The sequence below is a fragment of the Mycoplasma sp. CSL7475-4 genome (genome assembly GCF_024834065.1).
Classification (GTDB): domain Bacteria; phylum Bacillota_I; class Bacilli_A; order Mycoplasmatales; family Metamycoplasmataceae; genus Mycoplasmopsis.
Genome location: NZ_JANUYA010000001.1, coordinates 57672 through 173014, shown reverse-complemented (window position 1 = coordinate 173014; position 115343 = coordinate 57672). Strand labels below are relative to the sequence as shown.

Annotated in this window: 96 protein-coding genes, 3 tRNA genes and 1 pseudogene (2 of these 100 cut by a window edge); 62 read left to right on the top strand and 38 right to left on the bottom strand. The window is 30.0% G+C overall.

Annotation, left to right across the window (positions count from 1 at the left end; genetic code table 4):
- The 8 genes from def to NXS15_RS00640 form a co-directional block, all read left to right on the top strand.
- A protein-coding gene (gene def, locus NXS15_RS00675) for a peptide deformylase (RefSeq protein WP_259289954.1) crosses the window boundary here: on the top strand, window positions 1-227 show its 3' portion. Its footprint begins 346 nt before the window's first position; 227 of the gene's 573 nt are visible here — the last part of the coding sequence; the start codon falls outside the window, past its left edge; its stop codon occupies window positions 225-227.
- Window positions 228-291: 64 nt separating this feature from the next.
- Window positions 292-1446, top strand: coding sequence for a hypothetical protein (locus NXS15_RS00670; protein ID WP_259289953.1), 1155 nt, complete (start codon window positions 292-294; stop codon window positions 1444-1446).
- Between the two features lie 8 nt (window positions 1447-1454).
- Window positions 1455-3608: a helix-hairpin-helix domain-containing protein gene (locus tag NXS15_RS00665; RefSeq protein ID WP_259289952.1), complete on the top strand. Its 2154-nt coding sequence runs from the start codon at window positions 1455-1457 to the stop codon at window positions 3606-3608.
- A gap of 180 nt (window positions 3609-3788) precedes the next feature.
- A complete protein-coding gene (dnaE, locus tag NXS15_RS00660; protein WP_259289951.1) occupies window positions 3789-6698 on the top strand; it encodes a DNA polymerase III subunit alpha in 2910 nt (969 codons plus the stop codon).
- A gap of 1 nt (window position 6699) precedes the next feature.
- Window positions 6700-7578, top strand: a complete 879-nt coding sequence (locus tag NXS15_RS00655; protein ID WP_259289950.1) for a 5'-3' exonuclease — start codon at window positions 6700-6702, stop codon at window positions 7576-7578.
- A gap of 139 nt (window positions 7579-7717) precedes the next feature.
- Entirely contained in the window at window positions 7718-9964 is a 2247-nt protein-coding gene (locus tag NXS15_RS00650; RefSeq protein ID WP_259289949.1) for a lipoprotein 17-related variable surface protein, read from the top strand.
- A gap of 254 nt (window positions 9965-10218) precedes the next feature.
- Window positions 10219-11262, top strand: coding sequence for an LLM class flavin-dependent oxidoreductase (locus NXS15_RS00645; protein WP_259289948.1), 1044 nt, complete (start codon window positions 10219-10221; stop codon window positions 11260-11262).
- An 84-nt stretch (window positions 11263-11346) separates the two neighbouring features.
- Window positions 11347-12921: an MnuA family membrane nuclease gene (locus tag NXS15_RS00640; protein ID WP_259289947.1), complete on the top strand. Its 1575-nt coding sequence runs from the start codon at window positions 11347-11349 to the stop codon at window positions 12919-12921.
- A 37-nt stretch (window positions 12922-12958) separates the two neighbouring features.
- On the opposite strand, the gene NXS15_RS00635 is transcribed toward NXS15_RS00640, so the two are convergent.
- The 6 genes from NXS15_RS00635 to NXS15_RS00610 all read right to left on the bottom strand — a co-directional run bounded on the left by NXS15_RS00635 (window position 12959) and on the right by NXS15_RS00610 (window position 18188).
- A complete protein-coding gene (locus tag NXS15_RS00635; protein ID WP_259289946.1) occupies window positions 12959-13474 on the bottom strand; it encodes an adenine phosphoribosyltransferase in 516 nt (171 codons plus the stop codon).
- Between the two features lie 29 nt (window positions 13475-13503).
- Window positions 13504-15309, bottom strand: a complete 1806-nt coding sequence (infB, locus tag NXS15_RS00630) for a translation initiation factor IF-2 (RefSeq protein ID WP_259289945.1) — start codon at window positions 15307-15309, stop codon at window positions 13504-13506.
- Window positions 15288-15578, bottom strand: a complete 291-nt coding sequence (locus NXS15_RS00625; RefSeq protein WP_259289944.1) for a YlxR family protein — start codon at window positions 15576-15578, stop codon at window positions 15288-15290. Before NXS15_RS00625 ends, infB begins: the two co-directional genes overlap by 22 nt.
- Entirely contained in the window at window positions 15566-17188 is a 1623-nt protein-coding gene (locus NXS15_RS00620) for a hypothetical protein (RefSeq protein WP_259289943.1), read from the bottom strand. Before NXS15_RS00620 ends, NXS15_RS00625 begins: the two co-directional genes overlap by 13 nt.
- A 17-nt stretch (window positions 17189-17205) precedes the next feature.
- Window positions 17206-17634 (bottom strand): ribosome assembly cofactor RimP, encoded by a 429-nt coding sequence (locus NXS15_RS00615; RefSeq protein ID WP_259289942.1) that lies wholly within the window; start codon window positions 17632-17634, stop codon window positions 17206-17208.
- A gap of 140 nt (window positions 17635-17774) precedes the next feature.
- Window positions 17775-18188 (bottom strand): winged helix-turn-helix domain-containing protein, encoded by a 414-nt coding sequence (locus tag NXS15_RS00610; protein WP_259289941.1) that lies wholly within the window; start codon window positions 18186-18188, stop codon window positions 17775-17777.
- A gap of 234 nt (window positions 18189-18422) precedes the next feature.
- Here NXS15_RS00610 and rpsT point away from each other — a divergent pair, with 234 nt between their 5' ends.
- Window positions 18423-18698, top strand: coding sequence for a 30S ribosomal protein S20 (gene rpsT / locus NXS15_RS00605; RefSeq protein WP_259289940.1), 276 nt, complete (start codon window positions 18423-18425; stop codon window positions 18696-18698).
- A gap of 96 nt (window positions 18699-18794) precedes the next feature.
- Here rpsT and NXS15_RS00600 read toward each other — a convergent pair whose 3' ends face one another.
- Both NXS15_RS00600 and NXS15_RS00595 read right to left on the bottom strand, forming a co-directional pair.
- Entirely contained in the window at window positions 18795-19781 is a 987-nt protein-coding gene (locus tag NXS15_RS00600; protein ID WP_259289939.1) for an alpha-ketoacid dehydrogenase subunit beta, read from the bottom strand.
- 27 nt (window positions 19782-19808) lie between these two features.
- Window positions 19809-20894, bottom strand: coding sequence for a thiamine pyrophosphate-dependent enzyme (locus NXS15_RS00595; RefSeq protein WP_259289938.1), 1086 nt, complete (start codon window positions 20892-20894; stop codon window positions 19809-19811).
- A 361-nt stretch (window positions 20895-21255) separates the two neighbouring features.
- Between NXS15_RS00595 and NXS15_RS00590 the strand changes: the two genes are divergently transcribed.
- Window positions 21256-22152: a DegV family protein gene (locus NXS15_RS00590; protein WP_259289937.1), complete on the top strand. Its 897-nt coding sequence runs from the start codon at window positions 21256-21258 to the stop codon at window positions 22150-22152.
- Window positions 22153-22226: 74 nt separating this feature from the next.
- Here the strand turns inward: NXS15_RS00590 and NXS15_RS00585 are convergent.
- Window positions 22227-22301 (bottom strand) — tRNA-Trp (locus tag NXS15_RS00585).
- 91 nt (window positions 22302-22392) lie between these two features.
- On the opposite strand from NXS15_RS00585, the gene NXS15_RS00580 reads away from it, so the two are divergent.
- From NXS15_RS00580 to NXS15_RS00565, 4 genes are read left to right on the top strand one after another with little or no spacing between them, the layout of a single operon-like run.
- Window positions 22393-23028 (top strand): hypothetical protein, encoded by a 636-nt coding sequence (locus NXS15_RS00580; RefSeq protein WP_259289936.1) that lies wholly within the window; start codon window positions 22393-22395, stop codon window positions 23026-23028.
- Between the two features lie 52 nt (window positions 23029-23080).
- The gene (locus NXS15_RS00575) at window positions 23081-23767 is read left to right on the top strand and encodes a hypothetical protein (RefSeq protein WP_259289935.1); all 687 of its coding nucleotides are present in this window, start codon (window positions 23081-23083) and stop codon (window positions 23765-23767) included.
- A gap of 9 nt (window positions 23768-23776) precedes the next feature.
- Window positions 23777-25474, top strand: coding sequence for a hypothetical protein (locus tag NXS15_RS00570; protein ID WP_259289934.1), 1698 nt, complete (start codon window positions 23777-23779; stop codon window positions 25472-25474).
- Window positions 25467-25796 (top strand): hypothetical protein, encoded by a 330-nt coding sequence (locus NXS15_RS00565; protein ID WP_259289933.1) that lies wholly within the window; start codon window positions 25467-25469, stop codon window positions 25794-25796. Before NXS15_RS00570 ends, NXS15_RS00565 begins: the two co-directional genes overlap by 8 nt.
- A gap of 42 nt (window positions 25797-25838) precedes the next feature.
- Here the strand turns inward: NXS15_RS00565 and NXS15_RS00560 are convergent, their stop codons facing one another.
- Window positions 25839-28160 carry an MSC_0775 family lipoprotein gene (locus tag NXS15_RS00560; RefSeq protein ID WP_259289932.1) on the bottom strand — a complete coding sequence of 774 codons (2322 nt, stop codon included), beginning with the start codon at window positions 28158-28160 and terminating at the stop codon, window positions 25839-25841.
- Between the two features lie 9 nt (window positions 28161-28169).
- A complete protein-coding gene (locus NXS15_RS00555; RefSeq protein WP_259289931.1) occupies window positions 28170-29048 on the bottom strand; it encodes an MAG4940 family membrane protein in 879 nt (292 codons plus the stop codon).
- A gap of 470 nt (window positions 29049-29518) precedes the next feature.
- On the opposite strand from NXS15_RS00555, the gene rpmH reads away from it, so the two are divergent.
- The 6 genes from rpmH (at window position 29519) to NXS15_RS00525 (ending at window position 34824) form a co-directional block, all read left to right on the top strand.
- On the top strand, window positions 29519-29668 hold the full coding sequence (gene rpmH / locus NXS15_RS00550; RefSeq protein WP_259289930.1) for a 50S ribosomal protein L34: 150 nt from the start codon (window positions 29519-29521) through the stop codon (window positions 29666-29668).
- 22 nt (window positions 29669-29690) lie between these two features.
- Window positions 29691-30017 carry a ribonuclease P protein component gene (gene rnpA, locus NXS15_RS00545; protein WP_259289929.1) on the top strand — a complete coding sequence of 109 codons (327 nt, stop codon included), beginning with the start codon at window positions 29691-29693 and terminating at the stop codon, window positions 30015-30017.
- On the top strand, window positions 30007-31950 hold the full coding sequence (yidC, locus tag NXS15_RS00540) for a membrane protein insertase YidC (protein WP_259289928.1): 1944 nt from the start codon (window positions 30007-30009) through the stop codon (window positions 31948-31950). The genes rnpA and yidC overlap by 11 nt, the downstream gene beginning before the upstream one ends.
- Before the next feature lie 91 nt (window positions 31951-32041).
- Complete coding sequence (locus NXS15_RS00535) at window positions 32042-33022, top strand: lipoate--protein ligase (RefSeq protein WP_259289927.1); 981 nt, start codon at window positions 32042-32044, stop codon at window positions 33020-33022.
- Between the two features lies 1 nt (window position 33023).
- Complete coding sequence (locus NXS15_RS00530) at window positions 33024-33851, top strand: alpha/beta hydrolase (protein ID WP_259289926.1); 828 nt, start codon at window positions 33024-33026, stop codon at window positions 33849-33851.
- 259 nt (window positions 33852-34110) lie between these two features.
- Window positions 34111-34824 carry a PQ-loop domain-containing transporter gene (locus NXS15_RS00525; RefSeq protein ID WP_259289925.1) on the top strand — a complete coding sequence of 238 codons (714 nt, stop codon included), beginning with the start codon at window positions 34111-34113 and terminating at the stop codon, window positions 34822-34824.
- A 69-nt stretch (window positions 34825-34893) separates the two neighbouring features.
- Here the strand turns inward: NXS15_RS00525 and NXS15_RS00520 are convergent, their stop codons facing one another.
- The 3 genes from NXS15_RS00520 to NXS15_RS00510 form a co-directional block, all read right to left on the bottom strand.
- Window positions 34894-35121 carry an RNA-binding S4 domain-containing protein gene (locus NXS15_RS00520; RefSeq protein ID WP_259289924.1) on the bottom strand — a complete coding sequence of 76 codons (228 nt, stop codon included), beginning with the start codon at window positions 35119-35121 and terminating at the stop codon, window positions 34894-34896.
- Between the two features lies 1 nt (window position 35122).
- Entirely contained in the window at window positions 35123-36229 is a 1107-nt protein-coding gene (gene dnaN, locus NXS15_RS00515; protein ID WP_259289923.1) for a DNA polymerase III subunit beta, read from the bottom strand.
- 127 nt (window positions 36230-36356) lie between these two features.
- On the bottom strand, window positions 36357-37781 hold the full coding sequence (locus NXS15_RS00510) for a DnaA ATPase domain-containing protein (RefSeq protein WP_259289922.1): 1425 nt from the start codon (window positions 37779-37781) through the stop codon (window positions 36357-36359).
- A 336-nt stretch (window positions 37782-38117) separates the two neighbouring features.
- On the opposite strand from NXS15_RS00510, the gene NXS15_RS00505 reads away from it, so the two are divergent.
- From NXS15_RS00505 to ftsH, 4 genes are read left to right on the top strand one after another with little or no spacing between them, the layout of a single operon-like run.
- On the top strand, window positions 38118-40319 hold the full coding sequence (locus NXS15_RS00505; RefSeq protein ID WP_259289921.1) for an ATP-dependent RecD-like DNA helicase: 2202 nt from the start codon (window positions 38118-38120) through the stop codon (window positions 40317-40319).
- A complete protein-coding gene (gene pth, locus NXS15_RS00500) occupies window positions 40319-40873 on the top strand; it encodes an aminoacyl-tRNA hydrolase (protein ID WP_259289920.1) in 555 nt (184 codons plus the stop codon). The genes NXS15_RS00505 and pth overlap by 1 nt, the downstream gene beginning before the upstream one ends.
- Window positions 40860-41735 carry a tRNA lysidine(34) synthetase TilS gene (tilS, locus tag NXS15_RS00495; protein ID WP_259289919.1) on the top strand — a complete coding sequence of 292 codons (876 nt, stop codon included), beginning with the start codon at window positions 40860-40862 and terminating at the stop codon, window positions 41733-41735. Before pth ends, tilS begins: the two co-directional genes overlap by 14 nt.
- A gap of 55 nt (window positions 41736-41790) precedes the next feature.
- On the top strand, window positions 41791-43845 hold the full coding sequence (gene ftsH / locus NXS15_RS00490) for an ATP-dependent zinc metalloprotease FtsH (RefSeq protein WP_259289918.1): 2055 nt from the start codon (window positions 41791-41793) through the stop codon (window positions 43843-43845).
- Between the two features lie 62 nt (window positions 43846-43907).
- Here ftsH and NXS15_RS00485 read toward each other — a convergent pair whose 3' ends face one another.
- From NXS15_RS00485 to mnmG, 4 genes are all read right to left on the bottom strand, one after another.
- Window positions 43908-45179, bottom strand: coding sequence for an HAD family acid phosphatase (locus NXS15_RS00485; protein ID WP_259289917.1), 1272 nt, complete (start codon window positions 45177-45179; stop codon window positions 43908-43910).
- 101 nt (window positions 45180-45280) lie between these two features.
- The gene (locus NXS15_RS00480) at window positions 45281-46705 is read right to left on the bottom strand and encodes an HAD family acid phosphatase (RefSeq protein WP_259289916.1); all 1425 of its coding nucleotides are present in this window, start codon (window positions 46703-46705) and stop codon (window positions 45281-45283) included.
- A gap of 128 nt (window positions 46706-46833) precedes the next feature.
- Window positions 46834-47280 carry a 23S rRNA (pseudouridine(1915)-N(3))-methyltransferase RlmH gene (locus NXS15_RS00475; RefSeq protein ID WP_259289915.1) on the bottom strand — a complete coding sequence of 149 codons (447 nt, stop codon included), beginning with the start codon at window positions 47278-47280 and terminating at the stop codon, window positions 46834-46836.
- Window positions 47267-49102, bottom strand: coding sequence for a tRNA uridine-5-carboxymethylaminomethyl(34) synthesis enzyme MnmG (gene mnmG / locus NXS15_RS00470; protein ID WP_259289914.1), 1836 nt, complete (start codon window positions 49100-49102; stop codon window positions 47267-47269). Before mnmG ends, NXS15_RS00475 begins: the two co-directional genes overlap by 14 nt.
- A gap of 156 nt (window positions 49103-49258) precedes the next feature.
- Between mnmG and NXS15_RS00465 the strand changes: the two genes are divergently transcribed.
- The 10 genes from NXS15_RS00465 (at window position 49259) to rplS (ending at window position 58920) form a co-directional block, all read left to right on the top strand.
- Window positions 49259-50494, top strand: a complete 1236-nt coding sequence (locus NXS15_RS00465) for an ABC transporter ATP-binding protein (protein WP_259289913.1) — start codon at window positions 49259-49261, stop codon at window positions 50492-50494.
- A gap of 187 nt (window positions 50495-50681) precedes the next feature.
- Window positions 50682-51458, top strand: a complete 777-nt coding sequence (locus tag NXS15_RS00460) for a sugar ABC transporter permease (protein ID WP_259289912.1) — start codon at window positions 50682-50684, stop codon at window positions 51456-51458.
- 280 nt (window positions 51459-51738) lie between these two features.
- Window positions 51739-52254 carry an ABC transporter permease subunit gene (locus NXS15_RS03790; RefSeq protein WP_396888589.1) on the top strand — a complete coding sequence of 172 codons (516 nt, stop codon included), beginning with the start codon at window positions 51739-51741 and terminating at the stop codon, window positions 52252-52254.
- A gap of 199 nt (window positions 52255-52453) precedes the next feature.
- Window positions 52454-54346 (top strand): P68 family surface lipoprotein, encoded by a 1893-nt coding sequence (locus NXS15_RS00450; protein ID WP_259289910.1) that lies wholly within the window; start codon window positions 52454-52456, stop codon window positions 54344-54346.
- A gap of 64 nt (window positions 54347-54410) precedes the next feature.
- Window positions 54411-55238: an HAD family hydrolase gene (locus NXS15_RS00445; protein ID WP_259289909.1), complete on the top strand. Its 828-nt coding sequence runs from the start codon at window positions 54411-54413 to the stop codon at window positions 55236-55238.
- Window positions 55238-56563 (top strand): C1 family peptidase, encoded by a 1326-nt coding sequence (locus NXS15_RS00440; protein WP_259289908.1) that lies wholly within the window; start codon window positions 55238-55240, stop codon window positions 56561-56563. Before NXS15_RS00445 ends, NXS15_RS00440 begins: the two co-directional genes overlap by 1 nt.
- A gap of 86 nt (window positions 56564-56649) precedes the next feature.
- Entirely contained in the window at window positions 56650-57471 is an 822-nt protein-coding gene (locus NXS15_RS00435; protein ID WP_259289907.1) for an HAD family hydrolase, read from the top strand.
- A 147-nt stretch (window positions 57472-57618) separates the two neighbouring features.
- Window positions 57619-57888 carry a 30S ribosomal protein S16 gene (rpsP, locus tag NXS15_RS00430; protein WP_259289906.1) on the top strand — a complete coding sequence of 90 codons (270 nt, stop codon included), beginning with the start codon at window positions 57619-57621 and terminating at the stop codon, window positions 57886-57888.
- The gene (trmD, locus tag NXS15_RS00425) at window positions 57888-58571 is read left to right on the top strand and encodes a tRNA (guanosine(37)-N1)-methyltransferase TrmD (RefSeq protein ID WP_259289905.1); all 684 of its coding nucleotides are present in this window, start codon (window positions 57888-57890) and stop codon (window positions 58569-58571) included. Before rpsP ends, trmD begins: the two co-directional genes overlap by 1 nt.
- Window positions 58561-58920: a 50S ribosomal protein L19 gene (gene rplS / locus NXS15_RS00420; RefSeq protein ID WP_259289904.1), complete on the top strand. Its 360-nt coding sequence runs from the start codon at window positions 58561-58563 to the stop codon at window positions 58918-58920. Before trmD ends, rplS begins: the two co-directional genes overlap by 11 nt.
- 175 nt (window positions 58921-59095) lie before the next feature.
- On the opposite strand, the gene NXS15_RS00415 is transcribed toward rplS, so the two are convergent.
- The 3 genes from NXS15_RS00415 to NXS15_RS00405 form a co-directional block, all read right to left on the bottom strand.
- Window positions 59096-59566 (bottom strand): hypothetical protein, encoded by a 471-nt coding sequence (locus tag NXS15_RS00415; protein WP_259289903.1) that lies wholly within the window; start codon window positions 59564-59566, stop codon window positions 59096-59098.
- A gap of 251 nt (window positions 59567-59817) precedes the next feature.
- On the bottom strand, window positions 59818-60564 hold the full coding sequence (locus NXS15_RS00410) for an MAGa3780 family membrane protein (protein WP_259289902.1): 747 nt from the start codon (window positions 60562-60564) through the stop codon (window positions 59818-59820).
- 30 nt (window positions 60565-60594) lie between these two features.
- On the bottom strand, window positions 60595-61188 hold the full coding sequence (locus NXS15_RS00405; protein ID WP_259289901.1) for a hypothetical protein: 594 nt from the start codon (window positions 61186-61188) through the stop codon (window positions 60595-60597).
- A gap of 71 nt (window positions 61189-61259) precedes the next feature.
- Between NXS15_RS00405 and NXS15_RS00400 the strand changes: the two genes are divergently transcribed.
- The 4 genes from NXS15_RS00400 (at window position 61260) to NXS15_RS00385 (ending at window position 65297) form a co-directional block, all read left to right on the top strand.
- On the top strand, window positions 61260-63488 hold the full coding sequence (locus NXS15_RS00400) for a HinT-interacting membrane complex protein P80 (protein ID WP_259289900.1): 2229 nt from the start codon (window positions 61260-61262) through the stop codon (window positions 63486-63488).
- Between the two features lie 6 nt (window positions 63489-63494).
- On the top strand, window positions 63495-64787 hold the full coding sequence (locus tag NXS15_RS00395) for a HinT-interacting membrane complex lipoprotein P60 (protein WP_259289899.1): 1293 nt from the start codon (window positions 63495-63497) through the stop codon (window positions 64785-64787).
- Window positions 64787-65104 carry a histidine triad protein HinT gene (gene hinT, locus NXS15_RS00390; RefSeq protein ID WP_259289898.1) on the top strand — a complete coding sequence of 106 codons (318 nt, stop codon included), beginning with the start codon at window positions 64787-64789 and terminating at the stop codon, window positions 65102-65104. Before NXS15_RS00395 ends, hinT begins: the two co-directional genes overlap by 1 nt.
- Before the next feature lie 117 nt (window positions 65105-65221).
- A tRNA-Thr gene (locus NXS15_RS00385) sits at window positions 65222-65297 on the top strand.
- Window positions 65298-65330: 33 nt separating this feature from the next.
- On the opposite strand, the gene fmt is transcribed toward NXS15_RS00385, so the two are convergent.
- Window positions 65331-66170 (bottom strand): methionyl-tRNA formyltransferase, encoded by an 840-nt coding sequence (fmt, locus tag NXS15_RS00380; RefSeq protein WP_396888588.1) that lies wholly within the window; start codon window positions 66168-66170, stop codon window positions 65331-65333.
- Between the two features lie 70 nt (window positions 66171-66240).
- Between fmt and NXS15_RS00375 the strand changes: the two genes are divergently transcribed.
- Both NXS15_RS00375 and NXS15_RS00370 read left to right on the top strand, forming a co-directional pair.
- Entirely contained in the window at window positions 66241-69138 is a 2898-nt protein-coding gene (locus NXS15_RS00375) for a lysylphosphatidylglycerol synthase domain-containing protein (protein WP_259289897.1), read from the top strand.
- A 278-nt stretch (window positions 69139-69416) separates the two neighbouring features.
- Window positions 69417-70838 carry a hexose phosphate transporter gene (locus NXS15_RS00370; protein ID WP_259289896.1) on the top strand — a complete coding sequence of 474 codons (1422 nt, stop codon included), beginning with the start codon at window positions 69417-69419 and terminating at the stop codon, window positions 70836-70838.
- Window positions 70839-70869: 31 nt separating this feature from the next.
- Here the strand turns inward: NXS15_RS00370 and NXS15_RS00365 are convergent, their stop codons facing one another.
- Both NXS15_RS00365 and NXS15_RS00360 read right to left on the bottom strand, forming a co-directional pair.
- Entirely contained in the window at window positions 70870-71559 is a 690-nt protein-coding gene (locus NXS15_RS00365) for a ribonuclease HIII (RefSeq protein WP_259289895.1), read from the bottom strand.
- On the bottom strand, window positions 71559-72482 hold the full coding sequence (locus tag NXS15_RS00360) for a Cof-type HAD-IIB family hydrolase (RefSeq protein WP_259289894.1): 924 nt from the start codon (window positions 72480-72482) through the stop codon (window positions 71559-71561). The genes NXS15_RS00365 and NXS15_RS00360 overlap by 1 nt, the downstream gene beginning before the upstream one ends.
- Before the next feature lie 361 nt (window positions 72483-72843).
- Between NXS15_RS00360 and NXS15_RS00355 the strand changes: the two genes are divergently transcribed.
- Window positions 72844-74040 (top strand): AEC family transporter, encoded by a 1197-nt coding sequence (locus NXS15_RS00355; RefSeq protein ID WP_259289893.1) that lies wholly within the window; start codon window positions 72844-72846, stop codon window positions 74038-74040.
- 187 nt (window positions 74041-74227) lie between these two features.
- Here NXS15_RS00355 and NXS15_RS00350 read toward each other — a convergent pair whose 3' ends face one another.
- Window positions 74228-75466 carry an MnuA family membrane nuclease gene (locus NXS15_RS00350; protein WP_259289892.1) on the bottom strand — a complete coding sequence of 413 codons (1239 nt, stop codon included), beginning with the start codon at window positions 75464-75466 and terminating at the stop codon, window positions 74228-74230.
- A 155-nt stretch (window positions 75467-75621) separates the two neighbouring features.
- On the opposite strand from NXS15_RS00350, the gene tig reads away from it, so the two are divergent.
- The 7 genes from tig (at window position 75622) to NXS15_RS00315 (ending at window position 80560) form a co-directional block, all read left to right on the top strand.
- Window positions 75622-77100, top strand: coding sequence for a trigger factor (gene tig, locus NXS15_RS00345; RefSeq protein WP_259289891.1), 1479 nt, complete (start codon window positions 75622-75624; stop codon window positions 77098-77100).
- A gap of 220 nt (window positions 77101-77320) precedes the next feature.
- Window positions 77321-77641, top strand: coding sequence for a hypothetical protein (locus tag NXS15_RS00340; RefSeq protein ID WP_259289890.1), 321 nt, complete (start codon window positions 77321-77323; stop codon window positions 77639-77641).
- A 103-nt stretch (window positions 77642-77744) separates the two neighbouring features.
- Entirely contained in the window at window positions 77745-78275 is a 531-nt protein-coding gene (locus NXS15_RS00335) for a tRNA (cytidine(34)-2'-O)-methyltransferase (RefSeq protein ID WP_259289889.1), read from the top strand.
- Window positions 78268-78990, top strand: coding sequence for an RNA methyltransferase (locus NXS15_RS00330; protein ID WP_259289888.1), 723 nt, complete (start codon window positions 78268-78270; stop codon window positions 78988-78990). Before NXS15_RS00335 ends, NXS15_RS00330 begins: the two co-directional genes overlap by 8 nt.
- The gene (locus NXS15_RS00325; RefSeq protein ID WP_259289887.1) at window positions 78983-79222 is read left to right on the top strand and encodes a hypothetical protein; all 240 of its coding nucleotides are present in this window, start codon (window positions 78983-78985) and stop codon (window positions 79220-79222) included. The genes NXS15_RS00330 and NXS15_RS00325 overlap by 8 nt, the downstream gene beginning before the upstream one ends.
- Window positions 79215-80078 carry a ribosome biogenesis GTPase YlqF gene (gene ylqF / locus NXS15_RS00320; protein ID WP_396888587.1) on the top strand — a complete coding sequence of 288 codons (864 nt, stop codon included), beginning with the start codon at window positions 79215-79217 and terminating at the stop codon, window positions 80076-80078. Before NXS15_RS00325 ends, ylqF begins: the two co-directional genes overlap by 8 nt.
- A gap of 11 nt (window positions 80079-80089) precedes the next feature.
- On the top strand, window positions 80090-80560 hold the full coding sequence (locus NXS15_RS00315) for a hypothetical protein (protein WP_259289886.1): 471 nt from the start codon (window positions 80090-80092) through the stop codon (window positions 80558-80560).
- 40 nt (window positions 80561-80600) lie between these two features.
- On the opposite strand, the gene NXS15_RS00310 is transcribed toward NXS15_RS00315, so the two are convergent.
- The 5 genes and pseudogenes from NXS15_RS00310 to NXS15_RS00290 form a co-directional block, all read right to left on the bottom strand.
- Window positions 80601-81578, bottom strand: coding sequence for an ABC transporter ATP-binding protein (locus NXS15_RS00310; protein ID WP_259289885.1), 978 nt, complete (start codon window positions 81576-81578; stop codon window positions 80601-80603).
- On the bottom strand, window positions 81578-89569 hold the full coding sequence (locus NXS15_RS00305) for an ABC transporter permease (protein ID WP_259289884.1): 7992 nt from the start codon (window positions 89567-89569) through the stop codon (window positions 81578-81580). The genes NXS15_RS00310 and NXS15_RS00305 overlap by 1 nt, the downstream gene beginning before the upstream one ends.
- A gap of 138 nt (window positions 89570-89707) precedes the next feature.
- A pseudogene (locus NXS15_RS00300) lies at window positions 89708-89938 on the bottom strand (biotin/lipoyl-containing protein); the annotation flags it as partial.
- Between the two features lies 1 nt (window position 89939).
- A complete protein-coding gene (locus NXS15_RS00295) occupies window positions 89940-90671 on the bottom strand; it encodes a 2-oxo acid dehydrogenase subunit E2 (protein ID WP_259289882.1) in 732 nt (243 codons plus the stop codon).
- Between the two features lie 43 nt (window positions 90672-90714).
- Entirely contained in the window at window positions 90715-90918 is a 204-nt protein-coding gene (locus NXS15_RS00290; protein ID WP_259289881.1) for a hypothetical protein, read from the bottom strand.
- 478 nt (window positions 90919-91396) lie between these two features.
- Here NXS15_RS00290 and NXS15_RS00285 point away from each other — a divergent pair, with 478 nt between their 5' ends.
- The 3 genes from NXS15_RS00285 to NXS15_RS00275 all read left to right on the top strand — a co-directional run bounded on the left by NXS15_RS00285 (window position 91397) and on the right by NXS15_RS00275 (window position 94567).
- The gene (locus NXS15_RS00285; RefSeq protein WP_259289880.1) at window positions 91397-92362 is read left to right on the top strand and encodes a phosphate acyltransferase; all 966 of its coding nucleotides are present in this window, start codon (window positions 91397-91399) and stop codon (window positions 92360-92362) included.
- Window positions 92362-93555 (top strand): acetate/propionate family kinase, encoded by a 1194-nt coding sequence (locus NXS15_RS00280; RefSeq protein WP_259289879.1) that lies wholly within the window; start codon window positions 92362-92364, stop codon window positions 93553-93555. The genes NXS15_RS00285 and NXS15_RS00280 overlap by 1 nt, the downstream gene beginning before the upstream one ends.
- A gap of 136 nt (window positions 93556-93691) precedes the next feature.
- Complete coding sequence (locus NXS15_RS00275; RefSeq protein ID WP_259289878.1) at window positions 93692-94567, top strand: potassium channel family protein; 876 nt, start codon at window positions 93692-93694, stop codon at window positions 94565-94567.
- 22 nt (window positions 94568-94589) lie between these two features.
- On the opposite strand, the gene NXS15_RS00270 is transcribed toward NXS15_RS00275, so the two are convergent.
- From NXS15_RS00270 to lpdA, 5 genes are all read right to left on the bottom strand, one after another.
- Window positions 94590-95066, bottom strand: coding sequence for a nucleoside 2-deoxyribosyltransferase (locus tag NXS15_RS00270; protein WP_259289877.1), 477 nt, complete (start codon window positions 95064-95066; stop codon window positions 94590-94592).
- 270 nt (window positions 95067-95336) lie between these two features.
- Window positions 95337-95410: transfer RNA gene (locus tag NXS15_RS00265), tRNA-Thr, on the bottom strand.
- An 11-nt stretch (window positions 95411-95421) separates the two neighbouring features.
- Complete coding sequence (gene tyrS / locus NXS15_RS00260; protein WP_259289876.1) at window positions 95422-96660, bottom strand: tyrosine--tRNA ligase; 1239 nt, start codon at window positions 96658-96660, stop codon at window positions 95422-95424.
- The gene (gene tapR, locus NXS15_RS00255; RefSeq protein ID WP_259289875.1) at window positions 96661-97320 is read right to left on the bottom strand and encodes a TyrS-associated PheT N-terminal domain-related protein TapR; all 660 of its coding nucleotides are present in this window, start codon (window positions 97318-97320) and stop codon (window positions 96661-96663) included.
- Between the two features lie 113 nt (window positions 97321-97433).
- Window positions 97434-98894 (bottom strand): dihydrolipoyl dehydrogenase, encoded by a 1461-nt coding sequence (lpdA, locus tag NXS15_RS00250; protein WP_259289874.1) that lies wholly within the window; start codon window positions 98892-98894, stop codon window positions 97434-97436.
- Between the two features lie 159 nt (window positions 98895-99053).
- Between lpdA and NXS15_RS00245 the strand changes: the two genes are divergently transcribed.
- The gene (locus NXS15_RS00245) at window positions 99054-99608 is read left to right on the top strand and encodes an inorganic diphosphatase (protein WP_259289873.1); all 555 of its coding nucleotides are present in this window, start codon (window positions 99054-99056) and stop codon (window positions 99606-99608) included.
- Between the two features lie 416 nt (window positions 99609-100024).
- On the top strand, window positions 100025-100366 hold the full coding sequence (rbfA, locus tag NXS15_RS00240) for a 30S ribosome-binding factor RbfA (protein ID WP_259289872.1): 342 nt from the start codon (window positions 100025-100027) through the stop codon (window positions 100364-100366).
- Between the two features lie 52 nt (window positions 100367-100418).
- Here rbfA and parC read toward each other — a convergent pair whose 3' ends face one another.
- Window positions 100419-102995 carry a DNA topoisomerase IV subunit A gene (gene parC / locus NXS15_RS00235; protein ID WP_259289871.1) on the bottom strand — a complete coding sequence of 859 codons (2577 nt, stop codon included), beginning with the start codon at window positions 102993-102995 and terminating at the stop codon, window positions 100419-100421.
- 25 nt (window positions 102996-103020) lie between these two features.
- Window positions 103021-104934 (bottom strand): DNA topoisomerase IV subunit B, encoded by a 1914-nt coding sequence (gene parE, locus NXS15_RS00230; RefSeq protein ID WP_259289870.1) that lies wholly within the window; start codon window positions 104932-104934, stop codon window positions 103021-103023.
- 148 nt (window positions 104935-105082) lie between these two features.
- Here parE and NXS15_RS00225 point away from each other — a divergent pair, with 148 nt between their 5' ends.
- The 6 genes from NXS15_RS00225 (at window position 105083) to nusG (ending at window position 108663) form a co-directional block, all read left to right on the top strand.
- Window positions 105083-106312 (top strand): class I tRNA ligase family protein, encoded by a 1230-nt coding sequence (locus tag NXS15_RS00225; protein WP_259289869.1) that lies wholly within the window; start codon window positions 105083-105085, stop codon window positions 106310-106312.
- Window positions 106313-106335: 23 nt separating this feature from the next.
- Window positions 106336-107052: a 23S rRNA (guanosine(2251)-2'-O)-methyltransferase RlmB gene (rlmB, locus tag NXS15_RS00220; protein WP_396888586.1), complete on the top strand. Its 717-nt coding sequence runs from the start codon at window positions 106336-106338 to the stop codon at window positions 107050-107052.
- A 1-nt stretch (window position 107053) separates the two neighbouring features.
- Window positions 107054-107623 carry a hypothetical protein gene (locus tag NXS15_RS00215; protein WP_259289868.1) on the top strand — a complete coding sequence of 190 codons (570 nt, stop codon included), beginning with the start codon at window positions 107054-107056 and terminating at the stop codon, window positions 107621-107623.
- 68 nt (window positions 107624-107691) lie between these two features.
- A complete protein-coding gene (rpmG, locus tag NXS15_RS00210) occupies window positions 107692-107841 on the top strand; it encodes a 50S ribosomal protein L33 (RefSeq protein WP_259289867.1) in 150 nt (49 codons plus the stop codon).
- Entirely contained in the window at window positions 107841-108050 is a 210-nt protein-coding gene (gene secE, locus NXS15_RS00205) for a preprotein translocase subunit SecE (protein WP_259289866.1), read from the top strand. The genes rpmG and secE overlap by 1 nt, the downstream gene beginning before the upstream one ends.
- A 10-nt stretch (window positions 108051-108060) precedes the next feature.
- Window positions 108061-108663, top strand: a complete 603-nt coding sequence (nusG, locus tag NXS15_RS00200; protein ID WP_259289865.1) for a transcription termination/antitermination protein NusG — start codon at window positions 108061-108063, stop codon at window positions 108661-108663.
- Window positions 108664-108911: 248 nt separating this feature from the next.
- On the opposite strand, the gene serS is transcribed toward nusG, so the two are convergent.
- Window positions 108912-110180: a serine--tRNA ligase gene (serS, locus tag NXS15_RS00195; RefSeq protein WP_259289864.1), complete on the bottom strand. Its 1269-nt coding sequence runs from the start codon at window positions 110178-110180 to the stop codon at window positions 108912-108914.
- Between the two features lie 322 nt (window positions 110181-110502).
- On the opposite strand from serS, the gene NXS15_RS00190 reads away from it, so the two are divergent.
- From NXS15_RS00190 to NXS15_RS00180, 3 genes are all read left to right on the top strand, one after another.
- Window positions 110503-110733, top strand: coding sequence for a hypothetical protein (locus tag NXS15_RS00190; protein ID WP_259289863.1), 231 nt, complete (start codon window positions 110503-110505; stop codon window positions 110731-110733).
- Window positions 110734-110744: 11 nt separating this feature from the next.
- Window positions 110745-111173 carry a hypothetical protein gene (locus NXS15_RS00185; protein WP_259289862.1) on the top strand — a complete coding sequence of 143 codons (429 nt, stop codon included), beginning with the start codon at window positions 110745-110747 and terminating at the stop codon, window positions 111171-111173.
- A 167-nt stretch (window positions 111174-111340) separates the two neighbouring features.
- Window positions 111341-115343, top strand: the start of a protein-coding gene (locus NXS15_RS00180; protein ID WP_259289861.1) for a hypothetical protein. 4172 nt of this gene lie beyond the right edge of the window; only the first 4003 of its 8175 coding nucleotides appear in the window; it begins with the start codon at window positions 111341-111343; the stop codon falls past the right edge of the window.

The following is a 115343-nucleotide window of genomic DNA, read 5'->3' as shown; positions in this document are numbered from 1 at the left end:
TTGGCTCAAATATTAAAGGTCAAGACGGGTATGTTTATCGTGCAAACAGAATAGTTTTTGAGGCTTATTCATATAACGAGAAAAAAGTTGTTAAAATGGACCTAGAAGGTTATTTAGCAATTGTTGCACAACACGAATTAGACCACTTGAGTGGTAAATTATTCATTGATAGAATCAATAAGAAAAACCCTTGAAAAAAAGAAGCAAATTCGCATCTTGTAGGATAGTTAAAACGATAGTAATGCCTAAAATTAGCTAGGTATTATTTTTATTTAGTAAAATTGTAATGTTATGAATAATTTCGAATTTTTAAACAGTAAGTTTTTTGCTTTTTTCTCAAAAAGCAACGGTTCAGTAGCAACAATAATATCATTGGCTGTGATATTTGTTATTGTGGCTATAGCCGTAATAAGAGGAATATGAGGAGGTTTTTGACATTCATTAATTATGTCAATTTTGGGAATCGCCTTTGGTGTTTTAACCTTATTGATATTAACTAAGTCTGTCTCTGGTTTTACTCATAAGAAATTAATGGAATTAGACATATTCAAAGTCGATGACACATTAAAATTATTTGCTGATGATGTCAATGGCGTAGCGTTAGGTGTGCTATTCCTGATAATAGTTGCTTTATTCCATATTGTTTCGCTGATTATAACAGCAATCATTGTCGGTGCATCACGTTTAACACCGAAAAAACTAAAAAAACGTGGTAAAAAAGTTAAATTAAATAGACTTTTAGGTGCTTTAATTGCTCCTGTGTCAGTAATCCCACTTTCAATAGGGTTTGTCAATATTACTGGGGTATTTGGCAATAAAAACAAAATTGCCGAGTGAAATGACAAAATTCTTTATACGCTTTCAGGCGGACAAATTAAAGGAATATCTAGATACACTCCGCTTGTAACAACTATTGTTGAAATAAAAGAAAAAAATATTGATTTATCAAAAGCTAAAGAGGCATTAGAATTAATTCAAAGAGGATTTAATCCAGATCGTATCCATTTTGATAAGCCTACAAATAAATTAACTATTGCTTTATTTAACCAATTAACAACAACACAAGAAATCGAAAACTGAAACAATTTGTCGAAAGTTAGCCAAATAGTTTTAAATAATTTAAGCCAAACAAACGAATCATGAAATCTGTTTACTAAGATGATAAGTTCAAAATTGAATTTTGGTGCCGAAACACAAAAAAGAAACGCTTCATACATTAAACAGATCTACAATATTATCAAACTATCATTAGAAAATCCTGATGAGACTAAAGTTAAAATTGACTATTTTGACGAAAATCGCATAAAACCAATACAAAGCAATATTTCTAAAGAAAATCAAGAACAATTAGTTAATATTTTTTACAAAAAAATGATTAATTCTCAAGACAAAAATGTAGAAAATTTAGCTAAAAAATTAATAAAATCTTTATTTAATTTCAACTAGGAGAAAATATGAACATTTCAATCAAAAATGTTGCCAAAAAACTAGGTGTTACTGAAACACAAGTAACAACAGTTTTAGACTTAATTGCTGATAATGCAACGGTACCTTTTATCGCCAGATATCGTCAACAACAAACCGGCGGACTTGATGAAGAAATTATTCGTCAAATCAATGATTTATACATATACGATGTTGAATTAAATAAGAGAAAAGATGCAATTATTGAAATTTTGAAAGAAAAAGAGCTTTTAACAAAAGAAATTGAAAATAAATTGCGTGCCGCAGAAACAAAATCAGAAGTCGAAAACATCTACGAACCATTCAAGGTTGGTAAAAAAACTAAGGCTACCGAGGCAATAGCTTTAGGTTTAGGGCCATTGGCTAAAGAAATAATGACAAATACCAACCCTAACTATAACCCTTATAAAGATGCTGAAAAATACTTAAATGATAAAGTTGAAAGCGTGGAGTTTGCCTTAGAACAGGCAAAATACATAATTAGCCAAATTATTTCGCAAGACACGTCAACACGTGAATATGTCAAAAAACAGTTATTTAATTATGGGAACATTGTAACTAAAGTCAAGAAAAATGTTGAAGATGAAAACAGAAATTTCGAAAACTACTACGACTACAGCGAAAGAGTTAAATTTATTCCAAACCACAGAGTAATGGCTATAGCCCGTGGTGAGAACAAAAAAATAATCTCATATGATATTTCATACAACGAAAAGCAAATTTTATATGAATTAAACAACGTATATTTCAAAAACAAAAAAACAGGTAAATTAATCAATGAATCTATTCAAGATTCTCTTGATAGATTGATAATTCCTTCAATAATTCGTGAAATTAAAGCCGATTTATTTGCTAGAGCAGAAAAAGAGGCAGTTGAACTATTTGCCAATAGTCTAGAGGACATGCTATTATGACCAGCAGTTAAAAATAAAACTGTTTTGGCAATTGACCCAGCTTACGCACACGGATGTAAAATTGCCGTTTTAGACCCACAAGGGAATTTTCTAGAAAAATGATTAATTTTTCCAACCCCACCACGTAACGAAATTGAGCGTTCAGCTAAAATCGTAAACTCGATTATAGATAGACGCAAAGTAAACATAATCGTTATTGGTAATGGTACTGCTTCACGTGAAACAGAAGAGTTTATCGCCAACTTACTAAAACAAAGACGAAGAGACAAAGATGAAGATATTCAATACGCAGTTGTCTCTGAAGTTGGAGCTTCTGTTTATTCAGCTTCAAAAATTGCACAAGAAGAATTTCCTGATTTTAGCGTTGAAGAACGCTCGGCTATCAATATCGGCCGTAGATTCCAAGATCCGTTAAATGAATTGATTAAGATTGATCCAAAATCAATCGGTGTTGGTCAATACCAACACGATGTTAATCAAAAAGATCTTTCAACAGCCTTAAAATTTAAAATCGACAAGGTTGTGAATAAAGTTGGAGTTGATTTAAACACTGCTTCAAAAACAATACTTACATACATTTCTGGTCTAAGTGAAAAAATGGCTCAAAATATAATTGACCACAGATCGAAAATTGAAAAATTTAACGATCGAAATGAGCTAAAAAACGTTAAAGGTATTGGACCAAAAGCTTTTGAACAAAGTGTCGGCTTTTTACGAATACACAATTCTAAAAACTTCTTCGATAGAACCTCAATTCACCCTGAATCATACAAATTAGCGAGTCAACTTGTTGACACATTAGGCATTGATTTGAATGATATTGATATTGAGTTATTGAACAATCAAAATATTGAAGAATTAGCTAAAAAATTAAATTCTAACGTCTATGATGTAAGCTTCATTATTGACTCATTAAAAAACCCTACAAAAGACATTCGAGATGAAAAAGATGGCTATATTCTTAAAAAAGATGTTTTAAATGTTGAAGATGTTGTTAAGGGTATGGTTTTAGACGGCAGCGTTCAAAGTATTACTGATTTTGGTGCGTTCGTCTATATTGGTATAAAACAAAATGTATTAATCCACATCAGTAAAATGAAGAAAAACGACAAACATTTAATCAAGCATCCTAGTGAAATATTGAAAGTTGGGCAAAATATTAAAGTTGAAATATTAGAAAACGATATTGAAAGATCTAGAATCAGCGGACGCCTAATTTATAAAGACTAAACATTGTAGTTTTTATTCAATAAAAATAATTTTAAACTCGAATGATTCAGTTCGAGTTTTTTTGATATTTTTAATAATTATCTTCAGCATTTTTATTGAAATAAACGCAGACATGGGAGATAATTTTAATTATTTTTTCCATGTTTAATCTAAAAAGTAATATTTTAGTATTATTAATATATGAATAAATTTACAAACTTATATAACACAACTGAATATACTTTTTTAGATTCACTAATACGTATCAAAACATTAGTTGAAGAAAGCAAAACAGCTGGTTTAAAAGCTGTTGCCTTAACCGACCATAACAATATGTTTGGACTTGGCTTATTTCTTGACACATGTGCTTTGAATAATATTAAACCAATCGTCGGGCTTGACCTTGATGTTAGCGAGTATAGATTTATATTGCTTGCTAAAAATTACACTGGTTTTCAAAAATTAAATGAGCTTGTGTTAGAAAAATCAAAAAACAATCAAATTTTGCTCTCTGATATTGATCACACTGATCTAATAATCATAGATCACCCTACTGATGGTTATTACACTAAAAATAGAGAAATGTATCAATTTGAAAATGCAAAATATTATGTCAATTCATTGGATATTAATATTGAAAATGCTATCTTTATTAAACAAAATCAGTTATTCAACAAAAATGATATTGATACATTAAATTTATTGCAAAAATTAGGTAATAACCCAATTTCTAGCACAATGTTAGACTATTTTGAAACACCTGAATTAGACCCTATAATGATTGAAAGAATTGACGAAATTATTGAAAATTGCAATTTTGTATTGCCGGAAAAAAAATTACATTTGGCTAAATACGATAATAATGATGCGAAGCAAAATGAAGCACTTTTAGTTGAGTTATTGAATAAGGGTATTGATAGAATTCGTGATGAATTGCCTAAAGACATAAATGAATGAAAACCAAGATTATCATATGAGTTTGAAACAATTAAATCATTAGGTTTTGTTGACTATTTTTTAATAATCCAAGATTTAGTTAACTGAGCAAAATCTCAAGGTATCAGTATCGGTCCTGGTAGAGGTAGTGCGGCCGGTTCCTTTATTTCTTATCTTTTAAACATTACATCAATAAACCCATTGAAATATGATTTATTATTTGAGCGTTTTTTAAATCCTCAAAGAATTTCATGACCTGATATTGATATTGATATTCAGGACGATCGTCGTATGGAAGTGTTTGAATATTTAAAAAATAAGTATGGTTTTAATAGAGTGTCATTTATCTCAACATTTCAAACTTTAGGGGCTAAGATGGCTATAAGAGATGTGGGGCGAATGTTGGAAATACCTTTAAACAAAATCAATATTATTTCCAAAACTTTATCACCTAGCGAATCATTATCTGATGCAGTGCTTAAAAATCCAGCATTTAGAAAAGAAATCGAAGAATTTCCATTGCTACTTAAACACGCAATGAAAATTGAAGGACTGCCTAGACAACAAAGTTATCATCCTGCCGGTTTAATAATTGCTCAAGAAAATATTTCAAATTATGCTCCTGTATGTTTAAGCAATGACGGGCTTTATCAACAAGTTCAACTAACAATGGATTTTGTTGAAAATTTTGGTTTGTTGAAAATTGATTTATTAGGTTTAAAAACATTGACTGAAATCCAAAATATGGAGCAATTGATTGATAAAAAATATTGATTTGAGAACTTATTAAAAACACCAGAACACAAAGAAATTATCAACGACCAAAAAGTTTTTAAAAATTTAAATGATGGATTTACTGAAGGTTTATTCCAATTAGAGTCGCCCGGAATGAAAAAAACAATTTCAAAGGTAAAATTAAACTTGTTTGAAGATTTATACGCCATTATTTCTCTATTCCGTCCTGGACCGATGGCTTATATATCAACTTATGCCAACAATAAACAAAACCCTTCGTTAATACAAAAAATTCATCCTATTTATGATGAAATTTTAAGTTCAACATGCGGCATAATGGTTTATCAAGAACAAATAATGTTAATTGCACAAAAAGTTGCAAACATGAGTTTTGTTGAAGCAGACTTTTTGAGACGCGCAATCAGTAAAAAAGACGAACAAAATATAAGACAATATAAAGACAAATTTGTTGAAGGCGCTTTGAAAAATGGTTTAAGCGAGAGTCAAGTAAATAAAATTTATTCAAATATTGAACGTTTTGCCGAATACGGATTCAATAAATCACACGCAGTTTCTTATGCGTTTTTAACAATGAAAATGGCTTTTTATAAAACATATTATCCATTAATTTTTTATTCAGCATTAATTTCAAATTCAAGAGGTTCGCAATCAAAAATTAATCAATATGCTTTAGAAATTAGAAAGCAAAACAAAATTGTCAATTCACCAAGCATATTGCATTCGTCAGCTAATACTGTTATCAAAAACGGTCAAATTTGATTACCTTTCGATATCATCAAAGGTTTTGGGGGTGAAAGTATCAATAAAATCATTCAAAACATTGATGAATATGGACCATTTAGCAATAATTTAACAGAAACAATATTGAGATTGCGCCTTGCCGGTCTAACCGACAATGCAATTGATATTTTAGTTCGCGCCAATGTTTTTAGAGAATACGGCAATATGAATTCTATTCTTAAACAACTGAGCACAATTTTAGATGAATTTAGAAGCATACCTAAAGATACTGATTGAATTACTTTAAAAGATAAATTCGAAAAAATGGGTAATTTTAATTACTCAGTTGATGATGTCGAACGTGATATTGCTTTTGAAATCAAAAATGAAGAAGAATTATTAGGGATGTCTTATAATGCTTTTGACACCTCGCGTTTTGAAAAAGAGGGTGATGTTAAATTGAACTCTATTCCAATGAATTATTCAGAATGAGTTGTTGTAAAAGTTGAACAAATTAAAAAATTAAACGCTAAACCTTATTTTATTATTGAATTAAGCGATAGCACAACTAAACAAGTTTTCTTCTTGAACAACTCAAAATGAGACGAATGGTCTAATGTCAAAAAAAATGATCTAATAAGAGCAAAAATAACAAACAATAATTCAAAACTAAAACTACTAACATTTAAAGGAATTTAATATGAATAACAAAAAAGATAAATTTTTACTTATTGACGGCAACTTTTTGCTCTTTCAATCATTTTATGCGTCTTATTCAAGATACGGTTCGTCTATGCAAGACTCGCAAGGACGTAGCACAAATGGTGTCCACGTCTTTTTTATGACTTTACACAAAATTTTAAATTACATTCAACCACAATACCTGTTTATCGCTTTTGATGCACATGGTAAAACAAAAAGACATCTTCTATACGAAGATTACAAAGCAGGTCGTTCAAAAGCACCCGAAAGCATTCATGAGCAATTTGATTATGTAAAACAAATTTTAACTGGTTTTAACATTAAATGATTTGAACAAGTTGGCGATGAAGCGGATGATTTAATTGCAACATTAAGCCAAATTGAAAATGTGGAAAAATATATTTTTTCCAAAGATCAAGACTTATTACAATTAGTCAACGAATCCACAAGTGTTATATACAAAAGTAGCGATAATGAATTTGATTTATACACAACATCAAATTTCGAACAAATACACAAAATTAAACCTTACCAGATTCCAGATTTAAAAGGACTAGCAGGAGATAGTTCAGATAATATCAAAGGTGTTGCGGGAATAGGAAAAATTGGTGCTATTAAACTAATTAATAAATATGGTTCAATCGAAAATATTTATCAAAATATTCACGAAATTAAAGGGGCAACAAAATCAAAACTTGAACTAGGTGTTAATGATGCAAAATTTGCAAAATCATTGACAATATTAAACAAAAATGTTGAAATGAATACCGATTTGCCTTTTTACTCAGTAACAACCATAAATGTTGATGAAGGAATCAATGTTTTAGAATCGTTTGATTTGAATTATGTAATCACAAAATGAAAAGAATTTATGTAACAGCGTATTATTTTGACGCTGTTTTTTTGTTATATATTTTCATATTTTTTTCACAAATAGCCCTCCTATAACCACATATAGTGGCGAAATATGAGGTTTTAATATAAAATAAAAATGTAAAAAATACATTAGGAGTGAAATGAATAAGAAAAAAATTGGCTTTTTAACAATTGCCGCAACAACATTGACAGCTTTCCCAGTTATTGCTGCTTCATGTACCAAAAATACTGATTATTCAAAGGAAATCAGTGTAGAAGTTAGGGGAGGACTAACTAAACCTGCTTCAGCAGTGACTGCGGGTGACATAAACGCAACCACAACTGCTGGTGATAAAATTACAGTAAGCGTAAAAAGCGTTAAAGTCTCGAGCGAATCTAATACTACTTTATTAGTTACATTAGAAGTTAAAGACAATAAAACAGGAAAAATTTCTGAAGTTATTAAATCTATTACCGGATTCCCACAAACTCAAAACGAAAACACAGACAGTGCCCAATCTGTAAACTATGCAGAATTAATCACTGTTTCCGTACCGGATGAAATTAAATCTAAATTCCCTAAAGATGTAACAATTCCAGAAGTAAGCGTTACACTAAACAGTCAAAACGCAAATGCTGCCGTTGCTACATTAGCCACAAATAAAGCTAATAAATCAATTTTGGATGTTACTATTACAATAACCGAATCAAACGGTAACACCTTGAGAATTGTTAAACAAATTGAAGGATTTAAAGAAGAATACCCAGAGCAAATTCAAAGCGCTTATGCTGAACTTCCAAACAATATTAACATTGTTAAAAATATTGCTAGTTCAAAATATTTTGCCACTGCCCAAGATGGGGCAAAAGTTTATTGAGATTATAAACAAGCTGCATTTTATGACAAACCATTCGTGAATGGTAGTGACGAAAACAATACAAGAGTAAAACTGTTTGAGGTTAATCAAGACTTCAGATTAGGTTTCGGAGTTAACACAGTATCTCCTAGAGAAGAAGGAAAAGAAGATAGCGAATTAAATAACAGTGCTGTTTTAGTAAAAAATGATGCTGGTTACTCATTGAAATTTAGACTATCGCAATACAAAAACAATAAAACACCGAGTGTATTTTATGATGATGTAGTTACATCGCAAAATCAAGAATTCACATTTTTAACCTTGGACCAACTTAATGAAAAATCTAGTGGTGTTACTTTAAGTTATCCTAATGCCGCAGATGTTAAAGAAGTGAATGCTGTTGCTGAAAACATAACGAACAATTTAGATGATGAAAATCTAAAAATTTCAATCAAAGAATTTAACCCACTAAACGGACAAGGTAAAGTTGCTGTAACTTTTACAGTTACTACACAAGTTGGTGATGAAGTTCTTGAAACAGAAATTAAAAACCAAGAATTGACCGGCTTTAAAATCGACGATTTTGACGCACAATTTGCTAATCTAACCGCAGAATATCCAAATATGGGTGAAACTCTTGCTTCACAAGCGGTTGCAAATTCATTTACATTTAAAAACGGGGATCAAGATTTCAATTTCCCTGAAGGAGTTACAAAAACTGTAACTATAAAAGAAAATTCTGTAAATGACTATAAAGGACTTTTAACAATAACATTAAATGTTTCTAAAGACGATAGCACATTTACCAACGATTATAGTTTTACAGGATTCAAACATAAAGAATTTAATTTCCAAAATTATATTAATGATGAATCGCATCGTCCAGTTCTAAACCCAGAAATCGAAGCAAATAAAGCAGAAACTAATGCAGCCACTCTGCTACCTTCAAACTTTACACTTCCTGAATATGATGCGCAAGCAGTTAGCGCAGAAATAGTCGGTGTTAGTGTCAAAGGAGATAACAACACCGTGGCTGTTGTTAGTGTAAATTGAACAAATATCCTTGTTGAAAATTCAGATCCTGTATTAAAAACCTATGAATTTGATGGATTTAAAGCAGTTGAAAGCAAAGAATATCGTACTCCTGAACTATATGCATTAGCATGAAACAACAAATTATTTAAATATGTTGCAAACGAAGAAAACAACAATAGAATAATTAATCATTACGAAAAAAGCAAGAAAAAAGACGAAAATGGTAGAAAAGTTGCATTTATCACCATCAAAAATAACGCTGTTACTTTAAACAAAAAAGATCCAGCCTTTACATCTGCCTTATCTTATGACGAAAGCGTTGAGGTGCTTACACACGGAGGGAATAATAACGTTTCCTGACCACATAAAAAAGGATCAAACAAAGGTATTGCAATTGTTAACGATGGAACCAAATACTACATTGAGTACGTTTTAGTTTTAGCGAACGGTGAAGATGATACCGAAGTATTTAAACTTGAATTATTCGATACAGCAACAACAAACGCAGATAACTAATTATCAAAAATAGATCAAACTTATAAGTTTTTTCTATTTTTTTATATAAAAATTTTTTTCAAATATTTTTGCAAAAAAACGAAAATGCTGATTTTGGCTAAAAAATTAGCAAAATAATGCATTATCTGCTAAAAAAACGAAAAACGCGTATAATAAATAAAATTTTGACCGATTTTGCGTTTTTTGTATAATTAAGACATATAAATAATAATATTAGATTAATAATAAAATTAAATTCAAGAAAAGAGGCTAAAATGAAAATTGAATTAGGAATTTCTACTTTTGGTGAAACAACACCATTAGAAAAAACAGGAAAAACTATTCCACACGATGAAAGAATTAGACAAATGGTTGCTGAAATTGAACTAGCTGATAAAGTTGGTCTTGATGTTTATGCAATTGGCGAACACCATAGAGATGATTTCGCAGTGTCAGCGCCTGAAATTGTGATGGCTGCCGGTGCAGTTAACACAAAGAACATTAAATTATCAAGTGCTGTTACAGTATTGTCATCAAATGACCCAGTTAGAGTTTATCAAAACTTCTCAACTGTTGACGCTTTATCAAATGGTAGAGCAGAAATAATGGTTGGTAGAGGATCATTTACTGAATCATTCCCACTATTTGGTTACACATTAGATAACTATGATGAATTATTCACCGAAAAATTAGACATGCTTGAAGAAATCAAAGCTAACGAAATACTTGATTGAAAAGGAAAACTAACTCAAAGTGTAGATAGAAGAGGTGTATACCCACGTCACATTAACTTACCTATTTGAGTAGCAACCGGTGGTAATGGTCAATCAACACTACAAACAGCTTATAGAGGTCTACCAATTATTTATGCAATTATTGGTGGAAATCCATTCGCATTTAAATATTTAGTAGACGCATATAAGGAAACTTTCAAAAGTGTCCACGGTGATAATTTAGAAAATATGCAAGTCGGAGCTCACTCATGAGGTTACATTGATAATACAACTGAAGAAGCTGTTAAAAAATACTACTACCCTACCAAAATTTTTGTAGATAGAATCGCAAAAGATAGATCTTCATGAAGAGAATTATCTAAAGAAGCATACGAACACATGGTTTCTGAGGAAGGGGCAATGATGGTCGGTTCACCAGAATTAGTTGCTAAAAAAATTATTAAATTAGTAGAGGGATTAGGATTAACAAGATTCTTAATTCACCTACCAGTTGGTTCATTGCCACATGAAGATGTTTTAAATTCAATCAAACTTTTTGGTGAAAAAGTTGCACCAATCGTTAGAGAATACTTCAAAAACAAATAATATAATACAGCTCACGCTGTATTTTTTATTGCTTATTTATAAGGCTATTCGTGAAAATGCCCGAAAAAAAGGTATAATAAAATTATGACTAAAAATAAATTAAAGTTTGTTTTCTCATCTTTAAGTATCACAACAACACCCTTAATTGTTATTTCATGCAAAAATAATCAGGATATAAATAATTTATCAATAAAATTAAAGACAAATATTGATAAAATTCACTTCAACGAAATCAAATCAAATAGTTTTGAACTACTTAACAACAACAAAAACATTGAAATAATGTTGATGGATAAAGAAACATTAAGTAACGGCGACATTCGTGTTCTATATCAACTAAAGGATCACCAAAATGTTTCAAATATCAAGGAATTGGTTATTCCTGCTGATAAAATTATTAAAATCAACGAAGACCAACCAAAAGATAGTGTTGTAAGTGATAACGATCAAAACAAAGATGATAACAATCAACAATCAAACCCAAGCGAAAATACCGAAACCAACAGCACTGAAGTGCATGACACTGATAAATCAGACGCAAACGCATCTGAAGAAACCACTGCTACCGAAAGTAATGTTACTGACAATAAAGAAGAAAAACATGAACAGCCCGATACAAACGATAACGATAATATAAATAACGGCGATTCAAAAAACTTTATAAGAATAGCTTCTTGAAATGTTTTAAATTTCGGATCAAGATCGGTAAAGTATGAACCAAAAGGTCAAGCAATAGCTTCAATTATTTATACACAAGATTATGATGTTGTTGGTGTGACTGAATTAGACAGTGAAGAGGCTATTAAACAAGTGGTCAATCTTTTAAATGAAATAGATACAAAACATTCAGTCAATAATGATTGAAAATACATTATTTCTGATGAATACCCAATAGCCGAAGGTCACAAAAATCAAGCAGATAAACATGCTGGATTTATCTATAAAAATACAGTAGTTTCGCCTGCTTTATTGCAAAATAATCAGTATAAAGCACTCTATAATAATTCAAATTTTGAAAATAAATTCGGCGGCTCATTAAATGGTTATTCAAGACCGCCTTTTACAGTTAAATTCAATGTAAATTTATTGAAATATAAAAATAATAATTTCACTTACCTAGTTTCGCACTTTGACGGACCAGGAGTTAATGAAGGAGAAATTAGTGTTAGCGGTGGTAATGGATCTGGCGAATTTAATGAAGCATGAAACATAAAAAATGCATTTGAATGAGCAAAAACAATAAATAATGGTGATGATGATTTAATTTTTCAAGGTGATACTAATATTGAATTGAAAAATCAAAGTCAGGCTTTTGGTTGAGTAAATGATTATAATGCTCAAATTGTCTTTGATGATGATGAAAGCAATGCAACCTCGCTTAAAAGATCATATGGTAAATATAGTCAACCATACGACAAAATTATTCATAGTTCTAACCTAAAATATACTAATCCAAAAATTTATCACTTGTATGATTTTGTAAATGATCCTTCAATTTTTCAATTTTCTAAAATCAGCTCGTTAGAAGAATGAATTGAATATTGTTCACAAATTTCAGGAAAAAAATACCAGAGTGAAATAGGTTATATTTATTCTGGTGTTTCAGATCATTCGCCAATTAGCTATGATTTAGTTTTGGACGTTAATGATCAACATTAATTAAACAAAAAATCGGTCACAGCCGATTTTTATATTTTTATTTAACTTTAATTAAAGATGAAACTTCAATGTTTTTATTAGCAAATTTTTCTCTACCTTTTAGCGATTCAAGTTCTAATAAAAGAATAATTCTTTTGACTATTGCTCCTTGTTCCTCAAGTAAAGTAACAATTGCTTTAGTGGTGCCACCAGTCGCTAAAACATCATCAATAATAGCTACTGTTTGACCCGGTTTGATAAAGCCTTTTTGTATTTGTAATACATTATTTCCGTATTCCAAATCATAATTCTTACTGATAACTTCACCAGGCAATTTTCCTGGTTTTCTAACCATTACGAATGGTTTTTTCAATATAGCTGCTGTTGGTGTACCGAACAAAAATCCTCTGGCGTCGGGACCAACAATAATATCACAATCTTTTGCAAGTTCAGCCATCTGTGTTATCGTATAGTGCAATGCTTCACCATCGCCTAATAAAGGACTAATATCTTTAAACAAAATTCCTTGTTTTGGGAAATTTGGGATATCTCTAATATATTTATCTAATTTCATTAAATCTCCAATTTATTTTTTTAAATCAATTAAATTGTTACTGCAACATCTTCGAAAAATTCAACCACATCGTCTTCTTTAATGTCATTAAATTTACGAATTTTCATACCGAAGTCTTTTCCTTTTTCGACTTCTTTTACATCGTTTATGTCTCTACGAAGTGTTTCAATAACACCTTCGTGGATTAGTTTTTTGCCTCTAAAGACTTTAACTTTAGAGTTTGCTTTTACAACACCTTCATCAAGCATAGTACCCGCAATAGTTCCAACTTTTGAGTAGAAAAATGTTTTAATAACATGGCCTGAACCAATTTTTTTCTCTTCATAAACTACTGCTTTTTCGCCATCAAGTCAAGTTTGCATGTCTTCGATAACTTTGAATACAACATCATAGTAAGCAATTTTTACACCTGCTTGTTTAGCACTTTGTTTAATATTTGAACTTGCTTTTATTCTGAATGTAATAATTAGTGCATCTGATGTTTGAGCTAATAATAAGTCTGAGTTAGAAACCTCACCTGTTTGAGCACCGATAACTCTAATTATTGCCTCATCATTGCTCATGCCGTCTAATTTTGATTTTAGGGCTTCTGATGTTCCTTGAACATCAGAACGAATTATAATGTTTAAGATTTTTTTGCCATCTTCATCAGATGCTGCTTGAGCACGATTGAATAAGTCAGTTCTCTTGTCCATTTGTTGTTTTTCGATAGCAATTTTTTTAGCAAATTTTTCATCTTCGAATGAAATGAATCTTTCTCCAGCTTGTGGTGATGTATTTAATCCAGACACAACAACTGGCATTCCTGGTGTAGCAAATTCAATTAATTTACCGTTGGTATTTTTCAGTGACTTAATACGCCCATATGTTGAACCAGCTACCATATAGTCGCCCTTGTATAGAGTACCATTGTCAATGATTAACGTAGCAACAACACCGACACCTTTATCGGCTCTCGATTCTAGTACAAATCCTGATGGATATCTATTTTTGTTTGCTTTTAAGTCCATTAAATCAGAAAAAGTAATAATGTTGTCTAATAATTCGTCAACACCTTCACCCGTTTTGGCTGAACCATAAACAATAGGAACATCGCCGCCGTATTCTTCAACAATTACGTCATTTTCAGCTAATTCACGTTTAACTTTTTCTATATCTTTAGTTTGTTTGTCCATTTTATTAACAAACACTATCATAGGAGCATTAGCCGCTCTGGTGTGTTGGATCGCCTCTTTGGTTTGTGGCATAACTCCATCATCGGCAGCAACCACCAAAATAACAATGTCAGTTACTTGTGCTCCTCTTGAACGCATTTCAGTAAATACTTCATGTCCAGGAGTATCAATAAATGTAATTGTGCCTTTATCATTGATTACTTGATAAGCACCAACATGTTGTGTAATTCCACTTGATTCAGTTTCGACAACTTTAGACTTACGAATATAGTCCAATAAAGAAGTTTTACCATGATCAACGTGTCCCATGATGGTAATTACTGGTGGACGTTTTGTTAAAGATTTTTCATCATCAATAAATTCAACTGTGTTTAAAAAATTTGATGCATCAACACTTTGTTCTTTTTTAAAGTCAAGGTTTAATTCCAAACATAATTCGGCAATTTCTTCTTCTTCCAAAATATGATTGATTTGGTACATTTTACCTTTCATCATAAACTTTTTGATTAAATCATTAGGGTTTACACCGACTTTATTCGCAAATTCTCCCAATGGCATTGTGCTTGTAAAAATAAACACTCCGTCTTTTACCTCGGTTTTAATGTTGTTTAATTGCGATTGAACATCTTGTTGGTTTGTTATTCTGTTTTTCTTAGACATTTTGCCTCCTCTAATTGATGTTGTATTTTTATATACGTTTCACGACTAACATTTGTCCTAAAAGTACGATTAAGTGCTTTTGTTTTTAAAACTTGTTGTCAAGTTTGTTCGTTCAATAAAAGATAAGCACCACGACCTTTCATATTTTTATCTAAATCGAGACTAATTTGATTGTTTTTTTTGTCATAATCAAATCTTATCAAATTAGCAACTTCTAAAATCTGATTAGTAATAATACACTTACGTTTAACCAAGACTATTCGTCCCAATCTTCATCATCAAATTCACTTAAATCAAAATCATCAAGACCGTATTTAGATAAATCATCGTCTGTTTTGAAGTTTTCCATAACTTCTTTAACTCTTCTGTAATCCTCAAAGTCGTCTTTAATTTGAGTTGCCTTATCATTTTCAGCAACAAAACTATTAACTGCATCATCTAATGTGAATGATTCTTCAACAGTTTTTTCAGTATTTTGTTGATGTTGTTTGAATAATTCTTCAAATTCTAAGCCAAAGTCTGATGTATCAATGTCTTTGAATTCTTGTTCAGTAAAGCTCATAACATCATCGTCAAACGAATCAGCTGAAATGTTAATTTTAGAAACATCAAAAGCGTTTGCTCGTCTTGCTGGTCTTGTATTTTTGCGAGTTGTGGTTGAGGTTTTAACTTCAAACGCTTTTGAGTTATTAAACACAATACCTTGAGCTTTAGCATCTACATCGCTAATAATATCTAAATTACAATTTGTTAAGCTTGACGCTAGAGATACATTCACACCTCTACGACCTATTGCTGGTGTTAAAGCATCTTTTGATACAATAACTCAATATGAATTTCTCATTGCATTTTCGTTATTATTTGATTTTTCAACTACATCAATAACTCTTGCTGGCGACATAGCATTGATGATGAATTTTTTAGGATCTTCATCATATAAAATAACATCAATTTTTTCGCCAATAACTTCGTTTACGCCAGTAATTCTTTGACCATTTGGACCAATTATTGCACCAAAAACATCAAAATCACTATTAGCATTTATTCCAGGTTTAAATGCAACTTTTGTTCTTTCGCCTGGTTGTCTTACTGAATCAACAATTTCGATTAAGTCTTCATTTAATTCAGGAATACTTACTTTCAGTGCTTGCTCTACATTTTCTTTTGAATCGACTGAAACTTGTACTTGACTAAGTCTTGCCTCTTCTTCAACATTGATAATTGTTGCGTGTCCGTATTGTCCAACTTTGATGTTAGCTTTTGAACTAATTAGATTAGAAGGTAAATAGGCAGGTGTTGACATTGTGTCTTCTTCAGTAATTTGAACATTTCATGATCCATCAGAATTTTTCGCATTGTATTGAATTCTTACTCTTTCGCCAATTCTGTTTTTAAAAATCTCGTAAACACGTTGTTTTCTTAAAATTGACATACCTTGTTGAATTGATGAGTGAATTGTTCTTAATAGGTTTGGGAATTTAGTATTTTTCAATACTTTTGATAGAGATTCTAAATCTAATTCTTTGGCCACTGTATCATCAACTTCACTGTTTTCATTAATTAATTTTGCATCTGATAATGAGATATATGTGGTAAACATCAATAAACGTGTGTCGTGGTCATTATTGTTGGTAAATTCTTGCGCTTCTTCGTCAGAAATTACTGTTAAAGTTTTTACCAATGGTGTCAATGTTTTGTCTTCTTCATTTAATACATACTCAACCTCAATATCTTCATCAATTTTTGAAAGTATTTTTGTGGTTTCGGTGCTAAAAACATTGATAATATCACTTAAATTTAGTCTTTGTTTTTCTTCAAATGATTTAACGATTTCGTAAAAATCTCTAGCAATATTTGAAACTTTAATTGCTTTTGTCATTATATTCTCCTTAAAAATTAAAATTTAATATATTTTTCTATAGAAGCGATGTTAGATTTTGATAATTTTATTTTTCTAATATTGCCTTTTTGGTTTCATCTCAATAAAATTTCATCATCAAAAACTTCTAATAAAATCGCTTTATATTCATTAACTTTGTTTTCATTTTTGTGTAATTTTATTAATAATTCCTCGCCGATATGTTCGTTTAATTCAACGACTGTATAATTTAAATCAACTCCTGGTGAATGTATTGAAATTGAATCAAATCGTTCAATATTTTGAGTGTCTAGTCACTCATTTATTAAATGTGATTCAGCATTAACTTTATTCATATCTGTATGTTTCAAAGTAATATCCAACACAAACATTGATTCAATATTTGTTTCTTTGGCGTCAACAATAACGTCGCCAAATTGGGCTTGTAATTTTTCCTTCCAGTTCAATATTTCTCCTTAAAAATAACAAAAAGTTGCTGTCGCAACTCAATTAATATTTGACTTGTTGAATTTATTATACACAAAATTAAACAATTTTTGCATTTTTTTAGCAATTAACCACGAAAAATAAACATATTTTGAAGTGTTTACACTTTTTTCTTGTGGGCAAAGACAGATGTGTAACCTAGTGATTTCAGCCTGCGTGTTAAATTAGACAGAGAAATGTCAATTTTGACATATTTTCTATAAAAATCACTTAGATTTAAATATTTTTTAAATTTACCTGTTTCCTCGTTTTCAGATAAAACCTTAATACTATTGTAAAATTCGCCTAATTTTATAATCTCTTCGTCCGAATACTTGTTGTGTTTTTTATTTTTGTTGCCGTGAAAAACCTTTTCCACAGAGTATCCATCGTTTTCCTTTAAGCGTTTTTTGCATCTTTTTATGGTTGAAATACTCAACCCTGCTTTTTCTGCAAGTTGGCTGTTGGTTAGGTCTTTATTATTTGCAATTAATTTTAATGTTTTTGTTTTTCTTAATTCAAATTTTGACTTCATTAGTTCCTTATCTTAATTTTTATTTCTTTTGATATTAGTTAAAATTTAGATTATTTATTGAAAAATGCTTTAGGGTCTATGAACCAAATCGCTCATTTTTAAATTCATAGAAGTAAATTATTATATTATTATTTTGAGCAAAAAAATAATTTTTATTAAATTTAATTTGATATATAATAATTTTGATTTTTTCAACTATTTTAATAGTACATTATGAAAAAAGAGGAGGCTTATATGGCAAATATTAAATCAAAAGTTAAAAACATTGCAAAGTCTGAACAAAATAGACTAAGAAACAACGCAATGAAAACAAGAGTGCGTAAAGCAATTAGAGCAGCAAGAGAAGCTGTTTTAGCAAAAGACGATAAAATGAATGAATTAGTTAAAAAAGCACATTCAATTATTGCTACAGCAGTACAAAAAGGTGTTTTCCACCCAAATAAAGGTGCAAGAAAATCATCTCGTCTAGACAAATTTGTTAACGCACAAAACGCTGTTGTTGAAGCATAATAAGCTTTCGTTTATAAGAGCATATCAAATGCTCTTTTTTTGTCGCAAAAACGCAAAGAAAAAACAGGATCGCTCCTGTTTTTTGATTATTTAATTCTATCCTAGAATTTCTTTAATTACTGTGGCAATTCTATCTTTGTTAACAGTGAATTCATTTTCAAGTGCTGGTAAAGGAATTGTAACGTCTGCTCCGTTTAAACGAACTGGTGCAGCAAGTAGGTTGTCGAATGCGTGTTCGTTTACACGTGTAATAACTTCTGCTGTAATTGAACCTGATTGAACTGATTCTGATACAACCAATACACGTCCTGTTTTTTTAACAGAGTCGATAACTGTTTTAGTATCAAGTGGTTTTAGAGTTCTTAGGTCAATAACTTCGATTGAGTAATCTTTTCCTTCTTCTCTTAATAATTGTAGAGCAGCTGTTGTTTCGTGTAGCATGTGACCGTATGTTACAACTGTTAGGTCATCACCTTCAACTTTAACGTCTGCTTTACCAATTTCTACTGTATAGTGTCCAGCAGGAATTTCTTGTTTGAAAGCACGATAGTCGTGTTTGTGTTCTAAGAATACAACTGGGTCATTGTCATCGATAGCTGAAAGTAATAAACCTTTTGTATCGTATGGTGTAGCTGGCATAACTACTTTTAGACCTGGGATGTGTGTGAACAATGCTTCGATTGCTTCTGAGTGGTGTTCTAGAGCTTTAACCCCTCCACCAACTGGCATTCTTAGTACCAATGGTACATTGAATTTACCACGTGATCTATTTCTCATACGAGCTGCACTAGGGAATAATTGTCCCAAACCGTAAAATATAAAACCTGAGAATTGAATTTCGGCAACTGGTCTTAATCCAGCCATAGCTGAACCAATAGCAGTACCTACGATAGCTGATTCAGAAATTGGGGCATCAAATACTCTATTTACACCGAATTTTTTTTGCAAACCTTGTGTTGCGCGGAACACACCACCTTCAAAACCTGCGTCTTCACCATAAACAATAACAGATTTATCTCTTTCCATCGCAATTTCTAATGCGTTTGTGATGGCACCAATGTTATTTAATTTAATTGTTTCCATAATATATCTCCTTAGTAAATGTGAATCCTATTTTACAAATCTTCTGTTTGCTTCTCTTTGTTCGATTAGTTCTTCAGGTAATGTTTCATAGGTGTATTTGTAAATGTCGTCAAATCCTTCTTTTGTAAGAGTTTCTGTAGATTTGTCGTATGATGCTTTAGCATCTTCTGTAGCAGCATTAAAGAATGCTTCTTTTTCAGCTTCAGTAACGATACCATTTTCCATCAAGTATTTTTCAATACGGTGGAATGGTTCTCATTTTTCGTGTTCAATTTCTTCTTCTCTTGTACGGTAAACACGTGGGTCATCTGAAGTGGTGTGTTGACCTTGACGTCATGTAACCATTTCAACTAGAACTGGTCCATTTCCTTCACGTGCTCATTCAGCAGCTTCTTTTAATACTTCGTAAGCAGCCAATAAGTCGTTTCCGTCTACACGTAGACCTGGAATGTCGTATGATAGAGCTCTTTGTGAAATAGTTTTAACTTTGTAGCTGTTGTGTTCTGGAACTGAAATAGCTCATCTGTTGTTTGCAACGACAACAACAACTGGTAAGTTGAACAATGAAGCTCAGTTTAATCCTTCGTGGAATTCACCTTCGTTTGTTCCACCGTTACCAATAATTGTGAAAGCAACTTGTTTTTCGCCTTTTTCTTTAAGAGCTTTAGCAACTCCGGCAGCTTGTGAAATTTGTGAAGCAATAACAACTTGCAATGGAACTGTGTTTGATTTGAATTTGTTACCTAATTCAGAACCTCTTCAGTATAGGTAGATTGATTCCATTGTTTCACCACGAGCTAGTAATGTACCTAGAACACGGTAGTGAGGAATGAATCAGTCTTCTTCTTTCATAGCAAAACCTAAAGCTGTTAAGTGAGCTTCTTCACCTAAAGCAGGTGCAAATGTACCTAAACGCCCTGTTTTTTGTAGTGTTAATGCGTATGTATCTCATGCACGAGATTTCAACATGTTGTTGTACATGTCTTTCAATAACTCATTAGATGCTGAAGGTTTAAATGATTTATCAATTAAATTTCCATCCACGTCTAAAAAACGAATCATTGATTCTGGGTCGTTCATAACTTTGCGACCATCGATAAATTTGAATTTCATATGCGTTTCCTTTCATAGAATAAAATTGTATATTTTTTATACGTAATAATTATACAAAGGGAAAACCGAAAGCGTAAAAATATTTTTTTATTAAAATCTTCATAAAAGCCCAAAAATACGCTAAAAAAAGCAAAAATCAATCATTTTTAACGTAAATAATAAATATGGTAATGTTTTTTTATATTATTATTTTCATAAATATGAAATTTTTTCTACATTAGGTATATATAAACCTATTTTTGGAGTTATAAAATCGGAATTTTTTTAGTTTAGTTATTTGGCTAAGGCGGCCGTAAAGTTCCACTAAAAAACCATATTAGTATAATAATAAACATTTATTTGTATTTGCTATAATATTTTTATGAAATACGCAATAATTGTAGACTCGTCTTGCACTTTAACTAAAACGCAAGCAAACGAATTAAACTGAGAATTTCTCCCACTTCATATTAATATAAATGGTAAAGAGTATAGAGATGGCATTGACATCAATTCAAACAACCTTTTTGAAATTTATGGCAAAAATGAAGAAGGCCGAACTTCTGCCGTTAATTTAGGTGAAGCCGAAGAGCTTTTAGATAAATTAACAAAAGAATACGAGAAAGTATTAATTTATCCTATTTCTAAAAATTTGTCTGGTACTTGTTCATCATTGACAATTTTGGCTCGTAATTACGAAAATGTTAGAGTGGTTCAATCTGTACAAGTTTTACAAATGATATTACTTGATTTAGTTTGGTTCGAACACCAAATGAGTATAGACCCAACAAAATTTGATGAGTATGTTGACTCAATGGAAAACGGTTGATACAGACATTCAATCACTTTGATCCCTAAATATAATAATTATTTAGTTAAAGGTGGTAGACTTCATCCAACAGCAGCCGCTGTTGCTAAGCTTTTCAAAATAATTCCAATGATTTGTTGAGAAGAAGGCTCATTAAAAAAAGAGGGTGTAGGTAGAACATTTAATAAAACTATTCTCAAAGCTATTGAGAAAAAAAGAGAAATTTTTCCTATCAATGAGGGCAAAGAGTTATTCACTCTCGCTTTACACTCATTTTCACCACAGCAAGAACTTGAAGAATTTGTCAATAATATTGAAAATCACTTGGGAGTCAAACCTTATGTTGATTTAATTGCTCCTGTTGTTGCTATGCACACAGGACCCGAAGCCTTAGCTGTTCTTGCTTTTGAATTGGACAAAAAAATTATTGAACTCTACAAAGAAAAAATTATTGAATTAAAAAACCGTTAGCACGGTTTTTTTGTTTATTTACCATTTTTTTATACTTTTATTTTCTTTAAAAAAGCAAAAAAGGTATAAAAAAATGGCAGGAGTGACAGGACTCGAACCCATAACACACGGGGTTGAAGCCCGTTGTTCTACCATTGAACTACACTCCTACGTAATTGCTTAAGTATTATAACAAAAAATAATAATATATAGATAAATTTCAATAATATTCGTTTTTTGCTTTTGTAATATAATTTCCACATGATAAATAAACTTAATAATAACACTATTGGACAAAAAATTAAATTAGTAAGTAAATCAAATTTAATTTACCAAATGATTTCGCTATCTATTTATTTAGCGTATTTTATCGCTTCAGGATTTAGTGTATTTTTAGCCTATTTACCTTTTGGTCCGACTTGACTAACATTTTTACCTTTAATCGTTGGGATTGCTACATTCCATTTAGGTTTTTTTGGTGCACTAGTTTCAGGTTTAGGATTTGGTATTTCTTCATTTATTGCGTCATTATTATTAGGGTTATTTTGATTTCAAAATGTTGATATTTCGATATTATCAAGAATTTTAGTCGGTCTAACTACCTTCCTTTTTTACTTTTTGTTAAATCTACGGAAAAAGCCAAAACTTTGAAAATTTGTGCTATTGGTGTTGATCGCTACAGAGGCAAATAGTGTTTTTGTTTTCGGTTCATTGTACTTTCACTCAAAATTTATTGGTGAATTGGTTGGGCTGCCAGATTTTAAAACAATATTAGCTCTTAACACTATTAATTTAATAGCCGAACCAATTTTTAACGTTATTATGGCTTCTCTTGTTTTCTTTCCAATATTGGCCATTAGAAAAAAATATGAACAAAGAAAAAACACTACTTGATAGTGTTTTTTTGCCCTTAATTTTAAAAAATTCAATAAATATAAAGGAGAAATAAATGAAAACAACTAAAGTTTATATTGATTTACACATTCATTCTCAAGATTCTAATAATACAGGAAGTACAATTTCCAAACACTCAGATGTTGAAATGTTACAGAAATTAATCAATAATAGGGTCCGTGTGGCATGCTTTGCCGATCATGACAATTTATTTGTTGAGAGTTATAATAGAAGAGTGGAGATAATAAAAGAAAAAGGATATGAATTAACTCTTTTACCAGGCTGTGAAATAAATTTATTAAATGGCGAAAAATCAGCACAAGCTATTCTAGTTTTTAGACCCGATCAAGACTTAAACCAGATCAAAAAAATCGTTAATAAAAACAAAATTAGCTATCGCAATATTTTCAATAAATTTGCCGACTACGATTTTATGATATTTCCACACACTGGAAAAGCAAAGGACATCATTAATCCCCTCGAACTAGAAGGATGCTATATCTCCGGTTTTGATAGTTCAAATCCCAAGAGTTCAAATTTAAAAAAAGCAATGAAATTGTACCCAGATGTTCCGGATGTTTATTTTAGTGATGTACACAACTGAAAAAAATACCCCTTCGATAACAACAACCATCGAACAGCTATTTCGTGAAAAAATGAATTAAATGATTCAAGAGAAATATATTCATACATCAAAAATGTTTTAAAAGACAAGACAAATGTTTTTAAATATTCTAAATAAGGAGGAAAAATGAAAAAATTATATTCAATTACTTTCAGTAATAAAGACGGCGACAAAGAAAAAACAATCAATTTCGGCAATGTAAATATTATTTTGGGTGAAAAAGGTTCCGGAAAAAGTACATTTTTGAGAATGATTGCCGAAACTATATTAAGAACCAAAATATTTAAAAAAGAAGATTTTGTTGAAAAAAGTTTCGGCTTAAAAATTAAGGAAGCAAATATCGACAATGAAACCAAAACTTGAAACTCTTTTTTGTCAATGAACTCTACTCCTACTGGCTATGAAAAGGCTTTAAAAGCCTTAAAAGAAAAATTTGAAGTTTACATCACACAAAACGATGATAGAAAAAAAGGTTTGGATGACATTTATTCTGATGATATTAAATCAACCAAAAAAAATGGTTATTCAACCGAATTACTGAACAAAATTAAAAAAGCAGGTTTTGAGTTGGAATTTGTTAAAAATGTTAGAATGCTAAATAATTCCATACGTGACTGAAATTCATTTTTTGGACAATCGAATAATTTAAATCTAAATGTAATTTATAAAGATATTACAGACAACAACGACGGTTCTTTATTGTGAAAAACAACTGATGCCAGAATAGATGTTAAAAAACTAGAATTAAAAGATGCAATAAGCTCTTTGCGTTCAACAGTTAGCAAATTGAGCGACCCAAAACTTTTAAGCACATCTATTGGTGAAAATAACTCATTTTTAAGTTCTTTGTTTGAAAAAGACAATGAAGAATTGCAACAAATTAATGAAGAAATATATAAATCAATTCAACGCAAAATTAATATTTATCAAAATGCAATTGAGAAAATTGAAAAATTAAACCAAACATTTATAAAGTTCAACGATGCGTACACGCAAGCTTCCAATTCGATTAGAGAAACGATGGAAGAAAATGAAAAAAATCAATCCGATTATGACAGATTGACAAGATTTTTCAAAGATATGCCATCTTATTTAAAAAACATTAAAAAGAGCTTTGATTTAGTAAATGGTCATAAAAATGAAGAAGTTGTGGATTTTGCAATCGAACCTGTTATTAATAAAGAATATAGTTCAATCACTTACTCAATTCCGCCTTTCGCTTTAAACGAAAGCGAAAAGGGTAAAATAATTAAAATTATTTCAACTTCAACCAGCAACACAGTTCCTAAAAATTTAATATCTTTAATCAAAAAACCCGAAGATTTCTCTGCTGATACCAGCCAAAACGCAATGGAAAAAGTTTTTGAAGAATGGGTCAAAACGCACCATAAAGTAAATGTTGATAATCAAATTTATGAAACTTTGTCTAATGGACAAAAAACATTATTCGGAATCAAAAATACAATAAATAACAGTAATCCATACAAGGAAACAAGTAATTTTCTACTACTAGATCAAATCGAAGACGACTTAGATAGTTGAACTATTATTGAAGAAATAATACCTTTATTGGAAAAACTGATTAGCGAAGATAAACAAATTTTTATTGTAACCCATAATGCGAATATTGGTACTCTTTTGGAAAATTCTACATCTATCACAGTTGATTTACGTGAGAGTGATTTTGAGAACAAATTTAAAATTAACGCAATTTACGACAAATTAAATACCGCCGAAACACGTTATTTAGAAGGCGGAATGTCTGCATTAGAAAAAAGAGTTCAAATAAATAAATCAAAATTGAAGGAGTTTAGCAATGAATAGTAATAGTTATATTGAAATTTCATACGGAAAACATGATATTGAAGGTGACCGTGTTGTTGTTTCATACACACGTGCAAAAAAAGGGGATAATTTAATAATACCTTTGAATAACACTGAAGGCGGTAATTGAAATACCGACAGTATTAGAGACTTTTTAACAATAATTGTTCAAGAAGAAAACATAGTTGATGGTGAAAAAAGTATTTTAGGATTGAGAAAAGATGAGACAATCCAAAAAATGCTTGAAAATAAACAAAATCGTACAGTAGCCTTTATCGTTAATTTATTCGAAATTTTTGTTAACTCATTTAACGCGGATTAATATCAATAATAAAACTAACACCCCAATGGTGTTAGTTTGTTTTTATTTGTCTTGTAATTCAAATAATTGTTCTAAATCAAACGAAAATGATTCGCTTCCTCTAATCTTAAATAAAACATTAGGATTAACAAAACCATTTCTTTTTTCTTGATTGCTAATTGGGTTTGAAATTCAAATCAATTGTCCATCTTCTTCGTAATTATTCGGGTTATTTTTTTCTCGCTCTACGCCGTCATTTTTCACAACTTTTTTACCTGTTATTGGGTCAACAACATAGGCTTTTTGACCTGAAGTAGAAACTGTGGCAGTAACCCCATCAACACGAATACTTCTGAACGGATCTGGTTTAGGGATTGATTTTGATGGGTTTGAATTTGCTTTTTTGTAATATTTAACAAAATCTCAATCATTGACACGTTTTTCTCTAGTTCGTGTAACTTTTGTATAAAATCCATTGTCATCAAAATTTTTATCGCTGTTATTATATACAGTGATATGTACGTGTGGCATTCAACCACCATTGGTGTCAGGAGTTCCTAAAAAACCAATAATTTGACCTTTTTGAACTTTAATTGGATTGATAACATCAATCTCTTTATTTGTTTCTATGTTTACAGCAATACTAAAGCTTTTGTTTCCTGTTGTATACTGAGATTGATGAATATTCAAATTGCTGTTATTCATTGTTGAGTTTGCGTCTAAATGAATAAAACCTATATACATTCATTCATCAAGTTCGTCAGTATTTGATACATTGAATTGTTTTTCAAATTCTGCCGGTGCTAAATTTAGCTCTGATTTTTTAACACGCATCATTAGAGTTGTCCCTGAAGCATCGGCATCATTTTTTTCTGCTGAATTTTGTTCTCTACTAAAAATTCCTATAATTTCGCCATCATAAGGCGCTGTTATTGGTGTGTATGCTGGCGCCAGATAATCTTCGCCGATATGTAAAAATGTTGGTACTGTGATTTTTGCACCATAAACTGCTCTAGTTGAATCGTAACCACCCGATAGCAATCTTGTACCATAGATATTGTAAATTGAGTCATTTACTTTTGACACGTCTTCACGTGTCAATGTATCAATTATAAAATTATATGCATTGACATTTTCTTCAACAAATTGATCTTGGAATGGGTTCGAATATTTCCCAGTACCGACTTTTTTGTTCAAAGTTACCTTAGAATCTCCATACGATACTTCTAATTCTAAAATACCGTTTCTTAAATCGATTGGTTTATAAGAAATTATCTTATAGTCAACCCCGTTGATTAGCGATTTTAAAGCAAAACTATTCTTGTTTAATTTTGTAAAATCGGCATTATAGATGTTGTTGTTTTTTATTGAAAACAACCCATTTTTATTCAATTTTTGTTGCAATAAAACTTGTTTTCAGTCATTATTTAATTGAATCTCTTTGTATATGTTGAAACCGATGTTTTCTTTACTTTCTTTAGTAGGCTGTCCGGTTTTTTTATCTGTTACAACTTTTCCGTTAGCAACTCTAATTGAAATTGTAATTTTGTCTAATTCAGGATTTTTTGTTAAATCTATTCCATTAACAAATATATTTATATCTTGGTTAGCAAAACCGTTTTTTAATTCTTCAAGATTAAAACCACTAATGTTGAATATACTATTTAACTGAGTTGTTGAAAGTTCATCAATATCATATTTGTTTAGTAATTCAATAAAGCCATCTTTTTGACTGTTATTGAAAGATATTTCAATAGTTTCTGGTATTATTTTTTGTTTTAATGATTTGTTTAATTGATTAATTTCTTGATATTTTTTTTGATCACTAGAACTTAATTTTATGTCTGGTAATCTAAATTCTAATCTGTGTTCTGTAAATAAATTTTTATCGTTGTCTGCAATGTTTGCTGGTGAAATTATTTTTATCGGTAATATGACATTATTAATATTTGACGGATCTAATTCAATATTATGATAATCAAATTTTCATTTCAGTTGATTAACCTGATCAGCATTCATTTGTAAATCATTAATTAAAATATTTTTGAAAGTTTCAAAATCAAAATCAAAATGTTTGTTTACATAATTATTTTGAATAAAATCTCTAAATTCAATTTTAGAACTCTGTGCTCCAGGAGTTTTAAACTTGAATAAATCAGCTACCCTATCATTGTATTTAAAATAACTTTGGATTGGCTCAATATGAAATGTAGTATCTAATTGAGTTTCGTTATTTTTTATAGTAGGGGTTGAATTTGTTTTGTTTTGTGAATTTTGTTTACCTTTATTTTTAGTGTCGTTTTTGTTGTCAACACAAGCTACCACAGCAAAGGGTAATGATAATGTTGGTATTAACAAAAGTTCTGTAATTTTTTTAATTTTCATTTTACTCCTTTAAAAGTTTAGGCCTGCACCTGAATTTTTTGTTATTCAAACTATCAACAAACCAAACACAATAGGAATTAAACCCGAAAGGACTGTAACTATTGAACTACTTCATAAACCTTGATATAAGTGTTGCAATTGAATTTTCATTTTTGTCTTTTTGAAACTAACACGAATAATATCAACTAACGAAAGGACTAAGTTCATAATCGTGAAAAAGATGTGAAAAGCATAATATCCAAAGTGTGAAGAAATGTATATTGTAAATCCTACAACTGCAATTGTAATTAAGGTTTTATCTCAATGTGTTGCCCCATAACTTGTCTGATTTATGTAATTCAATAGTGGAATGCACGCAGTAAATAACGAAATAAATATTGCCTCTTTAATTGCAAAATACCCAGGATGCTTGTTGGCTTTATTTCCGATGTTAAATATATTTATTAAATTTGTGTTCTTGATATTTTCGTTATCTTTGAAAAAGAATTTAAGTAGGTAAAAAATAGGAATAAATAATATAAAACCCGAGAGACCACCTAACATTTCCCCTAATATTAGGTAACCTACACCATCAAATATCGGCGAAAAGGTTTTTCGCGAAACATCAATACCTTGTAATATTGATTGTAATAGCACCACAATAGGATTTGCTAGTGCAAATGTTCTACGGCTCGACAGAAAGAAACTTCAAGATCATGGAATAACAAACATTAAAAGTGTTGCAAATGCGAATCCGAATGTCATGTACAACTTGTTATTTTGTTTTTTATTTATATTGGCTAAAAAAATTCATAAAGATACAAAGAATATCAATGTGAAAACCGCAATAAACTCATACATGAATCCTGTTGTGTTTCATTTTGTAGATAATAGTTGTTTTGGCGTCATTTTTATCTCCTTTTATTTTTTTGTGCTACTTTATTATATAAATACAGTCAATATTAATTCTGTTTCAAAACACAAAATCCTTATTAACATTTTTTTCTCAATAATTTTGCTAATAAAACAAAATAACTTTTTTACTAATTCAATTTAAAATCAATACAAAAAGTAAAAAAATATGATATATGAAAACATTTCCAAAAACCAGCATTAAAATGTGTATTTTATAGACCCAAAAATTATAAAAATATTTTCACTTTTTAACCTGTGCAACTTATTTTCTAGCTCTTGATTCAATAAAAATATACTCAAAAATATTGCCAAAAATTAAGTGTTTTATATACAGATAAAGCAAACAATTTTCATCACAAAACTACTCAGATATATTTTTGCTATGAAAAAAAACGACATTGTATATAATAAAAAAGCGTTTTAGTATTAATATTTAACTAAGACTTAATATATAGGAGGTTATAATGAGTTTAAGAACATACCAACCAAACAAAAGAAAACACGTTAAAACACACGGTTTTCGTGCAAGAATGGCTACTGCTGGTGGACGTAAAGTTTTAGCAGCAAGAAGAGCTAAAGGTAGATCAAGATTGACAGTATCAGACGCAAATTAATTAATCTAATCAAGGTTTAGAAATGAAAAAACAATATAGATTACAAAAAAGTTGAGAATTTGACAGTGTAATCAAAAATAAACAGCAAGTCATAAATAAATTTTTAATAGTTTATTACCAGCCTGCTCAAAGTTTTAAAGTCGGCATTACTGTTCCAAAAAAATTTTGTAACGCCGTATATAGAAACTACTATAAAAGACAACTAAAGTCAATAATTCATTCTTTAAATATGTATGATTTAAATTTTCACTTTGTTGTTATCTTAAGAAAAGATTTTTTAAATCAAGACTATGATACAAAACACAAAACAACCGAAAGGTTATTTTCAAAAATAAAATATGCAAGATAGATCAAAAAATTTTGATTACTTTAAGTCAAACAATGATGCAAATGGATCAAAAAGAAATAAAGATATTCGCAAAAAGGTTTGATTAATAATTAAAGTAATTCTTTATGTTTTATTATTTGCTTTAACTCTTACAGGGTGTGTGCAAACTATGGTTGTCAAAAGCTCTAATTTTACTGGAGCTGGTACCGAGTTTTACATGTCTAAAGACCGTATAGCACCTAGAGTTGCTACATTCGAAAGAGCAAATAAACCAAAAAACGATAAAGTTTTAGTCAAAGGTGAATTTTACGAATTAAATAATTCACCAGAAATAAACTACCATTTAGCTTACAAAAATTACAAAGATGTTTTACAAGATTTAAGAAACCAAGTCGGTGAAAAAAATTACGGGCTATCAGGTGTTAAAACATCTTCTATTCAATACTTATTGCCTAATGGCGAATTTGTTGAAACCAAATACGATCAAAGCAGCATCAAAAATCCACCAATTGTTAGAGGTGAAAATGGAAACTATTTATTTACCACATCTCATCTAGTTGATGCTTCTGATTACAATTCTATTTACAACGAATGAACTGCTTTTTCAGTCTTAGATCCAGATTTCCAATTTTCTAATTTGTTTAAACAAAGCGAAGATGGATATGTTGTTAATAGAGATGCTTTAGCAATGAAACACCCAGATAATAAAGAACTTGTGTTAAAAAACGCAACATTATTTAGTGTTTTCAATAGTCAAGATGGTTATAAAACTTCAAGAGCAAAATACGCTCGTGATGTTCTAGAATTCTTGTACCGTAATACATTTTTAGTTCAAAACAATGTATATCAAAGAACATTCGGTACAGAAACATATGAAACAATTATGACCAAAATTTTAGACGGTGATATTGATAAAATTAGTTCTGAACAATTTACTGTATTAAACAATTACGATCGTGTTGTTAAAAAATACTTAAGTCAAACTAATTTAGATAAAACTATTTCTAAACTTCCCTTATTGGACAAAAATGGTGTTCAAAAATATGACAAAAAAGGAAATTTAGCCTACTCTCAATTAAGTAGTGAAAATTCAGTTTTAGGATCACCTTTTTCAGTTGATTTAAATAAAGATTTAGTTTTTTCAGCTAGTGAACCTCAAATTCCATTCTATTCATTTAAATCAACATTATCATACGGACCTTTCTTCTCTTTTGTTATCTATCCAATTGCAGCATTAACTATTGCTATTAGAACTCCAATGCCAGTGGCTGACGGATGAAGTACAATACTTGTTATTGTAATCGCTGTTATTGTTACACGTTTAATCGGTTTAGCAATTACATGAAAAACAACTATGTCGCAAACAATGCAAGAAGAATTACGTGTTAAAAAAGCAAAAATTGACGCAAAATACGCTGAATATAAAGGCAATAAAGAAATGAGAATGAGACAACAACAAGAAGTCTCAGAATTGTACAAGAAAAACGGCATTAGCCCAATGGATTCAATTCTATCGTTAATCATCTCAATTCCTATCTTTATCGCTATGTGACGTGTTATTCAATCTGTACCGGAATTAAAATCAACTACCTGGTTAGGCTTTGATTTTGCTGCCATTTCATATAAAAGATTATTTGCTGGAGAATGATGATACATATTCTTATTATTAATCACAGCAGGTTCTCAATTAATGTCAATGTTAGTTCCTAAATTACTTAATAAACGTAATACCAAACATATGACAATCGAACAAAAACAAGCAATGAGAAAAAATGATAAGACTCAATGAATTATGATGATTGTGTTCTTGTTCATTACATTAATTTTCTCTGCTGGTGTTCAAATATATTGAGTAGCAACAAACTTGTGATCAATAGCTCAAGCAATTGTAATTCACTATTTACGTAAAACAGAGTTTTTCCGTAAAAGATACAACAAAAAGATAAGAACTTAATAATTTATAACGAGGTTATCTCGTTATTTTTTTACGCATTTTTAAAGGGTTGCAATAGTGGTAAAATTGTAATATACAGAAAGCAGGTATTATGAAAATTTATAGAATAAAAGAAACAAATCCTTATATTACTTTACCTTTAGAAAATATAATATTAAACGACCCTGATGTGACCGGGGATGTGTTGATTTTGTATCAACACGATAACGCAATAATCATTGGTAACAACCAAAACGCACACGAAGAAATCAATAGACAATATGTTATTGATAAAGACATTAAATTAGCACGTAGAAAATCTGGTGGTGGAGCCGTTTACCACGATATGGGAAATATCAACTTTAGCTTTATAACCGATTACAACAAACAAAGTGGTTATGAGAGATTTCTAGCTCCTATTATTGCCTTTTTACGTTCATTGGGCTTAGATGCAGAATTCCACGGTAGAAACGATATACACGTAAATGGAGCAAAAATCAGTGGAAATGCCCAATATTTAAGTAAAAACAGAATTGTTAGTCACGGAACAATTTTATACAATGTTGATTTAACCAAACTTTCTAACGCCTTAAACCCAGCTCGTATTAAATACGAGTCAAAAGGTATTCAGTCAGTTAGAGCTCGTGTAACAAACGTTTATGATGAACTAAAAGAAAAAATGGACGTTGAAGAATTTATTACAAGACTTATTCAATACTTTGTTGAAAATTACGATGTTGAAGTTGTAGAAATACCTTACAAAAAATATCAAAAACAATTGGACGAAATGTATAAAAAAGTTAGTTCAGAAGATTGAATTTTCAATAAAGCAGCAACATTTACGTTTAGAAATGGCGATAAATTCAAGGGTGGAATTGTCAATGTTAAAGGAAACATTGAAAAAGGAATAATTAAAGAATTGAGATTCGAAGGTGATTTTTTAAGTAAAAAAGATGTTTCTGAAATTGAACCATTATTTGTTAATTTACCACTTAAAGAAGAATCTTTAAAAAATGTTTTTTCGAACATCGAATTAGATGAATATTTTGGCACTGTAACACAAGAAGAATTAATAAAATTAATTTTAGGTTAAAATGATACGAAAAACAGTACAAATAAAAGAAGAAACAATTAGTTATTTAGTTGATGAAAAAATAGGCAATATAGTTGTTTTATTTTTACATGGATTTGGAGACGAAGCAATCCGTGCGTCAACTTTATTTAAAAACGAAGACAGAATGTACTCTATAATTGCTCCCGATATGCTTGGTTGTGGTCAATCAACAAATAACCACAAAAACATAACTATGGAATACTACTCTCAAATTGTAGAAGAGTTTATCAATACATTATTACCAGAAAAACGTCTATATATCGTCACCCATTCGCTAGGCACAATAAGTGCACTTTATAACGCAATTAAAAATCCTAACATTATTCAGATTTTTGCTGTAGCTCCTCTAATGCCGCGCGATGAGGACGGAAAAATGAAACAAAAAAGAATTAAATGACTTCTTCCTACCAATGGCGAAGAATTATATGATTCGCAATTAAAATTGTTTTGTGAACACGATAATTCATACATCATTCAGGAAAATGTTAAAAACAAAATAATGAACACTGGTGTAGATTTCTACAATCATAGACATTCAACTTTTGCTGAATTAGCAAACGAAATTGTAGACGGGTCATATGTCAAAGAAATTTACAGTCAATATTTCAAAAATAAACACGATTTTATGGCCTTTGTTAGCGTTAATGATGAATATTTTGACTATCCAGCTTCAAAGAAATATCTAGACCTTTATGATATCAAATCGGTTGAGATAAACGATTCAGGACACGCTATGTTCTATAAAAACACACCAAGAATACATAAATACATAAATAATTTCATTCTTAAAAAAGAAGGTTTTTATTAAAAAAACAGTCACTAAAAATTAAAACAAAAAATTAGACCGAGATCTGTAAAGATCCTGGTCTAATTTTTGTCCTAACTTAGTATTTTCTTGGACGTGTTTTTTTATTTCTTACACTAAGTGGACATTTTGTTTTTTACACAGCAATTTCAATGCGTGTTATAGAGTTTTTTTATTGTTTTTTCAATAAAAATATATAATGAGAGACGCTCAATCAAAATCAATAGATTTTAATCATATATCACAATAATGAAAGGAAAATATGGATTTATTAAAGCTATTTATATTAGATTCTAGCCATCCTGTTTCTGCTTGATTTGCTTTTATATTTGGAGTTTTATCAGTAATTTTAACAATATCGGTTGGAATCCCACAATTTGTTCATTTAATCAAAACCAAGAAGACTGAAGACGGGACAAAATTCTATTCATTTTGAATGTTCTTCACAGGGGTTGTAGGTTGAATGTTGATAGGTGCATGAGACCCTAGTCAAGTTAAAATGACTGCAACAATGTTTGCCAACCTTGTATCTTCATTTATTTTATCTGGAACCATATTTTTATCTTACAAGTATTCATCAAAGATAAAAAAACAAAAATTTTCTATACCAGCACTAATAATTTCGCTATCAATTTCTACACTGGCTGCTTCTTTATCGATTTGAGGTTATGTTGCTAACAAACATATGCCAGTAAAATTAATGTCAGTTGTTATATTGATATTCCCAATGCTAACATCTTTCAGTTTCTTACCAGGTGCAATTAAATCGCTAGAAGAAAAAAAATTCAGCGGTATGTCAAAAGGAATGTTATTTACATTGCTTTTCATTAATATAATGTGACTTGGATACTGAATATTTTTAGGTATAAACAGAGGCGATTTCGACTCAAACATTTTAACAAGTATCGTTTGACAATCAATATCGTTATCAATTTACTCATCACAAGTATATTTAATGATTATCACCAGAAAATAATTCGAAACCACACAAGCGTGTGGTTTTTATTTTAAAAAAATCAAACACAAAGAGTGTTTGATAAAGATATTAATTTTCTTGTTTTTTAATGTAATAAATAGTTGAAATAATCGTCACTGCCATTCCAGGATAAATTTTTGTTCCTCTGCCTTGAGGGTGTTTTCCGTTAATTCTGATTCTATTTAAATTATCGCCAATAAAGTATTTAGCTTCACTTCCGGTAGATATTAAACCAACTAATTTAAGCAATTGGCCTAACGTAATAAATTCGGTATTAATATAAATATTTTTTATCATTTTATCTTCTTAAAGGAGTGATTAATTGTTTAGATAATTTATTTGAATTAGAAACAATCAATATTTTTTTAACAGTTTGGTCAATTAATATTGATAATTCGTCATCAAATACAGAAATAGCGTCTTTCAAGAAGTTGTAATTAAGATCTAATTCTAAATCGTCACCTTTGAATTTAAAGTTTTTTGTTTTAGCAACCGAAGAACCTATTTCAGCAATATTATTAGTTATTTGAAGAAAATCAGCAGTAACTTTTAATTCAATTCTATTTTGTTTGTCACCATTTGCGATTCAAACTTTGTTTAATAAATCGTTCAATTCATTTTTGTTTATTTGGATTGTATATTTTATATTCATTTCTTTAAAAATAGGTTCTGTATCTTTAAAAGGCACCGACACAATTCTTGAAATAATTGTTGTGTTGTCGTATTTAACACCAACTTTAATGTCATTGTAAAAGAATGTTATTTTTTTGGGAGCATCCGCACCAACAATATCTTTTAAATCTTTTGCAACAACCGAAATGTCAACATCTTCATCATTTAATAAAGTTGTTTTCATTTGATAAAGAGCAAGTCTATATGAATCGGTAGCAGTGAAATTTATGTGCCCATTTTTATATCTCATATTGATACATCTATAAATTAAGTTATTGTCTTGACTAGAAGCGTGAGTAACTGATTTAATTGCTTTTTTAAATTCGTTTGTATCAAATTCTATTTGCTTTGTGTTTAATAAATTATCAGTTATCGGGAAAGATGAAGCATCTAATGTTGAAATTTGATATCTTGAATTTCCTTCGTGTATGTCCAACAACCCATTAATAGATTTATTCATGGTTATTTGCCCTGATAGTTTTTTGATAATATTTTTAAAAATGTTTGCTTGAATTAAAAATTCACCTGTTTGTTCAACTTTAATATTAACATCATCGACTGGAATTTTTTTAACTATACTTGTTGAATCATTTGCTGCTTTTAAGGTAATAAAATCTTCAGTTAAATTAATATAAATTCCCCTAAAACTGTAAAAAGTACTAATAGGGTCTACATATTTTGAAACTACTTCTAACGCATCATCAAAAATTTTTTTATTAATATGGAATTTCATTTTTTCTCCTTAATGATATAAATAATATATCTTGTTGATTTGTTGATAATTCACAATTATTTTACTTTTTCCCCTTGTAATAAGAGAGATTAGTAAAATGAATAAATGTTGTTATATTGTTAATAACTTAAATAAATTTGTGGATTTCATCGGAAATGTCTGACAATGCTCGTTCATATGACATATCTCCTCTTTCCTTTTGAAACTCAACTTTTTTCACTGCATTTACTACGGTCGAGTGATCTCTATTTCCGAAAATTTCACCTATTTTAATTAATGAGAATTTCAATTCATCTCTAATAATGAACATAGCAATATGACGAGCAATAACAAATTCTTTTTTTCTCGACTTACCGAGAATATCTTTTTTATGAATTTTGTAATATTTTGCAACATGTTCTATTACAGAATCTGGAGTCACATCCTTATTATTACTTATTTCTGAAAGAATTTTTTTAACAATTGCGTAAGTGTATTTCGAATTTGATTTAGTTTCTATGTCATTTTTATAATAATTTAACATATTAACAGCCCCAATTAATTTACGGATAGAATCTAAAAAGTTTCTTGCCATAAATTTTTTAGCCTCGTCTTCCCAATTTTCAGGAGAAATTTGGTTTTGTATCAAGAAGTGGTTTAATAAAATTATTAAATCATCTTGCTTCATAGGATTTATTTTAAGTTGTAATCCAGCTGTTATTCTAGTTAATAATCTTTGGTCAAACATTGTATTTAAGAGTCTTGAATCTTTATCAGAAGTAAAAATTGTTAATTTATTTGAAATTATTCGATTATCAACTATTTGATTTATAGCCGCTAAAGTACTTTTTTTGTTACCTTGTCCGTAATTTTGGAAGTCATCAAACATTAAAACATCAACTGAATAATATTTTTGGTATCATTCTTTGATTTTTTCTTGTTTGTTGTCTTGTAAGATCATAGTCGCTTCAGTAACAAAATCGATCGGGTTTAAATAAATAACACTTATATTTTTCTTTTCTAACTCTAAACCTACAGCGTTTAGCCAATGAGTTTTACCTAACCCTGATTTTGAAGAAATAAAAACAGGTGTATATAAGAAGTTTCCGTCAGCGATTAATTTACCAATTTTTATGACTTCACGGTTAAAATCAGATTCAACATAGTTTTCGAAAGAAAATTCTTTTTTAAATTGAGAATTTGTTTTGCTCGTGAAAATTGTTTGATTTTTTATCTCAAAAACATCATTTTTATTTTCTTTTGTTTCAGAATTTAATGCCTTTTTAGTTTCTTTTTCCTGTTCGATTATGTCAAATCTAAAAGTTACTTTACGATCAAAAGTTTCACTTAAAGCTTTGATTATTTTTTCTTTATAATCTCTTCTTAAAAAGTTCAAACTATCGCCTTTTAAATCAGTTATCATAACAACTTCGTCATTTTCGATATCATAAATTTTTACTCTTGTAAAAAAGCTTTTTAAAATCATCTTATCATCGACGATGTTGTTTAAGTTTTCTGAAAAGGTTTTGTTCAAATAGAGAATTTCGTTGTTGTTTAAAGTTTTTTTTGTCATATTTATTCCTTCATGGTGATTAAATGATAAATTAATTTCTTTTAATTATCCAAAAATAGTTATTAATTTTAGTTATCAACATAAAAAATAAGGTTTTAACCACAACGAAAACACTTTAAATTAAACAATAAAATAAAAAAACACGTAATTTTTATCAACATGAAATGTTATGTGGATAATTTTGTGTTTATATGCATATTAAATGTGGTTTAAGAAATAAATATTAACGGAGTTATCCACATAAAAAAACTAATTACGAACACTATAAAAATATGTTGCTGCTTGCTAAATATTCTAATTTTTTCAAAAAAATTAAAAATTAATATAATGTTAAATATGAACTACGATAACAGATTTAATAAAAGCAAAAATACCGAAAATATTAAGACCGAAGAAGTGATAGGATCATTTAAAAAAGTTTTATCAGGTGGAGAGAGTGTTGATTGAAGTTATACATTAGCTTCTTTTCAATCAGATGAAGGAAAACACATCACAATTTATATTAAAAAAGAAAAAATTAAATTGATGACTCCATATAAAGTGACTTTAACAAATAATCACAGTGCAGCTTACAAAAATAACAAGATTTTAGTTTTTTTAGAAATAGCTAAACCACGAACATCTTTAGAAATTAAAAAAGTAATTTCTCGCTCTGTTCCAGGTGTTGGACCAAGAACAATTCAGAAATTAGATGAAAAATTTGGAGAAGATTGACCAGAAAAATTTCAAAATGAGCCAGAATATTTTCAAAGTAAAATTACCAGCTCAACTTTTGAATCGCTATCAAAATATTTTGATGAACTAAAAGACAAAAGTTATGCCTTTTTTGTCAAAAACGGTTTACAAAAACTTTATGATGTTTTGAAAAAGGATTTTCCTGATTTGAATTTACTAGATTATTTTGCACAAAACAATCCATACAATCTTGTTATTGATGATAATTATGTTTTTGACGAAATTGATAAGTTGTGTCATTTGCTAGAGCTTGATACATCACAAGAAAGACTAAAAGCCTTAGTTTTCTCATCAATTGAAAAAATTATGTACAACGGAAGTACTTTGGTATCAATTAACGACATCGAAAAACAAGTAGCTAAATCAGCCATATACAACCAAGCTGATTTATATGAAGCAATTCAATCATTGATAAATGACAATAAGCTTATTTTTGATGAGCGATTAAAGTTGATTACGACATATAAAATGCGTGAAAAAGAAAAATTCATTGCTGCAACTTTAATAGCTTTAAGAAATAAATCAACAAACACAAAAAATAATTTAACCTTAAATACTTTATCGCCGTTGCAACAAGAAGCTTTTGACAAAGCGGTAAGTAACAAAATTTCTATAATTTCTGGTTTTCCAGGCACCGGTAAATCGTATGTCATCAAAGCAATTATTGACTTTTTTAAAGAAAACAAAATTTATCGTAAAAAATCAGATATTGCTGTTGTAGCACCAACAGGAAGGGCTTCTATCAACATTAAAAATAAATTAAATGTTGAGGCTAAAACAATTCATAGTTTCTTTAAAATTGGTGACAATTCACTTAAAACAAATTTATCTTCTTCTTCAACCGAACTTGAACATAAATTACTGATAATAGACGAATTTTCAATGGTAAATACTGATATTTTGTATTTAGTTTTAAAAAATTCTCCTAATCTTGAAAGATTAATACTGGTCGGGGACGCTGATCAATTACCCTGCATTGGTCCAGGTAATATTCTTGCTGATCTTGTTGATTCAAATGTTTTCCCATTGACTAAACTAATTGAAATTTTTAGAACTGATAGTAAAGAAATTCCTGACCACTTTTTGAATGTAAAAAACAATCACGGTATTGAGTTGAATGAAAAAAATACATATTCATATAGCGAAAAATCAAAACCTATAGAAATATCAGAGGCTAATGAATATGATTTTCAAAAGCAATTAGTTGAAATATATCAACAAAAAGTCAACGAATTTGGTATCGACAATGTTGCTGTTTTACTGCCAATGAATAACACGCCAAATGGTATTGTAAAAATTAATAAATTATTACAAAAATGAAACAAAGCGAACAATTTTAACAATGATAATGAAGTGGAATACAGAAGCTTTGGAAGCGCTGAAAATCCTAAAATTTTTTATCTAAAAGACAAGGTTGTACAGGGCGAAAATGATTATGAGTTAGATGTTTACAATGGCGAAATCGGGTATATTAAATCATTTGATGGTAAAAAAATAACTGTTGACTTTTTATACAAAGAAATTGTTTATGAAAAAGAACAATTCAATAAATATATCTCGTTAGGTTATGCTGTAACCGTTCACAAATTTCAAGGTTCAGAATCTAAATCAGTAATTTTTGGTGTTTTAAACGAATTTGAGAGAATGCTGGACACAAAATTAATCTATACAGCCGTTTCACGAGCTCAAAGTAATTTAGTTTTACTTGGTGATATGCAAAAATATAACTATCGTATTCAACAACATAAAAACAATAATATTCACACATCCTTAACTGAATTTTTAAAGAAAGAAGGTGTTTAATGAAACTAATCGTAGGACTTGGAAACATAGGTAATGAGTATAAATTTACTCGCCATAATGCTGGTTTTTTGGTTATAGATAAATTAATCGAAAAAACAGGAATTAAATTAAACAAAGATAAATTCAATGGTAAATTTGGGCTTGGTGATGGTTTTATTATTGCTAAACCATCAACTTACATGAATAAGTCAGGTGATTTCATTCAAGCTATATCTAATTTCTATAAAATAGACAGCTCAGATATTATGATAATTTATGATGAAATGAATTATAAATTAGGTCAAGCGGCAATAAAAATAGGTGGCTCAGCCGGTGGACATAACGGAGTGAAAAGCGTATTACAACATTATCCATCTAATGATTTTAAAAGACTTAGAGTTGGTATAGGCAGAGACACAAATGTTGAATTAAAAGATTGAGTTTTGAGTAATTTTTCAGCAATTGAAGTTGGAATTATGGAAAAAGTATGTTCTGTTGCTGCTGACGCTGCGCTATCTTTTGTGTTTAACGATATCAAGACAGTTATTGATAAATTCAATAGTGAAAACAAGTAAAAAAGTAATTGCCGTTAGTGGCGGACCCGACTCAATGTTTTTATTGAATTGGTGCATGAATGAATATGGAATAGATAATATAGTTGTTGCGAGTGTTAACTATAAAACGAGAAAAAATAGTGATTTTGAAATTGAGTTAGTTAAAAAATATTGTCAAAAAAACAATATTATTTTTGAATCAATTGTGTGTGATAAGCAGTATGCTGAAGGAAATTTTGAAAATTGAGCACGAAATCAAAGATATGACTTTTTTAAGACTATATACATTAAATATAATTGTGATTTATTAATTTTAGGGCATCACAAAGATGATTTTATTGAGACTGCACAAATGCAACTTGAAAGCAATAGGTTTCCTGATTTTTTAGGAATAAAATCAATAAATTTATTGAAAAATATGAATATTTATAGACCTTTTGTGAATAAATATTTCAAAGAAGAAATTGTTGAATTAGTTCAAAAAAACAATATTCCATTCTGTATTGATGAGTCTAATTTTGATATGAAATTTAAACGAAATTTAATAAGAGACAACAACAGATCATTGAGTAAACAAGAAAAAGAAAATATCTATCGGTCAATACTTGAAAAAAACAAACAATTAACTTTTGAAAAAAATGAAGTCGATCGTGAATATAATGATTGAAAAAATTCATTCTATACTCAAGATTTTTTCCAATCATTAAAATATAAGAAAAGACTGATCTATAAATACATTCACACTCATTTCAATGAGGTGAAACTATCAAGCTCAAAACTAGAATCAATCATTGAATGATATTTATCTAAAAACAGAACATCTTCATACTTATTGAAAAAAGACACAAGAATAAATAAAAAGTCAGGAAAATTACTAAACTAGCAATCCTGATTATTCTATATAATATATAAATATGTAAATAAAAGAAAGGAGACATATGAATAATACTAACGAAAACAAACCTAAAAAGAATGTAACATGAATTGTTATTACTGCTATTATAGTTGCTTTAGCAGTTGGTTTACTTGGGTATATGTTGTTCCAAAAATTCAAACCTACACCCCAAAATATTGGTATTAATGACTGATATGCTCAATTAGCTCAGTCAATCAAAGACCCAAATCAATATGTAAATAACATTGATGTACAAACTTATGAAGGTAAAATAGTTTATTCTTTGATTAAAGCAGGAGAAGAGTTTAAATACAGCGTTAATGTTGGCCGTGATTTGGTCGATTTAACAAAGGATACGCCTAGCTCGTTTAAACAAGCTGCTGGTTTACCATTAGACAAAACCTTCACGCTTTTTGAAGCTTTAAATAAAGCGGGAAGTCATCTAGAACAATCTAATTTAGTTCTACCGGTTATTACTTCGACTAAAAAATCTACTCAAACACCTCTGCTTTACATTATTTTAGAATCAACATTACCACTAATAGTATTCATACTAATTGGTTGATTCTTAATGCGTCCATTATTTAGAGGCACAGGTGGAATGATGGGTGTTATCGGTGAAGAAAAAAACCCCGCAACAAAAATCAAAAGTGATAAAAAATTCAGTGATATTGCCGGTAATAAAGAAGCTATTGAAGAAATATCGGAAATTGTTGACTATTTAAAAAATCCTAAAAAATATGCCACAGCTGGCGCTCGTATGCCACACGGTATTCTATTAGGTGGTCCTCCCGGAACGGGTAAAACTTTATTAGCTAAAGCTACAGCCGGAGAAGCTAATGTTCCATTTTATTTCATTTCTGCATCTAATTTTGTTGAAATGTATGTTGGTTTGGGAGCTAAACGTGTTAGAAGTGTTGTTGCTGAAGCACGTAAAAATGCACCTGCTATCATATTTATCGATGAACTTGATGCCATTGGTCGTACAAGAGGAGCCGGTTTAGGTGGTGGTCACGATGAAAGAGAACAAACTTTAAACCAATTACTTGTTGAAATGGACGGTATGAAGGAAAATAACGGGTTGTTATTCTTCGCTGCCACAAACCGTACTGATGTTTTAGACCCAGCTTTAATTAGACCAGGTCGTTTCGACCGTCAAATTACAGTTGGCTTGCCAGATGTTAAAGAACGTGAAGAAATTCTAGAATTACACGCTAAAGGCAAAAGAATTTCACCAAATGTAAAAATGTCTAATGTTGCTAAAAGAACACCAGGTTATTCGGGTGCTCAATTAGAAAACGTTATTAATGAAGCGAGTTTATTAGCCGTTAGATTCGATCATCAAGTTATTACTTTAGAAGATATTGATGAGGCAATCGATAGAGTAATGGCTGGACCTGCTAAAAAGAATAGAGTTATTTCTAAAGAAGAATTAACAATGGTCGCTTACCACGAGGCTGGTCATGCGGTAGTAGGAATCAAAGTTCCTGGTGGTAATAAAGTGCAAAAGATAACAATAATCCCACGTGGTCAAGCAGGTGGATATAACCTAATGACCCCTGAAGATGAAAAATACAATATGTCTCGCAATGAATTAATTTCAATGATTACATCGTTCATGGGTGGTCGTGCAGCTGAAGAAATTATTTACGGTGCCGACAACATTTCGACCGGTGCGAGTGATGATATTCAAAAAGCAACTAAAATTGCTCGTAAAATGGTTGCCGAATGAGGAATGTCTGATTTAGGTCCAATTCAATACGAAGCTGATGAAGGCTCTCCATTCTTAGGTAGAGATTATTTAAAATCTTCGACATTTTCACCTGAAATTGCTAAAGAAATTGATTTAGAAGTAAGAAAAATTGTGTTAGATGCAAAAAATAGAGCTGTCAAAGTAATAAGCAAAAACAAAGAATTACTTGAATTAATTAAAACTGCTTTATTAGAAAAAGAAACAATTGTTGCTGAAGAAATTGAATATATTGCTAAAAATATGAAATTGCCTCCAGTTCAACAAAAAGATGAACTTAACATTGAGAATCTTTCGATAGACGATGTTTTAAAAGAAGCAAACTCAACAGAAGAAATAACACAATAATTTAATTGAAAAATTGACGAAGCCCGTCAATTTTTTTATGTTAATCAATTGTTAGTGTTGAATTATGCACTTTCAACATTATCTTGTGAATTTGCAATTATGTCTTTAAGAGCTGCTCAAAGTTTTGTGAAAGCGCCATAACCGTATTCTCTTGTTCATCCACCATACATTGCGTTACCTGGAACTTGAACATAAACTTGATTTCAATCTAGTCCGGTTAAAATAGCTTCGTTTTTACCTTCTCTTGTTACTTTAACACCTTTTGCGGTTCCTTTAAAGTCAGTGAAAAGCTTTTCAACTTCTGGTTTTTTAGATCATTCGACATTGACTGAGTTTTTTTTCTCTGGTTTATAGGCATCGTCAAAGAAATCATTGAAATCATCACCGATTTTCATAACAACTTTTGTAACAACGGCATCACCAGCACCGGTTTGAGCTTCACTGAAGTTTCAGCCAGTTGTATTGTCGCTTACAGCATTCATTCTTTGGTTTTTAGATGTCGCTTTGCTATTTGCTGTTCCGTTTTTGAATTTTTCAATCGCTGTTCTTCAAGGTGTTTTATCGTATGTTATTGTGTCACCCTCGACTGAGCTGATTGGCTCTACACCTGAACATCAGAACATTCAGTCATGAACATATTCTGGTTTTACACCAGCTTTGATTAGGTTTTTCTTAATACCAGCAACAGAAGCTTCTAATTGTCTAATACCAGAGTTAAACAATACAATTCCACCGTTCTCAAAAACATGATTGATAAAGTTGATAGCACCTGCAACAGCTCTTCTGTTTCCTTTTGCATCCACGGCATCTTTTTTATCTTCGATAAATCTACCATCATTTTCTAAAACTACTGCTGTTTCAGTATATTCATTAACAAACACTGTTTCGTCAATATCCATAAACACAACAGGAATTGCTTTACCTGCATCAGGATTAGTTACAAGTCCTGTGTCTGAATTAACTTTTGTGTAGTCAAAACCATCAATGTTTTGTGTTTTTAGGTTATCGTATGCTTGTGTAGCTAATGCGTATGCTTGTAGAGAAGCTAAACGTTGCTCAGCTGAATTCATGTATCAAACTAGAGAGGCCACAATTCCAGCGCCTGAATTTAATTTAGCAATTAAGTCAGCTTTTTCGTCAACACTTAAATTTAAGCTCGAAATCAATTTAATTTGATCATTTTTCGATAACGATTCAATTTTTTGTTTTAATTCGTCAGCTGTGTTCACATTGCTTTTTTGAGTGCTTTTGCTGTTATTGCAAGCAACAGTTATTCCAGGAATTACAGTACTTATTGCTGAAAGTCCTAAAATAAATTTAAAATTTTTTTTCATAATATTCTCCTTTGAAAATTCAAAGGTATTATACTAAATATTTAATTGATGCTTTGGGCGATAAAAAATCAGAAGACATACGCTTCTGATTTTTTTGTTTGTTAAGCTCCTGTTGTTGTAGTTGTTGTTGTAGTTGTTGGTGTAGTTGGTTGAGCAGGAGTAGTGGTTGGAGTATATCTTGGTGTGTCTTCTTTGTTGTCTAATGAATTTTCAACTATGTTTTCGATTTCTTTTCATAGTTTTGTAAATGAACCGTAACCTAAACCTCTATTTCATCCACCATACATTGCATTGCCTGGAACTTGTAAGTTAAATTGATTTCAGTCTAAGTCAGTAATAATAACTTCAGGAATTTTTTTATCGCCTTCAGTTGTGTAGTTTACTGTTACTTTAATTCCTTGTGCACCGTCAATGTTTGTAAATAGTTTTTTAACTTTTTCTTGTTCAGCAAATTCAACATTTTTGTCGTTACTTTTTAGGTTTTTGTATGCTTCGTCATAGAAATCGTTAAAGTCATCACCGATTCTCATTATTACTCTAGTTTTTACATGGTGACCACCTTGACCGTTTTGTGCTTCTGCAAAATCTCAGCCGTCTGGGTTATCACTTACAGCATTCATTCTTTCGTTTTTAAATGTTACTTTTTGGTGTTTTAAGCTTGCTTTTTCACCTTCTTCATCTTTTGAGAATGTTTTGAATTTATTAATTGCTGTTCTTCAAGGTGTTTTGTCGTATCTAACTGTTCCATTTTCATTTGAAAGAACTGGTTGTACACCTGAACATCAGAACATTCAGTCGTGAACATATTTTGCTTCAACACCAGCAGCAATTAAGTTTTTCTTAATTCCTTCTATTGATGCTTCTTGTTGTCTAATACCTGAGTTAAACATTACGATTCCACCGTTTTTAAAAACGTGGTTGATAAAGTCGATAGCACCTGGAACTGCTCTTCTGTTTCCTTTTGCATCCACTGCATCTTTGTCTTTTTCAATTCAGTCACCGTTTTTTCAACCTTTTAACATGTAAGCTTCCATGTATTCGTTAACAAATACTGTTTCATCAATATCCATGAATACAACTGGTACATATTTACCTGCAGCAGGATCATTTACAATTCCTGTGTCTTGTTGTAAAGCTGTGTAATCTAAATGGTCGCTGTCAGCGTGTTTAGCTTTAATGTTATCAAAAGCAATAGTAGCTAATTTATATGCTTGTTCAGCTTGTAATCTATTTTCGGCTGATTTCATATATCAAGCCACAGCACTTGCAGCACCAGCTTGGTATACGAAACTTTCTAATAATTTAGCCATTTGAGAGTCATCTAAACCTAATTGTGTTGCAACTTTAATTCTTTCTTCAGGTTGAAGTGTAGTTAACTCACCTAATAATCGTGTAATTTTTTGTTCAGTTGTTTCATTTTTTTGTTTTGGTTCTTCTACTTTTTTGTCATTTTGACATGAAACGACTGACGCAGGAACAAGTGCTAAGGCTCCTGCAGATAATAATCACAATTTATTTTTTTTCATATAAACTCCTTATTCAATTAAATGAACGCTTAAATTATATATTTTTATCAACCTTTTTCCTTAAATACATAAACAAAATTGTAGTTTTTTTGAGTTTTATTGTTTTGTTTCATAAAAAAATATCATAATTATTTATGATACTTTTTATTATTTAGGATTGTTGCGGCACGGTAAATTTGCTCAGACAACATAACACGGAAAAGTTGATGCGGGAAAGTCATTTGCGAAAAAATAATTTTTTCATTAGCGTTTATCATATCTTCTATCATCCCGTCAGAACCGCCGATAATAAAGGTTAAATTACTTTTATTTTCAATGAGTTGACTGAATTTGACTGAATCTAAATCTTTTCCTTTAAGAGAACATAAAACTACATATGAATCTTCAGGAATTGCCTGAATTATTAATTTTGTTTCTTTTAATTTTTTAGTTTCTACATTTTTTTCTTCACTAAACTCTTTAATTTCACTTATATTTACTGAGTAATATTGCGAAATTCGTTTTTCGTAGTGTAAAAAAAGTTTTTTAAAATCAGGTGAAAGTGAACCAACAGCAATTATTTTAATTTTTTTCACTGTGTCTGCTTTCAATGTAAAACATCAACATTTGTATATCTGAAGGGTTTATACCACTAATCCGACTCGCTTGTCCTATTGTTAGTGGTCTAACACTTGACAATTTTTGTTTTGCTTCGGTAGCGATATTTTTAACATCGTCATAGTTAATATCTCTCGGAATTTTTAAGTTTTCTAGTCGAACCATTTTGTCGGCGTCGTTTTTTTGTTTTTCAATATAGCCGTGAAGTCTAACCATAATTGTCAATTCTCTTTTAAATTCAAAATCAGGGATAATATCATCAATATCAACATCAGGGCGCGACAATACTTTTAGCAAGGTAACACCATCAAAAATTTTGTATTTAATAGCAATTTCGGATTTTGATGATAAATATGTGTTTTGCAGTCTTTCGATTTCATCGTCAATTTTTTTGTATTTATCAATAACTTTTGTGTAATCATCTTGATTTAGTGTTCCTGCATATAACCCGTATTCCGCTAATCTAATATCGGCATTATCATTACGTAATAACAGTCTATATTCAGCTCTAGAAGTTAACATTCTGTAAGGTTCTTTTGTACCTTTTGTTACTAAATCGTCAATTAAAACACCCAAATATCCGTGATTTCTCAGTATTGTTATTGGTTCTTTATTATCTAATTTTAACCCTGCATTAATACCTGCAATTAACCCTTGACCAGCAGCTTCTTCATAACCACTAGTACCGTTAATTTGCCCAGCTGTGAATAAATTTTCTATAACTTTTGTTTCTAAAGAAGGTTTTAACTGTAAAGGGTCAATTGCATCATATTCAATAGCGTATGCTCATTTTTGAACACGAGCATTTTTTAAACCGGGAATGGTTCTAATAATTTTATCTTGTATTTCAATCGGTAGAGAAGTTGATAAGCCGTTAACATAGGTTATTGTTCCGTCGGCAGTTTCTGGTTCAAAAAATATTTGGTGTCTAGGTTTAGAAGAAAATTTAACAATTTTGTCTTCTATCGAAGGACAATATCTAGGACCAATACCTTCGATTAAACCTGAATACATTGCACTTAATTGAAGATTTTCATTGATAATTTTGTGTGTTTCTGCGTTTGTATATGTTAAATGGCAAGCTATTTGTGAAGGTGTGTCAACGTTAGATCTTGAAGAAAAACTTAAATTAATATCTTCAAGAACTTCTTGCTCTACTTCGTCATAATTTATTGAGTCTGATCAAATTCGTGGAGGTGTTCCTGTTTTAAGTCTTTGTAGTTTAAAACCGTTTTTTCTCAATGATTCACTGAGTTGCGATGTGGTTTTTTCGTTATCTGGACCACTTTTGGTTGTTTCGCTACCACGCAAGATTCTTGAATCCATATATGTTCCAGTGGTGATTACACACATTGATGCATTTATGATTTCGCCGTTTTCTAATTTAACACCAATAAATTTATTATCTTCAGTAAGTATTTCTTCAACGCCAGCTTCAAGTAGGTCAAGAAATTCTTCTTTTTCTACATATTCACTGATGATTTGCGAATATTTTTCTTTATCGATTTGAGCCCTCAGTGCTCACACGGCCGGCCCTTTTGATTTATTCAACATTTTTAGTTGTATAGTCGCCAAGTCAGCTCATAGTCCTTGCATTCCTCCCAATGCATCGATTTCACGGGTAATTATACCTTTTGCCGGCCCACCTATTGAAGGGTTACATGGCATCATTCCTAGTCTATTTTTATTAAATGAAATTAGCAATGTTTTATGTTTTTGATGTGCTAAAGCAAGCGCAGCTTCTAACCCTGCGTGCCCTCCACCAACAACAATTGCATCGTATTTTTTATTATTATTCATAATTTTTATTTTATTACAAAAGAGTTTTTTAAAAATAAAGAAAAAAGACATTTTTTACCGAAAAAACACTTTTTTTAGTAAAAGTAAAAACAAATATTTTAGATAAAAGCAACTCAACTAAACGCATTATTGATATATAGTTTATAATTTTATATTATGAAAAAAGATAACTTTAAAGACAATTATCCTTTGATTTCTGTTAAAAACTTAAAATTTAAATACAATCGCAAACAACAACATGATGATATAAGAATAGATGAGCTGAAAATACCAAGCAATAAAATTGTTTCATTGCTTGGTCCATCAGGTTCTGGTAAAACAACATTACTTAATTTATTTTTAGGTTTTTTAAAGCCTACTGATGGCGAAATAATCATTAGAAATAATCCAAAAATACACGAAACAGCCTATATTATGCAAGAAAATGCAATATACGAAAACATCACGGCTTTTGACAATATTTTTTTAAGTGCTAAAAATTATCAAAAATGAATTGAAAGTGTTCGAGTTAAGTATTTTGATAAATATTTCAGTGAAAATATTAACTATAAACTACTGAGTGCGTACTGACGTTATGCAAACGCATTGGTTAGTCCTGGAATAAAACCTATTGTAAAAAAAATACGTTATTTTAAAATCATCTGGCAAATTTTATTTAATTTCAAAGCAATGAAATTTAAAGATCGCATGCGAATGTTAAGAGATTTAAGGTTAAAAAACCTTTTCAAAAACGACGTAGAAGAAGTTGCTGAAAAGCTAGGAATTAAAGAAATACTGTACAAAAATGTAAATGATTTAAGTGGTGGTCAAAAACAAAGAGTTGCGTTTGCAAAAGGGATCATTAAGCGAACAAATTTAGTGTTTATGGATGAACCTTTTAGTGCATTAGATGCCAAAATTAAAGAATCAACTATTGAATGATTATTGAAAATTCGCAAAGAATTCAATTTAACTATTGTTATTGTTACACACGATCAACACGATGCATTGAAAATTAGCGACCGGATTATTTTGCTAAACAAAGGTCAATTACAACAATATAGCGACGGCAAAAATATGTATGATAACCCGGCCAATTTATTTGTTGCTAAATTTATTGGTTCACCTGAAATAAATTTCATTGAAACAAAAAATGGACTGCATTATTACATAAGACAAAATAAAATGCAATTGAAGGCAGTGAAGAACGGAAAATATCGAATAATTGACAGTAAACATTTTGGCGACACTATTCATTATTGGATTGAAGTTGATGAAAATAATACATGAGTAGTTGTTCTAAAAGACGACGAGGAATATGCTATTGGTCAGAGAGTAAATGTTAAATACTTAAACTCGGATGTTTTGGTTTTTGATGCTGATGGCGAAAGGGTTTATAGTGAAAAAATCTAAATTTGAAATCTTCAAAAGCAAAACATGAAGCATTTCCAAAATCATTATTTTAATATCGCCTTTACTTATATTGGTTTTATTGTTCACATTAATACCCATTGGCGAAACGTTTTTTAAGTCTTTAAAATATTATCCCTACAAAAGCAATCATAAAATTATTGAAATAAATTTTAAAAATTATCAAAGTGTGTTGAATGATACTGGCTTTAAAGCCGCAATTCAAAACACAAGTGCGGTTTTATTATTAGGGACTGGTATTTCAATAATTCTTGCCCTATTTTTTGCTGTTATTATTGAATCATTGATTCATAAAAAAACAAAAACAGCAGTTTTAGGAATTTTATATTCACAATTTTTTATCTCGTCATTTGCTGTTGGTCTTGCTTTTTCACTTTTCTTTGGTGAAAAGAGAGTTTTCTTTAGACTCTTTAATTTAGAGCAATATGCATTCACATCCGGTAGCCACAAAACTCCTATTTGAGTTTATTACACATTGTTTCAGGTTTGACGTTCCTTGCCATTTAATTTGATTCTATTTGCCGCTGCAATCAATAAGGCTAATGCCAAATATTTCCGATTAATGCGAACAGATAAAATATCTTTAATTAACAAAATCAAATATGTTTATGTCCCAGAACTAAATAAAGTTATGTTTGCTATTTTGTTTACTAATTTTATATATGCGGGCTTATTTTTACCAGAAGCAATTTTGGGAGCAAATTATAATTTTGACATTAATAAGGCTCACACCTTGACTAGTTATACTATTAAGTATTTTGGTGGTGGTTCGCAACCATCACTAAAATATGAAAAAGGTTATGCGGCCGCATTTTTCAGTTTTATTTACTTACTTTCGTTATTATTGTTAGCTATTATTGTGCAACCATCTTCGTTGATTTGATTTAAAAACAAAATTATTGCACTAATCAGAAAAAACAAAACGAGAGGGGTTAAAAATGTTTAAAAATATCAGTAAAGAAATATTTAAATATATATTAATTATCTTCTTGTTATTTTTATTTTTATTTCCCCTTTATTATTTATTGCTATACGCACTGCTATCGAGTCCTTCATATATAGAAGGCAAGATCTATATTTTTGTCAAGGAATGGAGTTGAACAAACTTTAAGTCTGTTATAGGCAAGGAATTTTTTATCGCACTCGGATATACTTTTTTATTTTCAACGATATTAATTATGCTGCGAGTTTTTGTTTTCTCATTTGCAATTGCTGGCTTATTAAAGATGAAAACGTCATTTCAAAAAGTTTTTCAATATTTTTTCTTATTAATCAGTTTAATACCAGAATTTTCAATTTATTTAGCTTTAGCAACCCAATTAGGTAGACTAAATTTAAGAGGAACTGTTTTTAGCGCTGTTTCAAATTCGATATTTAATTTTTTCACTTTCACATATGTGTTCAATGTTGCAAAAGCCACATCACTAGAAAGAAGAAAATTAATGATAAATGACAATTTAAAATGATATGAAAAAATTTGATATGTTTATCGTCCTAAACTTCAACTCGCATATTTTCTACTTATTATCTTTACTTTTATCGGCACCTGAAATGATTATCTATGACCAGATTTTATTACTAAAGATACAAAACTAACCAATTTGACAATTTGATACATTAATGTCGGGGTTTATCAAGCAGGTGTTTTAGGTAATTTGCAAGCAGCAGGTTCATTTATTACAGTTCTAGTTCCACTAACAATTTATTCAATATTTTCTAAAAAAATAAATCAAAGATATTAATCTAAAATGAGTCAATATAGATTCATTTTTTTCTTTAAACTATATTGTCTATAAATAAATTAATGAAAACAATTCCAGTTTTTACTTTTGCATCTCTTTATAAGTGTTTTAAATATATTTTTAGTTATATAATAGTTAAGATAATTTTTTATTAATTTATCAAAATGTATGAATACAAAATACTTCTAAGGAGAAAAAAATGAACAAAAAATGGTTATCATTGATTCCTACTTTAGGAATTGGTGTTAGTTTTTTAGCAGCAGCATGTGTTAATAATAGTAAAAAAGATAATAAACAAAACACAGAAAATGATAAAAATACAGATACTAAACAAAACGGGGAAAACAAAGAAAATACAAAAAATAAACAAGTTTTATTTCAAACCCCGCAAGGAAAATCTTGACCTTTGTCACTAGGTGTTATACCTTTGGTCAATTACTATAATGAAACACAACAAAACAAACCTGGATTCCTTCCGGTTAAACTTGAATTTTTTGAAGACCACAAATTTTTCCAAGAATTCCCATTAATTAAAAATGTAAAAGAGAAAATTGAAACCAATGCAAAAATTGAAAAAATTCCTAACTTAATCTTAGGGGCGCAATCTGGAGCGTATGTGTTATCACAAGACGATAGATTGCTAGATGTTAGCGATGCCGGTATTACAACAAGTATTTTTGATCCAAAAATTGCTAAAATTCACTCACAATTGGCTGGTAAAGATGATGCAGACCAACTATACAACTTACCTTTCGATGAAGCTGATATTGATGCAGTAAGATTTAATTTAGATTTATTAGACTTGATTTTAAATTTAATTAAAAATGGTGGCGGAACTATCAATGAAGAAGCAGATATCGTTAAGAGAGCTAGAAAAGCAACAACAGTTGGTAATAGCGTTCCTGAAAATAGTATTTTCAAATTATTAAGCGTTAAATCAGACACACAGTTTTCTGGTTACACAGTAGATGATTCAACATTTGCCTCATTGGAAAAAATTAGAGAATTTGCAAACAAAGTTTATGATGGAGTTAATTTAGCTACTGATTCTATTAATCAAAACACAATTAGTGGGCATATTTTAGCAATTGACTACCAAGAAGATGCCTTTCTAAAAGAACTACAAGGTATTATTGGCGATAATTCAATTTTTGAGTTAGAAAAAACTGGAGATTCAAACGAACCTACTAGAATTAAATACAACATAACAAGAAATGAAGCAGTTAAAAACAAATTTAAAGAATTATGAAACGTATACAAAGACGCTGCTTCTAAAAAAACAGAAGTTGCTTATGGAAGTGATAGTATAAATAAAAAAGCATTTCAAGCTGTTAAATACATGGCAAATGGTTATAGCGAATGAGGTACACATGATATTGCTAAATGAAAAACTGTAATTAGTTTTGCAGCAAGTGTCGGAAACAATCAATCACATAAAACTAAATTCTCAAAAGGCTTCTTTGTTGGTTTCCAAAAAGATTCACTAGATGCATTCGAGAAATATGCAGAATTCGAAGATCAATACATCCTACCTCAAGTTAATATTGTTGGGCCTAATAAAAGCAATGTTTATTGAGAAGGCGGATCGAGTTTATTACCAATTAAATCATCAGATCCGGCATTAAATGAAGGTACTAAAGCATTTTTAAATTGACTATATTTAGGAACTAATGACACTTTAAATAAAGGTACTTTTGAACCTAACTGATTGACATTAGCTAAAACAACTGGTTACATAATTCCATTAAAAGATGTTATTAATGACCAAACTAAACAATCATTGTTAGCTGAACACGACAAACAAAGAGCAATACAAAATAATGAAAGTTTAAGCGAAGAAGAAAGAACAAAAGCACACGAATATGCAGATTATCTATCTTCTGCGTGAATTTCACTAACATCAATTTTAAAATTGCAAGATCCTGAATTAAATATTAAAGCGGTACAATTGCCAACTGATGATACAACAGCAAATATTATTAATTTACTTGGAAAAGAATTGATTGGACAAACAAATATCTCTTCATCAGATAGCGCCAAAACAGATGAAGAAATGGTTAAAGCAATTGAATCAATAATAAACAATCAATAAAACAATTAAAAGCACATTTTGTGCTTTTTTAATGCTTTTTTTAAAAATACTATAATATTAAATTATGCATAAAGATTATATAGAAGGTTATTTCATTGATCTTGACGGAACAATGATTGACAAAACCGATGAAACAGGTTTTTTAACTGAAGAAAATAAGAATTTTCTGCGCGAATTACAAAAAATTAAACCAGTAATTATTTCAACTGGTCGCCGACCAACCGGTGCTGTAGCTGAAATAATGGCAATGATTAATGCTCCTTACGCCGTGTGTTCGACTGGAGGTGTAGTAATTGATAGTCAAGGTAATTTTGTGAGAGAAATATTAATTGAAAACGACACAAAATTACAACTTTTTCAATACTTTATGAGTAAAAAACTTAATTTTATTGTAAATGGTATTGATAATATATATCACTTTGGTGATAAGTTTACTTGAGATAAAAGAGATTGAGTAAAAAGGTTTAATAAAATAAGTTACGATGATTTTGATTTAACACAAAACATACGCCAAACACTGGTTTTTGGTCCAGGACTTGAGGAAATTGCCCAATTAGAAAAATACATTAATACAAATTTTCCTAATTTATCAACTCACGTTGTTTCGCATGGTTATTCAATAGAAGTTACTGACAAAAAAGCTACAAAAGGAACCTCAAATGCTTTTGTGGCCCAACTATTAAACATTGACATTAAAAAATGCGCACACATAGGTGACTCACGCAATGATGTTCTAGCTCTGCCTGATACAGGTTATTTAGTAGCAATGGGTAATGCTGACGATGAAGTAAAAAAAGTTGCAAACTTTATTGGCGAAAATTTCGCCAATGCTGGCTTGAGCAGAACTATTCAAAATTTTGAAAAATTTATAAACGAAAAGGAGAGTAAATAATGAAATTAGAATTTGATATGATAAAAAACTTTTATAGTGAATACCAAAAAAACAAAGTAAACAAAATTGTTGAAAACGCAGTTACAAAAAATGGCGTTTACAATGCAACCTACAACAACGAGGTACGTGCTTTTCATAATAATGAATTTAGCAATCAAACTAAAAAAGCCGGAATGACTAATCAAAAATCATCTGGAAGATGTTGAATTTTTGCGGCATTAAATATTTTAAAACCAATCACAATGGAAAAATTAAATGTTGAAAGTTTTGAATATTCTCAGGCCTACACAATGTTTTGGGAAAAAATGGAAAAAGCCAACACCTATTTAGAATTGATTATTGAACACCCTGAATTGAAATACCAAGATCGTCTATTTGAAATGTTTTTAGGTTTTGGTCACCAAGATGGTGGTTTTTGAGAATGATCAGAAGGTTTAATTACAAAATATGGTGTAGTTCCTAAGTCAATTATGCCTGAAACTTTTAACGCTTCAAACACCGCACAAATGAACTCTGTGCTAGAAATTCACTTACTATCAACAACTAAAATATTAAGAGAACTTCAACAAAAAAATGCAAATAATACTGAATTGCAACAAGTTAAAACACAAGCAATGCAAAAAGTCTTTGATATTTGTGCCAAATCATTAGGATTGCCTCCAATCAAATTTGATTTTGAATACCGTGATAAAGATAAGAAATTTCACAAAATTTCTGACATAACACCTTTAGAATGATTGGAAAAATACACAACCCCAACATATAAAAATTTAATCAACCTATATGCTGATCCAAGAGATATTTACCCAGTTAACACCAAATTACAAGCTAAATATTTTAGAGGACCAGTAGAAAGTAGACACTTATCATTCATAAATGTTTCGATGGATGAATTGAAAAAAGCAACCATCAAAAGTATTAAAGCGGGTGAGCCAGTATGATTTGCTTGCGATATGGGTCCACAAATCGACCGTAAAAACGGACTAATGGATACAAGACTTTATAATATTGATGAAGCATTCGAATTAAATAATGTTTTATCAAAAGCGGACAGATTGAACTTTAAAATGTCAACACCTAACCACGCTATGACTTTTGTAGGTGTTGATTTGGACGAAAACGATAATCCAATTAAATGAGAAGTTGAAAACTCATGGGGTGATGAAAACGGCAATAAAGGTTATTTCTCAATGAGTGATAAATGATTTGACGAGTATGTTTACAGTGTTATTGTTAATCCTGATTTTTGTTCAAATACAACTGTTGAAGCCAATAAAAAAGAAGCTATTGAAATTGAACCATGAGATCCACTTTCAATGCTATAAATTTAGGATGCTAAATCCTATTTTTTATTGTCTTTATAGAAATAATTCCATATGCAAATAAAAAATTACTTTGTTATAATTAACACATGAAAAATTTAAAAAACAAAGCCAAGGCATATTTCCTTGACCTTGATGGTACTTTTTTAGACAAACCTAATGGCCACGGTACAGTCAGTGATACAAATATTGAAACGGCCAAAAAATTAAATAAATACAAACCAGTAATCTTTTCAACTGGACGTGGCAATACAGATTTCACAATGAATATTGCCAATAAAGTTGGTTCTGAGTATGTTGTTTGTTTAAACGGGGCGCTAATAGTTGATAAAAACAACAACATTTTGTATCGTAAAACACTGGATAAAAAACCACTGCTAGAAGTAATTGAAATTTTTAAAAGCCGCAAGATGTTTATTTACATTAACGGCGAAATGATGATGTATCATGGCGGCAATTTAGATAGTCAATACATGAAGGCTTGAGCAGCAGATACAGCAAAAAAAGATTATTCGGAAATTGATACATCTATTGAGTTCTCTAAATTGTTAGTATTTGGTCTATCTCGTGAAGAAACGGCACAGTTATGAGAAGAATTATCTGTAAAATACCCACAATTAGCTTTTTACTTAGTTTCTAATGGTTGAACAATCGAAGTTGGCCCTAAAGACGCCAATAAAGGTATAGCAAATTCAGTCGTGTGTGAATATTTAGGAATCAATCCTAAAGATGCTTATCATATTGGAGATTCTGCTAATGATTTGCCAACAAAACAATATTTAGGAAAGTTTATCTGCGTTGCAGGGGCCTTGGATTTTGTTAAAGAAAATGCCGACGCAATCGGCTATGATTTTTCAAACGCTGGTTTGACTAAAATTTTGAATGAGTTAGAAGATTTAGAAAATTTATAAGATATTGAAAAAGTGCAAGAAAAAAACTTAGCACTTTTTTCTTATCTTTTTAAAATGTTGTTATAGAATTATATTGCAATTGGCTTGGTGTCAAGCACTTGCGCTTGACATTAAGTTGTCAACAACAAATATGTAAGGAGACAATCTATGGTAAAAATTAGATTAAAAAGAACTGGATCTAAATTTAATGCACAATACAAAATTGTTGCAGCAGATTCACATTCACCACGTGATGGTAAATTTATCGAAGCTTTAGGTCAATACAACCCTCACACAAAAGAATTCTTTGTTAAAGAAGAATTAGTGCAAAAATGAGTAGACAATGGTGCTCAATTAACACAAGTAGTTCACGACTTATTCAGAAAACACGGCTTAAATGAAAAACTTGCTAAAAATTCAAAAAATCAAGCTAAATAATGAAAATTAATTTTTTGACTCTTTTTCCCAATTATTTCAAACCCTTTGTTGAAGAATCGATTATTTCTAAAGCAATTGCCAAAAATTTAATCGATATTGAAGTAATTGATTTTAGATTATTCAGCAAGAACAAACATCATAAAGTTGACGATGAAATTTATGGTGGTGGACATGGTTTATTATTGCAAGTTGAACCAATTGATTTGGCTTTAGATTCGCTTAAACAAAGAGGCGGTTATAAAATTTTAGTTACACCACAAGGAAAAAAATTCGATCAATCTATTGCTAACAAACTCGCAAACGAAAAAGAAATTACTTTCATTTCTGGACGTTATGAAGGTTTTGACGAAAGAGTTGTTGAGTTGGTAGATGAAGAAATTTCAATTGGAGATTATGTTTTAACCGGAGGGGAATTACCTTCAATGGTTATGGCAGATTCAATAATCAGACTTGTGCCTGGAGTAATTAAAGAGGAATCACACCAATTTGATTCATTTCAAAATGAAGGGTTATTAGATTATCCTCAATACACTCGTCCGCGCGAATACAAAGGAATGAAAGTTCCAGATGTGTTATTTAACGGCAATCATGCTGAAATTGAAAAATGGAAAAAAGAAGCTCAATATAACAAAACATTAAAAAACAGACCCGATATTATCGAAAGGATTAATAATGAGAAGTAAATTAATTGAATTAGTAGAACAAAGCCAATTACGTAAAGATCACCCAGATTTTCGTGTTGGTGATAATGTTAAAGTATACGTTCGTATTCGTGAAGGTGAAAAAGAACGTATTCAAATTTTTGAAGGTTTAGTAATTAGCAAAACTGAATCAGGAACTCGTGAAAACTTTACAGTTAGAAAAATTTCATTCGGTATTGGAGTTGATAGAACATTCCCATTACACTCACCATTTGTTGCACAAATTGAAGTTGTACGTTCAAACAAAGTTCGTCGTGCTAAATTAAACTACATTCGTGAAAGAAGTGGTAAATCAGCAAGACTTAAAGAAATTAAACGTAACAACAAATAATAACAATAAAAAATTAACATTCGCATGAATGTTAATTTTTGTATATTTTTTGCAACCAATTCATCGTGTTATAGCGGTAGTTTTTATGTGTTTTCTGACTTAAATTTACAACATATTTAAGAATAATAAAAAAGCACCATTTGATTACAAATGATACTAGAAGTAGCGAAGAAATTTAATATTCATCCATCGATGCCTTAAGATTTTTTGATTGTCCACCATGTAGTTTTATTGCTGTTTCATAGATTTCTCGCTTTTTATCAGCTGATTTATTTATTCCATTATCGTTTGAAACTCTTTGACTATATATAGATATATCTTCCTCGTCTCTTCCTTCAGATTCTTCATCCAATTCTTTTATTGATTGTCGCAATTTCAATATTCTGATATATTCAAAAATATAATCATCCAATAAATCAGCAAGCCGTAGGACATTTTTATTTGAATATGTATCAAAAATGAATTTTAATTCTGTATATCCTCCATAGGATGAGTCTGAATCTTTTAATACAAACCCGAAGTCAGCAGCAACATTTTTGATATGATTTTCACATTTTTTATATTCTTGATATTCTTCATATTCACGATATTCTCAACTATCCTTCCTATAAGGAATTTCAATAGTTTTAATAATAAATCTAGCCATAATCTTCTCCTTATAACAGTTATTTTGTTTACATACTTTGATATAAATTTAAGATATGTATTTAAATTTTATACGTGCTAAAAAAAAAAAAAAAAATGTGTGTTTTTTGCCTTTTTTCAGTAAATTTATAGAGAATTTCCGGAAAATTTACAAAAAAAGCAACTCAATTTAAAATTTTGTATGCAAGTAATAAAAATATCAAGCACAACAAACCGTGCTTGATATTTTAAAGTGTTATTTTTAAATCAAAATTATTTATGTCTTTGACATTTAACAAACTTGATTTTATAAACTCCTTTTCAAAATAATAATGTACTTAGAGATAAACCAACGGCTAAAGCAAAGATTAAAATATCTAAAAATATAACTACCCCTAAATTTCCTCCGGTATAAAATAGCGGTTTAGTAAAGTTTAAAAATGAATATATTGTAACACCTGCACCCTCGACAAATTTATTGTAAGAAGCAAAATAAATTATCAGTGCAAATAGGCAGTACGCAATTGTAATGATTGCTGTAGTTTTTATTTCCTTGCTCGATATCACTGCTGTTTTTCTCAATAAAAACAACACAACAAAAGCGATTACTGGGTTAATTGCGTGTGTGATTGTTGATCTTATTGCAGAGTAGAATGTAGATCATGTTTCCTTTCTTCATGATAATAACAGTCAATAAACTAAAAACGTGATAGTAATCAGACCGACAGAAATAACGAACATTTTTAGTATCTTTTCTCTATTTTTAATTATAGAAAACAAAATCAATGTTATACCAGTAAATAAGTTTGTCAAGTAAGTGAAATAAAATATTGTCCCTGCGTGTTTAAACAAAGCATAAACAGTTGGTGTTAATGTTTTTAAATCTATTTCGTAGGAAGAATTGTAATTGATAGAATCCATCAAAATAAAAATAAACGAACCTAACAAAATAAATAGCCCTAGCGTTAAGAACAGGTAATTTTTGTTCTCTTTTAAATTGTTTAACTTTATATTTTTCATAACGATTATTTTATCTTAAAAAAGAAAATATTAACTTATGTTAATAAAATTTAGGTACTTCTCAAATTCATTAAAATATTGGAATCTTATATTTTGTATTTCAAAATAATTCATATTGTTTCAATTCAAATTGTTTCAAACAGTAAAATTGTAAATGCTATCTTCCGTAATAATAAACTGTGTATTTTTTTTGATATAAAACAGATCTATTAATTCATCTATATCAATGTGTTTGGTTCTTGAGCCTTTGATTTTTAACAGTAAACTTTTGTGATTATTGCCTCAATAACACAAACGTATTTTGTTAATTTTTGTTAATTTTTCAGTAAATTGATCAATATTTGTTGGGATAATTAAAGAGATATGCACTTTTTTTGAATCATAATAAAAATAAGGCATAAAACTTTTGTTTTCATACATTCAGCCCTCAAATCTGAAATTTTCGGGGTATTTTTCTCTCAATATTAAGAAATCATTGAAGTATAAACTTACTGAAAAATGATTGAAAGTTGATTGAGTTTTATTGAATTTTTTGTGTGTTAAAGGTGACAATGATCACATCATTGCTTCTGTATTTAATATTGCTAAAAATTCAGAAAATACACTTATAAATTCATCGTTCATACATTTATTATATATAACTATATATATAATCTAGTATAATAAAGAATATTTTATGTAATGAAAGGATTAAAATGGGAAAGAAAAAAGAAACATTTTTTGAGCGTCTAACTAGAAAAAACGCTCAACAAGAAGATAGTCAAAATCCAAAATCACCAAAGAAAAAAAATTGAAAATTCTGAGTTATTGCATCATCAATTGCTGCCACTGTAGCAAGTGGTATCACAATTCCTTTAGTTGCAAATAGTTTAGTTAAAAAATATAATGATCCTTTAAAAAATGATACAGTTGTGTTTCATTTTAAAACCCCTGATGAAAATTCTAAATCAATTGGTTTTAATCTAGGAGATGTATTAAAAAACAGCTCTACAGATGAAAAAAGCAATCCAAAATTGATGTTAGACAACGCATTCAAATCGGCGATATTTTATCTATACAACAAAGAAGTTAAGGCATCCAAAGAATACCAAAGATTATGGAACGCTTCACTTAAAACCAATGAAAAAGAAAGAACTGATATTGCTTTAAAACCAATTGAAGAATTAACTAAGAAACATAAAGATTTACTTTTAGATATTAAAGAACAAATGATAAAAACATTTGGTTTTTCTAAATGAGAGCAAGCTTTTAATGATTTCTTAATTAAAAATTTTCAAGGTGCAAAATCAATTAATGAAGCTGTAACACTTAGAGTTTACGATGAAATTAAAAAAGATGCTTTACGTCGTTTCCAATTAAATACTCAATTCAATATTGATGATATTGATAGAGTTGCTAAAACAACTATTTACAAGTTAGATGAAAATGGTAAACCTACAAACCAAGTGCTATATGAAGTGGGACAAAGGGTATTTCCATTTTTCAAAAAAAATGTCAACTATTTCGAAATTGACCAAATTAAAGAAAAAATGACATTTATGACTAACAGTTATGTTGTTGATGAAGAAAATTACGCAGAGTACAAAGATGCATCAAAATTCATTGATTTTTATTTAAGCAACGATAATCCTTTCTTAATTAGTCAATTTACTTTACCTGGAATTGCTCCAGCTAAAAAAGAGGAAGGTAAAGAGGCTAAATGAACAATTGATAGAGAGGCATTTAAAAGATTGATGTTCTACTGACCAATTGATAATGAAAATGCTCCGTTTAAAGCTGAAACATCATTCGAAAAGGTTAAAAACACATTCAAAAGTTATGATGAATTTGTTAAAGAAGCAACTGAAAATAAATCAACTACATTAAACAAAGAAATTGCAGATTATGGTACATTGTTGTCTGTTATTGCTTTAGATGACCAAAGTATAAAATCTAATTGAGGTAGTGAAGGTTTAGTTTCAATAACTGGCTTATTAACTTCAAAAAATGACAAAACCTTACAAGCTTTTTCTGTTTTCGACAACCTAGTATTAGGCAACGATAGTAGCAAAGATGTTGATCTATTTAAAACATTAAGCGACATAAGAACAAACATTATTCAATATTTAGGTTTAGAAGACCCTAAAGATGCTGTTGCTAGTGCACAATCTAAAGAAGAAGCACAAACAAAAATTGCTGATTTCAATAAAGAAATTATTAAAGCTTTTGATGAAGCAAGCGATGTGAAAAAAGAAGGTATTTATCAAGATAAATACAATGAATTAGTTGTTAAACCAATAATTCAATTGTTCGAAGATTCAACTAACAATAAAATTAGTACTTTTTACACATTACATGGCTCAGCAAAAACAAAAGTTATTTTAACTTCAAAAGGAATTACTTTAGTAGATGTTAAACAATTATCACAGCTAAATAACGGTAATTCTCAATCTAACGAAGAAATTATTAAAGAAATGATTAAAAGTGATTTCTTATTAAGCAATAAATATAAATCATCAGCTAATGGCAATAAATATAACGCCTTAAACTTGATTAATAGATCTATGGATATGTCTGAAATTGTTCTTGAAGATATGCTTAAAGACGATAATTTTAAAACATTCATGAAATCAGATTATTTTGTAACAGACAAAAGCGATAAGTCTATCACATATAAATTTGTTGACAAAATCACTGACAATGAAATAGATGAAATCATTAAATTAAATGTCAATGTTTTAAACGCAAACAAACATAAAAAATCATTAGATCTAGTTAAAGGCGTTGAAAGTTGAATGAAACAAAGAGCAGAAGATGGATATGACTCTAATTTTGAAATAAATCAAGGCAAAGTATATTTCACACACAATAACGATTCATACACCAAAGATGCTAGTGCGATTATTTATGAAACTTTAAAAACAATTACAAAGGCAGGAAAGTAGGTATATATGAAAAAAATTAAATTATTACTTGCTAGCGTATCTGCTATAACACCTTTTTCAGTGATTGCTTGTGGCCAAACAATTGATACCACAGCAAAATTAAAACAAGATGATGAAATCCGTAAGTTTTCTGTAGAGCAATTAAAAACAGAATTTTCACACGCTACATTGCTATCTTTATACGGTATTCCTTTTAATTCATCAAGCAATTTAGACGAAACATACATCAATACTTTCAAAGATAGAAGTTCAAAATTATTCATTGATTCTTATCAAGCATTCCAGTTATATGAAAGAAATGAATTACAAAAAGATCCTTTCTATTTTGCACAAAAAGTAATCGATTGAAATAGAGACAGAATTTTAAGTGTGGAAGATGTTCAAAGTATTGGTGATATTGAAAAAGATAAACCATTAACACAAGATCAATTTAGCATTATTTGACTGAACGAAAAAACACAAATTCGTCAAGAAATTGAAAAAATGTTATTTGTAAACGCTTATTTCAAAATTTCCGATAAAGATCAATTGAAAAAAATTGATAAAAACTTTAAATACACTTCAGAATTAAAATATGAACTTGAAAATTATTTACTTTCAAAATACGCAGTTGATAAAAAGTTTGCACAAGTTTGAAGCAAAGACAATGAAGCATCTAACAATAATGACTCATTTTTCACTCGTGGATATAACACAATAAGCAATGTAAAAACTTTTAACGACTTTTGAAATTTCTCTAAACTACCTAAAATAAAACTAAAAGATGACATTGAATTTGTTAGTGGTCATGAAAGTGACAAAGAACTATATGGTTACAAAGGATTTAAAGCAAATACAACTTCATACTCACTGAAATGAGATTATGACTCATTAAAAAACAAAACCGGTTCAAAAGATTTATACGGTTATTACGATGTCAACAACGACCGTCTTGTTAATGAAGAGATTGAACCTAACTTTGTTATTAACCCATTCAAAATTTCAAATAATCCAACCAATATTCCTACAGTTGTCTATGTAAATCAAGTTGCACCAATTTCATCTGGTGTTGAAGTAGAATTACCAACTGTTGAAAACGATGAAAACAACAAAACAAAAGTTACTTTATTGAGTTTTAAAAACACTTTCTATAGAGATAAATTAGATATTTTAGCGTTTCTATTTTTCTTAAATGATCAATCATTATATGAAACAGCAATTAAATCATTTGCTGATATTGGCTATAAATTTAAAGTCAACGATAAAAGTAAAGCACTAAGAGAAACAATAAAAGATTTACCATTTGTGGAGTTAGTATAATGGACAACATATTTTTAGACATAATCAACGGAAAAGCTGAAGCAGAATTTATTTATAAAGATGATGTTTGCGTAGCTTTTTACGACAAATTTCCATTCAGACCCGGACATTTTTTAGTTGTACCGAGAGTAAAATCAACAAATATAACCGAAATGGATGACGAAACAGCAGCACATTTAATTAATGTTGCTCGCAAATTAGGGAAACAAGAAGTTTTAGATAAAGGTATTCCAGGATTCAAAATTGTTGTAAATACTGGCAAAAGCGCCGAACAATCAATATTCCATACACACGTTCACGTTATACCATTCAAATAACAAAAAAGCGCCTCTTATGTAAGAGACGTTTTTTAATTATTCAATTTTTTCAATAAATTTATTGAAAAAATAATGAAAAATTTTGTTTTTTAAATGTTTATATTATAATTGATATACGCCGTCATAGCTCAGCCGGTAGAGCACATCCATGGTAAGGATGGGGTCGCAGGTTCAAGTCCTGTTGTCGGCACCATATGTAAAATTCACCACTCGCAAAAGCGAGTTTTTATTTTAAAATTACACGTTTCTTTGAGTCAAATTGATAATCACTTAAATACAATGTACCATCACTTAGTTTTATTTGTGGTGCGTTTTTTATTGGTTTTACAGTGGCAAAAAATATTTTTACTCTTTTTTCATCAATAAAGCTAAAGGCCACAGGGTTAGGATTATAAGCTTTAATAATTTTTAGTGCTGTATCAACACTCATATCTGAGTGTATTTCACCCTTTGATTTTTCCAGTTTTGGACTTAAACTAACTAGTGCTTCATCTTGTTTTGCACGTGTTAATTGGCCATTATCGAGTGCATTTATTCAATCGACTATATTTTCTGCCGCAATTGCTTGTAATTTATTGAATACACTTAAAGATGTGTCGTCTTCGGTTATGTCGATTTCTTTTTGAACAAACACATCGCCTGCGTCCATTTCTTTAACCATTTCCATAATACTTATTCCGGTTTTTTTATCGCCATTCAATACTGAATATTGTATTGGTGCTGCCCCTCTATATTTCGGTAATAAAGAACCGTGAACATTTATATTTAATTTTTTAGCAATATTCAAGACTTTTGTTGGTATAAATTGACCAAAAGCAGCTGTAAGTAAATAATCATATTCAAGAGCCGCCAGCTGATCATAAATATCACCGATTTTCTCTGGTTGGAATAATTTTATATTGTATTTTAAAGCCAATTCTTTTGTTGGCGTAAATACGCTTTTTCGACCTCTTTGTGAAGGTCTGTCAGGTTGTGAAATTATTCCAACGACATCAAAATGTTTAATAACATTCTCAAAAATAGGAACTGCAAACTCAGGAGTTCCGGCTAGCAAAACTTTTATCATAAATCTATTATATATTTTATTGAATATCTACTCGTTAATATTAATATATAATTTTACCAACGGAGAAAGAATGAAAACAATAATTGAAAAGTGAAGCAGATATCAGTCACCTGATGTTTTTTTGAATAAAAGATTAAAAAAACCAATGTTTATATTGAATAAAAAACACAAAAATTCGTTTGTTAGACCTCTTTTGTTTTCCACGAATAAAATTACTGCGCGTGTTGGTATTGCGACTGATTTATTTAACGACTTCACAGTTTATACTCTTGCTCAATCGATTTCATCACTAATCAAATCTAAACATTTCACAAACAATAAAGTTTTGCTTATTAGAGATAATTCTCTTAGGTCGCATATTTATTTAAATATTTTTGCCAAAGCATTAATATTGAATGGTTTTAACATTTTTACTATTGATAAAAATGAGTTTATACCCAATTCATTCGACCATTACATAGCACAAAAAACAGATTCAATATTTTATGTTAATATCAGTGAAATATCAAGTAAAAACTCACTGATGCAAGTAGAATTTAATTGAACTGGGAATAAAGTTACTCATGATGATATTTTGTATTTAAAAGAATTTTTGCAGCAAGTAGACTATGAAAGTGTTTCAATACCTACTCAAAATCCAATAGTTACAAAAGTATCAATTTTAGACAAAATTATTGATATTTCTAAACAAAAAATAGAAAAAAACAGCAATTTTGATAATCTCAAAATCGGTGTACATTTATTCAACTCTTTTCATTATCAATATGCTAGAAATATTTACGATCAATTAAACATTGATTATAAGATTTCCAAAACCTTAAATTCTAAGACAACTGACATAAAATTATCCAATCTTTCTAGTATCAATACTAAAAATTTTCTACACAAAAATGATTTAAATTTAGCAATCAATAAAACAGGGAAATCGTTAGTTGTTTCAATTAAACAAAAGAAAGTGTATAAATATTTAAAAAACGAACATTTAGCGGCAATATACTTACATTTTCTACTCAATGATTGCTCACAATTTGACAAAAATAGACTGTCTAAATATGTTATTGCTCGTTCGATTGAATCTTCTTCTCTTATTGATGTTATTGCTCGAAAAAATAAAATAGATTTTATTGAATATAAAGACGAACAAGAATTATTTGATTATCTAAAAAACAATAATAAAGAATTATTATTGGCTCATAATCATAATAATGAGTTCCTGTTTGGTAATTCATCAGCAAACAAAGACGCAATCGCTTTTAGCACCAAAATAATAAATATGACAGCTTTTTATAAATCTTGTAATAAAACCTTATACGATGTATTGATGAGTGTGTATGAATGTTATGGCTACACTAACTCGGTGGTTAAAGAATTTCGCTTATCAAACAAAAATGCAAAATTGTTTATTGAACGAGTAAAAAATACTGAAAATTTTGGCGACATGAAGGTTGTTAACACAAAAATATACTCGCAAGATATTGAATATTCATCTACTTTATTAAAGACGAAATTAAACGATGGCAGTTCTCTAATATTTAAATATGACCCCTTAGAAGAAAAAGGGTTGATACTAGTCAATACACACGAGCGAAAAAATGTTGAAAATTCGAGGTTAGATGTTGTTGTTAGACAAAAAGAATTGCTCAATAATGTTTTAGACCTAAAAGAAACAGAAGTTGATAAAACAACACGAATTAAATCAATCATAAAATACTTGCTTTTAACGGCCATATTTATCGGAATTTTTGTTTTCCTATTCCACACGGTTTATAACTTTAAAACCCAAGGAGTAGTTACTGATAATCCGTTGGGTGTTATAGCGTCAATGTGAACACACATAAAAACAAATATATACTCAAGAATATCCTTCTTGGCGATAATAGCCACATTCTTATTAACGTCAGTAGTCAATGCAATAATTTTTAAACGTTTATTGCATTGACAAAATGAAAAAGTGTCCTTTAAGGACCTACTTGTTGGTTCTTTAATATCTTTAGTATCGCAAAATATAACTCCCAAATCAATTGGTGGCGATATAGCCACATATTGATATTTAAGACGCCGGAATGTCTCACGAGATAAATTACTTTCCGCTGTTGTTATCAACACATTTGTTTGACAAATTTCAAACATTGTCTTAATCTTAATTTTTATTCCGATTGGTATTAAATTTTATGGTAATTTCTTTAATAACACCTCAGGTGGTAGAAATTTAATTCTATTAATTTCATTGATTTTAGGTATTTCTATTGATACGATTTTAGCATTAACTCTTCTAATATTGTCGTTAAGCTCAAGAATTCAAAATTTTGCCTTAAAACATTTAATTGGCTTTTTAGAGTGATTGCCATTTGTTACAATTACTGACCCTGAAAATTTACGAACAAAATTTCAATATGAGTTCTATAAAGTACGACACGGTCTAAAAACTATTGTCAAAAAATGATATAACTTTTTGGAAATTCTACTTTGAAAACTCTTACCATGAGTCTATGTGCCAGTTGCTTTATTCACAATGTCGGTTGACATGATTAAAGTAGTTCCTGGCGGTGCATATTTCAATATGATGACCGCAGACGTATTGATTAGAAATATTAATTCAATCTCACCTACACCAGGGGGTACTGGGACAAGTGATATTATTAGGAAAATAATATTTGAGTTTATTATTAAACCTGACGCAGCCGGCGGCTTAAGTATTTCTCAAAAATCATCATTATTAACATCAATTAATGGTGTTGGTACAGTTATTATTCCGACCGTATTATCAGCCATTGTTTTAATATTAGTTTTCATTGGCGAAAGACGTGTCGATATCTATCAATCACAACAAAAAAACATGCAATTTACCCAATTTATTGACTTGCAGACGATAAAACGGACAAAGACAAGATACTATAAAATCTCATTTAGTATTATGTGTGTTTTAATCTTTGTGCTTTCTATTATATTTATATTTGTTAAATGATAATTAGTTGACGCTGTCAACTTTTTATTTGCAATTTTGATACATGAAAAAAGTGTGCAAATATACAATTTTAAAAACATTTCCACATTTTTGATTATTTAATAAGGTGAAAAAAATTATATTTCAATTATTTGCGAATATGTAATTTACTTATTTCACTTATTTTAAGTACAATTAGTAAAAAGGAAATATTTTTACTAATTGTTGCGTACACGGTATATATTTTTTTATAATAAGTAAGACAAATTATTTTGTCAATAATTTAAAGAAAGGAATTAAAAATGAATAGCACTTCAAAATTTTCAACTAGTGAAAATAAAAAAGCGAAATTTGTGCGTGGCTTATTATTATGAGCCTTCATTTCAATTGGTTATCTTGCTTTCGTAGCTAACTGGGGATTTGCTGCCGGTTTAAATGGTGGCGGTCATGGTGATACAGGTATTCTAGGATATTTCGATATCATCCCAGATGCTAACTTTACTTTGATTAACCAAGCTACCAACTGAGGAATAACTATTGGTCGTGGTATTGGCTCAATTTTAGTAGCGTTTTTACTAGCTAAATTAGCACATAAATATTCAACAATAGTTGCTCTATCACTTACATTATTTGGTATTCCTGCCCAATATTTGCCAGGCAATGGTGTAGGATATGCATTCTTTATTATTTTAAGAACAATAATGGCTATTGGTGGAACAATGTTAATTATTTTAACTCAACCGGTGGTTGCTAACTTTTTTAACAAGAAACAAAAATCATTCGTTTCTCAATTCGGTGTTTGATTTTACCCATTGGGTACAATTATTGCAATAGTACCGTTCGTTTTTGCAGCAAATGTAGCACTAATTAGAGACAATTGACAAATTGTTTTAACGGTATTGTCAGCATTAAATGTTGTTCCATTGATTGTAATGGTAATTTTCGGGACTAAATTTGACGTTAAAAAACAAGAACAAAGCACAGAACCTAAAGTAAACAACTGAGCGATTTTAGGAAAATATTTAAAAACAAAATCAACTTATGTATGAATTTTACTTTATGGAGGTTTCCTAGTAGCGGTTGTTTTCCCTACCTCATTTTCAATTGATTTATTCACAAAAATTTCAGGCGTTAGTGCCAATACACAACTTTTCGGAATGAGTGTAAGTAAAATTATTAGAATTTGATTCATAATTTTCTTAGCGGCTGTATTTGTTGGTCCAATCACAGTTGGTCTATGATCAAAATATAACTTAAAACGTAGATGATTTATTACAACAGCGCTTCTAACAGGTATAGTATTTTATATTCTATCAATGTTAACATTTGTATTTGGTATTGCCAAAGGTAATTTAGCGGCTTTAATATTTTTCTTTATTTTCGCATTTATTACTGGACTATCATTATGAGGAATTCAAGGTGTGACATTGAACTTGCCACACGAATATAAAGACAATAACCCTAAAACTATTGGTTGAATGTTTGCCTTAATCTGAGGCTTCGGATATATATTCTTTACAATTGGCGTAATTATTATGGCAATTATAAATATTATCGGAGTTAAACAAGGTCTAAGCGCCTTCAATATAGCAATTATTAAATTTGTAGTTCTAGTTCTATTGTCATCGATTTCGGTTGTTGGTGCTTTAATGATTAAAGAACCATCTCCAGACGCAAAAACATTCCCATACTTTTGTTTCAAAAGACAATCAAAATCTAAATAAAAATTAAAAAAATCAAGAGAAATCTTGATTTTTAAATATCCATTTTGAATGTGTTTTTGCACACTTCTTCTTTTTTTATATCTCCTCGAACACTTCACAAATGTTTTGCGAACGCTTTAACAGCATTGGAAGCTCCAAAAGGAAATTCCACTTGGTAATGTGAGTTCATTTCTTGCATTTTGTAAATAAATTTTTCCCTTGCTAGTATCGAAGCACAAGCGACTTCGAGAGACAAACTCTCAGCCTTATTGGCTAAGATTATGGGCTCATCAATTTTAGCGAATTTAATAAAGTAATCATCTTGGTAAAACTTTGCGAAATACTTTTCAATACTCTTTGTTGTTGAATATTTATCAATAAACACTGCTTGATATTCAACATTTTTGTTTAATAAAGAACTAATAGCACTTAAATGTACAAACATTTTTAGCTCATTAGCATTGTTGTTTTGACTTAAATTGTTATATCCTTTTGGAGTCAATGTGTAAACAGCAAAATGAGTTAATTCACGAATTTTGGGAGCTAAAATTTTTATTTTATTATCTATAATTTTTTTAGAATCGGTTACACCGAGTTCTAATAATTTCTTTTTATTTTCTTGTGGAATTAAAACTGCTGCAGCAATCAATGGGCCGAAATAATCGCCGACACCTACTTCATCAATACCGATAATTAATTTATCATCAAGTTTTAAATCATTGTTATATTCAATTATTTTCATTATTCATCAGATTCTGGATCATTGTATTTGAATTTTCTAAATTTTTGACGAATTTTAAGACTTTTTTGTAGTTCTTCTTCTGGGTTATCAAGGAATTTATTAATGTAATATCCAACCCCACCCTCAGTGTTTTTCTTGTTCAAACGCACTGTTGCGTGTTTTTTAACAGGTTCTGGTGCGTTTTTCATTGCAACAGCAACTTTAGCAACTTTAAACATAGGTATATCATTGTGTCCGTCACCAAATGCAATTATATTTTCCAATGGAATGTCGTAGTAACGGCTTAGCAATGAAATTGCTCTACCTTTATTGACTGAAACATTGGTAATATCGAAAACAGGGGTTAAACCTTCACCTTTTGATCAATATGAAAACTCACCTAAATCACCATATTTAGCTCTTAGATAGTCTCTTAAATCATCAGGGTCGGTTGTTTCTTTAACGTCAAAAATGATTCCTGTTGGTTTTAATGGGATTTTCGTAAAATCCAAACCTACATGAAATTTAGGGTTTTCTCTAAAACCGAAAACTTGTTCCATTGCAAGATCGCGTTTTTGTAATTGTACTCAACCCGGACCTTCAATTGCGATGTTAGTAATTTCTTCTTTAACTTTAGGATCTCCTAAAATATAAAGCATTTCGTTCAAGTTTAGATATTTAATTAACGGGATAAAGTTTTCGTCACTTGGGTTGTGAATTTGAGCACCATTGTAATTAGTTACAACTGTATCTAAACCTAAAGATTTGTATATTGGCCGAGTCGATCTTCAAGGACGACCTGTAATTATAACAACAACGTGTCCTAATTCTCTTGCTCTCTTAATTGCCTCAACTGCTTTTTCGTGAATAGAACCATCAGCACTAGACTTAAGTAAAGTTCCATCCAAATCTATGGCAAACATATATTTTTTATTTTCTACCATGCATTCTCCTTATTTTGTAGTATCATTATTAATTTATTATACATTAAAATTACGATAATTTTATTATCACTCTAATTGATAAAAGTTAATTTTTTTATTAACAAATATGTGGAAAAACGTTTCCATATTTTTCGAATTTATATATTCACAAATTTAATTACATTTTTACCTAAAAATTACTCTATAAGTGTTATTGGTTATTTTTTCACAGCCAATATATCATTTTTCAACAAAAAAAATTATTTTGAATAATCTTAAAAATAAATCATTTACGGAGCAAAATGTATAATATAGGTGGTACATCGTACCAAACACTTAAATTAAATAGTATCAGAGATACACTTACAATAAAGAGGATTATATGCAACACTTAATTAAAATCCTTAGCTCTCAAGGATTATACGGTGCTGTACTAGCGACACTTACCTTTGTGTTGATAGGTTTCTTTGTTACCAAAAAAGGTATTTTCAACAAAGAAATTAACGGAAAACTATCAAAATTCTTACTAGATTTTGCTTTACCATTCCTTTGTTTAGTTGCGTTTATGAAAGACGCAAATGCAAAAATTGGTAAAGAAGTTGGAATTGTAATCGGTTTATCCGCAGCATTCTACATTTTAATTGGTGTATACAATACACTAATTATTAAGTTTGTACCAAAACTTATTTCGCGTAAATTACACGCACAAGCAATTAGAATGTGAGAAAGAACTGATGGTTCTCAATCACAAGCTAAATTTAAAGAGGCATATGTAAATAGTTATGCTCAAAAATTATTAACTGCTCAAATGATGATTGGATATGCATCATTACAATTCTTCGCTGTTCCCCTAGTGCAAGCATTAGGTTCAGAAGTATTTGGAGGCTTTTCACAAGGATTATTACAGGTTTGAAATCTACCTTACATGATCGGTGCTTTCTCATACGTAAAAATCGCCTACTCGGGCCAAAAAATGAGTAAAGACCAAGTAAAACCAATTATAAAAGCTTTAACAACACCGATGTTAATTGTTCTATATACATCGATGTTACTATGATTAATTCAATTTATCCCTGGTCCAAATACATATTTCGTGACCAGTGCTGCTCAACCATTTAATTTTGCGAAAGCGACAACAGGCGGACACCAATTCTGAGGAGGACTACTAGCTAGATTCCCTGTTCTTACTGCTATTATTCTTCCTGGTGTACAAATCATTTCGCCATTAGCATGAATCGTTATTGGTGGTTCATTGGCTTCATCAGATATCAAAGCTGCTGCTAGAGATAAAGATGTTTGAATTACTACATTAAGAAAATTGGTTGTAATGCCATTAGTGGTATTCTTAATTACTCTAATTTTAGTACGTACTAAATCAATTCAGGTTTCAACAGGAACATTGCTAGTTGTTTTAGCTTCGTGTCCACCAGCTGCCGTATGTATTATTTTCTCGGTTGCCTACAAACACGAACACACCGGATTCACAGCACAGGTTAGCTCACTAACAACATTGCTATGTCTAGTGACAATGCCAATTTGAACTGTTGTTGCTCACACAGTGTTTAAACTATTGGGTTAAACACTATAAACACCATAAACACTCACGGAGATTTGTGAGTGTTTTTCTTTTCAACAACACACAAAATCTCTTGATTATTTTGTTTAGTAACGATTTTATAAATAAAAAATCCAAATACAAGAGGAAGCTTCTATCATCATGTGTTTGGATTTTGTTTATTTGTAATGCTTGTAGTGTGCTTATTGAATTAATTAATAACATAATCAATTCAAACGAGTGTATGGTCGCTTATTTTCGAACGAATGACTTGAAAGTCTTTAGGTCATAATGATTTCTCATATTGCGTTCATAATTTTTGATAATAGGTTTTATCGTAGAAACCATTATTAAACGAATTGACTAAATCAAGTTTGAATCATGAATTTTGGTATTTTTCATCTGAAAAGGCTCTTTTTTCGTTTTCGTCAATAATATTTAAATTATCGTTTTCTTTGAATAAAATCTTGTCATATGCGTTTGCATAACCTTGTTTTGAACCTAAACTTGTCTCGTAGTACTCATATTGTTCATTTGGTTTTTTACCACTTGCAGCTTTAATATCATTGTAATAATTTTTATAAGTGTTGTTGTTTTCAAAAATGGCACGGTTTTTAGTCATAATGTTTGTATCACCACCAAAAATAATACTTGCATTCGGATCTCATTTTTGGAAATATTTGAATGCATTTTCAATATTTTCTGCTTCAAAAACCTCTTGTGTTCCCTGACCGGCATATTGACTGTCCTGTTCTTGTGGGTGTTTGTCATTTCTGTCTTTTCTAACACCAGGTGAATCTAGGTGAGCAAAAAATGTGATCACTTTTTTACCATTTGATAAATCTTCAAACATTGCTCCGAAAGGAGTTCTTTTATAACTGTAGCCATTATTCTCAATATTGAAACTGCCGCTTTTAATTAATTTATATTTTTGAGTATTGTATAAAATTGCAACAACTTCTTTTGTAGCGTTACTTGATTTAGTGTTTGAATCGCTTTGAGGTTGAATAACTTGATCAAAGTTTTCTTCTCCCAATTCATTTAATGTTTTTGTAATTCTTTGAACTTTGTCCCCATCAGGATAATTAACCTCAGTTAGACCAACTATATCTTGTTTTGTTTTATGTATTGCTTCTGCAATTGCATTTACTTTAATATTTCCTTTTTCGCTGCCGCTACCACCAAAATTTAAAATATTTCAGTGTCCGACACGATTTACATTGCTAGGTTTATAAATTTGAGTTTGAACTTCAGCATTCAACTTCGCATTATCACTCGAAATAGTTCTTTTTGGTTGGTCTTGTTTGGTATTTTGTTTGTTTTTTTCAGTCTTTTTATTGAAAAATTTATCTTTCAATATGTATTTGTATCCGAAATATGATGCAACACCAATTACTGTCGCACCAATTGTTATACCTGACATTATTTTTGTTTTTCTGTGTTTAGACATACGACCTCCATAGATTAATTTATTATAAATATTTTTCTAAAAATGAAAAATTTTGAATTAACTGGCTAATATGAATAAACAAAATAAAGCGAAAAATCTTTTTTTATATTAAAATATGTATAATATTTAAATATTAAATTAAATAAGGAGAAAATATGGCAAATAAAAACGTTACTGTTGATCACAAAAAATCAGAAATCAGTAAAAAAATTGTTTTATCAGGTGCTGAATGAAGCGATCTGCAAGAAAAAGCAACTCAAGAATTAATTAAAAATCTTAAATTAGATGGCTTTAGAAAAGGAAAGGTGCCAGCAAATATTGCTAAAAAACACATTTCTAAAGGTGCTATTTATGAACAATCAATTAATAAATATTTAAACAATAATTTAAAAGCTATTTTTGAAGAACTTCAAAAAGAAAATGACAAAATCATCAACGTTACACCACTTACAAACATTACAAAAATAAGCGATGAAGAAGTTGAAATTGTTATTGCTTATCCATTAGATGTTGACTTTTCAAATCTTTCAGTAAAAGATGTTAAAGTTGAGTTTGAATTACCACAAACTACCAAAGAAAACATCGATACATACATTCAAGAGAAATTGAGTGCAAACGCATTGCAATTACCTTTAAAAGCTGATGACAAAACTAAATTAGGCGACACTGTAACTTTAAATTACAAAGGTTACGTAAATGATGAAGCTTTTGATGGTGGTGAAGCTAAAAACTTCGATTTAAAATTAGGTTCAAAAACCTTTATCGATACATTTGAAGATCAATTATTAGATAAAAAAGTTGGATACAAAGGAGAAGTTGTTGTTACATTCCCTAAAGAATATCCAGTTGACAAATTAGCAGGGCAAAAAGCAACATTCGATGTTGAAATCGTTGATGCTAAAAGAGCTGAAGATGTTAAATTAACAGACGAAAATGTTTCACTACTTAGAGCAGGTGCTGCAAAAACAGTTGCAGAAGCTACTGACGCACTAAAATGAATTTTACTTAACAACAATGTTGAAGTAAGTTTAAGTGCTTTCTTAGAAAAATACGTTGCTTCAATTCTAGAAAAAAATGATATTGCGTTAAACGACCGTTTGGTTGCTAGCCAAGTAGAAACAAGAATAAACGAAGTTGCTTCGCAATTGAAACAACAAGATATTAAATTTGATGAATATTTAAAAGTTTTAGGTAAAACTGAAGACGAATTCAGAAAACTTGTTTTCGATGAAGAAAAACAAAATATCAAATTTGCTTTAATTGCTCAACATTTAATTAAAGAAGTTGCAACAGAAGATAATGAACCAACAGAAGACGAACTAAAAGCTTTCATAAACGCAACAGTTGCTTCAACAGGTCTTCCTGCAGCATTCATTAAAATGTATTTCTTGAGCGATGAAAACAACAAAAGATCAATTTACTCACGTTTAATTGACAGAAGAAATCTAACAGCATTATTAGTAAAACTTGACAGCAAAAAAGGTAAAAAATTAGTTGAAATTGAAAAAGAACTAAACGAAAACTTAGCTAAAATTGCTGACGAATGAACAAAAAGAGCTGAAGAATTAAAAGCTGCTAAAGAAAAAGAAATGGCAGAAAAATCAAAAGAAACTGAAACAGAAGAAGCTAAATAATTTAGAACCAGGCAAAAGCCTGGTTTTTCATACTTTTTCACAAAAACGTATGTATTTTTTTTAAAAAACTCGTTTTTTTTTTTTTTTTTTTTGATGTTCATATAATTTTTTCGAAATGAAAAAGGAGAAAAATGCCTGAAGTTTATAAAAAACAATAAATGTTTCTAATAAAAGACCTATTTCTTGATTAAAAAAATCCGCCGCTAAATTTGGTTTTGAGTTGGAAAAAAGTGTCACTTATTCACAAAGCGTTAATTTAGAATTTATATCTAAGTCAGACTCACAACCAAACATGGAAAAACTATCGATGTTATTCGAACAATTTCTTGACTGCGAAAGAGAAAAACAAAAGTTACAAGATAAACTTGACAAATCAAGTTTTCCAGTAATGTGAATGTTATTGCTTTTTCTTACAATAATAATTCCTGTCATTATTGCAATTTTTCACTTTTCAAATATATCGAATATGAAAAAAGAAATTGAGTTGCTAGAGAAAAAGCAAGACGACATTTGTGAAGAGGCTATGGAAATTCTTGGTTAATTTGACTCACACTCCTGTGTGAGTTTTATATTGTATTATTAGGCAAAAAGAAGTGGTTAAAATGTGTTCTTTGTTAAAATATACATATTAACAAAGGAGCATTATGTTAAATATCGTTTTATATCAACCTGAAATATCACCTAATACCGGAAATATTATTCGTACTTGTTATGCATTAGGAGCAAAATTACACATTATAAAACCGCTAGGTTTTGAATTGCTGCCAAATAAATTATCTAGACCTGCGGCAGGTAGATTATTAAGTGACATTCAACATGAAGTTCATGCTTCATATGAAGATTTTTATAAAAAATATTCTAACAAGAATATTTGATACATAACTCGTTACGGATTGCGAACATATGTTGAACCTAATTTTTTGAAAATAGCTAAAACGGAAGGTGAAATTTGAATAATGTTTGGTCGTGAGTCCACCGGAATTGATAAAAAAATACTTCACGATAATCTTGAAAATTGTTTAAGAATTCCGATGGTGTCGGCAATGAGAAGTCTTAATTTAGCTAATTGTGTGTCAATTATTGGTTTTGAAATCATGCGTCAATTAAACTTCGATGGATTAAGTGTTTTTGAAACCCAAAAAGGAAAAAATTACTTGGAGAATATAGATGAGTAATTTGATATCCAGTACTGAAAATAAATTAATTAAACGAGTTAAAAAGATCTTAAAGGGCGACAAAACTCACTTTGTAATTGAAGGCAAAAACATCATCCAAGAAGCAATAAATAATAATATTGAAATTGAACAAATTTTTGAATTAAACAACACAAATTTATTCAAAAATTCAATAAAAATTACTGACAATGTTTTAAAAGCGATTGCAAGCGCAAAATCTCCGGAAGGTTTTGTTGCTTTGTGTAAAAAACAAGAAAATTATACTGTGGGCAAAAATATTGTCTTTTGTGACAATGTTCAAGACCCTGGCAATATAGGCACAATTATTCGCAGTGCAATTGCGTTTGGCTACGATACTATTTTTACAAATGTTAATGTTTATAACCCTAAAATTATTCGTTCAACACAAGGGGCAATATTTAAAATCAACATAATTAATTATTCAGATTCAAAAGAAGAAATTGCAAAGTTAGCAAAGACAAACAAAATTTATATTACAACTCTAGATAAAGACTCAAAACCATACAACACAATCTCTTATCCAAGATCGAATAAAGTTATTGTTTTAGGCAATGAAGGACACGGAGTAAATAAAGAATTATACTCATTCGCTACTGAAAAAGTATACATACCTATTGAATTTGAGAGTCTTAATGTTGCTGTTGCGGGTGGTATAATTTTGAGTAGAACATACAATGGAGAAAACAATGAATAAAGAAGAAATTTTAGAAAAATTCCATAATATCGGCCGTGAGTTTAACGGCTATAGCGTACCCGAAACAACAGCAATCATTGATGATTTAGTGTTTTTATTGAATGAATGCGAAAAAAAGATAAATATTTTGAATAATACTTTAATGAGTGAACTAATCAAAAATCAAAATTTAGAAAATGAAATTAGCTCCTTAAGATTTAGCAAGAAAATAGAGGGAGGAAGTAGTGATTAAAATATCCGATGAACACAAGAATTTAATCAACTGATATCCAGGACATATGGCGAAAGGGATGCGTGAAATTAAAACAAACGCAACTATTGCTGATGTATTTATTATTGTTTTAGATGCACGTTGCCCAATCAGTAGCTATAATGAAGATTTTGATGCTATTTCACCTCATAAACCAAGATTGTTTGTTATTACCAAAAGCGATTTAATGGACAAGACTAAAAAAGCAGTTATTGAGCAACGCTTCAAAGGTTCAACATTATTGTGACTTGACTTAAGAAAACAAAAAAGCCGTTCAATAATACTGAATAATATTGAAAAAATCACAAGAGAAAAAGTAAAACGTGATAAAGAAAAAGGTTTATTGATTTCTAAAATTAAGGCATTCGTTTTAGGTGTTCCTAACGCAGGAAAAAGTACGTTAATTAATCTTTTAAGTCAGAAAAAATCTTTAAAAGTTGCTAACTTTCCTGGTGTCACGAGAGCAAAACAGTGAGTAGCTATTGACAATTTTTATTTCATGGATACTCCTGGAATTTTGATTCCTAAACACGAAGACCAGGAAGCAGCCACAAAACTGGCTATGATAGGCTCAATTGAAACTAAAATATTCCCAATCATGTTTCTTGCTAATTCATTTCTAACAATCATTCACAAATATTATGCACACAGATTTAAAGAGGAACTGGGTATTGAAATCAGCACATATGACGAATTAAGCGACATTGATAAACATAATATATTTTCGGCCTTAGCCAATCTTAGAGGTTTTAAAGTTAATAATAAGATAGACTTAAATCGAACATATAAGTTCTTTTTAAATTGAGTTCGTGATTTAAAAAATGTTACATACGATTAGGAGAAGTAATTATGAAGAAAAAATACACATTAGAACAAAAAATCGAGACATGAGAAAAAGTTATTGATAAAAATGCAGAGCATTTTAGATCACGAACTTTATTGTCTCTTCAGTCATCATCGTTAATGGTATTGATTATTGGTACTTTGCTTGGGTTGATAACTTACTCTTTAATTAAATCTAATAATACAACACCAACAGCCAATCTTATATCAGGAATGGTTTTATTGATTCTAGCGTTTATTGTTTCTGTTTGATGATTAGTTGCTAATGTTTTAATAATGGTTATTGTCTCAAGAGTTATTAAAGGGGCAAATGTACAAGACCAAAGAAAATTAATTAGAGCATGAATCATAGCAGCTTTCAAAAGATATCCTGATAGATATTTACTACCAATTAGTGACGAAGAATTTAAAGACCAAATAGAACAATTAAAAAGCGAAAAAGATAAAGAAGATACAAACGATAAAAATAACCAATAAATTTTTTATAACAAAAAAAGCACTTGATAGTGCTTTTTTGTTATTCATTATACAAACCGATTTTATCAGGATGTAAAGGATTTTTATTGATGTCTATTTTTTTAATTACACCTTTATCGATATGAACAACACGATGACACATTGCTGACATCGCAGGGTTATGACTAACCATAACAACTGTTGTTTTTAAATCTCGATTGATATTGTATAAAGAGTTTAAAACAATTCTTGTTGTCTGCTCATCAAGTGCTCCTGTTGGTTCATCAGCAAAGATTATTGGGGCATTTTTGGCTAACGCACGCATAATCGATACACGTTGTTGTTGACCACCTGACATTTGTGAAGGAAATTTATTTATTTGATCTCCCATACCGTAAGTATTCAATAACTCGGTTAAATCTAAACGTCTAGATTTATCTTTTTGTAATCAGACACCAGTCATTATGTTGTCAAAAGTATTAAGATTTTCTAACAAGTTGTAATTTTGGAAAATGAAACTTACAGAATCTCTACGAAATTTGGTTAATGTTCTGTCAGAGTGATAAGGCAAATTGATATTGTCGACAATAATATCTCCCAATGTAGGTCGATCTAAACCAGAAATAAGATTTAATAACGTTGATTTACCGCCGCCACTGACACCAAGAATTAAAACAATTTCGCCACGTTTGATTTCTAGGTTGATGTGTTTTAAAACTTTTGTTACGACATTGGCTGTGACATAATATTTACTTACATTTCTAACTTCAATTATGTTATCGTTGGTGTTTTGGTCTTTTTCTTTACCGTCTTTTTTTCTTTTGTATTTAGCAATTCGTTTAAGAAAACGAGCGACACGTGAAGGAACAACAAAACTTCTAGCTTCACCGATTGAATCGGCGATTTCAAAAATGTTTTTAGTTGTAATCTTATCTTTTACGATAAATTCACCGGTTTGCGACTGTAGATTTAAATACTGAGTTTCTTCAGGACTAAGTTTATTTTTTTTCTTAAATCAATTTTTGTTTATCTTGCTCATTATTTTCCTTTCAATAAATCAACAGGTTTCATTTTATTGACCGTGATTCACGTAATAAACGAAGTTACTATAAATATAGCAAATATCAATATGGTTGTAATCAAGACATGAACTCATGATAGAGATAACGATAGTGCAATATTAGTGAAATTCAACAAGAATATATTGAATATATGTATTGTTAGAATTACTGCTGGAATAGAGAATAATATTGCTATTAAAATGAATGGAATATAAACACCGAAATACATTTTGGTTTTTTCTTTTTGGTTATATCCAAGTATAGATCAAATAGCAATGTTTTTTTGGTTCTCGCCAATCATTATCGTTGACATAATCACTAAAATAATCAGTGATATTGTAAAACTCAAGGCAATTATAACAAATGATATTGACTGAATTGTTGAACTGATTTGAGTTATGAAGCCAGCTTCAATGTCTTTTGAGTCAATTGATGTTGAAAGGGCAACATAGATTTTATTATTGTATGCTTCAGAGAATTTAGTTAATGCTTCTTTAGGTTGTTGACGAATATTATCGTATGTTGCTTGATCAAATTTTGTTTTTGAAGAGTCTAAAAATTTCATTATCTGATCGGCTGTTAATGTTTTGGCTAGAACACCATTTGTTGGATTGAATATTTGATCAAACATTGATTTTAATGTTTCAGGCGAAGTGCTTGAAATATCAAATGAATCAATACCCGATCAGTAACCGCTCATTGAATATAGGCCGGTTGATTGAGTTACTTGTAGAGGCTCTTTATTATTGGTTAAAATTCCGTTAAATTTGATAAAATCGCTCGGTAGATTAAATGCGTCAAAACCGATTAACTTATTGGCTGCGTCATATGTTGTTATATATTCGGAATTAATGTATGTTGAGTTAATGCCGACAATTTCAAAGTTTGCTTTGTATTTTTGAGCATTTTCGCCATTGATTTGAGCAAGAATTTTGTTATGGAATCTATTGATGTGATTATCAATACTTAATTCAAGTTTATCTCCAACTTTCAATAAACTTTTTCTTGCAACTGTCTCGTTGATTACCAATGGATAAACATTTTCTTTGTTAAATGAATACAATTTTGTGTATAAATCATCGCCGTTTTTGTTTTCTAACTTAACATAAGGTGAATTGTTTTGGTAACCATAAATTTTTATTTCATTACCATTCATATTTGATGATAGATATGTATAAACTTGGTCATGTTTTTCATTGAATTGTACACCGCCAAAACTAATGAAATAATCATTAATAGTAGGGCCGTAAATTTGACCAATGTCATTCAATCAATAATCGTATTTTGAATAGTCTGGTTCTACACCATTAGGACCCTTGTTGATTAATGTTGGATCCAATTCTTCCTGTCTAATTCGTTCTTCAAGAATTCTGTATCCCTTAATTAAGAAGTTACGATACTCTAGACGAATATTTTTCTCAGTTGTTATTGGTTTTAGTTGATATTCATCACCATCTCAATAAGCATACACAAATTTACCTTGTTTTTCGTATGGTGAACGATAGTATTTAAAGAAACTTACGTTTTTATCACGTGAGTTACGTAATGCAAGATTTTTCGAAACTGGGTCAACAAATCAGTGCAACTCAGTTTGATAGTTTTGTGTTTTTTCTAATAAAGCTCCAACTTTATCTCTCGATTTGTCAATTTTTGCTTTTTGAGAATCAGGCATAGAGTTATAAGCAACTAATCACGGGTCAGCCGATACTCCAGCGTCAACTTTAATTGAAGCAGAGAATTGAGTTAGAATGTGTGAATCAAAACTTGAGTCAGAAGCATTTTTTATTCCGTTTAAACCACCTTTGTTTATAACAGATGAATAACCAGGTCTAAAGTAATCAAATATCTCTCTTTGTGACTCAATCGATTCACCAATAGGCGTATAAATGTTTTTGCTTAAATCTGTAGGTGAATATAGTTTATATGGACCACCTTCAATAGTAGGCGTCTGTAAATCAACCTTAAAGGTGTAATGTCTGTTTAGATATGTCTGGTTTATTGTCTTCTTGAATGTATTGTGGGAGGCAATACCAAACATTGTCGTCACACCTGTTAACATTACACTAACAGCAAATGCTGTTAATTTTCAGAAGTTGTTTAATGCCAAGACAAATGAGAATCTCGACTTAACATTTGCTTTTGGTTTAAGTTTAAAGTAGTTGGTAAGTAGTTTTGATTTTGGTGTGGTTACAATTCCTGTGATTAACTCATTAGGTTTATAACGCAAGGAAATTAGAGAAACAACAAAGATTAATAAACTCATTCCAATAAATGGTATAAACACTGTAAAAATCATTGAAATTCAGTTAAATCTTATTGTTTCTTTTGGCAATGTTCAATAGCCGGAGAATATTTCAAGCAACACGAGTTGTAATTTATTACCAATGGTGTAGCCTAATACTCCACCAATAACAGAAGTAACAAGAGCAAAGACAGTAAGTGAGAGAGCAATTTGTCATGCTGTATATCCTTGAGCGACAAGAATACCTAAAACTTTGTACTTGTTAGCAATGTATCTTTTAATAATAAATATAATAGAAACACTGACAACTAATGACAAGACAATTAGCACAGATAATGTTGTAATTTCAATTAAGTTAATCATTGAACCGACAGTATTTATTCTTAGTGCTCTTTCGGGGTTAATTGGGTCAATTTCACTAGATAGGAAAACCCTTTGTAATTTGTTTGAATCACTTATTGATGAATCAACAATTTTTGTGATTTCTTTTTTAAGTTCTTGATTGCTAATTGAACCATTGTTTTTAACGAGTAATGATTGTTTAATTACGTTACCACGATATGCTAATTTGACACGTGAAAAACCGTAATTGTTGACATAGACTAAAGCTTGATTTTCAGTATTTACTTGTAAATTATTTTCGTCAATAACTGGATAAATGTAATCAACAGTAGTTTCCTCACCGACAATTATGAATTTTACTCCGTTAACATTAAGAATGTATTTTGTGTCTAAATTATTGACAAAATCATTAATTTGTAAAGGATCACTCGGAATTGTACCGTTAAAAATCTCCTTATTATTTTTAATTAAGTAAGCGAAATTAGCTTTAGCAACATAACTCGAAGGAGAGTTAAATACAATTTCTTTAATTTCTTTAGGCTCAACAATATCTCTAATTAATTCAGGAATTATTTGGGCAATATTGACTCCGAAAATAGGTGGAAGAATTTGTGAATTTGATTGTAATTCAGCTATCACAGGGCCATCAATTAGAAGATTTTGATTTTCATCTAAGTTTAGTGGAACCAATGATGTATCCTTGTCAATAAATGCAGTTTCTAATAGGTTATTTAGTTGTTTATAACTATCGCTATTTTCATCAATTAACTCTTCAAAATTACCAATCTTATTAAGCACTAAATAAGCTAAATTACCGTTGATTAAATTGTTGTCTTGTTTTTGTGACGCAAGGAATGTCAACGAAACTTCAGGGAAGACAAATCTTAAGATAGGGTTTGTGATGGTGCTTGGTATATCAAATATTTGCGTTGGTAATGATGGTGTAATTTTTGAAATCATTAAAGCCGCAATTTCTTTAACTGAGTAGAATGAAGGTTTTGACATGTAATTGTAAATAAATTTACTGATTACATAGTGATAAATACCATTTTGGTGTGTTGTTGAATTCGAACTGAATTTAGCACTCGCACCAATATAAGATAATTGAGTAATAAGCAATTGTTTATTGTTAAGTATTCAGTCTTTGTATTGCGGATTTGACGCCACTAATTTTTGAACATCAGCATTTATAAAATCACCATTTGCATCAGTATTGAATATATCAATAGTTCTATGATTTGCTAAATATTCAGTAATGTAGTAATCTAATGATTTTTCAAAAGGAATGTTTTCATTTGTTGATTTGGCTTGTGATAGTTTTAACACACTTGGCTTAATAGCGAAAGCAAGGAAATCTTTAACGAATTTGTTTGCTTGAATTATGTTAGCATCTTTATTCAAATACATTTGAACATAAGGCAAGTAAATATCGAAAGCTTGTGGTGCCAATGCATATTCGTTTTCGATTTCAACACCTGCTGTAGATTCGATTATTTTCTTAATAATTAGTCATGAACTATTACCATCTTCAAATTTTGCTAAATCAAATAGTAAGTCAGTTCCTGTTTTTTCGTTTTCATCTAGGAAAGTGTTTGTACCACCTTTTGTTTGTTGAATAAATTCTAATAAATTACTAATTTTTTTAATTAATTCATTTTTTGAAATATCAGCTGTTATGATGTTAAATTCTCTAATAAACGCACTGTCTTGAATTGCAAAATCATTTAAATTGAACATTTCTAATTTTGAATTTGAAACATAGTTCAATAGATTTGTCAATTTTTGTTCGTACACATAATTTTTAAATAATTTATTACTGTTGTTTTTAAGCAGATTAGTGAAAATACCTAAAAAGTCAAAGAAAGAAAGTTTTTCATCATCATTATCAGGTACATAAACTCTTTGGTTTGTCCCCTTTATCTCAATTTCTTTAACTTTATCAGATAAGTTAAACATTTTAATAATATTCTCTTTAAATGTACGGTTTGAACCAGGCAAACTAAATATTGATTTTAAAAATGATATTATGCCCGCTTTCGGTGAAATTCTATCTAAAGCAACGTTGTAGAATTTATCAACATATTTAGAAGTTTGCTCATCAAATACCTTATGACTGTATTTAACTAGTTCTGGTTTTATTGATTTTGATAATTCGTTAGCCAAAATATTAAAGTTAATACTATTTATGAAATTGATGATACCCTCTTTAACATTTGAATAAGTAGGGTCATTTTCATCGATTACTGTGATTTTTCTAACTATAGGTTTTAATGGTTGAATTAAATCTGGCACAAAATTTTGTAATAACCGATAAATAATTGAATTTGTATTATCTAAGTCAATTACATAAGATAAATCAAGGTTTTGAATTAATTCTGATAGGCCTTCCTTCAATAAGTTTTGATTAATTGATGAGAAAATTCATTCAATCATTCGTCCACTACTTAATTTGGTTACATATTCAATGTTATTATCAACAATTACTTTATTGTTGTGGTTTTCAAATCATTCATGAGCAAGCTCGCTGAATTTTTTGATATCAATTGAATTTACTATTTTGATGAATGAATCAATAAATTTTGTTGGTGATATTGAAGATTTAGCTAAAGCTTCAGGGGAGATAAAACTGTTTAGATCAATGTTGCCTAATACCTTGATTGTTTTAAACAAGTTATCGACTTCTAAAGCTAATAGTTCTTTTTGATGTTCAATATCTTTATTGTTAGTTATTTGTTTATTGGCTTGTAATAATATTCTTGAAATTATTTGTTTTAACAAATCACCACTCGATGTATGGCTCAATTCGTAAGCAAAATCAATCATTAATTCAGGCAGAATACCTTTATTTAGTTTACCGTTGGCAAACACAGCGGCAAAATTGTGTTTGTTCAACACTTTTTTCATTATTTTTGATATTTGTAGTATTTGCTCTACCGTTAGAAAATCTTTTTTAATTAAGTCTGAGTTTATTAAATATTTTTCAATAGTTTCGGGCAAAATATCAATTCTACCATTATGTAAAACGTCGTTAATTAATTCAGATTTAGGAGATAAGAAATAAATTGGAATGTAATTAACATTATCGAATTCTTTATCTCTAAGTGTTCAACCTCTACCGCTAGTTTTAATATTTTTAAGTGCTATAGTTAGATTATTTTTTGACAAGAATCGAGTCAGTAATCCAATATCCATACCTTCATATGGCATATTTTTTGTGTATTCGACTGTGTATTTATTGTTTTGTTCTAAAACAATTTTAAATTTATTACCTACAGCAAAAACACCTAAATTATTTGTTTCATTATTGTGATTTTTATCATCGTTAGCAAAGTCGGCTAACATTACTATTTTTGCGTTGTTTATAATTTTTTCTTGTCCGCTTTGTTCACTAATATCAATAACATCAGCAAAACGATACATAGGTGATACATATTCGGGATCTGGATATAAGTTTTTTGATATTGATTGAATTAATAAAGCAGCAACAAATGGGTTTAATTGTGGTGAATTGTATAAAGAAGTAGTTGCACTCTCAAGTTGAGTTAATGCAGTTGGTTCAAGTTTTTCATTGTACAATGAACCTACATTTAATTTAATTCCTGAAATTGAATAATTTTCATCTCCGGAATTGATAAAATGAAACACATTTTGTTTCCCTGTTTCTTCATTAATTCCGTCAACAGTTATTGTTTGTCTTAAACCAATATTTTCATTGCCAACAATGTCAATTATCCGGTTAACTATCAATTGTTTGGTAGCGTCATAAGCTTTCGCATTGATGAATGTATATTTTTCACTCAAAAGATTTTGGTTATTCAATAATTCAAGTTTTTCTTGATTGCTTAGTTTAATAAAATCATCTTGTGCTTTGCTAAATAATGACTTTGTTTCAATATCTATTATTGAAGTTGAGTTATTTTGTGATATTTTATAAGGTTCACCCAGTAAATTAACTCTATTATCATTAGTGAATAATTTTACACGTGAGATATCAGAAAAGTCAAAACTATCACTCAGCGGCAATTCTGTTTCAATGGTTCTTGCGTGTTTTGGATCAAGAACCCACTCACCGCTTAAATTTTGTTCAAATGGCGTATAAGTGTTTGTTTTTAATTTAACTCAATTTGAGAATGTTTCAAGCTCGTTTCAATCGTCATTTCGATTTTGGGCACGAATATCACCTAATGACTGAATATATGTTTTAAAGGCACCGGTTCATTTATTTTTGCTTTGTTCTTTGTCAACAAAAGAAGTATAGTAATTATTTCTTAAAAATTGGGTCTGACTTTTGTTGTTTATAATTCATGATCCGTTAATTTTTAAGTCAGTACCATTTTCAATAACTTTATTGATATTTTTCTCTATGTTGATTGGTTTTTGTGAAAATAACGAAAGTGGTATTTGGTTTTCAAAAACACTTAACTCATCGATTGTGTTTTCGTAATTTTTAATAATATTATGCAAATCTTTATGCGGGTTTGTTTGCACAAAAACTGTAGTACCATTTTGCTCAGCTCGTTCGAAACCTAGTGCAGTTGCTATTGCGTGTGGCGGCACTATAAATGCTTTATTTTCGTTTATTCACTTAGATGCTTTTTGGAAATTTTCAGTAATTTCTTTAGTTTCAACATTGATATAAAGCGAAGCAACCTGTGTTGCGTACAATCTGTCTTGAATTGTTTTGAAGCTTATAATTTTCCCTAATTGAACATCACTATCAAAGTGAACATTTTCACTTGGCTGAATTGACACATTTTCAGTCATATGTGAATAAAAATTGTCTTGATATTTATAAACATCGAAAGAATGGTTGCTGTAAAGAGAAATTCTTGCGTTATTTGGAACACTAAGAATAAAATCGATTGATTTATCTGTAATATTATTGCTTTTTTCCGCTAAAAATATTGAGTAAAGATTCAACAAGTCGTCACGATGGAAATATTTATTATTCAACTCAGGATCATTGATTCCTAATTCACTAAAAGGAATATATTCACTTAATGAGTCAGTGTATAACTCGTTTTGGTTAGCGAATAAATATTCCTTAGCCGCTTGACCATAACTGTTATATAAGCTTTGGTCAATGTCATAAATAATTGGTGTATACCCTTTTTTTCCGGTTGACGAGAGTGTTTGTGAGCTCTCGCCGTTAATGAAATAACCTTGATTATACGCATCCCCTTGAGTTGGAAGGTTTAAATCGACACTGACATCATGTAGTTTTGAAACACGTTTATAATTGTTAAATCCGCCAACGATTACGTTGCCGACATTGGAAAGTAAAGTGATAACTGCTGAGCTTAAAAATACTAAAATACTTAAGCCTATAACAACCACTTTATTTTTACTTAATGACTTAAAAACTTCCTTAAATAATCTTCACATATTTACTCTCTTTAATTTATCTACTATATTACATTAATATTTATATATTATAATGTAATTTATTTTATGTGTATAACACACGAATCTCATGAGGTTATGAAAAAAACACAGTTGCCTGTGTTTTTTTAGTTATTATTTTTCTTCGATAACAAAGATTTCTTCACCTACGTGGATTTCTTGACCTGGTTCAATTAGAACTTCAGCAATAACACCTGTTGTTGGTGCAGGAATTTCTGATGTCATTTTATCAGTTTCAACTGAGAATAGGTTATCTCCTTCAGAAACTGAGTCACCTACTTTAACAAATACTTCAGCAACTGTTCCTTCGTGTAGTCCTTCTCCGATGTCTGTAAATTTCATTCTAAACATATTATAATTCTCCTAATAATTCTGGTTTTTGTAGTAATTCAATAATTCTATTATTCAATCTGGCCATATCAGCACCATCTACTCAACGGTGGTCTGCAGCAACAGATAAATAAATTTGTTTTGATGGCGCGAATGAACCATCTTTGTTTACGATAACTTCGTCCATAATGGCACCAACTGCAAGAATACCTACTTGACCACCATTTGGAATTGGTGAACCATGTAGTACACCAACAGATCCAACATTAGTGATTGTAAAGTTTCCGCCCGCCATATCTTTAGGGCCAATTTTTCTTTCTTGTGCTAATGCAGCAAGACGAACAATTTCTTTTTGGATTTCAACAACAGAAAGTTTTTCAACGTTTCTGATTACTGGAACTAATAATCCAAATGGTGTATCAACAGCAATATTAATATTTACTGAATCTGGATATGTAATTTCTCCGGTTTCTGCGTTTCATGAACCTAAAAATGCAGGAAATTCAGTTAAAGCGATTGCGGTTGCTTTAGTAATTCAAGATAAAAATGTTAATTTAACACCATCTTTTTCTAAAACTTTAGCAACATTTGCTTTACGGTAATTTCACAATGTTGTTGCATCACCTTTACGTGTAAGTGCACAATATGCGATGTTATCCATTACATTTTTAAGGTTTTTAGCAATAGCTTTTCGAATTGGTGGAATTTTTTCTACTTTAGCTACTAGATCTTTTGGTTTAATCATTTCTGACATTTGTTATCCTCTTTTCTATAAACCTTATTAATTTAATTTTTTATTATTTATTTTCAGCTTTAGCTTTTAATCTTTCAAGAATTGCTCTTTCACGTGGTGTAAGATCACCATCCTTAACTTCTTCTTTTTTTGGAGCAACATTTTTTGTAGCTTTTTTAAATGATGAAAAATCTAGCATTTCATCTGAAACTTTAATTTGTCCTACAACAGCAGGCGCGCCTTGTTCTTTTTTTTCTTCGTTTGACATGTGTGTCTCCTTGTTGTGAAATATAAATTCGAATTTATTAATTCTGCAATTTGACGATAATGGATGTATTGATGCATGACAATACAATCGCTAAACTGCTATCATTATTATATATTAAAATCAATTCCATATAAATTTATATTTACTTATTAAATTTGGTTTTTTATTACTTTTTTAAATTTAAATAAGTCTTTTTGAAAAATTAAAAAATAAGCAATTTATTTTGATGACATACTTTATAGGAAATTGTTCCCATTATGGAAATTTGTGGAAAAATAAAGTTCATATTTTATAAACAAAGACTTTTATGTTTCATTTTACTAATTATATTTATTTTAATTGATATTGGTCCTTTGCTAAATCGTACAAAAAATAATAAAAAATTTTTTTATAGATAAAAATCTTTTTTTATCAATATTTTTTCTGTAAAGAATATAAAATTAAAATGTACAAAAAATAAGTTTTTTAAGGAGATAAAATGGCGAATTATAGTAACTATATAAATGACTTACTAACAAAAAAAAGTAAGGAAAAAATTCTATCTGTTCTATTTATAGACGGTGATGATAAAAGATCAAGAGAGGCAGCTCTTTTTCTACAAAAAAATAACTTAGCCAAACCAGTAATGCTTTTAGAAACAAGAGATCAAATCGTTGATGACGGGTTAAAAAATATTGTTCTAGAAGATGAAAGTGAATCAATTGAAAAATACGCTCAATTAATGGCCGAAATCAGAAAGGGTAAAGAAACAATTGAACAAACACGCGAACTATGTGCTTACCGTCCATATTACGGTGCGATGATGATTAGAAATAAAGACATTGATAGCGCAGTTGGCGGCTTAATTTATTCAACACAAGATATTTTAAGAGCCGCTTTTAAATGTGTTGGTCCTAAACCAGGTGTTAAAACAATGTCATCTATTATCGTAATGCACAAAGGCGACGAAAAAATTATTTTCACAGACCCTTCAACAGTTCAAAAACCAGATGTTAATCAACTAGTTGATATTGCAAAAAATGCCATTGATTTTGCTAAATCAATGAACATGAACTCATTAGGTGGATTCTTAACATATTCAACAAATGGTTCAGGAAAAGGGGAAAACCCTGATTTAGTTAGAGAAGCAGTGAAATTATCATTAGAAAAAGGTTTAAATGTAATTGAAGGTGAATTACAATTTGATTCAGCATATGACTTAAATGTTAGAAAACACAAATTCCCATCAGCAACGCAAGAACCTACCGGAGTTTTTGTTTTCCCTAACTTAGAAAGTTGCAACATCGCATGTAAAGTTGCACAAAGAATGGGCGGATATGGTGCTGTTGGTGCAATCATGGTTGGTGTTAACGGTGCAATTAATGACTTTAGCCGTGGTGCCACTGTACAAGATGTCATCGATGTTACATCGATCACAATATTGAAAGGATATGATTTTCTATAATGAAAAAAATATTAACAGTTAATGCCGGTAGCTCAAGTTTAAAATGAGCTTTATATTCATACACTAAAATGGAGGTTCTAGCTAAAGGATTATGTGAACGAATTAATCTAGACGGAAACATAATTATTAAAATGAATGGTAGAACATACGAACACAAAGTTGATTTACCTAATCATACAGTTGCTGTTGCCGAATTATTGAAATTTTGAGGAAAAATCGGTGTGGTAAATGATTTTAGCGAAATTGAAGTTGTAGGTTTTAGAACCCCATTCGCAGGCCACAACTTCCTTTCGCCAGTAATTTTTGACGAAAATGTTAGAGCAGGCATTCAAGAAGCTACTAAATTTATACCTTTACATGCACCAGCAACTCTAGATGCTGTAGCCGGTTTTGAAAATTCACTTCCAAATGTAACAAAAGTTATTTGCCAAGATACAGCATTCCACACATCAATTCCAGATGTAAACAGAATATTCCCAATTGCACGTGAGTGAAGTGATAAATTCCACATTTTTAAATTCGGATACCACGGTCTTTCACATGAATATGTAACACACAAAATGCAAAAAATTTTGAACAAGAAAAAAGTTAATGTAGTCATTGCACACTTAGGTTCAGGTTCTTCTGTTTGTGCTGTTAAAGATTCTAAATCTATCGATGTTACTGTTGGTTTTAGTTCATCGGACGGATTGATGATGGGAACAAGACCTGGAGCTATTGACCCTGGAATTACAGATTACTTAGTTCGTGTTGAAAAACAAGATATTCAAGAAGTTCACGATATGATGGTCAAAAAGTCAGGACTTTTAGGTGTATCGGGTGTATCAAATGACATTCGTGACTTACACGATGTTTACAACACAAACAATAATGCAAAACTTGCTATAGACATTTTTGTTGCTAGAGCAGTTGATTATATTTCAAGTTATTTAAATAAAATTGGCGAAAGAATCGATGCGTTAGTATTTACTGCCGGTATAGGTGAAAACGACCCTGTTATAAGAGACATGATTGTAAAAGGATTGAACTCATACCGTATTAAATTATCAGCACCTAAAAACGTGCAAGATTATAATGATTTTCTTGAAATTTCAACTCCTGCATCAGAATTCCCTGTATTTAAAGTTAGAACTAACGAAGAAATTATTATAGCTCGTTATGCAAAAGAATTAGTAAAATCACATGATGAATAATTAAAAAATGTCTTTGTAAAAAACAAAGGCATTTTTTAATATTCCACAGACACAAAACAGCGCTCAATAACTGCATAAATTGAATCGAAATTATTATTGTTTCTATCTGAAACAATAAGTTTTATATAATTCAAACATGAATAAAAACACAAAAAATTGGAATACGTTCCGTAATATCACTGAAGTTATTGTCACTTCTTCACGTGATATGTCTAAAATTGATGATAAACATCACACAATGACAAAAATTCTTCGTCGTATCTATATGATAACAATATTTATTGTCTATTTCACATCTCTTTCAGCTATAGCCGCTGACAAAAGCGTGATAGAAAATCATAAATTTTTAAGTTACCTATTAGGTATAAACGACTTATTGGTTATTATCATTGCAATTGCCGATTTTTTCCTATGGTTCTTAATATCGTTTAAAGGCAAAAAGCCGTTGCTAAATCTAATTAAATTTCCATTTAGTTTTATCGGTATATTATTGATTTTGATAATGGTGCCATCAATTAATCAACTTTTAATTTACACCGGTTTTTCCAAAACAGAAGCTTCTAAATTACGTTATTTAGTCCTTGTTCGAATAATCAGATTATTTTTCTTGCTCTCTTATTTCAAACCTTTTGCTGCTCTATTTAGTGTCTTTAAAAAAGAAAAATCAGTATTAATATACACGTTTATATTCATTATATTTGTGATTTTAATATTCTCTATTATCTTTTACTTAGAAGAATATGACAAAGTTACCGGAATATTTATGAAAAAAGAAGGCCAAACAGTACCGGATGGAAATCAGTTTTTAAAGGCAATATATTTTACAACCGTAACGATGACAACTATTGGTTATGGCGATCTAACTCCGGCAACACAAATCGGTCGAATAATGGTAATTGTGCTTTCATTAATTGGTATAGCAATATTCGCCATACCAAGTGGTGTTATTGCTGGTGGTTTCATTCACGAATTGAAATCTCAATTAGAAAATAAAAAACGAAGCAAAAAATAGCATCAAAATTTGATGCTATTTTTTACTTATCTAGTTCTTTAATTAAGTCATCGACATTGTCGAATAAATGCCCGTTAGCTTTAACTGCTCCAATAACAAATAAATTGAAATACATAAATTGAGATTCAGCTTTTGAATTACATATTAAATCCAAGCGTGCATCATTTCTTTGTAAATAACCTGTACGTCTAGAATCAGTAATTAGCCCATAAATTTTCATTCCTCTTTGAGCCGCCATACCAATTTCTGCTGCCACTCCCGGATCTATTACTAATCCATCTAAAACTGCGACAATAATTTGTGAATCTTCCAATTCTTTTTTGTCGGCTAGATATATTTTTTCCGAATCAGCAACTTTTGTTTTATCGTTAATTGAAAAGTTTTCTTGTGGTAAATAGACCTCATATTTACCTAATTCTCTTATTCTTTTCACAACTTGCTCGTTAAATGCTAATTCCGCTTGCGAGAATAAAGCGTTAGCAAAATAAATCTTTTTCATATTGTTTTTTCTCCTTGTTCGTACACTCTAATTATAGATATATTGAGGACATAACAAATAAAATATTCATTAAATTTCACTATGTTAATTTAGCTTAAAAAAACCAAATTTTACTCATATTAATTCAGTATTTATTGACTTAAATAATTGATTTATGTTTGACAAATTAGATATATAAAAAATTTAAACAAATGTTTTTGTTTAAATTTTATTGTTTTATATTGAATAGTAATTTTTAGACTGATTTTGAAATGGTAATTATTAATTATATGGTGCCAATTACGGGAATCGAACCCGTGGCTATTGATTACGAGTCAACTGCTTTACCACTAAGCGAAACTGGCATTTAAAGCAATTAGATTGCTTTTAAAATTATTGTTTGTTTTTTACCTTTTTTGAAAATGGCGAATTTATTGCCGTATTTTTGAGGGTTGAATTGTGTTGTTTCGTCAATGATTTGGTCATCAATTCTAAGTGCCTTATTATTGATAAATTCTCTCGCTTCTCTTTTTGAAGAAATGAATTTATTCATTATTAAGTTATCGACTATATTTTCATTGATTGCAATATTTGAAACCGGTAAATATAATTGCATTTGTTCAAGATCTTGGATAGTTAAGCTTGATGCGTCAAAACCTTTATCAAATAATATCTTAGTGATATTGACAGCAATTTTTGCTTCACTTTCTCCAAAAATATCTTTTACAACATTGTAGGCTAATTTTTTTTGTGCAAAACGAGCAGATGTGTTTGTATTGTGTTCTATCATGATTTCTTTAATTTTTTCAATATCAATAAACGTTAATCATAATAATAGTTTTTCAACAATGGCGTCAGTTTGATTGTATAAATATTGATACATGTGAAATGGCGAAGACATTTCTTTATCTAGTCACAATGAACCACCACCTGTACTTTTACCAATTTTTTTACCGTTTTCATCTGTTAGTAAATCTAATGTAATCCCAACAGCTTTTGAATTATTATCGCCAACTACTTTCGAAATCATGTCTAGACCAGTTGTGATATTACCTCATTGGTCACTTCCGCCGACTTGTACCATCACATTTTTGTTTTTATATAGCTCTAAAAAGTCATTACCCTGCAGTAATTGATAAGCAAATTCAGTGAAAGATAGACCTCTTTCAATACGAGAAGAAACAGAGTCTTTTGCTAACATGTATGAGATATTTATTAATTTACCAGCGTCTCTTAGAAATTCTAAAACATTCATATTTTTGTAAATATCAAAATTGTCAAAAACTTCTAGACCAATGGCTTCAAGTTGTTTTCTAATTCTGTTTTTATTTTCAACTACTTGTGCATTGTCCAGTAATACACGTTCAGAATCTTTGAACGAAGGATCGCCTATCATACCTGTTGCACCACCGATAAGAGCAACAGCATTGAAACCAGCATCTTTGAATCTTTTAAGAGTTGACATTAACATGTAATTACCTAGATGAAGGCTTTTAGCTGTTGGGTCAAAACCGCCATATACCCTTGTTTGTGAAGGGACTAGCTTATTGAATTTGTCAATGTTGCTTATTTGTTTTAAAATACCCCTTTGTTTTAATTCTTCAATGATATTCATTTATTTCTCCTCGGTTTTGTTTATCAATTCTGTATAAACCGTTTCTATATTTTTGCCTAAATAATTATCAGGTTCACTAATTTTCGCCAGTACATTGTTTTCAAATTCATTAGTATATTCACTCAGAGATAAAGAATCTGCGCTACATAGCATTCCTTCACTCATTACACCCATAACTTCACCATTTTTAATTATTAGTCCGCCAGGTGTAATTGAACCATTCATGTATCAAGCTAAATATTTACCTTCTGTCGTATATGTTGTATTGGTAATGATTGTTTTGCTATACTCACCAAAATTAACCTTTAGAACAAATAATTTTTCGCTTTTAGGATGAGATTTTCTTTCGATTATTTTACCGATTTTGATGTTTGCGATATCTTCAAAAATGAATTTAAATTCAGTGTTTTTATTGATTTTTTCAATAATTGTATTGATTAAATGATTGCTAGCAATTGAAAATTGTTTTTGTTCTATTAATTGGTTTTTTGAACTAACGATAATTGAGCTAACTCTTAAGTCATTGCTGTTTGCATAGTTTATTGAAAACTTATATTCATCAGTGTTTATCACTAAATTTTTTTCGCTTTGAATAGATGAATTGAAAACAAGTTCAAATGTATTTTTAAATTCTTTATTGTAATTAAATAACATAGCCATAGTCTTTAAATTATATATTAAAATGGCTAATTGTTAATACTCATTGTTATTTGAATATTCTGCAAATTTAAAAAGAGACAGAATTATGTCTCTTTTTAAAGAATATTAGTGAATTATTTTTTTGCTTTTTCTAATTCAAGTTTTAAGTGAGCTGAACGAGCTGCTTCTCAAACAATTTCGTTGAATGTTGGGTGTGGGTGAGTTGTATAGGTAATGTCTGAAACGGTTAGTTTGTGTTGCATTGCCATTCCGATTTCAGCGATATAGTCAGTTGAATTTGCACCAATAATAGCAGCACCAACAATTAGACCTGTAGAACGGTCAACAACTAATTTAGCAAAACCTGATGTATCTTTAGTTGCGATAGCTTTTCCTAAATATCCAAATGAGTATTTAGCTGAAAATACATCCATTCCTAATTCTTTTGCTTTTTCTTCTGTTATACCAATTACAGAAATTTCGGGGTGTGTGTAGATGCAACCTGGAACTGGTTTTGTAAGTTCGTATTTAACATCGTGTCCCAAAATGTGAGCAACAGCTGTTAGAGCGTGTTGGTAAGCAACGTGTGCTAACATATTTTGAGCAGTTAAGTCCCCTATAGCGTATACATTTTCAACATTTGTACGCATGTATTCATCAACCAACACTTCTTTTCTTTGGCCTAATTCAACACCTGTGTTTTCTAAACCGTGTGAATTTGGAATACGTCCGACAGCAATTAAGTAAACATCTGAAAGAATTGTTTTTTGTTCACCGTTAACTTCGTACATTAATTCTTTAGCTTCGTTTAAACCATTTGTTGAAGCGTTGTAAATAACTTCAATACCAGCTGATTTAAAGTGTTTAGTAATTTCTTTAATTAAGTCTTTATCCATTCCGGTTAGTAATGAATCTGTATTTTGGATAATAGTTACTTTTGAACCTGCTGTAGCAAAAACTTGAGCAAATTCAACACCAATTACACCACCACCAACAATTGTTACACTAGCCGGTAATTCTTTGTCAAAATTAATTGCTTCACGTGATGAAAGTAGTTTGAAATCTTTGTAACCTTGTTCAAAACCTTGTAATTGTTCAAGTTTACGTGCACGACTACCCATTGCCATAATAATGTGTTCACCTCTGTAAACTTTGTCATTAACTTTAACAACGTGTGAAGATAGTCATTCTGCGTGTCCTTCTTCGATGGCTACTTTTGAACCTTTCATAAGCATTTTTACACCACCAGAAATTTGTTTAACAACAGCAGCTTTTCTTTCGTGCATTTTTCTTCATGTTTCTTGTTTGTCAACTTTAATATCTTCTAAGTTGGCAACAACACCATAGCTAGCAGCATTTTTAAGAATGTCTAAAACGTGTGCAGAAGCTAACATTGCTTTTGTAGGAATACATCCAACATTTAAACAAACACCGCCTCAAAATTCTTTTTCAATAATAAGAACTTTTTTGCCTGATTTACCAAGTTCTTCGGCTGCTAAATATCCCCCTGGACCAGCCCCGACGATAATAACTTCGTATTCAGCGTCAACATTACCTGTGTATGCTACGCCTTTTTCGCTAAAAGCTTTTTTCATAATAATCCTTTCTTTTCGGCAAAATTATTTTTGCCATTTTTAATAATATAATTATAAAAATAAATTTTCTTTTTAATAAAAAAATGTCCAAAAATGGTATTAATTTTACATATTTAATTAAATTTTGCGAGATAGCATTAAAATGCTTATAATTAAAGTATGTCAAATATAGTAGAAGTTAAAATTGAGATCCAAAAAGGATCAAATATTAAATATGAATTTGATCGTGCAGATGGTCAATTGCACGTGGATAGAATATTGAGAGGAGATTTTGTATATCCGGCAAATTATGGTTTTATACCAAATGCACTTGATTGAGATGGCGATGAACTAGATGTATTAGTTTATTCACCAGAAACATTTGTTCCAGGTTCATTATTGAACGCACGTATTATTGGTGCAATGAAAATGATTGATTCAGGCGAAACTGATACCAAATTAATTGCAGTCCACGCTGATGATTATAGATTAGACGCAATTACTACTTTAGATCAATTACCTGAACCATTTTTAAAAAATGTTGAAATGTTTTTCAACAACTACAAAAATTGAAAAAAACCTGGTGCTTCAAAAGTAACAGGTTTTGAAAATGTTGAATGAGCATTGGAAGAATTGCAAGAATGCAAAGAGTTAATGGATAAATACGGCCAAATGCCTAAAAAAGAATTTATCGCCAAAATGATGCAATTACATCCTGAAAAATACGAAGCATAGAGTTAAACTCTATGTTTTTTAAAGCAATTTTAGGCAGTAATTAAAATATAAAACATTGCGAATTTGACAATTTCGCAATGTTTTGTAGTCTTTAAGTGTTGATTTGATCTACTTTTGATATAACTTCTAACGTTTATTTTATAAAAGTTTAATTGACTTTCTTCATTTTGGTATAAATACAAAAATCTTTATTTGTTTCTTTGAAAGCATTTCAATTTAGGTTTTTTTGTCTATTAACGACTAAATTTTCATAGTTTTTAAATTAATGCCGCTTTTTATGTGTGTATTGTTACAATACTGTGAGTAGATTAAGTTTAGACTAAACAAATTTACAATAAAATATAATCTCATTTAAATTTGCATAATAAAAAAATTATAATTAAAGTAAGGAGATAAACTCCTATAGAAAGGATAATATGAGCAAAAGTATCAACACACTAAGAAAAGAATCTCAGTTAAAAACAATGATCGCACAAATTGTTACTACTGATTTAACAAACGTAAATATTATCAACCCGACTGTTATTGATTGTGAATTATCAGCAGATTCTTCACACGCAAAAGTCTTTGTAACTTTTAGTGAAAAATCACAAGACGGTATTGAAGCAATCAGAAATGCTGCCGGCTACATTAGAAAAACATTATCGCACGCTCTTAATTGACGTAAAGTACCAGAAATTCACTTTGAATTAGATCACGTAATCGATGACGCTATGAAAATTGAAAAAATACTTCAAAAAATTAAGACAGAAGAATAACAAAAAAACTTCAACAAAAAAGTTGAAGTTTTTTTGTTTGATTTGAAAAAGTTTAATCAATATCGTATTTTTTAAGAATTGCGTCAACATCCATATCTAAAACATCATCAAGACTGTCTGAGTAAGTATTGTTGTTTTTTTCATTAGTTTCAATTTTATTGGTTTCTTTTTTAATTGTTTTTGGTTTTTCTTTTGTTAAAGAACCATATTTGAATGAAGTGTTTAGAATTGCATCAATTTTTATTTTTGAAAATCCTTCTTCAGCTGTTGAAACTGGATAATTAGAAATGTCTTCGATAATTATTTCGTTATTTTGATTTTTCACAAAGATTTTAAAACTTTCATCGTTTGTTATCATGTCGTGAATTGTCAATGGTTTTGTTTTAAATTGAGGGAATAACGGTTTTCCTAAATGTTTTTTAGACACTTTAGAAATATTTGACACTTTTATACGTTTAATATATTTTTCGTTCGCAATAATATTGACAATATCGTTTTTATTGACCAGAGCAAAATCAGCAATTAAATCTGTGCCTGATAAAAAACACGATTTCACTCCCGCTGCTTTAGCACCATAGACTTGTAAATCCGCTTCACTGTATAAAGAAGCAAGCCCTTTTTTAGTAGCAATAAGAATACTTTTGCTGCCATCCGAAAGTTTAGCTCCGACTAATTCATCATTGTTTTTTAACAATAAAGCAGTGAATGTTTTGCTATTTCGCGAAACATAAAAATCTTTCAATAACACACGTTTTCCTTGCCCTTCACGACTGAATAAGCAAACATAGTTTTCAATTTCAAAATCAGAAACAGCTATAACCGAAACAACCTCTTCACCAGACAATAATTCAACAAATTCAGATAGGTGTGATCCATACTCTTTTCATTTGCTTTCTTGCAATTTATAAACAGGTATTAGGGCATAATTTCCCATATTTGTAAAGGCTAATAAGCTGTCAGTTGTGTTTACTTTATTACTGAAAATAATTCGATCTTCTTCTTTTATTGCAAATGTTGTCCAGTCATTCGATTGATTAACTTTAGGTGAAAATCTCTTAATATAACCGTGTCTTGTTATTGCTAAAAGAACTTCCTCGCTCGCAACTAAATCAGCTTCATCGTATTTAATTTTAATTTCTTCTTTATTGATAGCGGTGCGGCGCTCAATACCGAATTCTTTTTTGATCGCCTTCAATAATTCAATAATTCATAAATCAAATTTACTTGGGTGTTTTAATAATAACTCACACTGATTAATCAGTTTTTCAAGGTCGGCTTTTTCGGCAATAAATGCTGCTTTATCAGTTTTGGAAAGTCTGTATAATCTTAACTCAGCAATTGCTGTAGCTTGATTGATTGTAAAATCAAAATGTTTAACTAAATTTTCAATAACACCTTGCTTTCCATTCTCACTATTTCTAATAACTTCTATAACTTCATCAGTGATTTCAGAAACTTTTATAAAACCTTCAACAATTTCGAGTCTAGCACGATATTTTGCCAGATCAAATTTTAAGGTCTTAGTTTTAATATCTTTTACGTGTCCAATATATTGACCCAATAAGTTGTGTAAATTACACAATTGCGGTGAGTTATTAACTATTGCTACATTGTTGGTATTATAGTAAACTTGTAACTCTGTTTTTTGCAACAAAAAGTTAATTATCGTGTCGACATTTGCGTTTTTTTCTAGTGTAATTACAATGCTTATTCCATCACGGTCTGACATATCTTTAATTTCAAGTAAGCCATTGATGTTTTCGCTTGAAATTAAAATGTCAATATCTCTAACAAGTTTGCTTTTAACCACTCCGTATGGAATTTCGCTAATTTCAATATATTTATTGTTTTTTTCTTCTTTTATTAAGTATTTTGATACTAAAACAACACGTCCTTTACCCGTTTCGAATGCATCTTTAATACCTTGATTTCCATAAATTACACCACCCGTTGGGAAGTCGGGACCTTTTATATATTTCATTAATTCAGGCAATGTGATCAACGGATTTTTAATCAATTCTATTGAGGCGTCAATAATTTCATTTAAATTGTGTGGTGGCATGTCAGTCGCATAACCCGAAGCAATACCTTTAGCTCCATTTAACAATAAATTAGGAATTATTGAAGGTAAAACAACCGGCTCTTTTTCACTATCATCAAAGTTTGGCGCGTATTTTACTGTATTTTTCTTTAAATCTCCGAGTATATATTCACTGATTTTAGCCAATCTCACTTCTGTATAACGCATGGCAGCAGCAGGGTCATCATCGATACTACCGACATTCCCATGCATTTCGATTAAGGTGTGACCGATTTTTCAATCTTGAGCCATTCTAACCATTGCTTCATAAATAGAACTATCGCCGTGTGGGTGATATTTACCAATAACATCCCCTACAACTCTGGCTGATTTTTTGAAAGGCTTATTAGCAAACAAACCCAGTTCACTCATTGAATAAAGGATTCTTCTCTGAACTGGTTTTAGACCGTCACGCACATCAGGTAAGGCTCTTTGCTGAATGATATATTTAGAATATCTGCTAAAACGATCGGCCATTATTGCATCAATGTTTTCCGCAACAATATTATCGACTATTTCATCTATCTTTTTTTTCTTTTTATCAGTCATATATATCCCTTCCCATACATTTTTATTAAATTTGGTAATCGTCTTCTAAACTAAATTCAACATTAGCATTGATTCAATCTTTTCTAGGTTCAGCATTGTCACCCATCAATGTAGACACACGTCTTTCAGCTAAAGTAACATCATTAATTTTTACTTGAATTAATGTTCTAGTTTCAGGGTTCATAGTTGTTTCTCAAATTTGGTCAGCATTCATCTCTCCGAGCCCTTTATATCTTTGCACCTCGGCGTTTTTAAAGGCACTTTTTTGTGTAATTTCTTTTAATTCCAATTCATCTCAGGCGTATACAATTTCTTTTTTATTTTTTACGCTTGCTATTTTGAATAAAGGCGGCAAGGCAATATAGACCATTCCGGCATCAACTAATTGACGCATGTGTCTAAAGAAAAATGTTAATAACAATATTTGAATATGTGCCCCATCAGTATCGGCGTCAGTCATGATTACTACTTTGCCATACTGACTTTTTTTGATGTCGAAATCTTCGCCAACACCAGCACCAATTGTGTTTATGATTGTGGCTATTTCTTCGTTTTTAAGTATTTCATATAATCTGGCTTTTTCAGTGTTTAACACTTTTCCACGTAATGGTAATATTGCTTGAAATTTTCTATTTCGACCTTTTTTAGCAGTCCCACCAGCTGAATCCCCTTCAACTAAAAACAATTCTTTTTCAGCAGCAATTTTTGACTGGGCCGGAGTTAATTTACCACTAAGTATTTGCTTTTCTTTCAAAGCGTTTTTAGTTGATCTAGCCTCTGCACGAGCACGACGAGCATTTGCTCTGGCTTCGGATGCTTTTTTGATTTTATCCAGTATTTTTTTAACTAAAGGTTTATTTTCTACACTTCACATTTTAAGGTGTTTTAGAGCAATTTCTTCGACCACGCTTTTTGCCTCAGGTGTTCCTAATTTTTCTTTAGTTTGACTGACAAATTCAAGATATTTTTCAGGAATTTTCACACTCAAAATAATTGTTAGGCCCTCACGAATATCATCACCGTCAAAAGTATTTTTACCTTTTATTATTTTTTCATCCATGGCGATTTCGTTGAATGTTTTAGTTAATGCTGATTTTAAACCAGTTTCGTGCGTTCCACCATCTTTTGTCTTAACATTATTAACAAAAGACAAAATTGTTTCATTATAACTGTCAGTATATTGAAAACCGCATTCAACCTCAATATCTCTTTTTGTTTCTCTGAATGTGAATACTTCACCTATTGGATTCTTAGAATCATTCATAAATTCAACAAATGCACTTATTCCGTTTTCGTATTGAAATTCAGTGTATAAATCTTTTATTTCATCAATTAAAATTATCTTTAAACCAGCTATTAAAAAGCTGCTTTCTCTTAATCTTTCGGATATTTTTTCGTAGCTTAATTTCGATCTTTTAAAAAGTTCGTAATTAGGTCAAAATTCTACTGCTGTCCCGTTCTCTTTTGTTTTACCAATTAGTTTTGTTTTTTGTGTAATTTCACCGCCATTTTCAAAAACAGTTTGATAAATTCCACCTTCTTTATACACTGTTGCAATTAATTTAATACTCAACGCATTAACTACCGAAGCACCAACTCCGTGTAGACCGCCAGATGTTTTATAAGCACTATCATCAAATTTACCACCTGTGTGTAATTCAGTGAATACACGCTCAACTGCCGTCTTACCGGTTTTGGTTTTACCAACCGGTATTCCCCGACCATTATCTTTAACTATCACTGAACCGTTTTTGGTTAAAATTACAGAAATAACATTAGCAAATCCGGCTAATGCTTCGTCAATTGAGTTATCAACTATTTCTCAAACTAAATGGTGCAATCCATTTACATCGGTACTACCAATGTACATACCTGGACGCTTACGAACAGCTTCCAATCCCTTCAATTGTTGGATACTATTTTCATCATACTTTTGCATATTTTAATAATACTATTTTTTTTATTATTAGCAATTCTTATTTATAAACATGCATTTTATTGGCCTAATTGTGAATATTTTTTTGTTTTTAGTGTTGTGCCACTTAACAAATAATTTAATGTACTTGTTTTAATATATAATGTAAGACATGTTAAAAATTTATTTATGCGGGCCGACTGTATATAGCACTCCTCACATTGGGAATTTACGGCCAATTACAACTTTTGATTTAGTATTAAAAGCTCACAAATTTCTTGGTAGAGAATATTCATTGATTCACAATATAACAGATATTGACGATAAAATAATTGACAAAGCAATTCAAACTAACACCACTGAAAAAGATGTTAGCGAGAAATACACTAAAGAATATTTTGACTTATTAAAATCACTTAATATTGACACAATCACACATATTGAAAAAGTCACCGATAATATTGATTTAATTATTGATTATATTGACAATATCGTTAAAAGCGGAAGCGCTTATATTGATGATAGTGGCAATGTTTGATTTGATATTCAAAAAAATATTGAAAACTATGGTGTTGTTTCTAAACAAAACATTGACAAAATGATATTCGAAGATGACTTTAGCTCTAAAAAATTTAAAGCTGATTTTGCACTATGAAAAAAAACAACTAAAGGTATTAAATTCCCATCAAAATTTGGCGATGGTAGACCTGGTTGACACACTGAATGTTGTGCTTTAATTGCCAAACATTTCGGTTCATACGGAGTTGATATTCACGGCGGCGGAATGGATTTAGTCTTTCCACATCACGAGAACGAAAACATTCAACATTATTCACTTTTTAAATCAAATTTATCAAAAGAATGATTGCGTAGTGGTCAGATCAATTTAGAAGGTATCAAAATGTCAAAATCATTAGGCAATGTTGTGCTACCAAGTGAATTTTTTGCCGCATACGGAGTCGAAGTTTATAAACTAATGTTATTAACAGCTAAATTCACTGCGCCGATAAATATTACGCAAGAATTACTATCAAATTTACAAACAATCGAAACTAAGTACAAAAAAGCAATATTTAAGATTTATTCTAAACTCGGAACTGATTTAAAAATTCAGAGATCTCCTAAAGTAAATGAAATTTTTGAAGCGTTAGCAAATTATGATTTTGCTAAATACAATTTATTATTAAATGAAGAGCTAAAATTATTCAATAAAACAGAGTCTATTGAAAACGCCCTTAATATTCACACAATTATTAACATTATTCATCCCACTCTAACTGACGTAACAAAATATCAAGAAATATTGGAAATATACGAAAAATGACGTGTATTTGTTGATAAAAAAGATTTTGAAAACGCTGATAAATTAAGAGAAAAATTAATGGAAAGCGGTCTTTATTAACAAATAAAGAATTGGAATATATTATGAAAAAAAGCAACAAAAATATGAAAAAATTAATGTTGTGAGGTAGAAATTCAGTAAATGATGCGATAACAAATAAATTGCCAATAGATGTTGTTTATGTCAATTCTGATAAACTCTCACAAAAAATTAAACAACAAACAACAGCGAATGTTATTGTTAAGAGCAACGAGTTTTTTAGCGAGATTACAAGCGAAAATCATCAAGGAATTATTGCTGTTTTAAAAAGTTTTCCTATACATGAATTGAATAGTATCGAAAAAGATAAACCCCAAAATGTTTTGGTGTTAGATAAGATTCAAGATCCACACAATTTAGGAGCCATAATTAGAACTGCAAATGCATTCGGCATTACACACATTATTCTTTCAAAAGACAGAAGTGCCGACATAACTTCAACAGTTTTAAAAATTAGTTCAGGTGGTTTTGCTGGTATTAAATTTATTAAGGTAAATAATATTGTTGCAGCACTAAAACGTTTAAAAAAGGTTGGATACTGAGTATATTCTTCCGCTTTAAATGAAAATGCACAGCATTTTGATCAGATAGAATATAACAAACCAACAATTTTAGTCATCGGAAATGAAGGTAATGGAGTTAGTCAGCCGGTGTTGAATGAGTCTGATGTTATTATTTATATTCCCCAACGTGGTAGTGTGCAATCGCTTAACGTATCAGTTGCTGCTGGTTTATTGATTAATCAAATAACCAAGGGGTAAAATGATCTTTTCAAAGCTAGATAAACTGAATAATGAGGACCTGGTTAATTTGTTAAGAACATCAAACAATGAAAAAATTATAAAGATTATTGACTATCTATATGGCCATGATCTAAAAACAAAAGTAAAAATAATGCTATATCGCAATCCGCAAAATTTGCTTGATTGAGGCGATATTTATTATGAGTTTTTATTCACAATTCCTAGGATGTTAGCTAATTACAAAATTAGCGAAAATGCTACTTTGAGAACTTTTTTATTGAAGTCAATTGAATTTTTCAGTTTAAATAAGTTCAAATATTGAAATTGTAAAAAACGCAGTCCGAATTTTATTTCAACACCAGCTGATGAATTGTTTTATGTTTATGATGTATCGGCTAGTGAAAAACTAGATAAAATTTTGGGCGAGCTTGATTTGATGATTTTCACTGAAAAGGTATTGAAAAATAGCAAAAATATGAAATTAATTCATAAGTTAAGAAATACGAGATATGTTAATTTATTAACTGCGACCAAATTAAACAGTTATCAATATAATATTGGAAAAATGTTCAGCACTTACTGCAAATAGTGTATACTAATGGTAGTGCTGAGCACTTTTTTATTTAACGTAAATTAAGGAGATTAAATATAATTAATATGAAAAAGCAAAAAATTACATTAAGTTGTTCTGTATGTTTTTCACTAAATTACTCAACAACAAAAGGTTCTGGTAATTTAACAAGAATTGAAGTGAAAAAATACTGCCCAAAATGTAAAACACACACTTTACATAAAGAGGAAAAATAATGACCAAAAACAAGCCAAAAGTTGAAAAAAAGAAAAAATTTAAATTTAGAAGATTTGTGCGTGAATTGAAAAGAGTAAGATGACCATCACAAAAAACAAATTGAATTTCGTTTTTAAAAGTTATTGCTTTTACCTTACTTTTTACGTTAATAGTAATGCTTTTTGCAACCTTGATTTCCTTACTATGAACTAAAATAGGTATTAATTAGAGGAGTAAATATGGATAAAAAATTTCAATGATATATGATTTCGACAGTATCAGGTAAAGAAGATATTGTTGTTGAATCACTAAAAAATAGAATAATAAGTGAACAAGTTGAAGCTGATTTTGATAATGAAGCTACCCCAGATGGTGCTTTTAAAATTTTTAAAAAACCAAGTTTAACAGCCAAAGAAGCAGAAAAAAAACTTAACGGCGAAGAATACAAAGTTAAAACGATTAACATGTATAGTGGCTATATTTTTATTCGTATGTTTATGAGTGACGAGGCGTGATTTGTTGTTCGTAACACCCAATATGTAACAGGTCTTATCGGTTCTTCGGGTAAGGGAGCTAAACCAACTCCGGTTTCGTTAAGAGAAATTAAAAGAAGTTTCAAATCAGAAGAAAAATTCTTTAAAGACTTTAATGACGGTAAAACCGAAAATAAATTTGCTATTGGTGAAATAGTAGAAATAATCGACGGGCCATTTAAAGGTCAAACTGGAAAAGTGATATCAGCAAATGACAACACTAAAAAAGTTTCTGTAGAAGTTGAATATTTTGGTAGATATGTTCCAACAGATTTTGACTATGATGTAATTGAAAGTCAAGAAAAATAGAAGCATATTATTGATAATTAAAATTAATCATCAAATCAACACACGAGTGTTGATTTTTTATACAAAAATAAGAGTTTTTATTGATTATCGTCAATAAATATAGACATTTCCCAAAGATTATTAGCCGTGTATATTTACTGAACAAAACGCAGTATTATCTCAATATTTTTTGCAATAATACTGCGTTTGGTGTAATGAAAAAATACTTTGGCATAAGCCACAGTATTTTTAGGTTTAATATTAGTTTATTATTTGATAATATCAGTTCCCATATATGGAATTAACTTATCTGGAACAGTAATAGAGCCGTCTTCGTTTTGATAGTTTTCTAAAATAGCAGCAATTAATCTGTCAATTGCTAAACCAGAACCATTCATTGTGTGTGCGTATTGATTATTTCCATTTTCGTCTTTATATCTTATCATTGCACGTCTTGCTTGAAAATCACCCATATATGAAACAGAAGAGATTTCACGGTATTGAATTTCAGAAGGAAGTCATACTTCTAAATCAATTGTTTTTCTTGATGAAAAACCTGTATCGCCAGTACACAATAACACTTCACGGTATGGAAGTTCTAATAATTCTAAAACTTTTTTAGCTTGTGCTAACATTTGTTCGAATTCAACTAAAGCATCTTTTTCGTTGGTTATTTTTACTAATTCAACTTTTTTGAATTGATGTAATCTGATTATTCCTTTTGTATCTTTACCGCCACTTCCCGCTTCAGATCTAAAACATTCAGTGAATGCTGTATATCTTTGTGGTTTAGATAAATCAACAATTTCGTTATTTAGTAGATTAGTTAAAGTTACTTCGGCTGTAGGGATTAAGTATCAATCGTTACCATCAACGCTAAAAAGATCTTCTTTAAATTTAGGCAATTGTCCGGTTCCAAAAAGAATATTAGGTTTAGTTATAACAGGAGTAGAAAATTCTTCATAACCGTCACTAGTGTGTAAATCTAATAAGAAGTTTTGAATTGCTCTAGCTAATCTAGCACCTAAGCCGGTATAAACCACAAATCTAGTTCCTGATAGTTTAACACCACGCTCAAAATCAATTAAATTCAAATTCTTAGCTATCTCGTAATGTGGTTTTGCTTTAACAACCAATCCTTTGCCTAAATTATCGTGAGTTGCGATTACTACATTATTTTTATCGCTTTTACCAACTGGTACACTATCCAATGTAACATTAGGTATTGTTCAAAGTAATTGATTAGAAGCTTCATCTATTTCTTGAGCTTTTTTCTCTAATTCAACTTGCTCTTTTTTTAGTTCTGCCGCTTTGATTTTTAATCTAGATATTTTTTCTTTATCACCTTTTGCGTTTGTAAATTCTTCTTTAGTAAATTTTGATAATTCAGCACGTTTTGTTTGAGCATCGTGCATCAATTTACCACGTTGTTCCAATAAATCAACAAGATTATCAAATACACTTAAATCAAAATTTCTGTTTGCTAAATTTTTTCTAACTTTTTCTTTATTTTCTTGAATAAATTTGATGTTTAACATATCTCTCCTAAATTTGAATTAATGTCTAAATTAATATTTAAATATTATACACTTTTTGCGTTTGATTAATATTAAGAACACACATTTTAAAATATTAATTTTGTTGCCATTGTGAATAACACTGCTCAATTTTGTTGGTTAAAAACCTGTAATTATTCAGTGTTTTTGGTGTTTTTTTTCAGTAAATACAAGCAAAATTATTAGTTTTTACCTAATTTAAAATTAATTCTTTTGAATTTCATAAAATTTTGTATCATTCGGAATATTGTATGTCTATTTATATTAATATTAAATAAATATACATATTATTTTAGGAGGTATTATGGTTGATGAATTAAAAACAACTGATTTTGAAAAAAAATCAAGTCGAAATAGCGAAGGAAAAGCTATGACTATTCTTACAATCGTTTTTGCAATTATTTTTCTATTAATACTTGCAGTTTCTATTGCATATTTAGCGGATTTTTTAATTTACAGAGGTACTCAACAAGACGGTTTGTTGCTTACAACACAACAAAGAGTACATGGTATTTTCCATTGATTCAATAAATAAAGGAGATTTATATGTCAGATAAAAATAAAAAGAAAAAAATAGCACTTGCAACTTTATTGAGCACAGGTATTCCTGCTGCTGCTTTAGCTATAACAATTCCGTTGCTTCATACAAATTCTGATCTTAGGAGACAAGAAGACACAGTTTCATATGAACAGCTTGATAAAGTTACAAAACAAGCTCAAGACTTATTAAAATCAAAAAATGATTTAAGTAAAGAAAGTATTACCGAGTTACAAAAAGCTATTAACTACTCAAAACAATTGAGCGCAGGTAGATTTAATTCAGATAATACTGACTTAAAAGCCTCAATTACCAATATGCTAAATCAAAGAAATAAAATTAGATCGATGATGCCAATGCTATTGTATAAAGACGCAAAAAGTGAAAGCGCCAAAATTAAGGCAACTAAACAATTGAGAAGTATTATAAATCAGTAGATTTACGTAATGAGTTTGATAATCTTTTAGCACAAAATGTCGAGTCAGGTGAATTTTTAAAACAAGTTGAGACAATTATTCAAAAACAAGATAAGATCACTTTCCCAATTGAACTAGATATTAATGTATTTCAATTAGGTAATATTACAAAATTAGATAGATTGCACTTGGGTTCAAAAATTAATGAAATAAGCAATATTAACAAATTTATTTATTCAAGACTTGACCAAGAAATAATTACCAGAGATGCTGTTGATGTTTACCACAAGTTGTTTGATGAAGAAGTATCAAAATTATATTCAAACGAAACAGGCAACAATAAAGATAGTGTTAATAAACTACTATCACAAATTAGAGAAGCAAAAAGACAAGTTGCTTTAACAAGCTTGGAACAATTAAGCAAAGATAAAATTAGCAACGAACTAGATGCTCTAGAATTGTTTGTAAATTCTAATCCAATTGATTTGAATACAACAATCATCAATAACACAAATGATGAAAGCGCCTATGATTTAATTTCAGGCTTTGTTTCATCTATCACTTCAAAAACAGCACAATACTTTAAATCAGATAGTGAAGTGTTGGAATTAGCTAAAAATCTAATAAGCAACCTAAAATCAAAAACCAATGAATTTAAACCATTATTCACAGCAAAACTTAACGAAATTTTGAATAAAGCCCAAAAATATATCGACAATAAAAAATATGATGACATTCAAAATGTTTATTCTAATTTAATCGGAGATATTAATTCAATTACAATTGCTAACAAATTGTATATTTCGGTGTCTTCTCTTTTAGAAAATTCTCATTTAGACAAAAAAGATCAATCATTAATTCAAGCTGATATCAATAAACTTCAATACAATGATTTCTTTACTTTTGTACCTTTATTAAACGAACAAATCGCTAAAATAAATTCGATTAAAACCATCCATGAATTTTTAAAAAATAATTTACAAATTCTTAAATCACAAATTGATTATTCAATCGCTCATGCTGCCGAGTTTTCGACATCACCAGATCTTAAACCAATCCAAGATGTACTAACTCAATTAGCTTCATTTAACACTGATTCATCACCTAATGCTGAATTAGCATCTCATTTCGAAGAAATGTTAAATTTTGAAAGAGTTCACAACAAAAAAGAACTTGCCAATTTATTGACTCAATTACAAGCCGAATTTGCTAAGGGTATGGTTTCACCAGATTTAGTTAACTTGTGAGACTCAGTTAAAAATAAATTTATTGAATATGCTAATAATTATTCAACTTCTACTCGTGAAGAAATGGCTTCATACATCAGCAACGATGGTTTAATAAGCAAAAATGGTGCTGCTCAAAATGCATTTAAAATTCTACAAGATGCTAAATTATCAAACCGTGTAAATTCAATCAAAAATCAAACTGATGAAACACTAAGATTAATTGAAATTGAATTTGGTGATGATGACAACACAGTTAAAGACGAATTAAAAAGAAAAGTAAAAGAAATTGCAGCTAAAGCCAAATTAATTCAACAAGATGATTCACTGAGTGATGATACAAAACATTCGCTACTAGAAAAATTAGAAGCAGAACACCAAATATATAGAAATAAAATAGCAGAAATTAAGTCGTTAGGTGCTGAAAAAGATGCTGCTGATAATATTATTGAAAGTGTAAAAGACAACGATCAAGTAAAAATCTACTTAGCAAAAGAATTGAAAATAATTAAAGATCTAAGACAAAAAGCTATTGATGCATTGAATAATCCTACTGACCCTAATGTAAACTTATCTGAAATTCAATCACAATTAAACGCTGCACTAAAAGACTTCGGCGATAAAAGAAATGAACTTGAAGGTAGAACTGCAGCAGCAGCAATCAATAAATTATTGAATGATGTCTTTTCTATTTACAGAGAACCTGGCGAATCAGAAACTCCAGCCGAATCTAAACTTGCAAAAGCTCTAGCTAAATTACAAGCTCAAACTGAAGCTATTGGTAAAAGCACTGACAAAAACGAACTACAGAAGAAAAATGAACGTCAAAAAGTAGTTAATGAAATGGTTGTATTGCGTGATGCAATCGAGGCTGTTTCAACTCTTGAAGTAGGGACAAAAAACCTTGAATCAGACCATAAACGAGCACTTATTGTTACCGCTGATTTAAGAAAAGAAGCTGATGGAAATCTATTCGGAGATGATGTTGCAGCAAATACTGAGTTCAAAAATGCTGTTGAACACCTAGAAAGTGAAAACGCTAAAACTCAACAAAAAATTGATGAGTTAAAAGATATCATCAATAATCAACTTTACGATGTAATGATTCACAATAAAGCGTGATTAGACCAAAAAAATAGAGAAATTAGCAACTTAAGAAAACAAATTGAGATCAATGTTTCTTTAGCAAAACTTAAAAAAGAACAACTACAATTATCATCAAACCAAATCAAACCAACTGAACTAACTGACAGTTCAGATATTTCGAAAGAACCTTTTGACCTATTAGTTAATGATGTCAAACTGTTCGAACGCTTAAAAGATAAATCTGTTGAAACTGTAAATTCTAAAAATGCTGAAATTAATGAACTAAATTCTCAAATTAACACTAAGAGAGAAGAATTAGAACAATTATGAAAAGATGGCATTAACCTTGTAGACCAAGATGCTATAAAAGAAAACGAAGCCAAAATTAGTGCTTTAGAATCTGAAGTTAAAGGTCTTCAATCTCGTGTTCAAGACGCATATGTTGAAGCTGAGATTAGTGCTAGCTCAACGGCAGTTAAATTAGCTCAAAAACAACCATTATTAGCAAAACTTAAAAAAGCTGCCCTAATTTATGACAAAATTGACAAACAAAAATACCCTGAATTAGCAAGTAATTTATTAGAAGTTATTAAACAAAACCGTGCTGGCTTAGATGATTCTAACGGTACAATTAACACAAAAATTTCTAGAATTGATTCAATGTTACAAAAAATTGAATCTTCAAAAGAAGCTAAAGATGAGATTGTAAAATTACAAAATCTTCAATCTAATCAATTCAAAGGCGACGACAAAGTTCAAAGAGTTATTTTTAATGATTTAGATGCCAAAATAGCAGAGATTATTGCTGAGCAACAATCTGTTTTAAGTGACGTGAACTCAACAAATGCGCAATTAATTCAAGCAAAAAATATAATGAAAATTGCTTTAATTAATTACACTAATCGTAAATCTGACTTGAATAAACAATTTGAAAGTGCAAAAGACGATTTGGCTGAATCATTAAAAGAATTTGAACAACAAGAAAAAGATTCACATTTTACTACATACAATACTAATGAACCACAAAACGGAAGCTATGTACAAAAATTAAAATTAGAGTATGAAAATTTAATTAACAAAACCCCTGATGCAGAAGGTGAACAAAGTAATTTTGATAAAGCTACACTTGACGACTTTAAAAACATTAAAGATAAAATTGAATTAGCATTCAATAAAGACAAATTCAATGATAAAAAAGCAAAACTAGAAGCAAAAATCAATGACTTAAAAGAAAAATTAGCTCAAGATCCAGCATTAACATTAAATGGTGTTGACCCAATTGATAAAATTGAGAAACTAGTTGCAAAATTAAACGAAAATATTAATGATGACACTGCTGATAATAGCGTCAGTGATGTTATTGTGCAAACTGCTAAACTTGAGTCGCTTGAGGCATTGTTAGATGAACAAGCAAAAGTTGCTAAAAAAATTAAAACATTACCTGAAAATGATCCAAACAAATCATTTTTAACACAAGCATACCAAGAGTCAAGTCCATTAGCTGAAAACGAAGAGCCAAGCGTTTCGTCACCAACCTCATACGAAATTGATGCTAAAAGAGTTCAACTTGAACAAAAATATGCTGAAGCAAGTTCGTTTGATGAGTTAAAAGATGAAGAAAAAGCAGAAATTGCTAGTGTTAAAGAACAATTTGCAAATGGAATGAATGGTGTTGACGCTGATGCAAGTGCCAAAACTGCTGTTGATAATTTACTGGATAAATATGTTCAAGATCTTGATAATGTTCAAAGAAGCGATGAAGAACATAAAGGTGATGACAAGAAACAAATTGCAGAAATCGCTGATAAAGTTAGACAAGTTAAAGCTAATATTGCAAATATTGTTGAATTTGCTAAGTTTGTTAAAAAATCTGAACAAG